Below are 113,028 nucleotides of genomic sequence, written 5' to 3' on the forward strand. Positions count from 1 at the left end.
CGCGCAAAATGTCCAGGGCGAGGATGTTGGACGTGCCCTCCCAGACCGTCAAAACCTGGGCGTCACGCAGCAGGCGCGGCGTAACGTACTCTTCGATAAAACCGTTGCCGCCGTGAATCTCGATCGCCGCATGGGCGGCCTCGACAGCTTCCTCTCCGGTCCGGTATTTCAGCAGCGGAATCAGCAGCCGGGCGAGCGCCATGTCTTCGCGGCTTCCCGAGCCATCCTGCAGGCGGTCGTACACGGCAATCATGTCAAACACCGCGCCAGTGCTCACTTCCGTATCGAGCAGCAGGCTGACCAGCATCTCTCTGACCATCGGATATTGGTCGATCGGGTTTTGGAATGCCCGGCGCTGGCTCGCGTAATATTTCGCTTCGTACAGCGCCCGGCGCATAATGCCGATGGATGCCACCGCGTTGCAAATGCGCGACAGGTTAAGCGCCTCCGCCATGTATTTGAAGCCGTTTTCCGGCTGGCCGATCAAGTAGCCTTCCGCTCCATGGAGCAGGATCTCGGCAGACGGCACCGCGTTCACGCCGAGCTTATCCTTCAGGCGCCGCACCTCGATCTGATTGCGCGTCCCATCCGGCTTGAGCCACGGGACGAGAAACAGTCCCAGCCCTTTTGTGCCCGGCTTGCTCTCGTCGATTCGCGCCAGCACGGTGGCGACCATCGCCCCTGCATTGCTCGCGAAAAACTTTTCGCCTGTCAGCCGATAGACGCCAGACTGCCCCTCCACGGGCTTCGCCACCGTGAGATTCGCTCCCACATCCGAGCCGCCCTGGCGCTCCGTCAGCCAGGTCGCGCCCTCGTACAACCGGGTGCGATCCCGCGAGGTCAGTCCGCTGAGATACTGCTTTTTCTGCGCGTCGCTTCCGTAGCGGTCGATCAAGTACGCCGCCGACATCGTGAGCGTGACAGGGCAATAAAAGCCCGGCTCGGTCTGGCTGACGAGATAGCCCATCAAGAACGAATAGCTGTAGGGCGCCTTGCGTCCAAGCTCCGGAATGTCGTGGTACAAATAGCTGACAATCCCCGCTCCGTACACGTCCGCCACCGTTTCCTTGTAGCCTTCGTTCGTGATGATCTCCGAGACGTCCTCGCCCAGCCGGTTGTATTTGCGCAGGCGCGGCTTGCCTTCCCGATCCGTATAGGCAGCCCGCTCTTCCAATGGCCCCGCCGCTTGTGCTCCCAGCCAATGCAGTTGCTGTGTCGCCCACTCGTGCATGGCGGCAGGCAAATAGCGTTGGAGCAAATAATGAAGATTTGGATCGGCGGCGAAAAAGTTTTGCTCGCTGCCCGGGCGCGGATGAGGGATGTTGTCACTGTACCGGCGCTGGTCGATTTTCGCTTGCAGCTCGCTCATGTCAGCTCCACTTCCTTTTCCGAGGTCGAATCGCGCAAGACGTGCTTGAGCACTTTTCCGCTCGTATTTCTCGGCAACTGAGGAATGACTGCCACCTGCCGCGGCAGCTTGTAATCGGCGAGATGGCCGCTCAAAAAGCCGCGCACCTCCGCCAGCCAATCGCGGTTCGCGTCCACGTCCGGGCGCAGCACCAGATAGGCGGTCACCGTCTCGCCCCACTCCGGATGCGGCAAGCCTACGACGGCCACTTCGGCAATCGCCGGATGGCGCTCCAGCAGTTGTTCAATTTCCTTCGGGTAAACATTGATCCCGCCCGTAATCATGACGTCTTTTTTCCGGTCGATGATCCACAGGAAGCCGTCCTCGTCGAAGCGCCCGATGTCCCCCGTGTAAATCCAGCCGTCGCGCAGCGTCTCTATGGTCGCTTCGGGGGTGTTATAGTAGCCCTTCATCGAGCCTTCGCCGCGCACGCGCACTTCGCCGGGGGTACCCGCCGGGACGGGAAGGCCGTTTTCATCCACGACTTCCACTTCGGCAAACAAAACGCCGCGGTTCCCGACACTGCCCACCTTGTCCGGGTGCTCGCGATGCAGCAAGCGCGTGCCAGTAGGCCCGGCTTCGGTCAGGCCGTAGACGCACGCCAGTTTGTCCCGCCCGTATGCCTGCTCCATCTGCGTAGCCATTTCCTTGGACAAAGGAGCGCCGCCGTACATCCAATATTCGATCGACGACAAATCGTACTTGGCAAACTCGGGATGCTTCATCGTCAGCAAGTACGCAACTGGCGCCCCGAAGAAATGCGTAATCCGGTGTTTTTGCACGAGCGACAAAAGCAGCTCCGGAGAAAAGGTGAGCGCCATCACCTGCGTCGCTCCCACCATCAGCCCCGAGATGAAGAACAGATGCAGCGGTGCGGAATGGCTGAGCGGCATGAGCTGGAGAATCCGCGAACGATGCTGGATCGACAGCTCGATCGCCATCATCTTGGCGACGGTCAGCAAGCTTCTGTGCGTATAGAGCACACCTTTTGGCCGCCCGGTCGTGCCTGACGTGTACAAAATGCTGACTTCGCTGTCTTCCGTCAGGTCGGGAGCGTCCGGGTTGATCGCAAATTCATCCAGCCGCGTCAGGACGTCTTCTTCCGTCTCCCAGGCCGCGGTCCCTACCCACGCTCCCTGGCTGTTCCCCGTCTTGATCGCGATCAGCCCTGGCTCCTCTTCGATCCACTCATTGACGGCATGGACGAGAGCTTCGTGAACGATCAGCGCTTTTGCCTGTGCGTGCTCGCAAATATAGCGCACCTCTTCCTTCGTCGACCGCGCATTGATCGGCACGACAAGCGAGTGGCAGCGAATGACGGCTATGTAAAAGAAAGCAAACTCCGGGCAGTTCGGCAGCATCAGCACGACGCGATCGCCCGGCTCGACCCCTTGCTGTCTCAAGCGGTAAGCCCACCTGCTTGCGATCTCGTTCCACTCGGAAAAAGTAACTTCCACCTCTCCCGCAACAAGCGCAGGCTTGTCGGGATATTTGCGTCCGTTGGCAGCAAGCAAAGCTGATACGTTCATCGTTTTCCCTCCCCATGTTCTTCCAGCAGTTTTTGTTCGAATCCTCGCTTGTAGGCGAGAATGTCTTCCCTCAGTTGGCCCAGCTCCCTGATTTTTTCATCAATCTCCGCGAGCTTCTGGTTGCCGTACTCAATCGCGCGCAAAAGCTGGGCGCGTCCGCTGCGGTCCTCGCCAAACAGCTCGATCATCTCGCGAATTTGCTCCAGGGAGAACCCGAAGCGCTTTCCCCGCAAAATCAAGCGCAGCCTGGCCCGGTCCTGGCGGCTGTAGTACCTGATTCCCCGCTCCGTTCGCGCCGGCAAAATCAAGCCGACTTCCTCGTAGTAGCGGATCGTTCTCGTGCTGACATCCAATTCTTGGGCAAGATCAGAGATCGACCATGATGTTCGCTTTTCGTCGGCTTCTCTGTTCATGTACGCCTGCTCCTTCACGACACTTTTTAAATATTCAGAAATAATTGACTAACCATATTTTACCTCCCGTTTACGTTAACGTCAACGGAAGCTTCCTTGCTGCGAAAAAATTCGTAGGAACATTCACCGATCTGTTATACGCCCATATATTGTCATTGTGAGTTTTAGGAGGAGGTGAAGCAATGGCCGTCATCAAAGCGAACAGTAATGACGTCGATATGCTTGCCCGATTGATCCGCGCTGAAGCCGAAGGAGAAGGCGAGCTGGGCATGCTCATGGTCGGCAACGTCGGCGTGAACCGCATTCTCGCCAACTGCCTCGATTTTAAAAACATTCGGACGATGCGGGATATGGTGTACCAATCTCCGGGCGGGTATGAAGCCGTCCAAAAGCCGTACTTTTACCAGCGCGCCCGCGATCGGGAAAGACGGTTGGCCAAGCGCACGATTAACGGCGAGCGGACCCGTCCCGCAACCAACGCGCTTTGGTTTTACCGCCCTTCCGGAAACTGCCCCCCTACCTGGTGGGACCAGACGAACTCCGGGCGCTACAAGGCGCACTGCTTCTTCGTGCCATCGCGGGAAAATTGTCCACGCGTTTATTAGATCAGCAGATAGATAAAGGAGCGAGTTCATCATGAGTCAGCAAATGCCATACCAACCGTATCCGTACGGGTATGAAATGTATCCTTCCGCCCAGTTTCCCTACGGGATGCAGCAACAGCAGCCGCAATTGGTTCCTATGCAGCCAAGCGGCGCGCTGATCCCCGGCACGCCTTACACGCCTGGGCAAGTCGTGGAAGAATCGTACATCGAAAACATTTTGCGCATGAATCGCGGCAAAGTGATTACGGTTTACCAAACGTTTGAAAACAACAGCCAATGGAACGCCAAAATTTTCCGCGGCGTGCTGGAGACAGCCGGACGCGACCACATCATTCTCAGCGACCCGCAAACAGGCAAACGCTACCTGCTGCTCATGGTCAATACTGACTACATCACGGCAGATGAAGAACTGAACTACATTCCTCCTTCTCTTCCTCAAGGGGTTCGCTAAGCTTTGGCCTCAAGCCCAAAAGGATAGCTTCCGTCTGCACGCCGGACGGAGGCTGTCTTTTTGTTATAATAAGGAGAACGACCAAGCTCGCAAGCGATGCGAGCCAGCTTGAAAAGGAAGAGGATGAGACTTCGTGGCATTTGGCATTTCGCGACTAGAGCTGAACCAGTGGAAACAGGCCGTACAGCGCGGGGAAATCGCTTTTTTGACCCATTACTGGCTGGACCCGCGTTTTCCCGGGATAAAGACGGTGACGAAGGTAGGCTGTGCCGACACGCAAAAGCTGGCGGACTGGTGCACAGCGAACGGGCTGAACCCCGCCTATATCCACCATCGCCAGCCGTTTCCCCACTTTGACCTGATCGGGCCCAGACAAAAAGAGATTTTGCAGCGGACAGGGCTTGGCGACCATCTGGAGCGCTTTCGCCTGCTGGACGACTAAACGGCAAACAGGCCGCCCGCAAAAAGGCAGCCTGCTGCTGATCGGCCCCACTACATCCGCTTTTCCTGATGGTAGCCGCGCTCGTTGTACGGAGCGAGCTTCTCCACCCATTTTTCTTCCAGTTTTTCCAAAGCATCCTTGACATCGACATTCGGGTCGTCCTGGTGCTTCAGCACTTCCAGCACCTCGAACTCGAACGCGTCCGCCCCCAGCTCGTTCCATTCCTTTTGCAGTTCGCGGTTCGGATGCGAGCCGTGCTGCAGCATGAATTTTTTCCCGTTGATCGTTTTTAAGTTCGCGCTGCTCGCGACCAAAATTTTGCCATTCACCTTGTTGCGAATCTGGTAGACCCCGGCTTCGCTTTTGACTTCTTTGTACATCTGCTTGAGCGCTTGCTTGCGATTCGCAGACTTCTCCTCCTGCGCCTCTTCGCCGCTGTCCTGATCCGTGCGCCAGTAGGCACTGCCATCTGCCTCTCTGGTCAAAAAGCCGTAATCGATCAAATACCGCCGCAGCGTGACGTAATCGGCGCAGACAGCTTGCAAAATGTCATTGACTTCCTGCTCGCTGTAAATTTTGTCCGGCGCAAAGTGCTTGGCGACTTCGCGGCAAACGACGAGCCTGTGCTTGTGCTTGCGCGGAATCCGGTCCAGAGCATGGCTTCGCCCCTGCGGAAAATATTTTTGCAAAATCGCTTCATACTCGGCAGAGCCGGACTCCACCTGGACTTCCTCCTGCTTTTGCGGCTTCCCCTTTTTCGCGGCAGCAGGCGGGCCGTCCTGATCCGCTTCGCGCAGCAGCTCCATCAGCGTCAAAAACACTTTTGCCTGCCGCTCCTTTTCCTTTAGCGCAAAGCGATGGTTGCGGATCGTAGAAGCGCTGCCAATACCCAGCTCCGCCTGCACCTCGGCGTCTGACTTGCCGGCAAAAAACAGACGCAGCAGGCTTGCCTGATGGTCGGAAAGCCCGCTCAGCCGTTTGTCCAGCCCGCTCAGATGGGCAAACACCGATTCATGCTCTTGCTCGATATGGTGGCGCATATAGCGAGACGCTTCGAACAGGGCGCCGTCGACCGGGTAAATGATGCCTTTTTCCACTTGCTCCCCACACAGCAGGCACAAGTAATCGTGCGTCCGCTCCACAAACCCTTGCTTGGCTTCCTGCAAAGATGCGTTCCAAAACTGTTCCATCACGTTCAAATCAAACACATCCTCAATTCGTCTGTTTTATTATAGGCAATTTAACACTATGTTTGTTTTATGTCAAAAGAAAAAAGCTCCATGCCGCGCAACTGCGCAAACAAGGGAGCTTTTTGTCTATCGCCTCCGCTATGCTTTTATCGTCTCCAAAGTCTGGCTGACGAGGGCAAGCTCTCGCAGGAAGGCTTGCCGATCGCCCTTCCAATAGTTTCCCTCTGTTATTCCCCGATTTTGCCGATAGCGAATCGCCAGCCGGTTCACCAATCGACTGACCTCCAGATGCCGGATTTCGTCCATCGTGAAAAAAACCCCATATTCATAAAACTCCTGCTCCCACAAGCGGGAGCGCACCACATGTCCGTATATTTTCAGCGGGACTGCGCACAGCTTCATCTCAAACTGCAGGACGAGCTGATCGCTGGCAGGCATTTTGAGGTGAGACAAAAAACACAATCCTCTTGCCCCGATATCCTGAACCAATACCTTCGAACTGCCAATTTCCATGGTTCTTCCTTTAACCAGGACAATAGTCATGTCCGCACAGAGGGGATACTCCAGCTTCAGTCTGAAATGTTCGCGTCGATTGCCCTCTGATCTACCTGCCATTGTCCCCATCTTCCTTTACATTGTACTTTCGGCCAAACAGTCAAGTGAAGCGCTTTTACGCGTCCGGCACCAGCTTGCCTCTGCCGCTTATTCGCAAGCGTCGCCATCGACTGGAAGCGCTTATGCCGCAAAAGAAAAACAAGCGTCGTTATAGCTGACGCCTCGCTTATTTTTTCTGCTTCTTGTGCCGTATTTCCTGCAACTTTGTGCCAAATTGTTCCCACAGCTCTCTTTGGTCATACTCGATCGAGTCGCGCTTTTCCAATCGAAAGAGGAGCTTTATCACAAACCAGACAACCAGCAAAAAAGCAAAAAAGATGACCATGGTAAAATAAATCATAAGTTCCGCCCCCTCCCCATTTGTTACCAAGATATGGGGAGGAGCAAAATAAGATTACCATTCGTGGCAAAATAATGACAATTCCAAAATTAAAAAGCGGTCATACTCTGCGGCTTCTGCGCGGAGGAAAAGAGCCGATCCAACTGCGGCAAGAAAGCTGTATCGTCCAGCTCGACCATTCCGTACTCGTACAACTTGCTGAAACGGACAACCCCCATCACGAGCGAGGAGAAATCGGAAATGTCCAGTTCGACCGACACGTCGGCTTGTCCATCGCGGGCGACATGAGCCTGTCCGTGCTGGAACTGCACCAGCCACGTCCCTTCGTTTTCCGGCAGGAACGAATCGCGCACGGTCAGGCGCAAGCTTATTGTCTCTGCGCCAAAGCGATGCTCGGCGAGCTGGCGGAAAAAGCCCGGCACGTCAATCACCCGGTACATCAGCCCGACTCCCGAGACATGGCTCTCATGGTAGACGCTGGGCAAAAGCCTGTCGGTGCCATTTCCCGGGTCAGACAAGAGCAGGTGAAAATCTTCGTCAGGCGTCGTCAAGACGATCCGCTGGATTTGGTCTGCCTGACTGTGCAGGAACGAAAGGAGCTGGGCCAGCGATTCGCGCGACTCGTACAAAAGCTCCTTGACCACGAGGTTGTTGTAAATCTTGTTTTCCGCGTGAGCGCTTTCAAATTGGAAGGCGATATAGCCTGTCAGCTTGCCTTCTTTCTGGACGCCGACCACGACTTTTTCCGGCACGTTCAAGAGGCTGTCGATATCCCGCTCCGTCCGCCGGATCATCCCGTGCGTCTGCCGGGCAACGCGCTGGTAGCAGGCCAGCACCTGCTCCTTGTCTTCTTTTTTTAAGTACACGATCTGTTCCTTGCCTGTATAGGGCAGGCTCGCCGGCTTGAATTTGTATTGATGGATTTTGCTGCCTGCGCCAAAGCCCATCTGCTTGTAAAAATCGACACGAAACGGATAGAGCGAGACGATCGGAATCCCCCGCTCCCGATAAGCCGAGAGGAATCCATGCAGCATCGCTTTTGCGACCTTTTCCTTTTTGTGCAGCAGGTCCACGGCCACCGTACCGATTCCCCCCGTCAGCAGCGGGATGCCGTACACATACATGGAAAGGTCGTACCACTTCATGATCCCTACGAGCCGACCATCCCGATAGCACCCGTGATAGCTGACATTCGGGTCATTTTCCAGCGTGCTTTTGACGCGTTCTGCGAACTGCTGTCTGCTTTCCGTCCCCAGGAGGTTGCTTCCCGGATAGGCCATGGCGGCTATTCTGACTACCTCGTCAATATCGTTTCGAGAAACAGGGCGAATCTCGTCCATCGTCACACACTCCTGTCTGTACACGCTCGAATGAACTTCCGTCTAAAAAAATTTTATAGAATCATAGTGGGGCATGGCAACATATTTTTGGATATTTTGGAAAACTCCCTATTCAGCCACCTTTGGCTGTCTACCGCAAAAAGCGCCGACCGGGCGGCCGACGCCTAGATTATGCAGCTAAAGAGAGTAACGCATTCATTAATTAGATGAATTCATCCATTAAATCAATTAAAGAAATAATGTTCAGAATATAAAAACTTTACAATTTTACATATTTAGACATTTTTTCATTAAATCTCCTTTAATATATAAAATATATTCTATATCATCCAAAAATATGCAGGAGGGGTTTGTTGCTGCACTTTCTCTTACGCTGTCTTTAGCTACTTCAATTTCTCCGACATTTGCCGCTGACGAAGGAAAGAAAATAGTTCAACCAAATCTAGACGAGAACTTTTGGAACGACTATAATTCTTGGTTAGCGAATCGAATACGCATAAAAGGCAATGATCCAGGTGGATCAGGTATGACATTAGGGGTCGATAGCACCCTATATTATACAACTTCAGGAAGTTTCACAAAAAGAACCCAATATAACGGTACTGCAGGTGGTAATTACTACACAACAACTTCAAGTGGCGGAAAGTTACTTGGCTGGGGAACTACCTCTGGTTTAGGGTATGCCGAAGTTCAGACGTGGGTTGGCCCAGAGTTTACACCGCAAGGATCCGGATCTAAAACAGCGTATATTTCATTTTATGGTAGAAGATATGGTGCAATGTTAGGATCAGGCACTTCTCAATATAAAATAGTCGGTGCTGTTAAGGACTTAACAACAGGGGCTATCATTGGAGAAGTTGAACTTGATAGTGCTACTCTAACAGGGTCACAGACTGTTAGAAATTATGAAGGATCATTTCCAACAAAATCTGTTTTAGCTGTATTAGAAGGCGGGCATCGCTATCACGCATTTATACGTTTGTCTGCATCTTCTGATTCAAACGCTAATATGGCTGCAAACTTTGGATTCGATAAAACTTACTATTATAACGGCAGTACCCCTGGCGTATTCCTTGATAAAGTTTTCGTCGACTTTAAATAAGCAATATTCAAAAACACCAAAGCTTTTTGGTGTTTTTGAATATTATTATCTAATTTTAAAACGAATTTGACATTGCGCTGTCAGTTAATCAATAAGATTTAATTATACGGCTTGAGCATGGTACCTCTGCGATATAACTTCCGGAATCAGGACCAGTTATGTACCGTCAGTCTAATTAGCTTCCTTTTCTAGCTACTCCCGTTAATTCGAATGAATATTCAGCGAATTATACACTTGAAAAAACACACATCGCGGTATATAAGTAAGTACCTGGAAACTTTTGAAAAGGTGTTGATGATAATGAACAAAACTCCCCAGAAATTATTACTGTATGTTGGATATGCAGGTTTGATTATTTTGAGCATGATCGTATTGATCGGTTTTTTTAATTATATTCGTACTTCTTAGCATAACGGAGTAAAGACCATATCTATTCGAAGAACATGGAGAAATGGGAAAACCTCCGCACAGGATTAATCCAGCGTGCGATTGTTTGCCCCTCTATTCAATCCCGTAGTGAGTATCACTTTGATCGGAAAAGTCTTGCCCCATTAAAATCACTCCTGCCGTTAAACATAAAGCCGGTTACACCATAAGGTTTGGTGAAAACCGGCTTTATTTGATGTCAGGAGCTCATTAGCTGCTGATATCCCTTATACGGCTATTGGCTCTGTGCTTGCTGCTTTTGGCTTCTGGCGATCAAAAGCGACAGCAGGAAGCAGCCTACGGCAATCACAAGGGCGCCTGTGAAGACGACGTGAACGCCGGAGGCAAGCACGTCGCGGATCGCTGCCAGCTCTCCGGCAGGGAGGGAGCCTGTTTCAAAGGAAGCTCCCAGGTTCGCATGCCCCCCTGCTACCGTCATCAGGTTGAACAGCATGCCGAAAACGGCCGCCCCGAACGTTTGGCTGAAGGTCCCTGTGAACGTGTTGAGCGCGACGGCTGTGCCGCGTTTGTCCACGGGGACCGACGCCTGGATTTTGACCATCACGATCGGGCTAATCAGGCCCATGCCGAGGCCGATCAAGCCTACGGCCACGTAAATCAAATAGCCGGCCGAGTGCGAGGACAGGATGGTCAGCAGCGTGGCGGCAACGGTCAAAATGGCGGTCCCGCCCGTAATCAACTGCTCGGCGCGCAGCTTGCCCAGCAAGTTGCCGGAAAGCACCGAGCCAATCGTCCAGCAGACCGGCATCGGCGTCAGGACGAAGCCCGCCATCGTCGCGCTTTCGCCCAGCACTCCCTGGCTCCAGATCGGCAAGTAGACGACCATGCTGATGACGATGCCGTTGGTGAGGAAGGTGAGCATGTTAATCATCGTGACATTGCGGTTCGTCAACAGCGAGAGCGGAATCAGCGGCTCCGGCGATTTCTTTTCCACCGAAACGAACACCAGATAGGTCACTGCCGCAAAGACGATCAAGGAAATCGTCACCGGACTGGTCCAGGACTGATGCTGGCTGCCCGTCAACAGCGCGTACAGAAGCGCGATCGTGCCCACGGTGAAGATCAGCGCCCCCGGGTAGTCGATATGGCGCTTCGCTTTGGCCAGCAGCTTCTCGCGGTAAAACCAGACCAGCATGAAAAAGGACACGAGTCCGAATGGCAAATTCAGAAAAAAGATATAACGCCAGGAAAGCGTATCAACCAAAAAGCCACCGACCAGCGGCCCTGCGACGCCCGACAGCCCCCAGACAGCGCTGATCCAGCCCTGAGCCTTCGCTCTCGCCGTCTGTTCCGTGTACAAGTCGCCGATGATCGTCATCGTAATCGGCATTACGGCGCCAGCACCCAAGCCCTGGATCGCCCGGAAGACGATCAGTTGGCCCATCGTCATCGCCACGCCGCATAGCGTGGAGCCGAGCAAAAAGATGCCGATCCCGATCAACAGCACATTTTTGCGTCCGAACAAGTCAGCGAGCTTTCCGTAAATAGGCGCAGACACGGCCGTCGCCAGCATGTAGATGGCGTACACCCAGCTCACTAGCTCGAATCCTGACAAATCGCTGGTAATGCGCGGCACGGCTGTACTCACAATCGTCCCTTCCATGGCGGCCAGGAAGGTCGAGAGCATCAGCGCGACCATAATCTTTACTCTCATCTCGATCTCCTCTCTCTATCTACACACGAGCTCGATTCGCCGAAAAGCGTTGTCATAGTATAACACAAAACATTGCTTACCTACGAAACAAAAAAGGCGTTCAAACACTTTGCAAAAAGCGGCCAGCAACCGTCTCCATCGCCAGACAGGAAGCCGGAAAAGGGCGCGGCGCTTTGCGGGCGGCGCCGTTCCTTTTGCTACTCGTTCCAGCTTTTGATGGCGCGAAACACCGCTTCGTAATAATGCGTTTCATGGGGAACAAAAGCGCTCTCGTCCACTTGTACATTTGCTTTGCAGCGGTGCCCTGCCTCGTCGGTCAAAAACCCTTGCGCCTCGACATGCGGCAGTTGGCCCGCAAACAGTTGCTCCAACTCGTGAAGCTTCACCCAGAAAAGCCCGGTGACCTCATCGGCCTGCAAGCGATACTCGTGCAGCGGCTGGTCGCAGGCGATGGCGAACACGTGGCACAGCTCCTTGTCGATAATCCCTGGCGAAGTCATCACATCGGAAATCACGCCGATCTCGCGCAACTGCTCAAATGGCACGGCCAGCCCAAGCTCCTCCTGCAATTCGCGCACCCCGTCACAAGACTGCTCTGCGGCGAGCAAATGACCTGCCGAAGTAATGTCGAGCAGATCGGGACACGTATCTTTTTGCGGATGTCTTTTCTGGAACAGAAGTTCTACCTGTCCAGCATGAATCCGGTAAATCCAGCAGTGAAACGTTTGATGCCAGTAGCCGAGACGGTGTACGTCGCTGCGCGCCTCCACCCCGATGTGGTTACCCGCACCGTCAAAAATATCCAGAAGCTCTTCCTTCACTCTCTCCACCTCATTCGTGCGTCGGTTTCGTTGTCTCTACCACCTTACCAGTTGGAAGGGACGCTGGCTACTGGGTTGTTGGCGAATCTCTCCATTCGACAGGGGACTTGCGCGAGGCGAACGGGGCTCCCGGACTGTGCAGCCCGTACTTTCCTCCCGGTGACGAAGAAAGGGACAGCGCTGTTGCGCCATCCCTTTTGCTCTGTCGTAATTTGCCATTCGTTATTGAATCGTCACTTCGTCCAGCATCGGGTACCCGACCGGGCTCAGCCAGAAGCTTTGACGTCCTTGGCCGTGACCGACACGTGGTCGATGGTGCGGATCGGAATGACCGGAACTTCCTTCAGCTCGATCTCGGTAACGGGCAGCGGCTCCGCGACATGGGCTTCGCCCGTCTCGACCATGGCGATCCGCGTCGTGTCTTCCGGGACTACCTTGAAGATGGCCTTTGCGTATTTTACCTTTTCGCCCCAGTAGTTGTCATTGCGCACGAGTACGATTTCCTGTCCGGGCGTCCACGATTCGAACACGAACGGCCCCGTGCCGACCGGATGCTTGCTCAACTCTTTTCCGTACTGCTCGATCGCTTTCGGGCTGATGATGCTGCCTTCGTGGTTGGCGAGGATGGACAGCAGTGGCGAGTACGGATAAGCGAGCTTGATTTGCACCGTATGCTCGTCGACTGCCTTCACTTTCTGAATCATTTGAAACTGGGCGGCGCGCGGCGAGCCTACCTGCGGGTCGAGGACGCGGGCAAACGTCGCTTTCACGGCTTCTGCGTCAAACGGTGTCCCATCGTGAAAAACGACTCCCTGGCGCAGCTTGAACTCCCACGTCACATCGTCGAGCTGCTTCCATTCGGTGGCGAGCATCGGTTTGAAGGGCTTGGCTATGCTGCGACTCGTCTCTTTTTTCGCTTGCGGTAAATCGGTGTGGTGTGTGTGGTTACGGCAGCGTGATGTCGTCAACTTCAATGTGGCCGGCCGGGCTGATCCAGACGCCCTCCACGCCTTTTTCGATTGCTGCCAGGTTTTCGGCGAAACGGTAAGGGATCACCGCGACCTCATCCATTTCGAGCTGCTGTGCTTTTTCGTAAATTTGTTTGCGTTTTTCTTCGTCTTTCTCTTTGCGGCCGTCTTCGATCAGCTTGTCGACTTCCGGATTGCTGTAGAAGGAGTGGTTGCCCGGAGCGCCGTGAGAGTTTGTGTGGAACAGGTTGTACTGGTTGTAGTCAGCGTCGCCTGTTGCGTTGCCCCAGCCGCTGATAAACAAGTCTGTCTCGCCTTTGCTCGCCGCGTCGATGTAGGCGCCGAACTCCAGCACTTTTACATCCAGGTCGACGTTGATTTGCTTGAGCTGTTGCTGCAGCACTTCGGCCACGTTGATTCGCGCCTTGTTGTCATTGAGATACACCGTTGCCTTGAAGCCGTTGGCATAGCCTGCGTCCGCGAGAAGCTGCTTCGCTTTTTCCAGATCGTAGCCGAGGTCTTTCACGTTCGGGCTGTAGCCGACCATGGCAGGCGAGATGGAGGAATGGGCGACGGTTCCGACGTCGTTGTACACACCTTGGATGATCGTTGGCTTGTCGACGGCGAGTGCGATTGCCTGGCGGACGCGCACATCATCAAACGGCTTTTTCTTCGTGTTGATGCCGATGTGCTCGCTGGAAAACGCGGCGTAGCGACCGAGCGTCATGTTTTGCGAGTTTTGCACGCGGTCTACTTCGGTGACAGGCAACTGTTCCGCGACCTGCGCTTCGCCTGTCTCGACCATCGCGAGGCGCGTGGTGTCTTCCGGGACGGTCTTGAAGACGACCTTGTCCAGCTTCGGCTTGTCGCCCCAGTAGTTCTCGTTTTTCACGAGGACGACTTCCTGGCCGGGCGTCCACGATTCGAATTTGTACGGCCCGGTTCCGGTTGGATGCTTGGTCAAATCTTTGCCGTACTGCTTGATTGCCTTTGGCGAAAGGATGCCGCCTTCTGCGCTGGCGAGCACGGACAAAAGCGGTGCGTACGGGTAGTGGAGGATGAACTGAACCGTGTTGTCATCGACGACTTTGACTTCCTTGATCGCTTCGAACAGATTGGCGCGGTTGGAGCCGACGGCCGGGTCCTGCACGCGGGCGATCGTCTTTTTCACAGCTTCCGCATTGAACGGCGTGCCGTCGTGGAAGGTGACGCCTGTGCGCAGCTTGAACTCCCATGTCACGTCATCGAGCTGCTTCCATTCGGATGCCAGGGAGCCGACGTACTTGCTTTCTTTGTTCATGCGGACCAGACCCTCGTAAACTTTGTGATGAATGATGGCGGCTGAGTTGATTTGGGTAAGAAAATGCGGGTCCAGATTGTTCGCGTCGGACAGGCGGGCGATGACCAGCGTGCCTCCTGCCTTGCCTCCTTCGCCGGTGCTGCGGTTTGCCCGGACGAATTGGCATTTGCCCCCGCTTCTGGCGCTGGAGCCTGCGAGCAGCCTGCCAGCGCTGCGGATACGGCAACGGTCATGGCAATCAGCGTCTGGAAAAAGCGCGTCTTTTTCATGTAGATGTCCCCCTCTTTTGTTTGCGCCGGATGCAGTTGAATTTTTCGATCATTCGCGCACGTTTCATTTTACCTACTGTTCAGGCTTTATTTTTTCACTCTGTTTACTTGTATTTTCACTATCTTTACTCTTTTTCAGTTTTTCCATATAGTGGAACTGGAAAATAGATACAGAAACGAGGGGTGAAGCTCGTGCAAGACCTCCCTACCTGGATGAAAGTCTTAGAGTGGGCGATTACTATCTTCCTTATCTTGTCGCTGATTAGCTCTACGGCATTTTTCCCTATTCTGGCGCTGACAAGCATGCTCGTTTACAGCGGGTCTGTAAGCTTTTTAGCCTGGAACCAAAATCGGAGAAAAGCCTATGCGCTTTTCGGATTAACTGCCATAATCGCGATCGTGTTTGTCCGCTCGATTTTGCTGCTCGTCTCTCCCTGACAAAAATTCGCCTGAGCCTGACATAGAAAGAGCTCTCTCCTGTCTCGCGGGAGAGAGCTTGCGCTACATCTATTGGATCGTCACATCGTTTACCTCGATATAGCCGGACGGGCTGATGTAGACGCCCTGCACGTTTTTCGCGATGGCGGCGAGGTTTTCGCTGCTGCGGTATGGCAGAAGCGGCACCTCGTCCATCTCGATCTGTTGCGCCTCGGCGTATATTTGCTTGCGTTTTTCCGGATCTTTTTCCTTGCGAGCCGCTTCGATCAGCGCATCGACTTTCGGATTGCTGTAAAAGGAATGGTTGCCCGGAACGCCTGCGGACGTGCTGTGGAACAGGTTGTACTGGTTGTAGTCGCCGTCGCCTGTCGCGTTGCCCCAGCCGCTGATGAACATTTGCGCTTCGCCTTTTGCCGCCAGCTCCAGGTACGCGCCGAACTCCATCACCTGAATTTGCAGGTCGATCCCGATGCCTTTCAACTGGGATTGCAGCACCTCCGCGACATTGATCCGCGCCTTGTTGTCATTGAGATAGATCGTCGCCTTGAAGCCGTTGCCGTACCCTGCTTCGGTGAGCAGTTGCTTGGCCTTGTTCAGGTCGTATTCCGGCGCCTTGATGTCCGGGCTGTATCCGATCACTTTCGGGCCGAGCGAAGAATTGGCGGCTTTGCCTACGTTATTGTACACGCCTTGAATGATCGCTTCCTTGTCGATCGCATGGGCAATCGCCTGACGCACGCGGACGTCGTCAAACGGCTTTTTCTTGACGTTCATTCCGATGTGATCCACGGCGAACGACTCGAAGCGGCCGAGCGACATGTTCGGAGAGTTTTGGACCCGCTCCAGCTCGGTGACCGGAAGCTGCTCGGCGACATGGGCTTCGCCTGTCTCGACCATGGCGACGCGGGTAGTATCCTCTGGTATGGTTTTGAACACGACTTTGTCGACTTTCGGCTTCGTTCCCCAGTAGTTTTCGTTTTTGACAATCACGATTTCCTGGCCGGGCGTCCACGATTCGAACACGAACGGCCCTGTGCCAACCGGGTGCTTGGACAAGTCTTTGCCGTACTGCTCGATCGCTTTCGGGCTGATGATGCCGCCCTCGGCGCTGGCGAGTACGGAGAGCAGACCCGCGAACGGATAATGCAAAATGATTTCCACTTTTTTCGGGTCGACGACTTTGACTTCCTTAATCATGCCGAACATGTTCGCCTTCGGGGTCGGCTCGTTTTTGTCCAAAATGCGCTCGATCGTCTTTTTCACCGCTTCCGCATCAAACGGCGTACCGTCGTGGAAGGTCACGCCATCCCGCAGGGTAAACTCCCATGTGACGTCGTCTTTCTGGTTCCATTCGGTGGCCAAAAGCGGCTTGTACTCGCTGTTGCGATCCATCATCACGAGTCCCTCGTACATTTTGTGCTGAACCACTGCCATGGAGTTGATCTGTGTGCTGAAATGCGGATCGAGGTTGTTCGCATCAGACAAGCGCGCGATGACCAGCGTGCCGCCACCTGCTGCCGATGTGGCTGGTGCGGTGCTGCTGGCAGCTTGGCCGGAATTGGCGTTACCCGTAGCTGTTTGCGACTGCGGACTGCCCGAACACCCTGCCAAAGCGGTTGCAAGCAAAACGGACAGAACAAAAATGGAACCTAGCATACGCTTTTTCTTCACAGAAAATGCCCCCTTTGTCTCGATGGTAAAAGGAAAGATGGTGACGCAACAAAATATTACTAATTTTCGAACTATTAATCTTTGCACGATCTTTACTATCTTTTTCACTATCTTTACCAGTTCTTTTTTGACTGTTCAAAATATCTCTACTAAAAAATATGGCGGAGGCCGCTGTGTCTAAAATTGCCATGAAGAATTTTTGGTCCGTGGAGCATCTTATCAGGAGGCGGGAAAAAGCAGGCGGCCCCGCCAGATGACCGCGATCATAGGATCATAAGGAGGACGCGCATGGGAATTTTTGGTGGGAATCCAAAGAATGAGCCGATGCACTATGGCGAAGTATTTGGCGTCTGGGTTTATTTAGCGACAACTAAAGCGCTGCTGGCTGGTTATCAAACCGCGATGAACCATGCTGGCGATACGGATTTGAAAGACTTCCTCGAAGACCTCATGCAAACGATGAAAAAAGAAATAGAGCGCCTGGAGGATTTGCTCAAATTGGCTGGCGTCGGCTTGCCGCCCACTCCTCCCGATCGGCCTGTCGCCGATGCGAACAGCATTCCCGTTGGCGCACGGCTGAACGATTCAGAGATTGCGCTTGGCATCTCCCGGGATATCGCAGGCGGCTTGCTGACGTGCAGCCAGATCATGAGCCAGTCCATCCGCGAAGATATCGGCATGATGTTCGGGGAGTTCCACATGACGAAAGCGCAGTCTGGCTATCGACTGTTGCGCATTCTCAAGGAAAAAGGGTGGCTAATCTCTCCGCCCCTTCATGCGCAAGCTCCTGAGCTTGCTCATGTTTAGATTTTAGCCAGTCTGCTAACGCGATGCTTTCGCCCCCAGTCCCGCCGCCATACACTGGGGGCGATATGTTTGAGGCGGCGCCATTTGACCGACCAGCATCGTTCGCTTTACAACAGTTATTCGTGCAAAAAAAAGAGGCAAGGCCACGTCGCCGCCGCGAGTGAGCCGTGCCTCTTTCTGTTTGATTGTGCAGCGCCCAACCATTGATAGCCCTGCCCTTCACTCCGTACTTGATCAGTCTGTCTTATAAATCGGTTAATATTAATTCAATAGTTCCCGTGTTGAGCTTTGCCTGAGAATTAAGATTTCTGTAATAATTAATATAGTGATTATGTTTAAAAACGATTGCTGCATCGTTATTGGTAACACGAACACCTGGTTCATATACAAAATTATTTTTTGCTGTCCTCGTTCCTAACGCAAAGTCGACAACCCACTTCGTGTAATTATCAGACAGGCTAGATTCATCAGTTATGCTTGATGATTTCGTGTTAAATGTCCAACTTACCGATGGAACTAAACCTGATAACCCAACAGAAGCAGTAGAATCAGTATCTGTTGTAAATGGACCGTATGAGCGAATTGTCTGTTCGTTAGCATCACTGCCAGTATGTCTATATCTCATTGCTAGTTCGCGGGTTTGGTAATTATTTCTGGGATCGGTTTGATTGAAAAACTTTACATCCCAAACAGAGACTTTCTTGCCTTTTAACGTTGAGATTCCACGCCTTGTATAATCAACGTTGCTAGTATACACACCCGCAAGTTCATTTCTATTTTATATGTGTAAGAATCAGAATAAGTATCATCCTCATAACTTGCTGAAGCTTTTAAAGATATAGCATTACTGAACCTCTTACGTTCGGCCAGTTCCACTTTTTCTTGGATTTCTTCTCGAATCTCATCTAGAGGAACTTCGTCTAGTTGGTCAAATATATAATCAACATGTCTGGCACCACCTTGTTCATAGACTCCTACCCCCATCAGTTTTGGCGCAGTTCCTTCATCTTCTGATGAGCGATTTATCTTGAGTTCAGCCTTAGTATAGTCCTTGATCTCTTTGGGATTTATTTCCTCACCTCGCTATTGCATTCTCACTCCCCACTTGAGTTAATATTAATGTAGTTGCTAGTCCGACACAAAGAGCGGATGCTAAAAACTTCATAACATTACCTCCATTTACATTTGTTGTTACAGTGTTATTGTATATAAAAGATAACAAAAAAAGGAAGAGAATTGAAATATGTCCAAATTATTAAAAACATTCATCGTAATCGGCTTGGGCTTTTTCACCGGATTATTTTTTGGCGGAGGCAGCAATATACTACTAGCCGGTATATTTTGGGCTTTAGTGTTTATCTTGCTAAAACTGCCTGACAAAGAAAAATAAATGAATGCTCGCTCGCCTTGCCAACCGTTTTCGCGGTAAAAAGAAGCACGCCCGATCGTCGCCGCGAGTGAGTCGTGCTTCTGTTCGGTTCTGTTTGTTCTGTGACCACAAGGCCGCGACTATTTTTTCGCATCGCGCTGTGCTATCGGTAGCAGTGTTTGTTGCTATCGTGAGGCTATTTGTCCTTACCCCAAAATCGTCATCACTTTATGCTGACTGTCCAGTACTTCCACCTTCACCGCGCCGCCCAGGTTGCGCGACACGGATTCAGCCAGTTCGTTCAGCGCCAGATGAAACGCGTCACTTCTTGTTTCATAAATGGAATTGTAAATGTCAACAAGCGGGTTGATCGTTCCGATGGAATGACCGTTTTTCACTCGTTTCAATAAAGCTTCAATGGAACAGCGCGCCCCTTTTTTCGTCTTGAATTTCTGAAAAGCTTCGCGCCAGACGAGGATGACCGGATTGCTGCTGAACTCTTCCCGGTCGAGAAATGCATGGGCTTCTTGCTCCGCCTCCCGCAACAGCTTCTCGTAAAATGCAACGTCCCTTACGGCATTGTCGATTCCCTGGCAAATCACCGTGCCAATTTTGGCCTGCGGGAATAACGACCAAAAATCATCTTCCACGATAAATTTCGGCATCATTGATCTCTCCGTTTCCTTGCACTGATTGTTTCAAACCGAATCGCTTTTTGTCGTGTCACAAACGATCCTACGTTTTCGCGGGGCTAGCAAAGGCGGAAAATACGCCGAGTACAATATAGACGTAGCCCGTCACCCGGTTCTGCAGCTTCGCACTCGCGTTCATCCGCTTGCGAATGCTCGCCGCAAGCAAGGCGTACAAGCCGTCGCTAACAAAGGCAAGCGTAATAAAGATCGCGCCCAAAAGCAAAAACTGTCCGCTGACCGATCCGGCAGAAGGCGAGATGAACTGCGGAAAAAATGCCAAAAAGAACAGGGCTGTCTTCGGATTCATAACTTCTACGAGCGCGGATTCGCATAATATCTTGAGCCATTTTTTCTGCGGGGCTTGCGCTATTTCCGAAGCCTTGTTGTCTGATGCGGAAAACAAAGTCTTGCACCCAAGATAGATCAAATAAGCCGCACCCAAATACTTCACGACCGTAAATGCTGTCGCGGATGTCATCAAAATCGCAGAAATGCCAACCGCGCCTGCCAAGACGTGAACAGCGCCGCCAAGCGATACGCCAAGCACGGATACCAGCCCCGCCTGCCTCCCTTGCTCGATGCTTCTGGCCATAATGTACAACACGGCAGGTCCAGGTATTATAAGCAAGGCAGCAGCAGCAACGACAAACAGCCAAATTGTTGAAAATTCCATAAACGGCAACTCCTTCTTAGTTACATCGGTTTTGCCCTGGCCGCAAGCGGTCATCATGCTGCAGATGCTTAAAACAGCTCTTTCCGCTGCTCACGCAACCACTTGGCGACCTGAATATCTCTTTGTTCCTCTGATTTTTCAAGCTCAGTCACAATGGATTGATAGTCGACGTTATCGCGATTTTGGCTCATTTTCGCCACCCCTTCGAGCGAGGTGATTTCCACCTCCAAACCGACGATTCCTTTCATTTCTCGCTCCAACAGCTCTGGAGCAAACGTCTCCCAAAGCCGGCCGTTTTCCCGGTGCGCTTCATAATGTCTGAGCATACCAGCCAAAGCCGTTTTCAGCTCATCCCCCGCGAGAATACGGGCGGTTCCGTACGCGTGTACAGCGAGATAGTCCCAGGTGGGAACCGATTCGCTTTTATACCAGCTCGACGAAATGTAAGCGTGCGGCCCTTGAAAAACAAGCAGCACATCGCGATTGTCCGCCAGCGTTTTCTTTTGCATGTTTCCGTAGGCGATATGCCCAGTCGCAAAAATTTTCCCGTCCTCTTCGCGAATTTCCACCGGAATGTGCGTTGCCAACGGGCGTTGTCCATCGACGGTAACCAACAAGGCAAACGGGTTCGACTTCATCATTTGCACCGCCTCCGCACGCTCCATGCGGTATAGCTTCGGAATGTACACACTTATCATCCTTTCTCCTGGAAAAATACTTGTCCGTTACAGAAAACAATAGGATACAAACTGACATGAAAAAAGATACAATAATGAACAAATATACATGTCAGAGGGAATGCAAATGAAAAACACGATTTTTACCTTCAAAGGCAACTCTCCGAAATACAAACAAATCTACGAGAAATTCAAATCGTTCATTGAGCAGGGCGACATAAAGGCCGATGAGCAGTTGCCTTCCATTCGCCAGCTTGCTGACTCCTTGCATGTAAGCCGCAATACGACATTGATGGCCTATGAACAGCTTGTGGCGGAAGGTTATATTCGCGGAGAGGGGCGAAAAGGCTATTTTGTCAATGAAGTAGAGCCTGTTTTGTTTCAAGCGGCTCCCCCTTCCGCTTATCGCGGGCAATCCGAGCAGGTACCGCCTGTTCGCATTGATTTTCGCTCAGACGTCGTCGATCAAACTCACTTCCCTTTAAAAACATGGAGGAGGATCGCCAATCAAGTATTGACGGCGAAGGAAAGCTTTCGGTACGGAGAGCCGTTTGGCGAACGTTGCCTACGCGAGCAAATCGCCGCCTACATCCTCCAGTCTCGCGGGGTGAGAACAGATCCGGACGCGATCATTGTCGGGAGCAGCACCCAGCAAATGCTGGTGTATCTCGGTCACGTCCTGAAACGCGACTTTTCCGGCATAATCGTGGAGGACCCTGGCTACGACGGCGCCAGGGAAGCATTCCAATTAAACGGCTTTACGCTTGAAACGTTGCCCGTTTACGAGACAGGCGCTGATTTTTCGCACCTGGAACAGTTGCAATCCCGCCTGATTTACGTCGCGCCGTCCCATCACAGTCCGTACGGGGTAAGCATGCCCATTCAACAGCGGCATGCCCTGATCCATTGGGCAAACACCGTTCAAGGCTATATTATCGAAGACGATTACGACAGTGAGTTTCGCTATACGCAGCAGCCATTTCCCGCGCTCGCCTCGATTGATTCCGCGCGGGTGATTTACCTTGGAAATTTCTCCAAGTGCTTTCTCCCCGGCATCCGGATCAGCTAACTTTGTTAAGGCTACCTCTAAAGGAGGAATAACTAAATGCAAAGGTTCCCGGATTTTATAAAATTCATCTTGCTGCTACTCTTTTTTATTATCTTCTCAACCCTCTTCCCCTATTTGAAAGGACCTGCTCCCACACCAGTTGAGAGCGGGGCCAGTGAATCTAGTTATTCATTCACAATTTTTTAATCGCTGAATTGAGAAGTACTTTCAACACAAAGCAAAAGAGGCATCGCCCCTCTTCGCCCAAGCGAGAGAGCCGTGCCTCTTCGTGTGTTGCCTGGTGTTATTCCGTTACTTCTACAGACCAGCCAAACTTGTCTTCTCGCTCTCCGTACTGGATGCCAGTCATCGTTTCGTACAGTCTGGTCGTCAACGGACCTGTTTTCTCCCCGTTGATAATCATGTGATGGCCGTTCCAGTTCAGATCGCCAACCGGAGAGATGACCGCCGCCGTCCCTGTGCCGAACGCTTCTTCCAGTTGTCCGTTCTTGTGCGCCTCATACAAGTCTTCGACGGAAATGCGCTTTTCTACAACCGGAATGCCCCAGTCTTGGAGCAACTGGATGGTCGAATCGCGGGTGATCCCCTCCAAAATGCTGCCGTTCAACGCCGGGGTCCACACTTCGTCCCCTACTTTGAAAAACACGTTCATGCTGCCGACTTCTTCGATGTATTTATTTTCAACGCCATCCAACCAAAGCACTTGCTCGTAGCCTTTTTCCTTGGCTTCTGCCTGTGCTTTCAAGGCGCCTGCGTAGTTCCCTGCTACTTTTGCGTTGCCCGTACCGCCTCTGACTGCGCGGACGTATTTGTTTTCCACGTAAATTTTGACCGGCTCCATGCCATTGGCATAGTAAGCGCCGACGGGAGACAGGACGATAATCAGCTTGTACGTGTGCGAGGCACGCACGCCGAAACATGGCTCTGTCGCAATCACGAACGGACGAATATAGAGCGACATGCCGCTTTCTGCCGGAATCCACTCTTTTTCCAGCGCCACCAACTGCTTCAGGGCGGCGACCATGAACTCCTCATCGACTTGTGGCATGCTCATCCGCTCCAGGGAGCGATTCATCCGTTTGAAGTTTTGATCCGGGCGGAACAGAAGCACTTTGCCTTCTTTGTTGCGGTATGCCTTCAGTCCTTCAAAAATCGCTTGTCCATAGTGGAAGACCATTGCCGCCGGATCGAGTGACAAGGGAGCATACGGAACGATTTGTGGATCGTGCCATCCTTTGCCTTCCGTGTAATCCATGGTGAACATGTGATCGGTAAAATGTACGCCGAACCCCAGCTTATCGAGCCCTGGCTTCTCTTTTTTGTGTGCTGTCCGGGTAATGGTTAACTGACACTCCATCCTCTACATCTCCCTTAGTTTATGAAATTCTACCTTTTTGAAACTGAGCTTATATATTTAAAATAGCAACTATTTCGAACGATTGCCAGCGTAACTTTCTGTTTGCCAGGAAGCGGCTACCCGATTGCTTGCCCTGTCAACTGGCAAAGCGCGCGATGGCGTCGACATTGTACACGTCCTTGCCTTTTTCCAAAGCCGCAATCAGCCGTTCATGGCCAAAGCCATACCCTACCCGAACGCCGCACAGCCCGTACGATTTGAAAAACGTGCGCAAAACGAGCAAATTCGGATAGCGGTCTATAAGCGAGATGACACTCTCATCCGAGTCGGCAAAATCCATGTAGGCTTCGTCGATGACAACCAACCCGTCCATGCCTTCCACCAAGTGGATCACCTCGGCTTGCGAAAGCAGCAGTCCCGTCGGCGCGTTCGGGTTGACTAGCACTACGGCTTGCGCCCCGCTTTTACGCAGCGCCTCCCCATCAATGGAAAAATCGTCCCTGGTCGCAACTTTGATGCATGTGGCCTGGTAGCCAGCCGCCACCGAATGATAGAGCGGAAAGGAAGGGGCGGGGATCGCGACTTTTCCTTCGGGACCGACGAACACCTTCATCAGCAGCGAAATCAGCTCGCTGGAACCGTTGGAGCAAAACGTTTGCTCTACCTTGACGCCATACTGGGCGGCCAGCTCGGCACGCAATTCCTCGCACCTGGAATCCGGGTAGCGGCGCAGTTGCTCTTCTGTGATCTCGCGCAAAGCTTTTAGCACCTGTGGCGAAGGGGGATGCGGGCTTTCGTTCAGATGCAGGCGAATCGCTCCCGCTTCGGGAAGCGGCTGCACCCCTTCTGCGTAGCCCGGCATCTGCTCGATATGCGGCAAAACGATGGTCATTTTCCTGTCTCCTCCTCGTACATACTTTCTCATCCCTGCTTCCGGTTCTCTCTGCAAAGATGGTATGATGTACCTACCATATCCTTAATTTTACAAAGAAGAAAGATCCAGTTTCCCGCTTTTTCAAGTGCCAGGTACGAAAGGAATGGAGATGGACCCGGCTTGCGCTCCCGGATCGCCAGCTATTTGCATCAAATCCGCGGCGTCCGCTGCTCCCCCGATCAGATCGTCGTCGGCGCAGGTACGTATCACTCGCTCGACCTGCTGTTTCAATTGCTAAAAGAAGACGTGAAGACCCTCGCCTTGGAGGAAGCCGTCAACGATGGGGTGAAAGCGCTACTGGGCCAATACCCGTTTTCCTGTCGGCCGCTGCGCCTGGAAGAAGACGGTATTTGTCTCGAAGATGTTGCGGCCAGTCGTGCCCAGGCGATCTATTTGACGCCTTCCCACCAGTTTCCGTACGGGACGACGGTCTCTGACCGCAAACGAGCATGGCTGTTGGATTGGGCCAAAAAGACGGGCGGCTACCTGATCGAAAACGACTACGACGGAGAATTTCGCTACGGGGCAAGGCCCATTCCCTCGCTGCAAAGCCAGGACGACAGCGAACGCGTCATCTATGTGGGCACGCTTTCCCGAGTGCTGTGTCCCTCTTTTCGGCTCAGCTATTTACTCTTGCCCCGCTCGCTGCTCGCCCGCTTCCGGACAAAGCGCAACAGCTACGACCAGTACGCCTCGCCCATTTTCCAGCACACATTGGGGTTGTTCATGCAATCCGGCGATTTTCATCGGCACGTGCGAAACATGCGCGCACTCTACAAGCGCAAGCACGATGTGCTGCTTCATTCGCTCGAGGAGCATTTTCCTGCGGGCAACATCATCGGGACAGGGGCCGGCCTGCACATGCTGCTGCAGCTTTCCGCGGAGAGAAGCGAAGCGGAAATCGTGGAGCAGGCGCTCGGCAACGGCGTGAAAGTATATCCTACCTTCGCCTACTCGCTTGTGCCCGCGCGCTCGTGGCCGCCCACGATCCTGTTCGGCTTCGGCGGATTGTCCGAGGCGGAAATCCAGGAGGGGGTCGGACGCTTTGCCCAAGCGGTTTACGGGTGAGCAGGCGGCAAAAGGCAAAAGGAGCGCCCCTCTTTTGCAAAAACAGCTACTATGCCCGGATCACTTCGATTAGTCCTGATCTGCGCGGGAAGCGTATATGATGAAACAGAGCGGAGTGAATTGTCATGAGTGAGTTTTTGGTCATCGCGATTCCACTGTTGTTAGGAATTGTCGGTTTTGTTTGTCTGCTCCTTGGCTTGTTTGGATACCACCCGAAACGGATTCGCATCAATCTCACCATTTCCGGCATCTGCTTTTTCCTGTTGTTCGCGTATCTTATCATCGGTTATTTTTACACGAATCAGGCTGCTTCCGCGTTTTTGCTTTGAAGTTGCCTGCCGATGCACGTTCCAGCATTGTCACAAGGAGGTTTTACGCCCATGAACATTCGCGCTGAAAAAGCGTTGCCAAAAAAAATCGCCATCGTAACGGGGGCAAGTCGATTGCGCGGCATCGGCGCTGCCATTTGCCGAAAATTGGCTTCCCAGGGGGTCGATCTGTTTTTCACCTACTGGACGGCGTACGACAAAACGATGGACTGGGGTGTGGAAGACCATGAGCCGCACCAGTTGCGCGAGGAGCTTTTACGCTCCGGCGTGAGATGTGCGAGCATGGAGATTGACCTGTCCCAGCCGGATTCCTGGCTGCGTGTCCTCGACGAAGCGAACGCACAGCTCGGTGCGCCCTGTATTCTCGTCAACAACGCCTGTCATTCGACTACAGATGGTTACCAGGCGCTCGATGCGGCCAGCCTGGACGCCCATTACGCCCTCAATGTCCGGGTGCCGATCATGCTCAGTGTGGAATTTGCCCGCCGATTTTCGCGAGGCGCCCACGGCCGGATTATTCATATGACTTCTGGACAGTCCAAAGGCCCGATGCCGGGCGAAATTGCCTACACCGCCACAAAAGGAGCCTTGGATGCGTTCACGGTGACGTTCGCTGCGGAAGTGGCCCCGCTTGGGATTACCGTCAATGCCGTCAACCCAGGGCCGACTGACACCGGCTGGATGTCGGCGGAGCTTGCGCAACACATTCTTGCGCGCAGTCCGCTGGGCAGAATCGGCCAACCGGAGGATGCCGCCCGTTTGGTTGCGTTTTTGGCGAGCGAGGAAGCGGGCTGGATCACGGGGCAAGTCATCCATTCGGAGGGAGGCTTTCTGCGTTGAACCGCCAAAGGTTGCCAGCCTGGCCGAGTACAGAAGCCTATAGAAAAAGCACAATCCGCTCAAGCCTGGCAGATTGTGCTTTTTCATTTGGCAGCGAGGCTATTGCGGCTTGCTCACGACGCGAAAAGAAGGCGCGAACAGCTCTTGCTCGCCAAGCTGCTGGTAGTCTCGCTCGACGTAGCCGAGGCGCATTTTGTCAAAGTAGCGCTGGCCGCGCTCCTTGATCTCGGCGAGGTCTACCCCAGGCAAAACGCGGTCCTTCATCACGGTGCGTCCCGCGATAATCGACAGCTTCACGTCACGGCCGGAGCCGCACATGATGAGCGTGCGGATCGGATCGTCTACTGCGCCCATGTGGAAGCCGTCGAGATCAATCGCGATGATGTCCGCCTGCGCTCCCGGAGCAAGCCGTCCAAGGTCATCCCGGCCGAGGAAGCGCGCTCCGCCGAGTGTAGCCGCACGGAAAATATCCGCGTAGGCAGAATCCGCCACATCGCGCTCCTGCAGGCGGGAGAGCATGCTGGCCGTGCGAATGTTTTGGATGAAGTCCGGCGGGAAAGTGTCCGTCCCGATGGCGATGTTGATGCCGCGGCGTTTGTAGCGGGCAAACGACTCCAGCGCGGAGCCGTGGCGGCCGATGACGAGCGGGCAGTGAATCACGGTCGTTCCCGTCTCTTGCAGAATCGCCAGGTCGTCTCCCTCCCCGATCGTCGCTTCGCTGTAGCCCGGAATGAAATGCGCGTGCGGGATCGCTGTTCTTTTGCCCAAAAAGCCGACCTCGGCGAGGAACTGTATCGGCGACTTGCCGTGACGGCGGTGGATTTCCATGTACTCGTAGCTGCCCTGTGCCGCGTGCAGGCGAACGGGACAACCCAGCTCGTCGCTGTAGCGCTTCGTGACGACCAAATTCTCGACCGTCTGCGTCTCGATCCGCTCAGGCGCGAGCATCCCGCGAATCAGCCCGTTGTGCGCGCCGTCAAAATCTTTGACAAACTGGACGGCCCGCTCAAGCCCTGCCCGCCCTTCCGCTTCGTTCCACACGACTTCGATCTCGCCGTTTGCCTTGACCACGCGCATGCCGGACTGGTAGCTCGGCCCCATGTACATGCGCAGTCCAAGACGTCTTGCATGCTCGGCCGCTGCTGCCAGCTCCTCGTACGTCTCCGCCCAGCGCTTGTAAAACACAGAGGTGATCGGCATCGCGGTCGTCACCCCGTTCAGGATCAGTTGGCTGTAGGCGTAGAGCGACTTGAACGACTCTTCTTCCGGCGTCGATCACTTCGTCGACTTCCCTGGCATAATCATGGCCCACAAACAAAATCGTGTCGTTTTCGTAGACAACCTCCCCGTCCCTGATGATGACGTGGTCTTCCCCGTCAAAGCCGATCACGTATTTGGCTGTTATTTTCGTTTTCATACTGCTTCTCCCTCGCCTTCGCATCCATACTCTTTCTCTCCACTGTCTATCTGCGTGTCCTTTGTCAGTATAAGAAATATTCTGTCAAGTTTGTTGCAATTGCTTTGCATCTATTTGCACAATCTTTACTCCTTTGCCGGCTGCCCCCGCTCGTCACGACGCTTTTCTCCAACCTGATCGGCTTCGGGGCGCTCCTGCCGTTCCTCGTTGCCAGCCTGCCGCAAGTCGCGTACAGCCCTCGTCTTGCTTCGTGGCTGCTGCTGTTCGTCACGGCTGTGGTCATGCACGGCATCGTCACGCTGATCTGGAACAGCCAACTGCAAAAGGTCGGAGCGGCCAAGGCGGCGATGTTTTCCAACCTGGAGCCGTTTATCGCCATGCTGTTCGGCTTCTTTTTGCTGGCGAAGCCCATCACCGCCGTCCAGTTGTTCGGAGCGGTCCTGATTATCGCGGGAGTCACCTTGACCACGACCTCCAAGGAGCCGCGCGATCAGCACGAGCTGTCTTCGTTTCCTACGGGGGGCAAATAGTCGGGGTTTATTTCATACAAAAACAGTCGGAATTATGGTTGAGATTTACAGCCGCAATGATTATACTAGACGGTAACGTGCCATCACGACTTTTTGCGTGAAACCACCCGAAAAAGACCAAGGAGGGCTGTTCATGTCTACGGTTAAGCTGTCCCAATGGGAAACGATGCTGCTTGAGGCGGCACGCGCCCACGGGCTCGTCGATGAAGAAATCATCCATAAGCTGAGAACGGGCGACCGCGGGCCTTTTGCCGATGTGGAAGGCGGGAAGTACGATTACACTCCCCTCTTTGAGCTGTACCAGAGCGATTCCGCCGCGCTTGAGCAGGCGATTCGCGACGGCTACCAAATCAAGTTCACGACGATGAACGGGATCAAATTTTTATTGAACAAACGCTACCGCCTTCTCGCCGAGCAGGACTACCAGGTAGAGGAGACGGCGCTGGACCAGGTTCGGCTGTCAGACGAGGCGCTGCAATGGATGCGCCAGACGATCTCGAAAAACTGGCGGATCGTGGAGCAGGCAAAGCTCGCCGACAGCAAGGAAACGGTCGTCCGCTTCGAACTGGCTGCCTCTTGAATGCAAAAAGAGCACTTTTCCGCACGGGAGAGTGCTCTTTCTTTATACGTGATTTCGCGATTTCGTGAAAAAAGCATGCCTGGCATGCGGGACCTGGGCAAAACGTGAGCAAAAGCGTGCGGCTCTGCCGCCACCGAGCCTATTCGCTCCGGCAAAGCATCCTCATCCCGAGCAAAACCGCCCAGGCGCGGCTGTCCGCCTTGAAGAAAAAGCGCAGCGGCATGTCGCTGTCCACGAAGATCAGCGTGTCGCTTGCGGCAGCGCGGAGCGAAAATTCGCTGCCGGCGACTTCCGCTACAGGCGCTCCGTCGCGGATGAACAGGCGCACGTTGCCTCCTTCTGCGGAAGTATATGTCCCGACGAGCTTTTCCAGCTCCTCGCGGTCGAGCTGATACGTCGGGGCTGCGCTCTCCTTGTGCGCAAGCGGCAGTCCCAGCGCGGCGTTGACCGCTGCCAGCCAGACGTTGCGGATCGGCACGTTTTCGAGATTGGACAGGACGACGCAGACGAGTCCTTTTTCCGGGACAAAGCCGAAGTTGGACGATACGCCCGGCTGCCCGCCCCCGTGCTCGACCAGCGTGACTCCCGCGTAGTCCCTCGTCGTCTTGAGCGCGTAGCCGTACCAGGCGTCCTTCGTCAGCCGATGGACGGGCTGCCACATCGTTTCCAGCCAGGCGGCAGGCACGATCTCCTGTCCCTGGTAGCGGCCTTTTGCCACATACAGGCCACCGTACACAAGCAAATCGTCCACGCTTGAACGAATCCCTCCGCCCACCTCGTAGTTGCCAAGCGTCGGCCAAGGGACCGCGGTGACTTGCTGCTGTTCCCCCCGCTTCGCATACGGGGTGGAGACGTTGTCCAGACGGGCAAGCTCCTCCAGGCTGAACGTAGAGCGATGCATCCGCAGCGGCGCAAGCAGCCGCTCCGTCATATAGCGGCGGTACGGCCGTCCGCTGACCTGCTCGATGATCGCGCCAAGCAACAGGAACATGTCGTTGGCATAGCTGAAATACTGCCCCGGCTCCCCGAGGGCCGCGAACTCGACTTCAGCCAGGTAGTCCAGATGCTCGGAAAACCGGACCAGCTCTTCCCTGCGCAAAAGCGGCGGCACACCCGACGTATGCGACAGGAGATGGCGAATTTGCACCTTGCTGGCATCGCAGCCTCTCAGCCGAAACGCCGGGATGTATTTGCCGACCGGATCGTCCAGCGACAGCTTTCCTTCATGCGCCAGTTGCATGATCGCCGCTGCCGTAAACGATTTGGTGACGGAAGCGATGCCAAACACCGTAGATGGCGTGGCTGGCTCTTTCGTCACCAGGTTGCGCACGCCGAACCCTTTTGCGTAAATCGTTTCCCCGCGGTGCGACAGGGCGACCGCAAGCCCTGGCACGCCCTGTTCCTCCATGAAGCGTTGAATGTACGTCTCCAGCTCTGTCATTTGCAGCCGATCCATAGTCGCCTCCGTCCTTTTTTTCGCCTAGCGAATGGATGAAAAACCAGACTTTCTGCCCGCTTATCGCAGCGGAAGCGGCATGGCGTGAACCGTCCGCCCTTTTCGGCCTGTCGTCGTCACCGCCTGGGAGAGAGAGTTGTAGATCGCTTCCTCGGTCGCCTCTGCGGCTGCGGCAAACAGCTCGTTCATCACCGGATGGTCCTCGCGAAGCTGCACGCGCGTCTCCGTAACCGACTCCGTCCGGTGAGGGATCTTGTGCGCGGTGGAAAAGGCGATCGCGATGTCGCCGCTGCCGTGCCCGAAGTGGCTCCCGGTGCGGCCGAGGCCGATTCCTGCGCGCTTGGCGACACGCAGAAGCTGGCGGTCGGAAAGCGGCGCGTCTGTCGCAAGCACGATCATAATCGAGCCGTCCTCTTCCTTCTCGACTGCCTCTGCGGCCGCCGGCTCGCGAGTGGCACAGGCAAACAACCTGTCGCCCAAAAAGTCGTCCTTGCTGCCAAAGTTGGACAAAACCAATGCGCCGAGCGTGTACGTATGCCCGGAGGCGGACACGACGCGCGAGGACGAGCCGATTCCGCCCTTGTAGCCGAATGCGACCATCCCTGTCCCCGCTCCGACCGCGCCTTCTTCTACGCCGTGCTCCGTTGCGTTTTCAATCGCCGCCACCGCGTCTTCCGGCCGCACGACGCAGCGGCGGATCGAATTGAGGTGGCCGTCGTTACACTCCCCGACCACGATGTTGACCGTCCCTGTCGTATCGCCAATCTCTTCATTCGTCGCCAGCATGTATTGCAGCGCGCCCTGTGTCACCGCCGGGACGGAAACCGTATTCGTCAGCATGATCGGCGACTCCAGCACGCCCAGCTCGTTTACCTGGACGAGTCCTGTCGTCTTGCCGAAGCCGTTGATGACGTAGCTGGCTGCCGTCACCTTTTCGCGAAACAGGCTGCCTCCGTGCGGCAAAATGGCGGTCACGCCCGTACACGCACACTCCCCGCCTTCCAGCTCATGCTGAATCGTCACATGGCCGACGCGCACCCCAGGCACATCGGTCAGATCGTTTTTCGCTCCTGTGGGCAGCTTGCCGACCACTACTCCCAGCTCGCGGATTTTCCCTTTTCCGGCACGCTTCATGACAGCTTCCTCCTTTCCCGTTCGGCTCGCCTACACCGGGCGATTTCGCAAAAAGTTTTCGTAGGCAAATCCGCGCACCTCGTCTTCCGTGTAGCGCTTGAGCAGCTCGTTTATCAGGTTTTGGCTCATCCCTGCATGCTCAAGCCCCACGACTTTTTTCGCGATCCCGTCAAAATCCGAGCCAAGCCCGATATGGCGCACGCCGCCGAGCGAGCAGAAGTGATCGATATGCCGGATCAGGTCGTCAATCGTCGTCGGCGCCGAGTCGTTAATAAACATCGTGCAGTACACGACGTGGACATTGGCCCCTTTGGCGAACATCGCCTTCGCCTGCTCGTCCGTCAGGTTGCGGGGATTGTCGCAAACAGCGCGTGCATTGGAATGGCTCGCGATCGGGTACTTCGCCAGCTCCAGCGTCTCCCAGAAGCTGCGCTCGCACAGGTGGGAGACATCTGTCAAAATTTTTCGTTCATTATGGAACTGAATAATCTCTTTGCCAAACGCGGTCAGCCCGCCGTTTCTTTCTTCCAGCGCCCCGTCTGCCGCCAGATTCGCCAAATTCCAGGTCAGGCCGACAGAGCGCACGCCGAGCTGATAGAGAATGTGCAGCTTTTTCAGGTCGTTGCCGATCGGCTCTACCCCTTCGAGCGTCAAAAGCGCCCCGATCTCGCCGTCCTGCAGCCTGTCCAGGTCGCTCCAGTCGCGAATCTGCTTCATCTCCGGATGCTTGCCGAGCACCTCTGTATAAAAGTAGTGAATCTGATCCAGCGCGCATTGAAACCGGCTTTCCGAAGGCAGGTCGACCGGCGTGTAAATCGCGTAGCATTGCACCTTCACCCCCCCGTCGTGCAGCCGATTCCGGTTCACGTCCAGCTTTTCCGAATCGGCAAAGGAGAGATTCCCCTTTTGCTCCCATATTTTCAAAAGCGCATCGCAATGCAAATCAATAATCGGCATTCCCGCCATTTGCTTCATCAGTCCTCGCTCTTTTTTCTCTTGACGAACTCTACCTAATTCCCTCACTTTACGGTAATGTATTTTTAAAAGCGATTCCAATTAATTTTTGCAATAGGCATCTTCAAAAATTTGCATAATGGAGCCCACCCCTATGAATATGGAACAACTGGAAGCGTTTATTTTTGTAGCTTTGACAGGGAGCTTTAGCAAGACAGCCGATCTCTTGTACCTCTCCCAGCCAACCGTCAGCATGCGGATCAAGGCGCTGGAAACCTCGATGGGCTGCAAGCTGTTTCAGCGCACAGGCCATACGATTTCGCTGACCAAGGAGGGCGACCTGTTTTTGCCCTACGCGAAAAACATCATGAACATGCTGCAGGAGGGCCAGCAGGCGATCCAGCGCTCACAGGGCGACGTGGAAGGCGAGCTGACCATTTCGACCGTATTCGTTTCGGCCTTTTACATCTTGCCGGATCTCGTGGAGCAGTTTCAGCAGCTTTATCCGAAAATCAAGCTGACGATCCTCACCGGACATTCGCATCAGGTGCTCGATATGGTGCTCAACCACGAGGTGTCGTTCGGTATCGCGAGGGCGGTCAACCATCCGCAGATCAACCGGATTCAGCTCATGTCCGACGATATGGTGCTGGCGATTTATCCCGAGCATCCGTTTGCCTATCGCCATCAGGTGTCGATCGAGGAAGTCGCCCGCGAACGGCTCATCTTGTTCAACCGCGGCTCGCTGGACTGGAAGCTGATTAACAACGCGTTCAGTCATTTTCAACTGCAAAACAACGTCGTCATGGAGGCGGACAACATCGAGGTCGTCAAACGGATGGTCAAGCAGAAGCTCGGCATCGCCTTTTTGCCCCGCTTTGCGATCAGCAAAGATTTGAGCGACGGCGAGCTGAAAGAGGTAGACGTCCTCAACCTGCCGCAAATCAACCGCAACTTCGAGCTGATTTACTTGAAGGATACACCCGTGAACGGGATCATGCGCACGTTTATCGACTTTTTGATGCAAAACAAGGCGTTGCAGTGAGCGGCCGCAAGAAAAAGACCGCCTCTAGCGGACGGCCTCTTCTCTTCCGGCGGCGTGTGGCGCTGCCTGGTGCTTTTCCTTTTGGCGCGGACCCAGCTTGCTGATTGCAAGCAGCAGACAGCCGATGATAACGAGCATCGCGACCAGGGCAAACGTAAAGTCGCCGAACAGATCGACAGCCAGCCCGATCAGCACAGGCCCGAGCGAGCCGAGCATGTACCCGCCAAACTGCATGACGGCCGACCACGACGTAGCTTCCTGCGCGCTGTCCGCCTCTTCAATCGGGATCAACAGCGCCAAAGGGAACAAGCCGCCTGCCCCGATCCCGAGAAACACGGTCGCAAGCCACGGCGAAGCGTGAACGAGCAACAGGGCGATGCCGACCAGCTCAGCCAAGGCACAGGTGAACAGCCAGCGATTGCGGTTGCCAGTGCGGCTGACAATCACCGGGATGAGAAAGCTGACCGGGATTTGAATGATCGTAAACAGCGTCAGCACCAGTCCCGACTGCGCATGGCTCATCCCTGCCGCTTGCACGAGCGGAGCCAGCCAGGCGGTTATCATGTAAAACATCGAGGACATGCACCCGAAAAACAGCATGCTTGCGATCATCCGCCCGCTTTTGATGCGCAGCTTGGGCACTGAGGCAGCCGATTTGCCTGCTTTTTCTTTTGCCAACGGGAGCAGCGCTGCTGCGGCGAGCACGGCCAAGAGCGCCCAGACGCACAGCGAGTACTGCCACGATTGGCCCAGCGCCGTAAACAGCGGGATCGACAAGCTGGACGCAATCGCAGCCCCGATGACGAGCGACACGGAATAAATGCTGGCGGCACCCGGCTTGCCAGGAAAGTACTTTTTGATAAAGCCGGACAAAAGCGGCCCGGCGATGCCAATGCCAATCCCGGAAATCAGGGCGGTCACAAGCAGGCTCACGCTGTCCAAGACGAGCACCCGGTACGCTGTCGCCGCAAAAATCATCACCATCGCCACAAGCAGCGAGCGCTCCAGGCCAAAGCGCTGGCTGAGCGTGATGGAGAAAAGCGCAAACAGCCCCATGCAAAATACCGGGAGCGTCGTAATCAGGCTTGCCGTTACTCCGCTCATCCCCAAATCGGTTTGGATGATATCGAGCAGCGGCCCGACAGACGTAATGGACGGCCGCAAGTTCAATGAGAGCAAAAAAATAACGGCAATCAAATAAAATAACCGCACGCAAACACTTCCTTCCTCTATCCTTGAATGAAGTGTAAAGCCGTGCGTACAATAGATCAATTCTATTTTTTCTATACAAATAATAGTTACAGACTATGGTAAAGAAGGGAGGCGCCATGGAATTTCGTCAGTTGCAATATTTTCTCATGCTGTGCAACGAGCTGCATTTTTCCGAGGCCGCCTATAAGCTGGGCATTAGCCAACCGACGTTAAGCCAGCAAATCCGCGTGCTGGAGGATGAAGTCGGCGTGCCGCTGTTCGACCGGATCGGGAAAAAAACGGTGAAGACCGAGGCAGGCGCGATCCTGGAGCACCACGCCTTGCAAATCGTTCAGCATCTGGAAAGTGCCCGGACAGCGATTGCCGACCTGACCCATATGCACGCGGGGCATTTGCGCGTAGCGGTGCTGCCGTCCGACCTCGACTACCGCCTCACTTCGCTTTTGATCGACTTCCACAAGCAGTTTCCGCAAACAAAGGTGCAAGTGTTTCCTTCCATTGACATCGTGAACCAGGTGCTGAACATCGAGGTCGACCTCGGTGTCGGCCTGGCGATGCCTGCCATGCCCGCCGATGAGCGTTTGACGCGGATTTCGTTTTACACGGAAACGTACAGTTTGTACGTCCATCGAGATCATCCTCTGGCCGGGCGGGAAAGCGTCTCTTGCGACGATTTGCGCGGGCTTGCGTTCGTCATGTATCCGCAAGGCTTCTACGGCCGCGATTTGATCGACAGGTGGAGCAAAGAGCGCGGGCTCGTCATCGAAACGATCATGGAAACAGGCTCAGCCACGTCCCTGCTCCAGCTCGTTGGCGCAGGCATCCGCGCCACGATTCAGCCGAGCCGCCTGATCGAAAGCTTTCAGTCGCTGGGGATTCGCGCCGTTGCCATCGACGACTCGCCGATCCGGGAAATGGTCATCATGTACCGCAATGACAAATACATCAGCGTCGCTGCCAAAGCGTTCATCAACAAGCTGGAGACGTCGTTTCAAACCTCGCGCTAGCGTGCCGCGCAGCTTGCTGCTTGCCGTTTTTCCCGCGGGAAAAAACCTCGCTCTTGCAACTAAAAGTATCCACTGGAGGGAAATCCTAATCCGTATGGCTGTCATCCTGTCATGGCAAGGAGGCATTTATGACGCAGCGCAAACTGGTACATTTCACCGATCAGGACCTGGACGGCGAATCGTGTGCGATCTTGAGCCGGATCGCCTATGGCGACCGGGAAGTCTTCACCCGCGGCGTATCGCCCTATACCGTCAACCAGGAAGTCCAGACGTTTCTTGCCGAAGAGTTTTCGCCGGAGATGTCCGTCGTCATTACAGATGTGGGCGTCAACGAAGAAGTGGCGTCCTTGATTCAGAAAAAAGTCGAGCAAGGGCATTCGTTTGTCCTAATCGACCATCACCCGACGTCGCTACCCCTGTCCGCGAAGTTCGACTGGGCGAACGTCATCGTCGAAGCAGCGGGACAGAAGACTGCGGCGACCAGCCTTTATTACGATTACTTGCGAAGCAAAGGGCTTTTGGCGCCCACAGACGTGCTTACCGACTACGTGGAGCTGGTGCGGGCGTTTGATACGTGGGACTGGGAAGCGACCGGAAATGTGCAGGCGAACCAGTTGAACCTCTTGTTTTATTTGGCGGAGCGCGGCACTTTTGCCGACCAGGTGATCGGGCGGCTGCGCAGCGAGGACGTGGAGCAGTTCACGTTCGAGGACTGGGAAGCTCTCCTGATCTACACAGAGGAGAGAAGAATCGCGGAGTTTGAGCAGAAAAAGGCAAAGCAGATGAAGCGCCTGAGCGTCGAAATTGATCTGGACGAGACGAGAACGTACAACGTCGGCGTCGTCTTTTTGGAGCAGTACCAATCGACGACGGGAAACTTTTTGTGCAAAAGCGATGAGACGCTCGATTTTGTCGCGATGCTCGATCCCGGAAAAGGCAGAATCAGCTTTCGCACGATTCGCGACGACGTGGACCTGTCGGTGATCGCGGCCCACTACGGAGGTGGCGGGCATCCCAAGGCGGCGGGCTGCTCGTTTACAGGCGTGACCCTAAAAACTTTTGTGTACCCTGCCCTGCGTGTGCATTGAAAAATCCCCTCCGGCCGCAAGCAGGCGTCCCCATCGGCTCATCCGATGATGAGATGAGCCGATGGGCGCTGCTTTTTTCGCGAGGGGATTCTCATGTGTATCCGTTACGCGTGGTTACGCGTGACCGAGCAAACCTTCCAACACTTTCTGGACTTTTACCCCTGTCTCAAACGTCACCAGTCTGGCTTCCTGCCCGTCGATGGCAAGCGCCAGCTCGTCGAGCAACAGCGAGAGGCGGTCCAGTTCTGGCACGTCTGCGGCCACAGGCGCTTCTCCCTCTCCCCCGACAAACAGCTTGCTCCAGTTGACTACGCTCAAGGTGCCTTTGGTGCCGTAAATACGGTAGTCCAGATGCTCCTGGTGCGCGATGCCCGCCAGTCCGTTGATCGTGACCGGAGTGCCGCAAGCAAGGCGCAGGAAGGCCGAGACGCCCGTTTCACACGCTTCCGGGTCTTGCGGATAGTCTACGTCCGAGCGGATGACCTGCAAATCTCCGAACAAGGCGTAGGTCAAATGGGTAAAATGCGGCAAAACCTCGCGGATGAAGCCGCCCTGCTCCCGGCCGGACAGCCACGGCGTCTGCTGCCACGGGCGCGGCCACGTATGGAAATGGGTCAAAATATCAATCCGGCGAATCTCGCCGATCTCCTCCAGCCTGCTGCGCAGCGCGGGGAAAATGCCCTGATAGTAGAGCGGAAAGTTCATCGCGTGCACGACGCCTGCGTCTTTGGCTGCCGCCAGCATGTCCTCGGCTTCTGCGAGCGAATTAGCGAGCGGCTTTTCGCACAGCAAATGCTTTTTGTGCGCCAATACGTCCAGAGCGATCGCATGGTGGAACTTCGGCGGGACGGCCAGGTAGACGGCGTCCAGCTCTTCTTTTGCCAACAGCTCCTTGTAATCGGTGTACCACGGCACATTGCCGGATTTTTGCGCGGCCTCCTGCGCCCGTTCGGCAGACACGTCGCTCACTGCCGCGACGCTGAATTTTTCGTGGGTGCGAAGGGCGTTCATCATCCGCTCGCCCATGACGCCTGCGCCGATGACGCCCACCTTCCGTTTGCTCTCGTTCATCTGTCTTTCCTCGCTTCCTGATGAATGCTCGTCTTTTTTGCACCTCCCCCTTTTCTCTATTAATCTGAAAATTCCTTGTAAAAAAACTAGATTGCGAAAAAATGTTTGCGAAAATCGCTACACGGAAGCGATACCCGAGTGGAACCGTCTCGTTTTCTTTGAATCGCGTTCATGGCTTGTTGTGCCCAGGAAATGCCGCAATGCTGGAACTTTTGCGCCTGTACGCTGATTTCTGCTGTAATTTGAAACGACTGGATGAAAGTGCGACTCTTGTCATCGTTGAAAATCGGCTGCTCCGCCTCTTCCGGTAGGTCGGCTGCAGGCTGTCAAATCTTTCTTTTCCTAATTATCCATTGACATGCAACCATTCGGTTTCCTATACTACAAAAAGCGAAACGTTTTGGTTTCATTTCCATGCGCAAACTAGGAAACTACTTTACTGATACGGAGGCGTATTCATGTCCAACACTATTCCTGATATCGTTCAGACACAAGTTTTCAACGCTCCCTTGCAACAAGTTTGGGACGCGGTCGCTACAGCAGACGGGATTGCCGCTTGGTTCATGCCCAACGATTTTCAGCCTGTAGCCGGACATGCCTTTACCATCCATTCCCCTTATGGCGATTCGCCTTGCGTCGTGCAGGAGATTGATCCGCCAAACCGTCTGGTGTTCAAGTGGGGAAAAGACTGGGTCATCACTTTCGCCTTGAAAGATTTGGGCGAAACGACTGAATTTACGCTGATCCATTCCGGTTGGTCGCCAGATACTGTGACCGAGTTCGGCGAAAGCCATGCAGTCGTGCGCGACCGAATGAACCAGGGCTGGGATTCTTCCGTGCTGCCTAAACTGAAAGAGTATGTGGAAGCGTAAATGAGCAGCTCTACTGCCAAGCACGACGTTTTTCAAGCCATCGCCGATCCGACGCGCCGCAAGCTGCTGCAATTGCTGACCGATCAGGAGATGCCCGTGACGGCCATCAGCCGGCACTTTCCGATCAGCCGCACAGCCGTTTCCAAGCATTTGCGCATATTGTCCGAGGCCGGACTGGTCAAGGAACAGCGCGTAGGTCGCGAGACGAGGTATCGGATGCAGCCCGAGCCGCTGGAAGAGCTGAAAAGCTGGCTGTCCTACTACGAGCGCTTCTGGGACAACAAGCTGAACGCCTTGAAGCGGTTGGTAGAAGCGGAGCATTCCGAGGAGCTTCAGCCTTCCGGGCCGCGGCTGGTTGAACGAAAGCAGGACGAGCAGTAGAAAACCTGCCCTTCTGGAAGCGAAAAAAAGGATAGGGAGCGTAGCATTCGTGCCGCGCCTCCCTATCCTTTTTGCTGATTCGAGCTTGCAAGCCGAACGCTTTTTCTCCAAACGAAACGATCGCAAGCGTCGGCCCTGACGTGTACAGCACAACCGACAGCAGCACGCTCTCTCGCAACAAATGCGCCAAACGGCTTGGCGCCGCCCGCAGTTCGCCGCCAAGATCGAGCGTGACGACAACCCGTTTGTCAATCGGCAGCTCCAGCCGCTTGCGGCAGTCGTGGATGCCCCGCCCCAGCACGCGGCCGCTTAGAAATAGTCATTGTATAATTGTCGCTGCTGTTCCTCTGCGATGCTCTGCAAGTCGTAGGCGTTAATGCGAAAAAACTGATAGTCGCCTTGATCCGCTTTTTTCGCGGCGAGCTTGCTTAAAAACTTCGGGGAGCCTTCGTTTTCTTCATCGTAAACTAACAAAAGACCGTCTGAATGGGAGAGCAAAAATTTGTCTTTCTCCTGAAGTTGCCAAACACCCTGGTAAGGCGTTTGATAGACGCTGTTGATATAGTCGGCTTGCCTTACAATATTTCGGTAGTAATCCTGTGTTTCTTCTTTCCACTTTTCCTCTTGGTTCAAAAACGGAGTAATGACCGCCAGCTTTAGCTGGGGATACTCCTTTTTTAATTCGAGAACCGTTTCGGCTGCCCACATTTCTACCCCGAGTTGGCCGGATATGATGACCCATTCCAGCTCTTCCTCCAGGAGTCTTGCGAGTTCCCGCCTCAGTGCTGTCTTGATAATCGCCAGCCCCGGATTTTTTTCATTGAATATGCCAAGCTCGTGAGCCTTGTATCCGGAAACCAATAAACGTTTTAACATCATGCCACCTCTGGTTTCAAAGAAGCTCTAGCAGAAAATAGTTTTTTTCACTCGACGATAGTTAGATTATAGCTGATGCATTTGCGTTTCTGCTCGTCTTTTATCGGGAGATCCCCCGTCTGAAAAACGCAAAAATCCCGCCCCCGCAGGGACGAGATTTCATCTCGCGTTGCCATCCTTGTGCGGAAAACCATCGCCACGAGAAGACGGAACAACCTTTTTTACGCCGCCACCCGCTTCATGCTGCGTCGGCTCTCCATGCGCGACAGGAACAGGCTGAGCACGAGAACGATTGCCCCGAACAAATACGGCGCGTTCACATGCATGCCGTACAGCGTACCCGCCACTGCCGGGCCGAAAATGTTGCCCAGGCTCATGTAGGCGTTGTTCATCCCTGCCACAAACCCTTGTTCATCCCCGGCCCGCTTGGAGATCAGCGTATTGATCGCCGGGCGCATGATCGACGTCAGCGTGAAGAACAGCACCGTCAGGACGAGCATATACCAGAAATTTCCTGATAACAACATCAGCACCATCGTCACGGCCGAGCTGAAAAACGTCCAGTTGATAAGCTTCTTTTCCCCGAAGCGGGTAATCAGCTTCCCGATCAGCATCGCCTGCACAATCGTTCCAGCCAGGGCGCCCACGGTGATGATGATGGAGATGTCGCGCGGCGTGTAGCCGAACTTCGCGTCTACGAAGAGCGGGAAGATCACTTCAAAGTTCGCCAGTCCAAAGGTCATCGTAAAAATCAGCACCAGCATGATGAAATACGACGACTGAAACGACTTGCCGAGCTGCAGGAAAATGTTTTCTTTCTTCGCCTCCGACTGGCGAGCTGCCAGTTGCTTTTCTTTTGGCAACGACTCAGACAGAAACAGCAAGGAGCCGATCGTCGCCACGGCACCGACCGCCGCCGAAATATAAAACGGCATCCGCAGTCCAAGCTCGGCGAGAAAACCGCCGATGCCCGGCCCGATCACGAATCCGAGCGACATCGCGGCGCCGAGCAGGCCCAGCCCTTTTCCCCGCTTGTCTTCCGTCGTGATGTCCGCCACGTAGGCGAGCATGGAAGGAATCATCGAAGCTGCCCCGATTCCCCCGATCAGGCGGGAGAGGTAGAGCACCCACGTATGCTCGGCGAGGGCAAACACAAGGTTGGAGATCGTAAACAGCACCAGGCCGGATACGATCATGATTTTGCGGCCGTATTTATCCGACCATTCTCCCGCGATCGGCGAGAACAGAAACTGCGTCAAACCAAATGCCGCCACCAGGTAACCGGCGGTCTTCCCGCCTGCCCCAAATTCCTTCAAAAACTCGGGCAAGATCGGAATAATCAAGCCAATTCCCAGCATGGCAATAAACATGTTTATCATGAGAAAGAGAATCGGTCGCCCGTTACTCTCCGCGTTACTCGTATTCATTTATCCAGTCCTATCCATTTGTATTTTTGTTTTTTCAGGCTGTAAGCTTCGCCTTCACGCTTTCGATCACAGTGCGCCACACGGCCGGGTCAGTCGTAATCTGCTCCTTGAACGTGCGGTACAACTGCTTTTGCTTTTCTTCAAAATCAGGCGCATCGGCCGCAGGGAGCGTTGCGCGAGCCGTCGTAATCATCTCCTGCACCTCCGGCGAGCGAGGTCCCCATACACAGGCTTCGTTTCCGTCCTGGTCGAGAAAAATGAACATCGGGATCGCCCGCGCCGTGCCGTTGGTGAGATATTGGTCCATCAGCTCCAGGTTTTCGTCGCGGATGAGGAAGCGCAGCTCGATATTGCTTTCCTCGGCGATGCGCTGGATGACCGGAACGCACAGGGCAGCATCCCCGCACCAGTCGGCAGTCAGCACGACGCCTTTCCAGTTGCGAGCGGACAGCTCCTTCCAAAACGCCAGGTCTTCCTCGGTAAACGCAAGCTGCTCGTAGACGCGTCCCAGCTCCTGCTGGTTGACGTTCATGCTCGCGCGATACTCGGCAAAGCTCATTCCTTTTTCAAACCAGATGCTCTGATTCACGGTAGACATCGTCGGTACTCCTCCCCTGTATGAAAAAAAGTTATTGCTCCCAGATTGCAGAAGTTCCCAGGCGGTTTCGCGCGGAAAAGCTTCTCGTCTTGCGGCTTTGTCTTTCTGACGCCGTTTGTTGTTTTTCCTGCAGCTTCGCGGTCAGCTCCATGAACCACGCTTTGTCTTTTGTCACGAGCGCCAGCTCGATCAGGTCATGCAGTTGTTCCAGGTCGTCAAAGGTGCCTGTCGACATGCGCTCCAGCCGTTGCAGCGGAATGGCCGCGAGCCTGCCGATCGCCTCTTCGTTGTCACTCTTGACTACAAAAACGTGCGCAATGCCCCGCGATGAATCGACGGTTTCCACGAAGCCTTGCACCAACTCGCCATGCTTGGACTTGCCCATTACCCACTCGCTACTTGCCAGCATCTTTTCCCGATTCATTCGAACGCACCACCTTAAATTGTAGTTAAAAAAGTTACAGTTTCCAGTTGAAAATGTTGCCTGCCTACTGGCGATCCTGCCCTTGACACTGGCCCTGTCCCTGACGAACTTTATCCAGAACCGTCTGGATCGTAAACTGCTCCAAATATTTGGTGTAGTACAACTCCGCTTCCGTAAAAATCTGATCCATGACGCCATGCATGTTGGCAGACACGAGGCACGCTTCCTTCGGGTCGCCCGAGCACCAGTGCGGCTTCAGCGTCCCTGTCCACATCGAACGGTAAATCGCGGCCAAGGTCACGTCGCCGGGGTCGCACGCCAGCATATAGCCGCCCCCTACGCCCTCTTTTGTCTTCACGAATCCGTTTTTACGCAGAATCCCCATGATTTTGCGAATCCTCGCGGGATTGGTGCATACATTTTGTGCAATAAGCTCACTGCTTGCCATATGTCCCGGTAGATGAGCCAACAAAGCCAAGCTGTGAACAGCAATCGTAAACTCACTATTCACGTCTGAGACGGCCCCTTTCGCAAGAGTACTGTAATCTTAATTCTTACAGTTCTGAATGTCAATAACTGTTGGAGGCGTAATTGTTTTCGCAAATGTATGGATAACTGCTCCCGCGGCTGTAGGCGCAACTGCACTCTCGGCTGTCTTTTGCTGCTGTTATCCCTGGCCATGCCTTTGCCTGGGGTGCGCAGCGCCAAAAAGAAAAGGAGGCGGAAAAATCGCCTCCTGTCTATCGCGTCTCCCCGCGCATGCGAGCGCTGCTTGCTTTTCGTGCCAGCTTCGCGGTATCTTCCTTTGTTCTATAGCGGCTTCACCAGCAAAATCTCGTCGCGAATCGGAATCCCGTTGTCTGCGACGAGCGGGATTTCCGGCTTGATCGCCCGCGCTTTTTCCACGGCATTCGCGTACAGCGCGGACAACTGAAAGCCCCGGCGCTGGTAAAAGCCCATCGCGTGCAGGTTGTCGTTGGTCGTCACCAGCTTCATGCGCAGGCAGCCGTGTTCCCGCGCTGTCTGCTCCGCTTTTGCCAGCAGCTTGGAGCCGATCCCTTTGTTCTCCGCCAGGCTGTCCAAAGAAATAATCTCGCACTCCTTGGCCTCCAGCACGTAGCTGACGTACCCCTGGATCGCGCCGTCTTCGCCGAGGACGGCATACCCGTCCAGCTCGTCACAGCGAAAGACGCCGCTCGATATAACCATTTGCGGGCTGCCCCAGTTCACGGTAAAAAAATCCGCAATAACGCTTTTCGGCAGCTCGCTTGCTGCTACGATTTTCATCGCTGTCACCTCGTGGGCTGAACTGTAGTTTGGAAAAAAGCCCCCCCGCTGGCTGAACCGCAGGGAGAGCTTCCATCCGCTTTGCCGCTTACGGGCGCACCTTCAGCAGCACTTTTCCCGTGCTCTGCCTGCTCTCCACCCAGGCGTGGGCGCTCGCTGCCTCTTCTAGTGAAAACAGTTTGCCGATCTTGATGTCGAGCTTGCCTTCCGCCAAATAGCCAATGACCTGTCGGGCCGTATCTTGCAAAAGCTGCGGGCGCAGCTTGCGCGTCGTGCCGAAGCTGAAGCCGAGCACCGAGCGGCAACTCGCGTGCAAATCGAGCGTGCGAATCTGTCCGATTTCCCCGCTCACATTGCCGAAATGCACGAGCCGGCCGTACCAGGCGAGGCACTCCATGCTGCGTTCGCTCACCTGTCCGGAGATCGAGTCCAAAATGACGTCGGCGCCCGCTCCATCCGTCAGCTCCCGCACTTTTTCCACGAAATCTTCCTTGTCGTGGCAGATGACGTAATCCGCCCCCGCCTGCAAAGCGACCTCTGCCTTGGCCGAACTGCCGACCGTCCCGATGACGCGCCCCGCTCCCAAAAGCTTCGCCAGTTGAATCGCAGTTGTCCCGATCCCTCCTGCCGCAGCGTGAATCAGGACCGTTTCGCCTTTGGCGAGACGGCCGACTTTTGCCAGCAGTTGATAGGACGTAAACGACACAACCGGGCAGGCAGCCGCTGTTTCCGTGCTGATCTGCTCGGGAATCGCGAATGTCAGCGCCTCTTCCGCAGCCACGTATTCGGCGTACGAGCCGTTCGCCGGAAAAGCGATGACGCGCTGTCCTACTTGCAAGCCTTTTACTTCGGAACCGATCGCTTCAATCACCCCTGTCGCATCCAGTCCGGGAATAAACGGCAGCTTGGCTGCCCCTTTTTTGCCGTAGCGCGATTTGATGTCGGCAAAATTGACGCTCGCCATGTCTACGCGAATGAGCACCTGCGTAGACGAAATGGCTGGCAGCTCGACATCCGTATATATCATCTTTTCTGGACCACCCAACTCTGTTACCAAAACCGCTTTCATGAAAAATCCCTCCCAGCATGGTTTGTGACCGGAGGCAGTCGGCTTCTGTTGCCCGGGCGTCCTTGCTGCTCGCAGGCCGTTTTCGAGCCATTCCTCCCACTTGAGAAGCGTGGGGCCACCCCAATTATTTCCCTATCTTTTGCGGATTCCCTTCCCATCGGCTATTTCATCGCCGCTGTGACAGCGGACCAGGCACTAGCAAACTTGGCGGCGCCAGGCCAGTGGTGAAAACTTCATTAGAAAACTTGACGCAGCCTTAGTTGCACGGATACTGATATCCTCTCCGTACAAAAAAACCGCTCATCCAATGAACGGTTTTTTCTTGAACGCTTATGCTTGCAAAATCGCCATGACGGCCGCTTTTTTCTGCGCGTATTCCTCGTCGGTCAGCACAGGCGCACACTCGCTTCTCGGCAGCTCCACGAGCAGGTCGTGCCACGATTTGCAGCCTTGGTACGCGGCTTCAATCGGAATGACCGCCGGCTGCGCCAGCCGATACGTGCGCACGAACAAAATGTGCAGCGGTTGCTTTTTCTTCCAGTGCAAGCGCACGTCGGCAAAATTGTCCGTCCAGATGTGATGCGGCGACAGCGCGCGCAGCTTGGCTTCGTCCATCAGCTCCACATCGTCTGTCACTTCCGCAAAATACTCGATGGCGACCGTCGTTTGCTCGCTCGACCAGCCTGCAAGCGTCGCGTCCAGCAGGTGATGATACGCTGGCTTTACCATGTCGCGTTTTTGGTGCTCGTAAGTCGGATACAGGTAAAACAAATTATTTTCCAATCGGAATTCTCTTGTTTCTTCGTATAGCCCGCCCTTGCGGATCGTAATGATCTGCTCGCCTTCCCCGAGCGCTTTGACGGCGACCGCCCATTCCTTCAGGCTCAAGGGGGACAGCGGCTGTGCGATCGTCTGCATGCAGTACGGCTCCCTTCTTTTGTCAGAATCGTTTAGTGACTTTAGTCTAGCTTAATTCCGACCCGTTGGGAAGACATTTACAACAGTTGATTCACATGCTGCATGGCAGCCGTCAGCCGCTGCGCGTAATCTCCCGTGATCGTCACGTAGGAGATGCCCCGTTCGTCCAGCATCCGGCACAGCTTTTCGTGATTGTCCCAGCGCACCTGCTCTGCTCCGTGCACCCGCAGACCGTCATCGACCCAGGCAACATCCGGTTCCAGGAGCAGCCACAGATCGTACTGTTGCTCGCGGGCGATCTCGTCGAGCACCGGGAAGCTGTGCCCGGTGTACAGCTCGGAGTAAAACTGGGTGACAACCGCCTCCGTGTCGATGAACAGCAGCTTGTTGGCTTGCTTGCCCGCCTCGTACTCCTTCATTTTGTGGGCGTAGGCGATGTGCGGGAAATACTCCTTCGTCAAGATCGTGTCGCAGCCGCCTACTTCCTCGCAGATCGTGCGGCCGTACTCCTCGACAAACACCGTGTTGTACATTTTCGCCAGGTAGCGGGTCAAGGTCGACTTGCCGCAGCTTTCCGTCCCGACTACGACGACTTTTTTCACAAAAGACGGCCGGACTACCGCCGGGATGTGCTGCCAATGGGCAAAAACGCCTTCGCTTCTGATCTGCGTCGCCGAGATCGGCACCTGGCTGCGCGCCCCGTCGATCACGACATGTTTGGCTCCGGGATACAGGCGGCGAAAAATCGGGTCGTACGACGGCTCCGAGCTGAAGACGAGATCAATCGGCCTGCCGATCTTGCGCTTGATGTCGGCGGCCCCCGCCTCCCAATCGTACGTCTCGTCGCTGTCGGCCCGATCCTCGACCGCTACCACCCGCACGTTTTCCTGCCGCGCCGAATGGTCGTAGATGGCAAACACGATGTCGTCAAACAGCTTCGCGTACTCTTCGTCGAGCAGCACTTGCGCAAAGTAGTCGGCCACGTCTTTTGCCTGGTTGCGGAAAACGCCACAGCCGTACGCGCCCAGTATGACCGTCCGGTTCCCGTGGATCGCGGAGGCGCGCAGCACCTTGCGAATGCGCTCCTTCATGACAGGTCCGATCTGCCCTGCGTTTTCCGGCTCGCGCTCGCGGACGACTCCCGCATTCACGGCCGGAGCGGTGACGAACGACAGCAGGTACGGCTGATCCAACAGCCCGGAAGCGCGCGCCAGGCTCTCTTTCTGTGCCTGGCTTCCGCCCAGAAACCCGCCGCCGGGATTTTTGGCCGAAGCGAAGTTCAAGCATACAGTGTTCTCGCGCTGTTCGCGCACGATGAGCCGTTCGGCTGCGCCCAGGCTCGATTCGGCTGTCACCTGGATCGTGGCACGCCCTGTACGCGCCGGCATCGGCAGCGACTCGGCGCCGAGATCGTCCGGCCGATACAGACGCGAATGGCGGATGGCGGCAGATTGCTCCGCGGCGAAGCTGACTTTTTCCCCTCTGCGATTCACGTAGAAGCCTTGATCCAATAGGCCAAGCGTCTCATGCGCCGTTTTGGAGCGACGGTCGCGATTGTTTCCTGGATTCATGATTTTTTCCCCCTTGCAGGAACTATGTCTGATCCATCCACGCCGGGTTGAAGCGGTAGTATTTGGATGGCCGATGCCCTGCATGCTTTCTGTATTGATTCGTTTCCAGCACCTTGTCTGCCACCTTCCGGCGAAACGCCGCGGCGAGCAGCTCCTTGCCCAAAATGACTTCGTACACCTGCTGCAGCTCGCCGAGCGTAAACAGCTCCGGCATGAGAGCAAAGGCGATATCCGTGTATTCGATCTTGCCGCGCAGCCGCTCCAGCGCGTACTGAATCATCTTGGCGTGATCGAACGCGATCTTGTTCGTCTCCACGATCTCCCGCGTCTCTCGCACGATCCGGCCCGAGACGGTTTTCGTCACCTTGATCGTGGCCGACAGCTCCTCCCGCTCGTTTGCGAGGCGCAGCTCGACCCATTTTTCGGTCACGGTACCGTCCGGTGTCGCTGTTTTCGTCTCCTTGAGCCATTTGTCTTCGAGACGAAACCACTCGGCCTCGTCCGCATCGTCCCCCGCCTGCAAACGCAGCGCCGAGCTGTCCACCAGCGCCATGTACGAGGTGCTGATGACGCGCGTCCGCGGGTCCCGGCCGACATCTCCCCATGTGTACAACTGTTCCAGGTAAATATTGTCGAGATTCGTTTCCGTAAACAGCTCGCGCGTGGCCGCTTCCTCCAGGCTCACGTGCGGCGAGACAAACCCGCCCGGCAGCGCCCACTGACCCAAATACGGATGCTCGCCGCGCTTCACGAGCAATATTTTCAAAGACTTGGGCGAGAGCTTGCGGTAATTTTCCTCCTGTTCGTCCATCACGGTAAAAACGAGCATGTCGACAGTCACGGAAGGCCGCTCAAACTGGCTCGCGTCATACGTCCGCAAAAACTCCTCTTCGGTTTGCCCCTGTTTATTGACAAGCGATTTTTGTGTCATGGAACCACCTCTTTTGCGTCTGCGCAATGTTACAGATGTTTTGTTATTAACAAATTGTTATTATCATTTTGTTTACATCATAGTACTGCTTCTTTGTTTTTGGTGTCAAGCAACAAAATGCCGGAGCTTGTTTTTTTACGCGCGGACAAAAGCCACCTATCGCTTTTGGGCACGCCAACGCAAAAAAAGCCTCTTGCCGGATGAACACCTGGCAAGAGGCTCTTCTGTTTATTGATCGTGACAGGAAAAGTTAAGCTGCGCTCGCTTGCGCTTTCACTTCACGAACGTACTGATCGGCTTTCTTTTGGTCAAACTGTCCTTCCCAGCGGGAGATGACAATTGCTGCCAACGCGTTGCCAACTACGTTGACTACCGTGCGGGCCATATCGAGCAGACGGTCTACACCAGCGATAAAGGCGAGTCCTTCCAACGGGATATTTACGGAGCCGAGTGTCGCGAGCAATACGACAAACGATACGCCCGGCACGCCAGCGATCCCTTTGGACGTTACCATGAGCACGAGCATCAAGGTAATCTGGGCGCTGATCGGCATGTCGATCCCGTACATTTGCGCGATGAACATGGCCGCCAGAGCCTGGTACAGCGTTGAACCATCCAGGTTGAACGAATACCCTGTCGGGATGACAAAGGAAGTAATCGCCTTTGGACAGCCCATTTTCTCCATTTTTTCCATGATCTTCGGCAGTACCGTCTCAGAGCTGGAAGTGGAGTAGGCCAGGAGCAGCTCGTCCTTCAAAATGCGCAGAATGGCCGTAATTTTGACGCCGCTGATGCGCGCGATCGTTCCCAGCACGACGAGAATGAAGAACAGCATCGCCACGTGCACCAAAATGACCAGCTTGCCCAGCGGAACGAGTGAGGACAGGCCAAACTTGGAGACGGTCACCCCGATCAGGGCGAAAACGCCGAACGGCGCAAAGCGCATGATCGTGTTCACGACCCAGAACATCGCGTCTGCCACACCCTGGAAGAAGGCAAGGACGGGCTTTCCTTTTTCTCCGGCGGCTGCGACACCGAGGCCGAACAGGACGGAGAAGAAAATAATCGCCAGCATGTCCCCGCGGACGATGGCATCAAACACGTTTTTCGGAACAATATTCACGAATGTGTCAATCATACTGTGACTTTGCGTCGTTTCCGCAGTCTCTACATACGTATGAATATCCGTTTTCGTCAGATGGGACATGTCGACGCCCACACCTGGCTTGAACAGGTTCGCGGCCAAAAGACCGACGACGATGGCAATCGTGGTAACGATTTCAAAATAGAGGATGGTTTTTCCGCCGATTTTTCCGAGCTTTTTCATGTCGCCTACGCCCGCTACCCCGACAATCAGGGTGGCAACTACGATCGGAACGACAATCATCTTAATCAAGCGGAGAAATACATCGCCAATAGGCTGTAGATAGGTAGCCACTGCTGGATTGCCATAAAAAATAGCACCCACCAGGATACCCAGAATGAGTCCGATGACAATTTGAATCGCTAACCCAAACCGCTTCATTCTGACACCTCGCTAGTAAAGTATGGAATCTGGTTTTGACACACTATATACACACTCACCAAAATGAAGTGCTATATAGATGAAAATCATATCATGATTTTTTGGCTACTCCCCTTTTTTCTATTCTTTTTAGTTCTCTTTATTTTTTGACAATCACCGCTTTTTACCCGAAATTAGCGGGCGCATTGTGTTGCATTCTGGAAAAATGATAAAATAGGCCTAACGTTATTTGCGGACTCATTAATCAGAATGGAGTACTTTCATGACAATTCGGAAAATTCTGCTCCTGGGCTTGCTGGCCGCCATTGCCCTGTTTCTCTTGCCTTACTCCGTCCCGTTTTTGCTCGCGCTTTTGACCGCGATTTTACTGGAGCCGCTCGTCCTGTTCCTGATCGGCAAGGTCAAAATGAACCGGATGAGCGCCGTCATCGCTTCGTTTTTGCTCTTTCTCGTCACGTTCGGCATCCTGCTGTACTGGATCGCTACGCAGATCGTCATCCAGGGCATCGACCTGGCCCAGCGGCTGCCCGCCTTTTCCCAGCATCTGTTTGAACTGGTGGAGTCGTACTTGCTGAGCTGGGAAAGCTACTACGCCACTTTGCCCGCCGAGACTGTCGTTCAGATCCAGAGCGTTTTTGCCGGATTGAAAAACTGGGCGATCACGAGCGCCTCCAGTGTCGCACGAGCCATCCTGGGCGTAGCGGCCATCATCCCGGGCTTTCTCATCAGCACGATCATTTACCTCGTTGCCCTGTTTCTCATCAGCCTCGACTTGCCGCGGCTGCGCGCAGGCTTCATGCGGATGTTCACAGTATCTGCCAGGGAAAAGGTCAACGTGGTGCTCTCCCAGTTGAACCGTGCGACCGTCGGCTTTTTGCGGGCCCAGATCATCCTCAGCCTGATGACGTTTTTGCTCTCCTTTATGGGGCTGCTGATTTTGCAGGTCAAGTATGCGGCAGTCGTCGCCCTGCTGATCGTGCTCGTAGATATTTTGCCGATTTTGGGCACAGGCTCGTTTCTCGTGCCGTGGGCGGTTTACAACTTTTTGACTGGCAATACACGCCTCGCGATCGGGCTGATTATTTTGTTCCTCGTGATTACGGTCGTGCGGCGGATCGTGGAGCCGAAAGTGCTCGCCTCCAATCTGGGGATCAGCGCCCTTGCTGCGCTGGTCAGCCTGTTTCTCGGCTTTCAGGTGATGGGCTTTTTCGGACTGATTCTCGGCCCTGCCCTCGTCATCATCTACGAAGCGCTGCGCAAGGCAGGCTTCTTGAACTTCAAGATCGACTTTTGACAAAGACGCTTGGACAGCCAAGAACGCAAGCAACCGTTTCTTCCGGAACGTTTCGGGGGGAACGGTTTTTCTCTATAGAAAAGAAAACCGGGAGAGAGGGATTTGGGCATGAACAAACCATTGGCGGTTTCCCAGCGGACGATTATGACACCTGACCCCGTCGAAGCCGAGCCGAGCGTTTTGCGGGCGATGAGCTTGCAGCTTTACAGCGAGTCGGTCCGGGCGATGCTGCTGCAAGAATTTCAGATCGAGATCGCCAGCTCCTTTGGCCCGCTGAAAGGGAAAATCTGGCGCATCGAAACGATAGGCTACAGTTGCCGCAAGCAAAACATCCTGCACCTGCTCGGAGCGCTGGAGGCGGTGCTCATTCGCCACGGAGCGAGAGTGCACGCGGGACGCGTCGTTCAGGCGGCACTGAACGTCTACCTGTCGTAGCGACAAAGCAGAAAAACAGCAAAAAGCCGCCGGGATCGTCCGGGCGGCTTTGCTGTTTCAAAAGCTCCTGCTTCGTGTTTAGCTTGCGTTCTTGTTCGTGTCCAGCTCGGCTTCAATGCGAGACTCTTTGGACGTCTCGCCCATGCGCCAGTACGTAATCAGGCTGATCGCAATACAGCCGGCGACGTAGTAGTAGAACAGCGATTCGGAGCCGATGTTTTTCAGTCCGAGCGCGATGAACTCTGCGGTTCCCCCGAACACGGCAACGGTGATCGCATACGGGAAGCCTACGCCGAGCGCGCGAATTTCCGTCGGGAACAGCTCCGCTTTGACAATCGCGTTGATCGAGGTGTAGCCGGTGACGATGATAAGACCTGTCAGCATCAGCAGGAAGGCTACCATCGGGCTTTTCGTCTGCTCCATCATCAGGAACATCGGTACGGTAAACAGCGTCCCTACAATCCCGAAGGTCATCAAGAGCGGACGGCGGCCGATCCGGTCAGACAGCATGCCCGCAATCGGTTGCAGCACTACGAAGACCAACAGGGCCGTAAAGTTGATCCAGCTCACGGTCTCTTTCGGGAGTCCCACTGTGTTGACCATGAATTTTTGCAAATACGTCGTGTACGTGTTAAAAGCAATCGTTCCACCGAGCGTAAGACCGACAACCGTCAGCACCGCTTTTGGATGCTTCATCAAGGCGCGCAAGGTTCCTGCGCTCTCGCGGCTCTTTTTCTCCATTTTCGAAAATTGCTCGGATTCGTCCATCGAACGGCGCAGCCACAGTACAGCCAAAGCGCCCAATGCTCCGATGACGAACGGAATGCGCCAGCCCCATGCGTGCATGTCGGCTTCGCTGAGAATTTGCTGGAGCACGATCTGTACCCCAAGAGCCAAAAGCTGTCCGGCAATCAAAGTGACGTACTGGAAGCTGGAGTAGAAGCCGCGGCGGCCGCTGCTTGCCATCTCGGACAAATACGTCGCGGAGGTGCCGTATTCTCCCCCCAGGGACAAACCTTGCAGCAGGCGAGCGAGAACGAGAATAATAGGCGCATAAATGCCAATAGTGCTATAGCCTGGCGTCAAGGCGATAATCAGGGAACCGCTGGCCATGACCGTAATCGAAAGCGTCAGCGCTGCCCGTCTGCCGTGACGGTCGGCGTAGCGACCCATCAGCAAGCTTCCGATCGGGCGCATCAAAAAGCCGATGGCGAAGATGGCCGCTGTGTTGAGCAACTGGCTGGTCGGGTCTCCTTTTGGAAAAAACTCGGATGAAAAGTACACGGCAAACGCAGAGTAGACATACCAGTCATACCATTCGATCAGATTGCCGATCGAACCTTTGAAGATGTTTCCCGTGATGCGTCGCGAATTGGCGCGATCGTTTGCTTGATTCACTGTTCTTCCTCCTTGTTGTTGATTCTAGCCAGAAACCGTCCTGCTTCCCCGAAAGCGGAATGTAATCGGTTTCAAAACGCAATCGCAATCATAGTAAAGCAAGTTGCGTGCCAAGCTTCTTCCGCGCGGCCCACTCGTAACGACGCAGATGCGGATGACGCCCAGGTTTCTGTAGAATTTTTCGACGTGCCAGAATGTTTTGCGAAGAAAGTCTCTCAAGCAAGCGCACGCTCGCCCAGCCTTCCCCACGCAAAAACCCGGCAAAAAACTCCGTTCGATGCGGAATTTATTGCCGGGTCGATCGTTTGTCGCGTACTTTTTTTCCTCTATGGCGTTTGTCCCTGAGGCCGCGCCAGCTCGGCGTAGTATTTGGCAGCGCCCGGATGGAGCGGCACGACCAGCTCCTTGCCCGCCGTTTGCCTGTCAATTTGCTTGGCGGCTTCGTGCGCGGCTTGCAGGGCGTCGAGGTTTTCAAAAAACGTTTTCGTCAGCCGGTACACCTGCTCGTCGCCCATGCCCGAGCGGACGAGCAAGATGTTGCGAATCGCGACCGTCGGGATGGCTTCGTCGTTTTGGTAGATGCCCGGGGGAAGCTGTGCTTTTTCAAAAAAGGCAAAGCGCTTCGTCAGCTTCTCGATGTCTTCGGGCAAAATCGGCACGATCGCCACGTCATGGGTGGCTTGCAGGTCCAAAACCGCCGAATTGGGCAGGCCGGAGGTGACAAAGGCTGCGTCAATCGCGTTGTTTTTCAATTGCTCAATCGCCTCTGCGTACGAAAGGTACTCGGGCCGGATATCTTTGTACGCGATGCCGTGCTCGTTTAAGATCATCCGCGCGTTGACCTCTACCCCGCTGTTCGGCGCGCCGACGCCTACCCGCTTCCCTTTTAGGTCGTAGACCGAACGAATGTCCCGGTCCTTGAGCGTGACGATTTGCACATAGTTCAAGTACAGCCCGGCAATCGACTTCACATGCACAGCAGGCCCGCTCGCCTGAAAGCTTTCCAGGCCGCCCAGCGCAAACGAAGCGACGTCCGACATCGCAAAAGCCACATCCGCCTTGTCGCTCTCCAGCAGGTGGACGTTTTCCACGGAGCCGTCCGAGGAGCGCACCGCCGTCTTGTAGCCGAGCTGGTTATGATACACCTTCGCCAATGCTCCCCCGATGAGGTCGTAGGGGCCGGAAGCTCCCCCTGTCGCAATCGTCAAAAACGGCTGCTCGTCGCCCGAATCGGGTTGGGCTGACTCCGGCTTTGGCGTGCAGCCTGCTGCCAAAAGGGCCAGGCCGATTGCAGCGACAGCGACAGTGAGCCATGCGTTGACTGCTCTCATTCTGCACCCCGCAAATATTGCTTCAGTTTGTCGCGCAATCCCCGCTCGCTGATCGCGAGCTGTCTGGCCGTATTCAGCCGATGCCCGCCGTTTTTCTCCAGCGTATAGAGGATGTACATGCGCTCCGCTTCGGCGAGCGTCAAGCCTTCCGGAAGCAACAGGCCGCGCTCTGCCGCCTCTCTGACTGTGCCCCCGCTGCGGTTTTCGCGCACCGCTTCCGGCAGGTCGCGCGGTTCAATGACCTCATTTTCCGAGAGGGCTACTGCGTATTCGAGCATGTTGGACAGCTCCCGCACATTGCCAGGGTAGGCGTAGTGATACAGCATCCGCTTGGCATCCGGGCTGAACGTTTTCTTGCGCACGCCCATGTTGGCCGAATACAGCGCCAGAAAATGCTCCACGAGCAACGGCACATCCTCCCTGCGCTCACGCAAAGGCGGCAGATGGATCGGGATGACGTTCAGGCGGTAGTACAAATCCTCGCGAAAATTCCCTTTGGCGACTTCCTCCTGCAAATTGCGGTTCGTGGCGGAAATGATTCGCACATCCACTTCCTTCGGCTGCTGCGAGCCGATCGGGGTCACCACCTTCTCCTGGATGACCCGCAATATTTTCGCTTGCAAGGCGAGCGGCATTTCACCGATTTCATCGAGAAAAATCGTGCCCCCGTCCGACCGCTCAAACAGCCCTTGCTGCTTGGCGTAGGCCCCAGTAAACGCCCCTTTTTCATGCCCGAACAATTCGCTCTCCAAGAGCGGCTCCGGGATCGCCGCACAATTGATGACGGAAAACGCGCCCTTTTGCCGCTCGCCCTGGTAGTGGATCGCGCGGGCGACCAGCTCTTTTCCGGTGCCGCTCTCGCCTGTTATCAGCACATTCGAGTTGATGTCCTTGACCTTCTGGATCAATTGGAAAACTTTTTGCATGGCACTGCTCTTGCCGATGATGCCCGCATATGTTTCCTGCTGGCGCACCGCCTGGCTCAGCACCTGAACCTGCTGATGAAGCTGCTGGAAGGCGAGCGCCTTGCCGAGCAAAAGCTTCACTTCCTCCAGATTGAGCGGCTTCGTCAAGTAATGGTAAGCTCCTGCCTTCATGGCCTCGACGGACGATTCGATGGAGCCGTAGGCCGTCATCATGATGATGACCACATCCGGCTTTTTTTCCTTGATCTGACGCAACAGCTCCATGCCGCTCGCTCCGCGCAAATTCAGATCGAGCAAAATGCCGTCGATCGGCTCCTGATCCAGCACTTGCAAGCTTTCCTCCGGCCCGGAAGCGGTAAACACGCGGTATTCGTCTTCCAGGGCAAAGGAAAGCGACGAACAGATCGCCCGTTCATCGTCAATGATTAAAATGTTCATCGCATATCCCTCCTTTGGCAAATGTCAGGAAAAACGTGGTGCCCGTCCCAGGCGCGCTGCGCATGTCAATCTCTCCCCCGTGCTCGCGCATGATTTTTTGGCTGAGGTACAGGCCAAGCCCGATCCCTTGGCTTTTCGTTGTGTAAAAAGGCTGGAACAGATGAAGCTGCTCCTGCTCGCCGATGCCCGGCCCGGAATCGGCAATCGCCAGGCATACCGTGTGCGCTTCTGTCGGCAGCACGGAAAAAGTCAGGCGCTTGTCCTCCGAATAGGCCATCGCCTCAATGGCGTTGAGCAGCAAGTTTATCAGCACCTGCTTGATGCGGTCGCGGTCGACGAACACGTCCACAGCGAGGCCAGGCTCGACTGTGACCCGTATCCGTTCGCTTTCGATTCGTTTGGCAAAAAGCCCGAGCACGGACTGCACCAGCTCCTGCAAGTTTTCCCGTTTTCGCTGCATCGGCTTTTCCCGCGAGTAGTCGAGCAAATCTTCAATGATCCGGTTCATCCTCGCCACTTCTTCCGGCACGTGCTCCACAAGCTCTCTGCGAAAGCGCTCGTCGTTCAGCTTCTTCGGCAAAAGCTCGGCAAACGTCTTGATCGCCGTGAGCGGATTGCGGATTTCGTGGGCGATGCCTGCGACCAGCTCGCCCAGCGCCCGCATTTTTTCCTGCGCGATCAGCCGCGCCTGCAAATGCTTTTGCTCGGTCCTGTCCTGCAAGCAAAGAATCCCGCCCACCTGCTGGCCCGCTCCGTTGGTCAAGGCGGCGAGGTAGTAATGCACAATCCGGCCCGAGCCATCGCCCAGGTGCAACTCGCCTTCGAGCATGTGCCCGTCCCCCATGTGCAGCGCCTGGCGGATCGGCAGTTGAGGCAGACAATCCCATACGGATGGCTGGGCAGCCTTTTCCATTTGTCCAAGCAATTTTTGTGCCGCGTGATTGATGAGCGTAATCCTGCCTTCCCGATCAAACGACAAGATCCCGTTGTCGACGCTGTTTAACACGGTCGTCTGAAAAGCGAAGCTGTCCGCCAACGCGGCTGTTTGCCTCCGGACCGCTTTTTGCAGACGGTTGTTCCAGAAAAAGCTTCCGGCCAAGACGATGACGACAATCCCCATCACGATCAAGAGCCCGTACACGAGCTTGCGCCACCAGTCGATCGCAAGCGCGCTGTACGGCTCCAGATGCCGCGAGTAAAGCTGCTCGTACATCCCGTTGTGGTGCAGTTGGGCCAAGCCCTCGTTGAGCTTGTTGACCAGTTCGTAGTTGCCTTCGCGGACGGCAAACGCATAGTCGGACGGCGGAATCAGCCCGGTGCGAATCCGGTAGTCTTGCTGCCTGCCCGTTCCCGCAAGCACGTATTCGGCCGTCCAGCGGTTGCCCAAAAACACGTCCGCCCGGCCCAAAAAGAGCATCTCCAAAGCGTCCGGCTGGCTGAAGGCGACCAGCCGTTTGCCGCCCCGAATGTTCTCCAACTGCGCTATGCCCGCGTCGTCCCGCTGAATCGCCACGACTTTTCCGCGCAAATCGTTAATCGCGGAAATGTCCCGGATGGCTGCTGGCACGACCAGCGCGTCCGCCGCCGTCAAATACGAATCGCTGAAGTCAAACAACGTGTCGCGCGTGCTCGTATATTTCATCCCGACCACCAGGTCCAGCTTGCCTTCTGTAAGCCAGGTGACCGTCTCCTCCCACTCCAGCGGAACATACTCGATCTGATAGCCGCGTAGAGAGTCCATGCTGCGGATCAGCTCGATGTCAAAGCCTGCCGCTTCCCCGTTTTTGTCCACGTAAGACAAGGGCGGCAGCCTTTTGTCGAAGCCGACGCGCAGGATGCGCTCCTCCTGGGCCTGCGCTTCTGCGGGCGCAGCCTGTGGCCAACAAAGAATCAGTGCGAATAAAGCCAAAAGTACAGCCATCTTTTGCAAAAAACGCCCGCCTCCTTCCTCGCGCTATCGCTGTTGCCTGTCCTGTTTTGCCGATCGGTTAACAAGCTTATTATGGACGAAGCAACCAGGCTTGAAAAGAATCATGCCCGCGAAAACGAAAACAAGCCGATCCTCTTGTCCGAAAGAGAGTCGGCTTGCATTCGTTTTTTTGCCACCGTGCCTTTAGGCAAACAGGCTAATCAAGTTGCCATCCGGGTCTTTGACAATCGCATAGCGCTGGCCCCAGACGGCATCCCACGGCTCGCGGTGGCTTTCGTAGCCATGCTCGACGATTTTGGCATACAACGCATCCAGGGCTGCGGCATCGTCGCATAAAAAGGCCAGCTCGATTCTGTGTCCGCTCGCCGGCTCCCATCCGCCGTACACGCTTTTGGCGATCTCCACCGTGTCAAAAGCCAGGCGCACGCCATCCTGTGCGACTTCCACGTGCTGCTCTTCGTTCGCCTGCTCCGGGATCGCAAACCCGAGCACGCGGTAAAAGTCCAGCGCCTTTTTCATGTCCTGCACGACCAGTCCTACCATATCCAGCTTGATTCCCATTTGCTTTCCTCCTGCGTTTTCGAAGTAGTTCCCGCCATGTCGCTGCATGCGCGAGCGAGGTTCTTTCCCAACAATAGCAGACAAGCCTATTCACTTGCTTGTAAAAAACGGACAACTTCACCCGGCTGCGCCCGCGCTCCGCGCACGGCGAAAATTCCGCCCGGCGTCTCGCCGTAGTAGGCGCGAAAGCTTTTGATGACGTGCGACTGGTCGTAGTAGCCGCATTGTACGGCCGCGTCTGCAAAGGAAGCAGCCTGCCCTTTGGCGAGCAGTTGCAGCAAGCTCTGAAACTGGATGATGCGGGACAGCTCCTTCGGCCCGATGCCGAGCGCCTGCTGGAACATCCGGCGCACATTTCGTTCGCTGTAGCACACTTTTTCCGCCAGCGCCGCAACCGACAGATTCCCCTGATGCTCGTACAGATGCTGCATACAGGTCAACAAAAGCGCATTTGGCCGCATCCCGTCGCGGTTCAGGCTCTGCATCAGCAGCCGCTCCGCCCAGGCAATCCGCTGGGCCGTGTCCGCCGCGTCCAGCATTCCTTCCATCGCCCACAGCGCCTCGCTCCCCCAGAGGTCCTCCAGCAAAACGTGCGCAGCGCTGACCTCCGCCACCGGAAAGCGGAAAAAACGGTCGGCCTCCTCCACGAAAAAACGGATGCCGAACATCGCCTGCGGCTCTACCAGCGGCATGAGTTCATAGGCGGTCATCAGTCCGGTGACAAACGCGCCGCGCCCGAACGATCTCGCTCCCAGATCGAAAATGATGTCGACGCAGCCGTCCGGGATGACTCTGTGCAAAAGCGGCGTGCTCTGCCCGTGGCCGTGGAACTGCGAAGTCCAATAGCAGGCCACGTAATTCGCCAGGCTTTTGCTGGGCAAGTATTCGCGATAGCTGTACTGGTCGTCGGAGCCCGTCCCTTGCAAGATCGGCGGCTGGACTGGTTGGTATCGTCTCATCTCGTTCTCCGTTTCCGTTCGCATTTGCTTTTCCTAGAACATATTTTCCCCGCAATTGCCCAACTCCTGCTCACTTTTTTCCATTTTGCTGTATATGTTAGCAAGAATGGAACTTTGATCTTTGCAAAAAGGCGAGGTGTCTAACTTGATCTCCTCCTCCAAATGGAGCCTTCATCAGTTTTTTTCCAAAAGCCCGCACATTCGTCCGTATTTGCCCCCTACAGACTTGTACCAGCCCGCTCTGTTGGAACCTTATCTTGCGAAGTACACGACCGTCTACATCAAGCCGACGCGAACCCACATGGGCAAAGGCATCATGCGCGTCTTGCAAACGGCGGACGGCTACCAGTTTGTAAAAGAGCGCGGCGAGCCTGTCCGGGTTGCCTCGCTGGCGGAGCTGAAGCAGCAGCTTGCCCGCCAGTGTACCGAAAAAAACTACATCATCCAAAAAGGGCTGGATTTGGCTGAGCTGAACGGCCGCCCGTACGACATTCGCGTCATGATGATGCGCAACGGCCTCGGGAAATGGCAATATGCCGGGATGCTGGCAAAAGTAGCCGGAGCTGACAGCGTCATCACGAACGTCGCCCGCGGAGGCGGCTACGCCGTCACAGTCCCTCACGCCTTGTCCAAGTCGCAAGCGGTCGCGCCGGAAAAAATCAAGGAGGTCGTCTCCCGGTTGATCCGCGTCAGCCACCGCGTCTGCGCCCATTTCAACAAATACCGCCACAGCGCGCAAATCGGGGTTGATTTCGCCATCGACAAAGCGGGCCAGCTCTCGATCATCGAGGTCAACTACGACTTCCCTTCTCACGCCCTGTTTGCGAAGCTCAAGGACAAAACATACTTCCGCACCATCAAGCGGCTGCATTTTCAGTACAAAAACCGGGGGAAGCGCAAAAAGAAAAACGTTTGACGAATACGGCAGAAAACGCTGCGGATAGGGCTTTCAGATCGCCTCTGATTCTCTATCTTTTCTTTTTGCGGGTTGCGGGCAAAAAATGAGCAGAATGCTACGATTCTCTCAACAGAAGTTAATCGATTAACTGATACGTTTAACCAAGCGTTGGCAAAATCATCTTCATCGGCCTGTTTTCGGACATGTCCTTCCAGCAAAGTATCCAGAGCGTCCTCGACTGGAATATTCCCGTCGTCTACGCCAATCGCTGCATTCCGTTCGCCGGATTTCCGCTGCTGTACCCGGACTTGGTCAAGGCCAGCCGTCTAGGCACCGAGTATTTGCGCTCCAGCGGAAAGCGGCGGCTCGCCTTCGTCCACAAGCAATTGCCCGATCATCTGCTCCCTTATTTTCTCGACGGGTACCGCCAGGCGACCGGAAGCGCGGAAAAACCGCTGCTGCTGGAAATGGCCGATAGCATGGACCTGGCAAAAGACTGCATCCCGGCCCTGTTGCAACACAACATTGACGGCGTCTTCGTCCTGAACGAGCTGAGTGCCGTCTGTCTGACAAAAGCATTGGTGCAGGCAAACATCCGGATTCCCGAAGACATGGCGGTGCTGAGTCTGGGCAACTCCTTGATGTCGGAAATCTCTACGCCCGAGCTGACTTGCGTGGACTTGCACAACCGCGAGCTCGGGGTCAAAAGCGCCGAGATCATTTTAAGCCAGATTCGCAAAGAAGAGTTCGAACCCGTCACCGTACTGGAGCCGTTCATCGTCGTGCGCAACTCCGCCTGACTTTTTCAAAAGAATAGCCGGCCGTTCGAAAACCTGGCTGCGCCACTGGCTTGGCTCAGCCTTGGTTGCCCTTTCTTGTACACTCTTCATCTGCGCAAAAAAGACTTCGCGTCTTTTGAGCTTTCGTTTCCCCTTTTAGTTAAACGTTTAACTACAACCGTTTTCCTCTGCCGACAAGCTTTCCCACATGTTTTTTTGCTGGTTGAGTTAAACATTTAACTGAATGTTTTGCTCCATGCTACATACGTTTCGCAAACGCGTTTAGTTAAACGATTAACCAACCCTCTCCATTCGATAAGTGCAGAGCTTACTCGCTCTCCTTATATAAATTTTTCCCAAGGAAAGGAAGAACTGAAGCCATGAAGCAAACAGAAACGAACCACCTTGAACAAGTCCGTGCGATTTTCGCTATTTTGCACGGCAAGAAGGAAGCCGACCTGCTATTAAAAAACCTGAATATTCTGGATGTGCATGAAGAAACCGTCTACCACGGCTCCCTGCTCGTTTACGACAAGCGAATCGTCGCGCTCAATCCGGACGAGTCGGTCATCCAGGTCAAAGAAGTGTTTGACGGGCAAGGGCTGTATGCAATCCCCGGCTTGATCGATGCCCACCTGCACTTCGAATCCCAGCTCGCCCACCCGACAGCGCTTGCGGAAGCGATGGTGCCGTGCGGGACTACGACGATTTTTGCCGAATGTCTCGACCTGCTCAGCGCGGCTGGCGAAGACGGGGTACGCGCCGCGCAAAACTTGTTCCGCGACTATGACAAGCTGCCTTACCGCCTGTACGCTTTTGCTCCCCGCAAAAAGACGGCGGCTTGGGTGACCAAGGAAGTGCTGGAGATGGAGCCGGTCATCGGGTTAGGCGAATTTGAGTACTTCACCTACAGCAAAGGCGATGAGGACGATTTCCAGAAAGCGGCCTGGGTGCGGGCAAAAGGCGGCTTCATGAACGGACACTGGGGCCTGACCGCTCTGCCGGACATGGTGCTGAACTACTTGCCTGCGATCGGGGTATCCAACAACCACGACGTCTGGAACGGCGACGACATCGAAAAAAGCATTCGCTACGGTTTCCCGACGCAGATCAAGTTCGGCGTCGGCAGCAGCGAAGTCATCCAGACGCTGTTGCGCTCCATCGTCGACCGCAAGTTCCCGACGGAAAACTTCATGCTCTGCACGGACAATATTTCGATTGAACGCTTGCGGAAGCTGGGCCACATGGATTGGATCATTTCGCTTTGCGCCCAGATGGGCATCAGTCCGATCAAGGCGATAAAATGGCTTCCTACAATACCGCCAAGGCGTATCATATGGACGATCAGATCGGCTCTTTGACACCAGGCCGTTTTGCCGATATCGTTTCGACAGACAGCTTGTCGCAGATCAACCCGCTGTACGTCTTCAAAGACGGCGAACTGATTGCCAAGGACCTGTCCGTCATTCGCCGCTATGCCGATGGCAAGCGCCACGTCGTCAACGGCTTGTTTAAAGGCGTGTACGTCGAGCACGGCGCCGTGGCAACCTCCTGGCCCGCTCCGCTCCCCTACTTTGTCGTCGTCGGACAGGACAGTGCGGAGATGTGCTACTGCGCCAAAGAAGTGGACAAGTATTCTGGAGCGTGCATCGTGACCGACAACCAGACTAACAAAAGCGTACTGCCGCTGGAAATCTACGGCGTGATGGCAAACATGACCGCAAGCGAGCTGACCAAAAGCGCCGACGCGATTGACGCCGCGCTGGAGGAACTGGGCAACCGCAATGAAGGTGAGCCTGTCGTGAACAAGTGAACAAGCTGCTCAGCCTGTTTATTTCCTTGCATCGCTTCCGCTTCATGGAATAGCGGCAGAGTCGACAGATGCTCCGGTTTTTGCCCGGCGTCCTCTCCCGCTTTTTACGTGAATCCTTTCGTTTAAAAAAGAAAGCGCTTTAAAAGCGCGGGCCGGGCCCCCCATGGAACATCCTCTCCCGCTGCCTGCGCAACTGCTGGGGGAACATCAAAACAGCTTTCGACTGCTCCCTCCTGGTCGCCTCGGCGTGCATCGGCCTGCTGTTCCTGGGCGAAATCATGTTCAAGTCGCCTTTTCGCGCACGGTACAAACCTGGTTAAAAAAACAAAAGCAAGCCGCACCAGTTGGTCGGCTTGCTTTTTCGTTTTGCGTCTTCTGTACGCTCAAGTCTGTGGTTATTCGTGCGCCAACGCCGCTCCGTTTGTATCGAGCATGGAGGTGCAATGCGGGCAGCGGGTCGCCTTGATCGGAATGGTCGTGATGCAATGCGGGCATTCCTTCGTCGTTTCCGGCGCTTTGACCACTTCCTGCTTGCGCTTGAAGCGGTTCAACTGCTTGATGACGATGAAGATAGAAAACGCGATAATCAGAAAATCAATGACAGAATTCAGGAAAAGTCCGTAGTTCAGGGTTGCAGCCCCGCCGTTTTTTGCTTCCGCAAGCGTATTGTAATGAACGCCGTTCAGCGCGATGAACAGATTCGTAAAATCAACTTTGCCCAAAAGCAGACCGATTAACGGCGTAATAATGTCGTTGACCAAAGAAGTCACGATTTTGCCGAAGGCTCCCCCGATGACAACCCCGACGGCCAGATCGAGCACATTTCCTTTTAACGCAAACTCTTTGAACTCTTTCAACATAACGATTCCTCCTTAATTTCCCATGACATGCCGCAAAAAATGCTGCACAAAACGCTCGTGGTCGACCTTCAGGCAAACTTGTACATTCGCAGCCTGGGCAGGACGAGCCCGCCTGTCGCCAATCGTGCGCGCGTCGCTTGCGCCCCCGGAAGTGTCGACTTCGACGTGCATCGGGACGGCCTTCACAAACGTCGGGTCAATCACGACGCCGACCGCCAGCGGATCGTGCAGGCCGCAGCCGCGCACATTGCCTACCGTCGCGTAAGCGTCCATGTACAGCTCGCACATATCGGCAAACACCCGGCTTACAGGCGTGTCACGCGCTCTCCATTCCCGCAGGTGCTCGCGCGTAAGCAGCGTCTGCATCGTCACGTCAAGCCCCACCAGTGTCATCGGGATACCTGACTGCATGACGAAAGCGGCCGCTTCCGGATCGGCGCAGATGTTGGCCTCCGCCACTGGCGTGCGATTGCCCGGCACGGTGACCGCTCCGCCCATCGCGACGACCTGCTCGATGAGCGTGACGATTTCCGGCGCCGCCATGATCGCCCGGGCGAGATTGGTCATGCTTCCGACCATGATGAGCGTAATTTGGCCAGGGTTCGCTTTGATTGTGGAGATGAGAAACTGCGTGGCGCTCTCTGGCTGTGCGGCTGTCACGGGCGGCGGCAGGACGACATTGCCCAGACCGTTTTCGCCGTGGAACAGCCGTGCCTTGCCCGTCAGCTCGCGGACGATCGGACGGGCCGCTCCCTGGTAAACAGGGATGTCGGCTGCGCCCAGCAGCTCTAGCATTTGCAGCGTATTTCTCGTCGCTTCCTCGACGGTAATATTGCCAAACGTCGTCGTGATCCCGCATACCTCCAGGGCCGGGGAGTGAATAGCGTAGGAGATCGCCAACGCGTCGTCAATGCCCGTATCCACGTCCAAAATGACTTTTTTCACGATCGTCCATCCCCTTTCTCCGGCAGTTGCTGCAGTCCTGCGAGCACAGCCCCGGCTTTGATGCCTACGCACACGGCCGCGTCTGTGCCCACGCTTGGTTTCGCCCTCAGATCGGCGAGCAGGGCGCCGCGCGACAATTCGCTCTGGCACTCGACCGCAAGCTTCATTTGCTCGACAAAAATGCGCTCAGGGGACTCGGCTGCCATAATCGCTGCCAGCGCGTGAACGGCAGAAGCTGTTTTTTCCGCGGAAAAGAAAGCCTCTGCCTCTGCTGCTGTCACAAGCCCAGCCGCCTTCGCACGCTTTGCCAACTCGTCTATGTACGCCTCCGCCGCCGACAGCGATTCCGTCGCGTCCAACGGAACGAACAGAAGCGGCAGCCGTGCTGCCAGGACGAACGCCGCCGCTTCCGGGTCCGCGTGCAGATTGGCTTCCGCGACCGACGTCACGTCTCCCGGCACGCGAATCGCGCCGCCCCGCACGACCAGCCGTTCAAGCGCTGATGTCCATTCGTGGTTCCTCGCCATTGCCATCGCCACTGTCGTCAAACGCCCCAGCGTCACCAGCGTGTACGGATTGGCCGAATCGTGCCTCAGCTCGGACAAAAATGACACGCCGTCACTGGTCGCAGCAGCCCCTGCCTGCGCGTCTGTTTCTCTGTGAAAAAGCGGCCGGCTCGCACCTGCCACTACCGGAATTGTTGCATTTGGCTGCACCAGCTCGATCAGCTTTTGCGCCAGCCTGATGCCGCGCTGCGGCTCTGCGTCGGTAACGACGATGCCGCTCACCTGAACGTTTGCCGATTGCAGCGCATACCAGAGCGCCAATGCTTGATCGAGCCCGCCGCTATAATCAATCAGCAGCCGCTGTTTTTGTGCCATGGCTTCCACTCCCCGCTCTGTCTCTCATTTCTCGTAAAATGTGCTGTCCCTATGCTATCTAAATCGGCTGAAACCGTCAAATGTCAACAAGCATCCGCCATCTCTCCTATTGCAACGAGCTGGAGACTATTTTACACTTAATCTTGGTTTCGACAAAATTCGTCAACATCCACACTTCAGGCTGGCCGAATCGATCGCGTTTCGCCCGTCTTTGAAAAAGGAGCAAGAGACATGCCCTCTGTGGAAAACAACGCAACCGACTTTCTTTCCCTCGCCAAGCAGCAGCTTGTCCACGCTATCATCCAAGCCAAAACAAAACCATATTTGCCCGTGTGGGGAGAGCTTTTTACTTCCTTGCGCGACATTGCCAGAATCGGGCGGCAGAGAGAGGAAAACATTATGCTCTACTTGCTGCAGCCGACTGGCTCCATGTGGTATTTGTACAAGGAAAACCGCTTTCACGCTGATCTGCCCGATCCTGGCATCTCGATCTCGCTGTCGCAGAAGCAGTTGATTGACGCCTTGCTGAAAGGCAGCTTTTCCCCGAAAATCCCGTCTGCGTAAACGGCCGGCCCGCTCTGTTCGCCGAGTGGTTTTTGCTCTGTCTTGCGGCAAACAAAAAAATCCCAGGATCGTTTCCTGGGAAGAGGTAGTACGGAAGTATTCTACATCTACAAACCTACAAGATCTAGCTGTATATTCAGGTAATTGTACCTATTCTATCCATTCAAAAAGCTGTGTGTTTCGTTGCGAGTCTGCTTCTTCTCCTGCTGCCAAATTCCCGCAGATTTACCCTCTTGAAAAAAAGAGGCGGCCCTCCTGCACAGTTTGGGTACCGCCATCCCGAACTTCCCCAAGTTCGTTCATATTGGAATTGTACTATGAAACTCTCTTATCGAAAAGTGTCAGGTTTTGTTTTATAGCGAAATAATGGGAAAAACGGTCGGAAAAGCAGAAAAAAAGCAAATCCCTGCCCCGTTTTCACGAGCAGGGATTCATTCCTACTTGGTATCCTTGCCGATTACGTCAGCAGCTCTCGGCCCAAATACGATGTACAAATAGACGTACTGGCTGACGCTCACTCTGGGAAAGACGAAGGCAACCCCTGTCTTCCCTGCGTACTGCCTGACCACAAACCGCAATTTGCCCGCTTTCAACCTTTTCAGGATGCGTGTCGCTTCTCGCCACGGTACGGAAAACTGGACGTTTTTTTCCATCAGCACCAACACCTCACCGCAGCTAGTATGCCCCGATTGGAAAAATTACACACTCATTCGTAGCGAAGCGCGTCGATCGGCTTCAGTTGGGCTGCCTTGCGCGCCGGGTAGACGCCAAAGATCACGCCAACCAAAGACGAGGTCAAAAACGCGTACAAAATCGGCGTCAGGCTGATCGAGGTCGCAAGCGAGCCGAGCTTGCTGATGAGGAGCGCGGCCCCTACCCCGATGGCAATTCCCAAAATGCCGCCAATCAGGCTGAGCGTAACCGCCTCGATCAAAAACTGGCGCAAAATATCCCGGCGCTTGGCCCCGATCGCCTTGCGAATCCCGATTTCGCGCGTGCGCTCTGTCACGGACACGAGCATGATGTTCATCACCCCGATCCCCCCGACGATCAGCGAGATCGCCGCAATGCCGGACAAGAGTGCCGTCATCGAGCTGGACACTTCCTGCGCCGTGCTGAGAATATCCGATTGGGACGTAATGCGAAAATCGTCTGCCGCTTGCGGCCGCAGGTTGTGCTGGGCACGCAGCGTCTGGCGAATGTCCTGCTGCGCCGCGTCCATCGTGTCGGAGGACGCAGCCGAGACGTAGATCGTGCCGACGTTTTTGCCGCCTGTCAGACGGCTCATCGCGGTCGTAATCGGAATGAGAATCCTGTCGTCGTTGTTCGTCATGCCGGAGCTGCCCTGGCTTTTCAGCACGCCGATGATCGTAAACGGCACGCGATTGATCTGCACCGTCTGCCCCACCGGGTTCGTCGTCGTGTCCTTGAACAAGTTGCTGACGACCTCCGTCCCTACGACGGCGACGTTAAACTGCCGCGTCACCTCGAAGTTCGTGAAAAACCGGCCTTGTGCCACCTCTGCATTGCGCACGCGCAAAAAATCGGCGGTTGTCCCCTCCAGCATGCTGGAATAGTTGTTGCTGCCCCAGACGATCTGGGCACGGCCGTTGACGCTCGGGGCGACGCCCGCGACCGATTCCTTTTCTGCGATCGCTTCTGCGTCGGCCAGCGTCAACGTATTCAGCGACCCGGCTCCCAGGCTGACCCGGCCTTGCGTCGCTTGTCCTGGCGAGACGATCAGCAGGTTGCTGCCCAGGCCGTTGATCTGCGAGGCGACAGAGGAAGACGTGCCTTCCCCGATGGCGACCATCGCAATGACGGCCGCGACCCCGATGATAATCCCCAGCATCGTGAGCACGGAGCGCAAGCCGTTTGCCCGGATGCTGCGAAACGAAATGCGTACACACTCGATCAAGCTCATGTTCTCACTTCCTCTGCCCACGCTCTTCTGCGCTCTTTTACCACTTCATTGGCGATGATCTGGCCGTCGCGAAAACGGACAATCCGCTTGGCATACTCGGCAATATCCGGCTCATGCGTGACGAGGATGACGGTTTTGCCTTCGTCGTTCAGCCGCTGAAAAATGCCCATGATCTCTTCGCTCGTCTTCGTATCGAGGGCGCCAGTCGGCTCGTCCGCCAGCAAAATGACCGGATCGTTGACCAGCGCCCGGGCAATTGATACCCGCTGCTGCTGGCCGCCCGACAGCTCGTTCGGCTTGTTGTTCAACCGCTCGGCCAGCCCCACGCTGGTCAGCGCCCTGATCGCTCTCTCCCTGCGCTCTTTGGCGGGCGTGCCGCCGTACAACAGCGGCAGCTCCACGTTTTCCACCGCTGTCGTGCGCGGGAGCAGATTGAAGTTTTGAAAAACAAAGCCGATTTTCTGGTTGCGAATCTCCGCCAGCTCGTCATCGTGCGCCTCGGAAACAGGGTGGCCGTCCAAGTAAAACTCTCCCGCCGTCGGCTTGTCGAGGCAGCCGATCACGTTCATCATCGACGATTTGCCCGAGCCGGACGGCCCCATGATCGCCACGAAGTCGCCCTCTTCAATCGTCAGGCTGACGCCGCGCAAGGCCAAAATTTCCTGGTCGCCGATCTGATACTGCTTTTTCAGCCCTTCAATTTGTATGACTGGTCTCATCTTCTCATCGTCCCCTCATCTGGACGACGCCTCCGCCACCTGGGAAGCCGCCAAGGCCGGGCATTCCGCCTCCCATTCGGGCACCGTTCTGATTGGACGTCGACGAGCTTGTGCTTGTGCTGATCGGAACGACGACTCTGTCCCCTTCCTTCAAACCTTCCAGCACTTCTACGCGATCCGCCGCAAAAAATCCGATCTTGATCGGCACGAACTGGTACGGCATGGAAGCCATTCTGCCTTCTCTTGCGCTTGTGCGCTCGCCCGTCTGCCCCGCTTGCCGCTCTGCTCCCGCCTCCGGCTTGGCCTCGGACTTCCCGGCTGCAGATTGTTCGGTCGCACCGCTCTCGGCTCCGGCGCTGTTTCCGCTTCCGGACATCAGGTAGACGCCGTCCTTGCCGTTTTGCGTCTGCAAAGCATAGGCCGGTACGTACAGCACATCCTTGTGCGTTCCCAACTCGATCGTGACGTTCATCGTCATCCCGATTTTCAGCTTGCTGTCCTTGTTGGTGACGGAGAGCAGCACATCATAGCTCGTGACACCGGAGTCTGTCTTCGCCTCCGGGTAAATCAGCTTGACTTTTCCCGTAAAAGTTTCATCCGGATACGAGCTGGTCGTAAACGACACGGGCAAGCCTTCTTTTACTTTTCCGATGTCGCTCTGGCTGATCTGGGCCAGCACCTCTAGCTCGCCGGAGTTGGAATTATCCATAATAATAAAATCATTGCCTGGAATTTCGCCGACATTGCCGTTCAACTGGACGATCACGCCGTCCATCGGCGCCCGCAGCGTCACGGCGTTCAATGCCTTTTGCGCTTTTTGCAGTTCGGCCTTCGCTTGCTCGACCGCAGCCTTCGCCGCGAGAATCGTCGCCGAATCCGGCCCTTCCTGCGCTTCTTTCAACGCCTCCTGTGCCGTCTGATAGGAAGCGAGTGCCTGCTCGACCTTTACGCCAGACTGCGAGCTTGTCTGCCCCGCCGTCAGCACAGCCGAATTGTAATCCCGCTTCGCCTGCTCCAAAGCGTCTTGCGCATTGTCGTACTCGGTCTGCGAGATCGCGCCCGCCTCAAACAGTTTCTTTTGCGAATCAAACGTCTTCTGGGCGTTGTCGAGATTCGCCTTCGCCTTGGCTACGTCGTTCGTCGCCTTTTGCCCGTCGATATTTTGCTTCGCCAGCTCCAGCTCGTTTTTCGCCTGGGTGACAGCCGCCTGCAGGGAGCTGATTTCCGCCGCGCTCTTGCGCTTTTGAGCATCCTCCAGCTTCGCTTGTGCCGATAAAAGGTTCGCCTGGGCGTTGGTCACCTGGATTTTGGCGACGGAATCATCCATCGTAGCCAGTACCTGGCCAGCCTTTACATGGTCGCCGATTTTGACCTGGATCGTCGAGATGGCATCTTTGGCGTCCTCTGCGTCTGAAAACGAGAGCGAGGACCGCTTGGAAGCCTGCACAGTCCCGGACGCCAGCACGGTTTCCGAAACATCGCCCCTTTTCACCGTGACGACCTGATACGCCGCCTGTGCCCGTTCCGGGGTCAAAAGCGTCCGGTAGCCGAACACGCCCCCTCCTGCGATCACCGCGACAGCCAGTCCGACGATGATCCATTTTTTCTTGCTATTTCGCGCCCCCGAAAACAACGTCCGCTTTTTCTCCGATTGCGTCACACCAAATCCTCCTGCCATTTGCGTAATGACTGGGAAGCTGCTTGTCTTCCCTGTTGCGATCAATATACGGAACGAATGCGTCAGGGAAAAGTCAGATGGAAGGGAGTGGTGTGAAATGTCGTCACGGCTGGTTCCGCAGCTTTTTCACTTCATGTTCGGTCATGTTCGGTAGAGGGCAACTGTACGAAAAATCGACCAGCCAATTGGTCTGGTCGATTGCGTATAATTCGTGGCTAGGCGCGCAAAAGCAACGTAAACGTACTCCCTGCCCTGCTGCTTTCGGACAGCAGCAGCTTGCCCCCCAGCGCCTGCGCGATCATTTTGCTGAACGACAGGCCAAGGCCGAGCCCGCGGACGAGATGCTTCTTTTCCTCGCCCCGGTAAAAGCGCTCGAAAATAAGCGGCTGCTCCGCTTCCGGGATGCCCGAGCCTGTATCTTTGACATCAATGCGAATTTCATCGCCCGTGCGAGACAGGGACACGACGATCTTTCCGGCCGAGTCCATCGCCTGCGCGGCGTTGTTTAACAGGTTGTACAAAATTTGCTGCACGCGCAGCGGATCGGTGCTCGCGATGATCGGCTCCTCCGGCTTGACGATGGACAGCTCAATCTGCTCTACCTCCTGCACGATCTGCCACTGATGGGTAATTTCCTGCACCAGCTCGTACATGTTTTGCTGTTCGCGGCGAATGCGGATGTCGCCGACGGCAAAAGAGTTGAAGTCGAGCAAGTCCTCGACCATTTTTTGCAGGCGGACTGTCTCCTTCGAGCAAATCTCCAAAAACTCTTTGGCCTCCTCGCCGCCGACGATGTCGTCCTTGACCGCCTGTACCAGCCCGCTGATCGACGTGACGGGCGTTTTCAGCTCATGCGTCACTCCGGCCAACAGCTCGGTGCGCATCAGCTCCAGTTGCCGCAGGCGATCCGCCATTTCCTTGAACGAGTGGATCAGCTCGTAAATCTCATCCTCGCGCCTGTCTTTTTCCAGATGAATGTCGTAATTGCCCATGACGATCTGCTTGGCCGCGTCTGCCACTTCCTTGATCGGCGTCGACAGCTTTTTCGTCAGCAAGTAGATGACCAGCCAGCCGAGCAGGCCAAGGCTTATCAGCATCGTGAACAAAAGCTGAAACTCCGTCGTGCTGCGGGTCAAATCCTGCATGGGCGTAAACAGCATGACCCAGCCCACTGTTTGCTGGTTGACCTGGATGCTTTTTTTCACAAACAGCAGCTTTTCTCCCCGGTCCAGCTCTACCTGCGACATGCTCTCATCCGCTGCCACCAGATCGCGGGCCATCCGCCTCAACTCGGAGCTGAACGGCCCCGGCCCACCAAACACTGCGCGATGATCGGCATCCAAAATGACCATGAACGGCTTGTAATTGACGCGCAGCGACTCCTGGCGGCTGTCGAGCAGGCGGAACAGGAAAGGCGCCGTGATGACCCGCCCGTTGGCGTCAACCACCCGATCCGACACCTCGGCTGCCATCAGCCGCATGAAGTCCAGCCGTTTTTGCTTTTCGCTGTAGTTGATCCAGTAGCTGGACGCGATGCCGATGACCAACAGGCCGATGCAGAGCGTGATTAAATACCGCGTCGTCCAATAGCGAAACAGGGAGATGCGCTTTTTCTCACTCATAGACGCAAAGCTTGTAACCCAAGCCACGGTACGTGCGGATTTCCCCTTCGGACGCTGGCCAGTTTTCCAGCGATCGGCGGATGCGCTTGATCGCCAGGTCTACGGCGCGGTCGCTGCCCTCGTAGTCCATGCCCCACACTTGCTCGATCAGTTGCTCCCGCGTAAACGTCTGATTTTTGTACTGGGCGAGAAACAAAAACAGCGACAAGTCTTTTGGCGTAAACGCCAGCTCTACGCCGTGCAGCGTAACCGTGTACGCCTTGAAGTCGATTTTCAGGCTGCCGAACTGCTTGACCTGATCTCCCTCGATAATTTGCTTGGAGCGGCGCAGCACCGCCTTGACACGGGCCACGACTTCGTCGGCAATAAACGGCTTGGTGATGTAGTCATCCGCTCCCTGATTCAGCCCTGTAAGCTTGTTGTCGATATGCCCGAGCGCCGTCAGCATGATGACGGGGCAAGAGCTTTTCGACCGTATGTATTCTAAAATGCTCCACCCGCTCCGGCCCGGCAGCATGACGTCGAGCAGCACCAGGGCAGGATTGAACGAATCGAACTTGCGCTGGGCCTCGTCCCCGTTAAACGCCTGTTCGACGCAGAACTGATGTTTTTCCAGGTACGCCTTCAGCACCCGAGAGATGGGCAGCTCGTCTTCCACGATCAGGATGTTTGTCATTCCAGTTTCTCTCCCCTCGAAAACGGACAGGTCTTCCCCCTTTAGCGTAGGACATGAATATGTCAGGCAAATGTCTGGAACATGAGCTTGCGCATCAGTAAAATGAAGGAAGCCGTAGCAAACAAGGAGGTTTTACTCATGAAGCGTTTGACACCGGAAGAAAAAAACGGTCTGTACAAGGCTATCAGCAATCGTCGCGATATTCGCACGTTTCGCCCTGATCCAATCCCGCCGGAAAAAATTGCCATGATTTTGGCCGCTGCCCATCACGCCCCTTCCGTCGGATTCATGCAGCCGTGGAATTTTATTCTCGTAGAGGACGAGCCGACCAAGCAGGAGTTGGCAGACTGTGCGGACAAAGAACGGCGCGCGCTCGCCATCCACTACGAGGGAACAGGGCGCGAATCGGCTTTTCTGGCGCTGAAAATCCAGGGCATCAAGGAAGCGCCGCTCACCATCTGCGTCACCTGCGACCCGACGCGGGGCGGCGATCACGTGCTTGGGCGCAATTCGATTCCCGAGACAGATATCATGTCGGTAAGCTGTGCCATTCAAAACATGTGGCTCGCGGCATATGCGGAAGATTTGGCGATGGGCTGGGTCAGCTTTTACAAAAAGGCGGACGTCCGCCGCATCTTGAACATCCCGCCGCACATCGACCCTGTCGCGTTGTTGTCCATCGGCTATACCGATCATTACCCGGATCGGCCGCTTTTGGAGCTGCACCAATGGGCAAAGCGGGAAGACTTGCAGCAGTTGATCTATCGCGGCCGCTGGGGAAACAGCCCGTCCGGCAAACAAAATGGACTGCCCGATGAACAGGCAGTCCCAAGGAAATAGAGAGGGTAGTACGTGAATCGCGGTATGTTCCTGACGGCCGCAACCCGCGTGAAAGTTTCAGTTTCAAGCCGACTTGCGCACATGGAACTAGGAAGTTGGGAAATATCGCCCTGAGCCTGGTTGCGCCCGTCGGCTTTTTCTGGTTCGATCTCTACAAAAACGGCAAGCCCGCAAGCCCCAATGTACTATTTCTGCGGGCGCACCCGGTTCGTCGGGATCGCGGCGAGCGGATCGTCCGGCCAGTAATGCTTCGGGTAGCGGCCTTTCAAGTCTTTTTTCACTTCGAAGTACGCCTGCTGCCAAAAGCTGGCCAAGTCTCGCGTCACCTGCACCGGACGCTGCGCCGGGGAAAGCAAATGCAGCGTCAGCGGCACCTTGCCCCGGCCGATGCGCGGCGTATCCTGCCAGCCGAACAGCTCCTGCAACCTGACGAACAGGCAAGGCGCGGCAGGGTCGCTGTAGTCGACGGCGATTTTCGAGCCGCTCGGAACGGTGATATGCGTAGGCGCGTACTCATCCAACTGCTGCCGTTCCTCCCAACTCAGCATCCCTTCCAGCACCATAGACATGGACAGTTGCTGCAACTCGTCTTTTTTGCGCATGCCGTACACATGCGGCGCGAGCCATTCCTCCAGCGTGTCGAGCAAGGCTTCGTCATCTGCCCGCGGCCAGCCCGGCACAATCCCGCACATGAACTGCAGCCGCTCCCTGAGCTGGCGGGCGTGACGGCTCCACGGCAACAGCTCCAGCCCTTCCGTCCGGATGCCCGCAAGCAGAGCTTGCAACACCGCATCGGCTTCCGCTTCTGCCGCCACCTCCTGCAAGACGAATGCCCCGAGCTTTTTCCGCGTACGCGCGCGCACGGCCTGAGCGGAACGGTCCCACCAGACAGACGTCTCCTCTGTGATCTGCCCGGACCAGTCGCGGTACAGGTCTCTTTCCTCCACCGCTGCCGCGAGCATGATCCGGCTGTCCGCCCCCTGGTCGTCGAGAAGCGGAGCTACCACGTACGGCGCAAAAGCCAGAGGCTGCTCAACGGCAAACGTCGCGCCGCGGCCATTTCGCAGCAAGTAGCGTCCATCTCCCCTGCGCTGGGCGATCCTGTCCGGGTAGGCAAAGGCGAGCAGCCTGCCCGTCTGGCTGACGTCGGCCACGTTTTCAGCCGTGCTGGCGCTTCCCCACTGCCGCTTGAGCTGCGCAGCTTCGCTCCACAGCCGCCGACACAGCGCTTCATCAGCCTGCCCTTCCGCAAAAGCGCGTGCCCCGCCTTGTTTTCCCGCGACGAGCCGCAACAGCTCCACCCGCGAGCTGATATCCGCATCGGCAAAAGCCGCTCGGCCCCGGGCGATATCCCGCTCCTCGAGCAGCACAGCCAGCTCGCACGCAAGCGCTCCGAGTCCGAGCTCGCCCGCTTTTTGAATCATGTGTCCAAGCCTTGGGTGCAGGCCCATCCCGGCCAGCACCCGGCCGTGCGCGGTAATCTGGCCGTGCCCGTCCAACGCCCCTAACTGCTGGAGCAGCTCCCTGGCCTGGGCCAGCGAAGCTTTTGGCGGAACATCGAGCCATTGCAGCTCCTGCACGTCATTCACGCCCCAAGCTGCCAGTTCCAAAGCGAGCGGGGCGAGGTCTGCCTCCGTCATTTCCGGTGGCTCGTGCGCTACGAGCATCCGGTCCTCCTGCTCCGTCCACAGCCGATAGCAGACACCCGCGTCCAGCCTGCCCGCTCTCCCCCTGCGCTGGTCGGCTGCCGCCCGCGACACTCGGACCGTCTCCAGCCTCGTCATCCCGGTGCGCGAAGAAAAGCGCGGCAGCCTTTTCCAACCGCTGTCGATCACGATTCGCACGCCCTCGACAGTCAGGCTCGTCTCCGCAATCGAAGTGGCGAGCACCACTTTTCGCTCGCCTGCTTGGCCCGGCTGAATCGCCGCATCTTGCTCGTGCTGCGCAAGCGCCCCGTACAACGGGTAGACGCGCACGTTTGCAGCAAGCTCGCTTTTAGCCAGCAAAGCTTGCGTCGTGCGAATTTCTTTGGCTCCCGGCAAAAACACGAGCACATCCCCTGCCTCCTCCGCCAATGCCGACAAAACGGTGCGGGTGACTGCCTCCTCGACCGCGCCAGTCCACGGCTTTGGCAAAAAGCGCGTCTCGACCGGAAAAGCTCTGCCTGCGCTCACGATGACGGGAGCATCCCCCAGCAGGCGGGCAACTGGCTCTGCCGCAAGCGTGGCCGACATGACCAAAATCCGCAAGTCTTCGCGAAACAGGCTTTGCGCCTGCAAGCTGAGCGCCAGTCCCAAATCCGCATGCAGGCTCCGCTCGTGAAACTCGTCGAAAATGAGTAGGCCGACATCTGCAAGCTCGGGATCGTCTTGTAGCATCCGCGTCAAAATTCCTTCGGTTATCACTTCGATTCGCGTACGCGGGCCGACTCGCGTATCGTGCTTGACCCGATACCCTACCGTCTCTCCCACTTGCTCGCCAAGCTGCCGCGCCATGTAGCCCGCCGCCGCTCGCGCTGCCAGCCGCCGCGGCTCCAGCATGAGAATGCGCTTTTTTACGAGCCAGTCCTGCTCGAGAAAAACGAGCGGCACCCTGGTCGTTTTCCCTGCCCCGGGAGCGGCGACCAGCACGGCGTTGTTGCTTGCCGCAAGCGCTCCGGTCAACTCCGGCAGCACCGCATCAATAGGCATTGCCTTCATCTTTTCACCTCTTGTCCGTATCCATCTGTAACCATCATACACGATCAGTGGGCGAGGAAAAGAAATTGAGAAATGACTGAATAATCATTCAATAGTATAATGAGCGTATGTTCATTTGGCAGATAGAAAAGTCCGATTAGAAAATGGAGGTGTCACCGTGGTAGAAGTCCATCAGCACGAAGATGTCCTGTGCCTGGAGGGGATTGTACAAAGAGCGGGCCGCGAGTGGGGAATCCAGGTGTATGTCGTAGACGGCATGATGGTCGATACCGGGCCGCAAACACTCGCAGCCGGCCTGACCGACCGCTTTTCAGCCGCTTCCTTCGACGCTGTCGTCCTGACGCACAGCCATGAAGATCACAGCGGAAACGCAGCCTGGCTTGCCAACAGCAAAAACGCCCCCATCTACGTCCACGAAAAAGGGGTGGAGCTATGCTCCAGACCCGCCGACTATCCGCTGTACCGCCAGCTTGTCTGGGGAATGCGCGAGCCTTTTGCCGCCCGGCCGCTCGCTGAAACGTTTCACTCCCGCACCATCGACTGGGAGGTCATCTACACTCCCGGACATGCGCACGACCACGTCGCCCTGTTCGACAAGCAAACAGGCCGCCTGTTTTCCGGCGACCTTTTTCTCGGAACGAAGACAAAAGTAATTTTGCGCGACGAGTCCATTCCGCTGTTGATCGATTCGATTCGCCACGTCCTGACCCGCGATTTTCGCGCTATGTACTGCGCTCATGCGGGCTACATCGCCAAAGGGAAAGATTTGCTTGCGCGCAAGCTGGACGATTTGCTCCAGCTACAAGGGGAAATCTTGCATTTGCACGGGCAAGGGCTGACTGTGGCGGAAATCAACGCACTGCTTTTCGCCAAGCCGTCGCCGATCATCGCCGTGTCCGAGGGCGAATTTGACTCGGTGTACATCGTCACTTCTGTGCTCGCAGGGCATCCCCAAACGGAATCGAAGTCAATCGTCTAGCCCTGGCCAAGCTGCCTGGACAACTGGCCGAGATGGTGCTCCATATGCGCGACGTAATCCTCCATCAGCCAGCGCAGACTGACCGTCGTGCCGTCGGCCAATATACAGGCATGCTCGCAAGCGGCGGGCGGCATCGCGGCCATGACCGCGACCACCGAGCGGTTCAGGCTGCTCCATAGCTGCACGATCTCGTCGGCAGGCCGCGCCTGGTACGCTTGCGCTTTTACCCATTCGTCCTGCTGGTACGGGATCAGCGCATACGGCTGCTCGGTCTGCGCGCGGACGAAGCGGGCGAGGTTGTTGATCGCCGAGTCGCACAAATGGCCGAGTATTTCTTTGGCGGACCATTTGCCCGGAGCCGGACGCCTTGCCGTTTCATCCTCTCCCCTGTCCCGAAACATGTCCGGAACTTCTGCCAGATGCTTTTGCATGCGGGCGATTTGATGCTTCATACAGCCACCTCCTGTTCTTTCTCTTCACCGTATCAGGTTCAGCCAATTCATTCCAATAGAATGATTCGATGCCCCCCATCAGCGCGAGGAATGGGAGGGAGGCAGCACCGCAAGCAACAGCAGCAGGTGGGCAGACTTTTCGCAGCAAATCTTTTACAATAAAAAGAAAACGAGCTTGTCAGGGAAAGGACGAAACCGCGCATGGCAATCAAAAAAATCGAGCACGTCGGGCTGATGGTCAAAGATTTGGAGGCGTCCATCGCCTTTTACACGAAAGTGATCGGCATGGAGCTGAAAGGGACGCTCGTGCATTCCAATCAGATTATTACGCTCGCTTTTCTCGGGTTTCCGGGCAGCACAGAGACGGAGCTGGAGCTGATTCACGGCTACAACGACGCGCTGCCGGAGGAAGGCAAGGTGCACCATCTGGCGTTTGCGGTGGATAACCTCGAAGCCGAGATCGAGCGGCTGCAGCAGCTTGATGTCTCCTTCATCGACGAAGCGATCACGACGCTGCCCAACGGCTCCCGCTACATGTTTTTCCGCGGGCCGGACGGCGAATGGCTGGAGCTGTTTGAAAGCACGCGCTAAACCAAAAACGAAGACCATCCGGCTCATTCGCGGCCCGGATGGTCTTCGCTTTTGTCGTTACTGGTTCCCTACGTTGATAAACGGAGTCGCGCCGCCTGTGACGTTCGGCAACTTGCCGTCCCATTTGCGGATCGCTTCCAGTTGCGCTTCGATCTGTCTGAGCTGAATCAGCTCCGGCGTGACTTCCTGCTTTTGCAGGCGCAACGCTTCGGCCTGTGCCTGCGCGCGCGTAATCTCCTGCTCCTTTTCGATCTTGATCCGCTCCAGGTCGAGCTTCGACTTGAGCGCCTGCTGCTCCGCTACTTGCTTCGACTCGATCGCGCGGTTAAATTCGTCGCTGAACGTAAACTCGCGAATGTTGATCTCATCGAGAATGATGTTGTAGGCAGACAGCTTTTGTCGCAGCGCTTCCTTGACTTTGTTGCTCACCTCGGAGCGCTTGGAGATCAATTCTTCTGCCGTGTACTGCGCAGTGACGGCTTTCAGCGCTTCGGCGATAGCCGGGTCGACAATGCGGCTGTTGTACTCCAGCCCCACCTGCTGGTACAGCTTGTTGACGTTTTCGCTGTCCAGATGGTGGTTGACCGCGATGGTCGTCGAGACGGTTTGCAGGTCACGCGAAGCGGACGTTTGGCTCGACTCCGATTTTTGTACCCGTACCTCCATCGGAATGACGGTTTGGATAAAAGGAATTTTAAAGTGCATGCCTTCCTGCAAAACTTTTGGCTGTACCGCGCCCAATTGCAGCACGACACCGCTATGCCCCGCTGATATGATCGTAAACGATTGGGTCCCGAGCAAGACCAAAACAGCTAGTACGAGAATGGTTGCGAGCAGCTTTCCTCCAGCTTGGAACGGATTCATCTTCACTACGTTGTTGTCGTTCATGTTCCGCCTCCCCTTTTTTTATCTGTTCGTTTATACATACGGGTCAGCAGCCCACAAGTTTCAACAACTTTCTGTCTTTACAGCCGCAAGCAACACGTTGCCCATCCGCTCGGCCTCGATTTTGCACAGTTCGAACTCTACCTCACCGGATACGTGGGAAATCAGTTGAATGACTTCCTCGCAGCCGTGACTGCAGATGAGGAACTGCTCCCACTTCACTTCGGCGCGCGGCACTTTTCTGGCCGAAAAGCCGCTTTGAAAACCACCAATGGTCATGTCGATCCTCTCCTAGCTAAAAAAACAGATCAAAAATGTTGCGGGCAGCAGAAGTGTCCCGCAATCATCCCCACTCCTTTCGTCTCTTGACGAGCCAAAAACTGAACAGAAGGACATGGCCGTACAACAGAGCCGCGCCTCCGCCTAACAGCAGCAACCCGCCAGACGCAAAAGCATTGCTCAAAGAGCGCCCGTTCGATACGACTACGACGAACAGCCCCATCACGAAGCAGCCCGCCAACGCATAGGCAAAAAAGCGAAATAGATACACAGCCAGCGGATGCTTCCAACCCGTTTTGCGTTCGGCGAACTCGATCAGATAGGCAAACGGAATCCCGCCAAGCAAATAGACGGGGAGGGCATAAATGAGATAAATCGCGACAAGCGAGCCGTACGACCAATGGTAGACACCCTCTTCCCGCTCGCCTGCTGGCGTGTAGTTCGCCCAGGCGAGCACCAGGCAAAAAATGAGCGCAGACGCGAGCGCGACCAGCACTTTTCGAAGCATGGGCGATCACTCTCCTTCCCGGTTCTATCATACCATTTTGGATTTGAGAAAACCTGGAAACGGTTAAAAAAGCGGGGGACCTCTCATGTTCCGCTTCTTCGGTTAAGCTTCGTCGGCTGCCGTTTTATAAAATGCAAAATAAACTCCGTAACTGGTAAAATGCGTATAGATCCACAGCAAGCCTAAAAGAGAAGCCAATCCCAAAGAGATTCACAAAAGCACTTTGCTCATCTTGCCAAAGGAGGATTCGATCCATGCTGTTTCTCATGATGGCAGGTCTGGTTGTTGCACTCGTTCTTTTTTTCCTGAAGCGAATCGGTGCGAGAAACTACTACTCGGCCGTAACGCTTGTGCTCCTGTTCGCATCCGTGCTCTCGACGGTCTGCCTTGCCCAAAACTACACCGAGAGTCTCATCCCTGCAGCAAATGACGGAATCGCCATCTCCAATTCGCTCGCTTACTGGATTATCGGCGAGGATCGCTGGTCGCGCGAGCTGTTTAAAAGCTACTTCGATGGCTCCGTGTACGTTTCCTTGCTGCTTTTGCTGCTCTACCTCGGCTGCGTCATCCAGGAAAAGAGACACGCCCAGAAGTAGCCAGCCTCTGTGCGTATTGCCGTGACGTGAAAAATCCCCCCCGGTCTACAGGGTGGAGTCCAAGCTGTTTTGGACTCTTTTTTCCTGTCTGCCGTGAGGGGATCGCGCCGGAACATGCTGCGAACCTGGCTGGTTTTGCACTCCACAGCCCCGTTTCCGTTCCATCTCAGAAAAGAAAGGCGCCCCCGCTGCCTCTGTAGCCGCTGTTAAGGGGCAACCACGCTACGCTCCCCCGCTTCATTTCAGCTTCGCCACCGTCCACTTTTTCTCGGCGGACGGCGCAGACGAATTGGCGAGGACTTTGGACAGGCGCAGGGCGAAGACGAAGGCGACGGCCATGAATCCGGCGATCATCGCGACGACACCGCCCCAACCGAGCGACGACCAGAACATGCCGCCCATCGTCCCGCCGATGCTGGAACCGGCGTAATAAAAGAACAGGTAGAGCGATGATGCTTGCGCCTTGTCATGAGTCGCCCGCCGCCCGACCCAGCCGCTCGCAATCGAATGGCTTCCGAAAAAGCCGAAGGTCAGGACGGGCAAGCCCGCGATGATGACCGCCAAATGACTGTCGAGCGTCAGGCACGCGCCGAGCAGCGTCAGCAGCAAGGAGACGAGCAGCATTTTCAGCCTGCCGAACTTGTCTGCGAGCTTCGCCATCCAGACGGAGGCGAACATCCCGACGAGAAACACGATGAAAATCCAGCCGACGAGCGTTTGACTGAGCGAATAAGGCGCTGCGGTCAAGACGTACCCGATGTAATTGTAGAGCGCCACATTGCTGCCGAGACTCAAAAACCCGATGCCGAACAGGCAGAAAAGAGCCGGGTCCCGCAAGTGGCTGAGCATGGAAGCCGCCAGCTTGCGCACCTCGGGAGCGCGCGCGTGAAAGTTTTGCGAAGCAGGCAGGCTGAACCAGAAAATCAGAGTGGCGACGAGGCTCATCAGGCTGATCGCGCCCATCGCCATGTGCCAGTTGAACAGGTCGGTCAGTATGCCGGAGAGAATCCGCCCGCACACCGCCCCCAGCGAGTTGCCGCTGATGTACAGCCCCATGGCGACTCCCAGACTTTTCGGCTCCATTTCTTCGCCCAAATAAGCCATGGCAATAGACGGAAGGCCGCCTAGCGAGATTCCCTGGATGATGCGAAAAAGAAGAAGAGATTCGTATGAAGGGCTGCATGCCGTCAGGATCGACAGGAGGGAGGCGGCCAGCATCGAGCTAATCATTACCGGCTTGCGTCCCCACACCTCTGAGATCGTCCCGAACACGAGCATGCTGACGGACAGCGAGATCGTCGTCAACGAGAGCGACAAGCTCGCCATCGTCGGCGAAACGTGAAACTCTTTTGTAAATTCAGGCATCAACGGCTGCGTGCTGTACAAAATCGCAAACGTGTTGAAGCCCGCCGCAAAAAAAGCCAGATTGGTCTTGCGAAAAGCGGTTGTGCCTTGCTTGATGTATCCCATGGTGGTGAAACCTCCCCGCGTTTCTACCCGTTTCACTGTTATACTATCATTGACAATTCATAATGTATAATTTATTGTAATCATAATTTTCATGCACGATAGTAATGAATCGGACACACGCGCTTTGTCGCGCAGGGAGGTCACCCGAATGGAATGGCAACAACTCGAATATTTTCAGACGCTCGCCCGGATGCAGCACGTCACCCGTGCGGCGGAAGCGATGTCGCTCTCCCAGCCCGCGCTCAGCCGCTCAATCGCGCGGCTGGAGGAAGAGCTGGGCGTCCCACTCTTTGAACGGCAAGGGCGGACGATCATGCTGAACCGTTACGGCCAGCTTTTTTTGAAGCGCGTCAACCGCATCCTCAAAGAATTTGAGGACGGAAAACAGGAGCTGCGCGATCTCGTCCACCCCGACCGCGGCGAGGTTGCCCTCGGCTTTTTGCACACGCTCGGCACCAGCCTGATTCCCGACCTCATCGGCGCGTTTCGCGCCAAGTCGCCCTCCATCGGCTTCACGATGATCCAAAATCACAGCTACTCGCTCCTCGAGCATCTCGACGCAGGCGAGCTGGACCTGTGCCTTCTCGCCGAGCCGACGGAAACCAAGCTGCCGATCCAGTGGACACCGCTCTGGAGCGAGGAGCTGTTTGCCATCGTGCCGATCGGGCATCCGCTGGCCGGACGGGAGAGCATCCTGCTTTCGGAAATTGCCGAGGAATCGTTTATTTTTTTGAAAAAGGGCTACGCGCTGCGGCGCACGACCGACCAGCTTTTTGAGCAACTCGGCGTCACCCCCCGCGTGACTTTTGAGGGCGAGGAGGCGGCCACCGTCGCGGGGCTGGTCGCAGCCGGACTGGGCGTGTCCCTGCTCCCCGATTTGCGCGGCATCGACCAAAGCAAAATCGCGCAAATCCGCATCCGCACCCCCAAGTGCCAGCGCGTAATCGGCATGGCGCTGGTCAAAGGCGGGTATTTGTCTCCGGCTGCGGTTCGCTTTAAGGAGTTTATTTTGGATTACTTCGGCAAGTGACAGCAAAAAGACCCTTGGGCGATTGTCCCGGGTCTTTTTGTCGTTCTGTTTATTTCGCCTGATGCCCCAGCAGCTTCTCCACGACCAGATCAAGCTGCCCCTCAATCGCCAGCGGGTCGTAGTAGTACATCTGCTCAAACGTCATCCTGTACACATGGTTGTTTTTGACGGCCGACAAGTTTTTGTAGACCGCGTTTTCAAAAAACTTGTCCTGGTCCTCCTGCTTCGTCTCATACGTGGTCACAAACATGTGGTCCGCACCTGCTCCGAGCCTTGAAAGGAAGGACGTCCGCGCAAAGGGGCAACCAAGCTGAGAGCACAACAGCCCCCTCGCCAAAAACGCTTGACGCTTGGCTTGCGCATTGAGCGCTGCTGCATCGTTACAGAAGCTTTATCCCAGCAAAACAGCCCGTCTGCACACGTAAAATTCAGCGTGCCAGACGGGCTGTTTCGATCAGGACGAAGCGGCGTGCAAGTTTTTGAACTGATTGTAAAACAACTGGTAGTACACCCCTTTTTGCGCGATCAGGTCGTCGTGGCTGCCTTTTTCCACGATCTCGCCGCTGTCCACGACCATGATCGCGTCGGCGTCGCGGATCGTGCCGAGCCTGTGCGCGATCACAAAGCTCGTGCGCCCTTCCATGATCGTCGCGAGCGTATCCTGAATAATCAGCTCTGTCCGCGTGTCTATGCTGCTCGTCGCCTCGTCGAGAATCAGAAGCGACGGCCGGGCGAGGATGACGCGGGCAATCGCCAAAAGCTGGCGCTGCCCCTGGCTCAAATTGCCGCCGTTTTCGGTCAGTTGCGTATCGTAGCGCTTGGGCAGCCGATTGATGAACACATCGGCATGCGCCATTTTCGCGGCCGCCTCGACCTCGGCGTCTGTCGCGTCAGGCTTGCCGTACATGATGTTTTCCTTGATCGTCCCGGAAAACAGGTACGTGTCCTGCAAAACGAAACCAAAGCTTCTGCGCAGGCTGTCCCGCGAGTATTCGCGGATGTCTTTGCCGTCGAGGTAGATCGTCCCTTCCGTCACATCGTAAAAGCGCGTCAGCAAATTGACGACGGTCGTCTTGCCCGCACCCGTCGGACCGACCAGAGCAGTCGTGCTTCCCGCCTGTGCCTCGAAGCTGACGTTTTTCAAAATCGGCTGGTCGGGGCGATACCCGAAGCTCACCCGGTCGAATACGACGTGCCCTTTTGGCTCTCTGAGCACAGCGGCGTCCGGGGAATCGAGCGGCTCCTCCCGTTCGTCCAGCACCTCGAACACCCGCTCCGCGCCCGCTACGCCGGACTGCAGCACGTTGAAAATGTTGGCGAGATCGTTCAGCGGGCGGACAAACTGCCGCGAATAGCTGAGGAAGCTGGCGATCACCCCGACGGTAATCATCCCTTTCACCGCCAGTATCCCCCCGACAATCGCCACCATCGCAAAGCCAAGGTTGTTAATCACGTTCATGATCGGCATCAAAAAGCCCGACCAGATTTGCGCCTTCATCCCGACCTTGCACAGTCTGTCGTTGATCGCGGCAAAGTCGGCAATCGCCTTTTCCTCGTGGTTGAACGCCTTGACGACCTGAATCCCGGAAATCGTCTCTTCAATGTGGCCGTTCAGCTTGCCCAGCTCGATCTGCTGATTTTTGAACAGCACACTGGTTCGCTTCGCAATCGTGCGGGTGAGCAAAAAGACGAGCGGCACCGTAATCAGGCAGGCGAGCGTGAGAATCGGCGAAAGCACGAGCATCATCACCAGCGACCCGGCGAGCACGATCACCCCGGACATGAGCTGTGTCGTCGACTGCGAGATGGAGTTGCTGACGTTGTCGATATCGTTGGTCAGGCGGCTCATCAGTTCGCCGTGCGTGCGCGAGTCGAAAAAGGCAATCGGTAGCTTTTGCAGCTTTTCGAACAAAGCTTGCCGCATGTTGGTCACGATTCGCTGCGTGATGCCGGCGATCATCCAGCCCTGCAAAAACGTCAAGGCTCCGTCCACGATGTACGAGCCGAGCAAAGCGAGAATGATGATCGACAAAAAGCTGAACGCCTCTGCCCCGCCTGTCATCGCGTCGATGGCCTTCCCGATCAGGTACGGAGCCGAGAGCATCAGCAAACCATCGACGAGCACGATGGCGAACACGAGCGGCAGCCATCGTTTTTCCCGCCCGAACGCTTGCCACAGTCTTTTTATGGTCGCCGAAAAGTTTTTCGGCTTGCTCACCGGCACGCGCGCGCCCCCATGGCCGAAGCCGCGGCCCGGACGGGGAGGGAAAAACGGCTGTTCCTTTTGCTCCTGGCTCATCCTAGCTCACCTCCTTGCCGATTTGCGACGTAAAGATTTCCTGGTAAACCCGGCACGTAGCCAGCAGCGTTTCATGCGTGCCGATTCCGGCGACCTCTCCGTTGTCGAGCACGACAATCTTGTCGGCATCCATGACAGAGGTGATCCGCTGCGCGATCAGGATGCAGGTCAGCCCTTTTGCGTACGTTTGCAGCGCTTCCTTGATCTTGCTCTCCGTCGCCACGTCGACCGCGCTCGTGCTGTCGTCGAGAATGAGAATCTCCGGCTTTTTCACCAACGCCCTGGCGATGGAGATGCGCTGTTTCTGCCCGCCGGAAAAGTTGACTCCGCCTTGGCCGACGCGCGTCTGGTAGCCTTCCGGCGTCGCCGCAATGAACTCGTGGGCCTGCGCCATCCGGGCCGCTGCTTCCACTTCCTCCTCCGTGGCATCCTCCTTGCCCCAGCGGATGTTTTCCAGCACCGTTCCCGTAAACAGCGTCGTCTTTTGCGGGACGATCGCCATTTTTTCACGCAGCTTGGCCGGGTCCACCTCGCGGACATCTTGCCCGTTTACGCGAATCGTCCCTGCCGTCACATCGTAAAAGCGCGGAATCAGGCTGACGAGGCTGCTTTTCCCCGCCCCGGTCGAACCGATGATTCCCACTGTCTCTCCTGGCAGGCACGAAAACGAAATCTGCTTCAACACAGGCTGTCCACCTTCGCCATCGTACGAAAAGCTGACCTGTTCAAAGTCAATCCGGCCTTTTTCTTCCCCCGGCTCCCGTCCATACGCCGCGTCCTCTTTCCAGCTCATCCGGTTTTCCTCGGCGAAAACTTCTCCGATCCGGCCAGCCGAAGCCTTGGCCCGCACGAACATGTTGAAAACCAGGGAAATCATCATCAGCGAAAACAAAATTTGCGTCATGTAGTTGGTGAACGCAATAATGTGGCCGACCTGGATATTGCCTTGCTCCACGCCAAGCCCGCCCATCCAGAGCACGGCCACAATCCCGAGGTTGACCGTCAGCATGATCGCCGGGCTGAACACGGACATGACGCGCGTGGCAGACAGCGACTTCTCTTGCAACTCTTCGTTTGCCCGCGTGAATTTGCCGACCTCGAAGTCAAAGCGGTTGAACGCCTTGACGACTCGCACCCCTGACAAATATTCGCGCATCGCTCCGTTGACGCGGTCCAATGCTTGTTGCACCTTGAGGAAAAACGGAAAGCCGATTTTCAGATTCAAAAAGATCAACAAGCCGACAATCGGCACGACGACAGCGAGCACGACAGCCAACTCCGCATTCAACTGCGTCGCCATGAACAGTCCCCCGATACACACCAGCGGCGCTTTGACGAAAATGCGCATCATCCCGTTGACGAACACCTGCACCTGGTTGACGTCATTGGTCAGGCGGGTGACGAGCGACGCCCGGTCGAACTTGTTGAGACTGTCAAACGACAAGGACTGCACCTTGGAAAACAAATCGGACCGCAACTGCGCTCCGAAGTTTTGCGACACATAAGTGGCAAGCACGTTGCGCATGGAGGCGGCGACAGCGCCCAGCGCCGTAATCAAGAGCATCAGTCCCCCGGTTTTCAGCACGTAATCCATGTCACGCTGCGCCACTCCGATGTCGATAATCCGCGACATGATCGTCGGCTGCAACAAATCGCACAACGCCTCCACCATCAAAAAGATCATGGAGATGCTCGCGAGCACGCCGTACTTCTTTATGTATTTTTGATAAAACCGCATTTGTTCACCTCATCCCTCGCCTCTTTTGCTATACGTGAAACTTCTATGTTCCACGATACCTGTTGGCATAAAAAATGTCACGGGGGGAGTTGCGGCAAAAAAGCAGTTCGGTGCAGAAGCAAAGCGTGGCTCGCGATGTTTTCACGCTAATCGTGCGGCCCCATTTGCTGGCTGACTTCAACCTGCGTGATGCGCCAAGCCGCAAATGCGCTTTTGTGCAGCGCAAACACCAGCGTCCCGCCGTAGATTTGCCGCACGGTACGATTCGGGTTGTACTCGATCGCCAGAAACCGCGCGACGACTTGGCGCTCGTCCGCCGAGACGAAATGCTCGCTGAGCGTTACTTCCGGCTCGCCCAACTGCTTCGTTTGCGCAAACTGAAAAAAGCCAGCGATTTTGCCCGCATCCGCCTGGTCAAGCGCCAGCTCGCCCGCTCTGCCTGCGCGCACAGCTTCCAGCGCGTCTTCGACTGTTTGGATCGGCGTTGCCAGCCCCAGCGTCAGCCAAAACGTAAAGGCCAAAACGGCCAGCAGCAAACCGCTTATGCGTATGATTCGCTTTCTCACGCTCTTCCCCTCGCTTCCCGATACATCTCTTTCCATCATAACGACAAACAGGCAGCAACGAACACCTTTTCCTGTTCGTTGCTGCCTGAATTGTGTTTCTTCTATTATATAAGCATCTGCTTATTTTTGCCGTTGCTCCGTTACTCCCACGACCGCGAACGTTTTCGCATCGACAATCACGCCGAATTTTTCCTTGGCTTGCGCAAGCGAGATGTAGCCGTTTTTCACATCGCGGGCGACTTTTTCGGCGGGGCGGTCAAACGGGTTGCCGTAACCGCCGCCCGTTGCCGTGTACAGCTTGACCACATCGCCTTTGTTCAGCGGATAGCGCGCCTTCACGCCGAACGGCCCGTCGACCTGCCCGTCTGCTTTTTCCACCATTACGTAGTTCGGCGAGCCTTCCTCCCCGCCATTCAGGCTCCACGGGGCAAAATGATGGCGGCCGAAAATGACGGACAGCTTCTGGTTGTCGCTCATCGCCCGGTAGGAACGGATCGCGCCCGAGCCGCCGATGTATTCGCCTGCACCCGCGCCGTCGCAGTGCAGTCCGTATTCCTCGACCATCACGCCGTAACGCGTCTCCGCCACCTCGACTGGCACGTTGTACGTCTCGCCGTCGCCCATGCAAAACTGGCCACGCTGGCCGTCCTGGCCTTGCCCTGCCCCCCAGCCGCCGACAGATGGCTCCACGATCAGAAACGGTTCGTTCAAGTCGGGGTGAATGCCGTTTACGACTACGGACGCGATAGAGAGCAAGTGACCTGCTGTCAGCCGATCCGGCAGCACGGGAGCGAGCGCTTTCCAGATCAGGTCGGCACCGCCGAGCCGCGCCTCCCAGTTGATCGAGACAGGAGCCGGGCGCTTGGCCGAGACGATCGAGCCTTCATCCGTAATGATCGAAAGCGGCTGGAACACGCCTTCGTTGACGTTTTGCGTCGGCCGGATGACCGCCAGATAAATCGCGCGCACGCCCGCAAGCAGCGCGTAGTACGAGCAGTTGACCGGAGTCTGCACCTGCGGATGGCTGCCGCGGAAGTCGCAAAGAAACTGGTCGTCCGTAATCGTGACTTTGACCTTGATGAGATACGGGCCTTCGCCGTTTCCGTTGTCCTCCATGTAGCCTTCCGCCTCGTAGACGCCTTTTGGCAGTTGCTGCAGCTCCTTTTTCGCGAGCTGCGCGCCTTGCTCCATCAGTTGCCCGACAGAGACCAGGACCATTTCCTTGCCGTATTTTTCGCACAGCTCCTGAAAGCGCCGCTCGCCTGTTCGCAGCGCGGCTGCCTGCGCCCACATGTCGCCGAGCGACAAGTCCGGGAAGCGCACGTTTGTTTTGATGATTTCCACGACGGCCTCGTTGACGACGCCTTTGTCAAACAGCTTCACGCCCGGCAGTTGCAAGCCTTCCTGATAAATCTCGTTGGCATCGCTCGTAAACGAACCGGGGTCTTTGCCCCCTACTTCTGTCCAGTGGCCTTTGTTGGCGGAAAACGCGACCAGCTCGCCGCCGTAGTAGATCGGCATGACCAGGCCCACGTCAGACAAGTGCGAGCCGCCGCCCACGTACGGGTCGTTGATGATGATGATGTCGCCGGGAGACAGCTTTTGCCCGTTGTCGAACTTCTCCAGCACGTGCTGGACCATCGGGCTGAGCATGCCGATGAAGCTCGTGACCCCGTTGCCTTGGCTGACCAGACGGCCCTTGGCATCGGTCAAGCCGCAGGCGTAGTCGAGCACTTCGTAGATGATCGGGCTCATCGAGGTGCGGGCGAGCGCGTAAAACATCTCGTCGCCGATCGCTTTCAGCGAATCTTTAATGATCTCCAGGCTGAATGGGTCCATCTTCGTCGCAGTTTGCTGTTCCATTACGCGCTCACTCCTGTATCCATAATCAGATTGCCGTATTCGTCCACTGTCAATGTCTGTCCTGGATAGAGCAAGGTCGAAGCCGAACGCTCCTCCACGATAGCCGGACCGTCGATTTTTGCTCCGGCTCCCAGGTCTGCACGCAAGTAGATCGCCGTGTCCAGCCAGCCGCGCTCTTCAAAATAGACCGGGCGGACTTCCTTGACCGCAGGCGCGTTCGCATCTATTGCTGGCGGGAGTTTTTTCAACACCGGCTTGTCTACCGTCCCGAGCGCAGTCAGGTGCAGGTTGACGATTTCTGCCGTCGCGCCTTCGAGCTTGAACGTGTAGTTCTGCTCGTGCAGCTCGTGAAAACGCGCCATGATGTCGGCAAGCGTTTCTGTTGTCCAGATACCGGACGGGACAGGCACCTTCACCGTATGCTCCTGCCCGATGTAGCGCATGTCGGCGATCCGGCCAAAGACGATCCGTTCCTGTGCCACTCCCTCTTCACTGAACTGCTGCGCCGCCTGCGCCTCCAGCCGTTGCCACTCCTCGTTTAACCCCGGCAAGTTTTGCTCCTGTAGCCGCTTGATGTAGGTCTGGATGTAATCGTGGCGCAAGTCGGTCATCAGCATCCCCCACGCCGAAAAGACGGAAGAAGCGACAGGAATAATCACTTTTTTCACGCCCAGCTCTTTGGCCAGAGCGGCTGCGTGCATCGAACCGCCGCCGCCGAAGGCCACCAGGGCAAAATCGCGCGGATCGTACCCTTTGCGAATCGAGATCAGCTTCAGCGCGTTCAGCATGTTCGAGTTGGCAATGCGGATGATCCCGAGCGCCGCTTCTTCCACCGTGGTGCCGTAATGCTTCGCGACTTTTTCCGCGACAGCGGCCTTGACTTGCTCCAGATCGACCTGGTAGTCAAAGTTTTCCTTGGACAGACGGCCGACGAGCAGGTTCGCATCTGTCGTGGTCGGCTCTGTTCCCCCTCGGCCATAGGCGACGGGTCCCGGGACCGATCCGGCAGACTGCGGGCCTACGCGCAGCGAGCCTGTCTCGTCGATCCAGGCAATCGAGCCGCCGCCGTTTCCGATCTCCACGATGTCGACGACGGGCACTTTGATCGGATAGCCCGCTTCCTTGTCCGAGCGCTCGATGTAGTAGTCCGTCGTGACTTTCACTTCGCCTTTGCTGATCAGCGAGCACTTCGCTGTCGTCCCGCCGATGTCAAAGGCAATCACGTTTTGCTCGCCGATCAGCTCGCCGATGACCGCCGCTCCGTAAATGCCTGCTACCGGGCCGGATTCCACGAGGTGAATTGGCGTCTTTTTCGCCTGCGCGAACGTCGTCGTCCCGCCGTTGGACTGCATGATATAGTTGTTGCCGTGCGATTGGCTCTCCGCCAGCTTGTTGTACAGCCGATCAATATAGGAGGAGGCGATCGGCTGCACGTACGAGTTGAAAACAGTCGTGCTCGTGCGCTCGTATTCGCGCCATTCTTTTGTCACTTCGTGCGAGGCCGTGACAGCTACTTCCGGCCACAACTGCTGGATAAGCCGGACCGTTTTCTGCTCGTGCGCCGGATTGACGTAGGAATGCAGGAAGGCAACGGCGATTGCCTCGACCTGCTCTTCGCGAAAATAGGCGACGATGTCTGCCACCTGCGCCTCGTTGAGTGGCGTCACGACCTCGCCTTTGTAATTCAGGCGCTCTTCCACTTCCCGGCGCAAGTACCGCTCGACGAACGGCTCCGGCTTTTGATAGCGGAAATTGTACAGGTCCGGGCGATTGCCCCTGGCGATTTCCAGCACATCGCGAAAGCCCTTGGTCGTAATCAGTCCTGTTTTGACGCCTTTGCGCTCGGTCAAGGCATTGATGATGACCGTCGTGCCGTGAATGAACATTTTGATCGACTCCTGCGGAATGCCGCTCTGGGCAATGACGTTCAGCACCCCCTGCTCAAAATGCGGCGGGGTCGTATGCGCTTTGGCCATGCCAAATTCGCCTTCGTCTGTCACATACACCAGGTCGGTAAAAGTGCCGCCAATATCGGTTGCTATTCTCATCGTTTTTCACCCTTCTTGTTTTCGATAGTGAACCATTGTTTCGTTTTTTCTCGGAAAGAAGAGCCGATGCTGCCACAATCTCATGCTTCTGCCAGCATCAGCCTGATGAGCGCAATCGCCCGTTCGATTTCCTGCTCGGTGTTGAAATAATGGGGCGAAATGCGCGCCATCCTCTCGATCCCGTACTGCTGGAGCAACGTATTCGCCATGAACGTTCCCGCCTCGATGATGACCGCGTGCCGCTCCAAAAAAGCCGTAATCGCATCGGGGCTTACCCCTTTTATATTGAACGGAATAATCGCCAGCCGGTCAGTCTCGTCCTGCGGTCCGTAAATCTCCACCCCCGGGATGGTCCGTAGTTTTTCCAACGTAAAGGAAGTGAGGTGCTTGACTCTTCTGTAGATTGCCGCGACGCCTACTTCCTGTGCGACCTCCAGGGCCGTACCCAGCCCCAGAATGGAAGGAATGATCGGGCAGCCAGCTTCCAGCCGTTTGGCCGTCGACAAAAAGGAAATTTCGTTCGTCTGAAAATCCCACGTCGTTCCGCCCCATCCGGTAAAGGCCGGGGTAATGCTTTCGATCTGTGCCTTTCGGATAAAAACGATACCTGAGCCCTCGGGGCCGCGCAGCCATTTGCGGCCGCAAGCGACGAGAAAGTCGCAGGGCAGCGCGCGCATGTCCAAAGGGACGAGGCCCAATGTCTGCGAAGCGTTCACCAAGGTCAGAATGCCTTTGCGGCTCGCCATGTCGCAAATTTCCTGGATCGGCTGGAGAGCGCCGGAAGCGTTCGGCAGGTGTGACACGGTAATCAGCCGGGTGCGGGGCGTAATCAGTTGCTCAAGCTGCCTGATCGAGATGACGCCGCTCGCGTCGGTGCGCAGCACGACCAGCTTGATCTTGCCTTGTTCCGCAAGCCGCTTCCACGGCACGTAATTGCTGTGAAATTCCAGGTCCGCCAAAATGACTTCGTCGCCTTCGTGCCATCGGATGCCGCTGGCGATCATGTTAATACCTTCTGTTCCGTTTTTGGCAAAAGCGATCTCTTCGCGCGCCGCTCCGATAAAGGCAGCGGCTGTTTCCCGGATCGCATCGACTTTCGCATAAATGTCCCGGCGAAAAGCCGGCAGGTAGGGCCCGACGGTCGCCGTCTTTTGCAAATAGGCGACCATCGTGTCCACGACCTGCTGCGGGGGGACGGAAGCCGCTGCCGTGTTCAAATACGTGTAGGTCATGTCCCCGTCTCCCCTCACAGTTGAAGCAGTTGTTTGGAGAGCGTCATCAGATTGAGGCAGCCGTCCTCTGTCACGACGACGTTATCCTCAATTCTGACCCCGCCCTTGTCCGGCAAGTAAATGCCAGGCTCAATCGTAAACGCCATCCCCGGTTCGAGCCGCAGCGGATTTTGCTTGTGCATGTACGGCTCCTCGTGACCGCTCAGCCCGATGCCGTGCCCGAGACGGTGCGTGAAAAACTCGCCGTAGCCGCTGTCCCGAATGATCGCGCGGGCTGTCTCGTCGATCTCATGCGCCGTGACCCCCGGACGCACGGCGTCAACCGCCGCCTGCTGCGCCTGCCGCACGATCTCGTAAATGCGCGCAAGCTCAGGCGCAGGCTCGCCTACCGCCACCGTCCGCGTAATGTCTGCCACATAGCCTTGGCAGTACGCCCCGAAATCGAGCACGACCAGCTCGCCGGACCGGATGAGCTTGTCCGCAGCCCTGCCATGCGGGAGCGCCCCGCGGTAGCCGGAAGCGACGATCGTGCCAAACGGCGTGCCCTCCGAGCCTCTTTTGCGCATCTCGTATTCCAGCTCGGCGGCAATTTCCAGCTCCGCCACTCCTTCGCGAATCGCCGGAAGGACAGCCGTAAAGCTTTCTTCCACGATCCGCACCGCCTGCCGAATCGCGGCGATTTCCCGCTCATCTTTGACGACGCGCAGCTTGTCCACCGTTTTGTCGATGGCGACCAGCTCTTTTGCCCCCAGCATTTCTGCCGCTTTCAGCTCCTTGACGCGCATCTGTCCTTCCTCGATGCCGAGGCGTCCGAGCGTGCCCAGCTTTTGCCGCAGTGCCGCCAGCGCCTGATCCGGGCCTTGCTCGTCCGTGTACCAGAACAGCTCATCATGAGCCAGCTTCTCGACCTTGCTCAGTTCCACCTGGGGAACGACAAACAGCAACCGGTTTTCTTTGGTGAGGACCGCGAAGCTGAGCCGTTCGCTCGGCTTTAGCGCCAGTCCCGTGAAGTAGTACAGATTCGGTCCGGGCACTACGATGCAAGCATCTGTGTTTTCCTGCTGCAAATAGCGTGAGAGTCGTTGTCTTCTCGCTTCTGGCATCTCACTCTCTCCTTTGTCGTTCCGATTTTACGATTTGCCCATTTTCAGCATCGAACTGAAGAAGTTGTACAACGCATCCCCGGCGATAAAGCCTGCGGCCAAAATGCTCATCGGCACTTCTGCTTCCTTGCCTTTCCATTTCAGGACGAGGGAGCGAATCGCAATTCCCGCCAGTACCGCCCAGCCCGCAGCCGGACTGAGGATCAAAAGCCCTGTCGCAAGCAGCACGCCAAGCTGCCGGTTTGGCCCGCCCAGCCATTGCAGGATCGCCCCCGGGATGGCCCAGAGCAAAAGCTGTTTGGCAATATCGCCGGATACGCCCGCTTCGATCGTCGCGACGTACACCTTGTCCACGGGCGGCACGAGATTGGCCTTGAAGTAGCCTTCATAGGCAAATAAAACGGCAAGCGTAGCGACACCGAAAGCGATCATCGCCGTAATGAACTGCTGGCGTCTGCCGTCCAGCTCGTACTCCATGTCCGCGCCGTTGCCGCGCAGGATGTAGCCTGTCTTCAAGTCGTAGCCCATATCGGCAAACGCAGGTCCCGTCGCGGCGCTGAAGCCGACGAGCAGTGCGAGAGCGACTGGCGGGAAGCCGACCAGCATCCCGATAATCAAGGTAATCAAGGCGACCGCAAAAGCGGGGAACCAGCCAGAGTGCATCGCGGAAATCCCTACGATCAGCTCGTGGACAAAAGCGGCAAACGCGGCAAACAGCAAGTAGCCGATAAACATGCCGAGCGACATGTCTGTCATAATGCCTCCCGTGATCGCGATAATCAGCGCGACCGCCAAGTAGGCGAAAAACCCGATGCCAAACACGCGGCCGATTTCTTTGTCCGCCTTCGTCTCCACCTCGGCAGCGGCTTGCGAAGTGGCAGAAATTTCGCTCTTTTGCACGTGCGCCTGAGCGGCTGGCTGCTGCTTCTTTTTCGAAATCAGGATGGCGACCTGCACCAGCGCCATCAAGCCTGCGCCGATCATGAAGCCGTGCGGCACGTACAGCGCGTTCAAGTCAATTCCGGCAAGCGGAATCGAGTAGGCGCGAATGAGCAGCCCCAGGCCAAACATCGTCAGCGCGGCCAAATTCCCGATGAACGCGACCCCGAATGCCGACATCGGCACCCCGAGAAAAGACCCGACCAGACCGCCCGCGATCCCAAGCCCGAGAAACTTGGCGCGTTTGCCACCCTGGTCCCCGGCAATGATCGACTCTGCCGTCGCAACACCTGGCGGCCACGTCCCTTGCGCCGGAAAAATTTTGTTGTCGAACATCTTGTACATGAGAAAAGCGTCTACAAACATCGCCAACGCCGCCCCGATCAGCATCGGCAGGATCAGCTCGGTTTTGCCCATCAAAAACGGTATGCCGATCGGGATCAATAGGCTGTTCGCGGCCCCGAACGTAGCTGAGGAAATCGCCGTTTGAATGATGTTTTGCCGATGCACCGAACGGTATTTTTTCATGATCGCAATCGGAATCCGGGAGATGACCATCGCCAGTAACGCACCAATAATTGCTGTATTCGCCGAAATTCCCAATGTGACAATCAACTGCATCCCGATCACGGCCCCCATCACCGAAGTAATGAGAATCAAAAAGAGCGTAAACGGTTCTACCGCTCTTGGATGCCGCTGTTTTTCTGTTTGTTTTCTGTCGCTCATGCCTACACCCCCATCCGGTATCAGCAGCGTTCTCTCTTCCTTCCTGTCCACTCGCTTCTTTTTTCTCTCTCTTTTACTGCACCGAAAACCAAAACAGATCCGACCCCGAAGCTGCTATGCAAATGCGCTGCCTCCCTCACCTCCTTTAAAAGCGTTGTGCGATTTTGTGCATTTGTGCGATTTTGCTAGATTCCATGCGAGATAGCGTGGTGCGGGTTTGGCGGGTTTGGCGATTTTCGCGGATTTTGCGATTTTCGCGGATTTTGCGATTTTCGCGGATTTTGCGATTTTCGCGGGTTTCGCGGATTTTGCGATTTTCGCGGGTTTCGCGGTTTCGCCGTTTTAGGAGTTTCCGCTAGTTTCTACTCGCTTTTGTCCGTTTTCACCCGTTTTCCCCGTCTACACGTAGCTGAGGTTGTATTTGTCCAGGTAATGCTGGACTTCACGCTGCCCCTCCTGCAGCGCAGACAGCATCGTCAGCAACCGCTCGCCCTCCGGAGTGCGGCTGACAGGTCCGGCAATGGTCATCGAGCCGACGATTTCCCGCCGCTTGTTGAACAGCGGAACGGACAGCCCGAACACCTCGTCGGCGAACTCGCCCGCGCTGAAGCACCAGCCGCGCTTTTTGATCTCGTCCAGCTTCTTGTACAGGCTCTCTTTTTCCACGACGGTGTGTGCCGTGAGCGCCGTCAAGCCTCTGGCGATCACCTGCTCCTGAACGTCGCGCGGCAAGTACGCCATAATAACCGTATTGGACGCCCCCGCATGCAACGGCGTCCGGCTGCCGACCGACACGGAAAACTTGATGCTCTGCGAGCTTTCCGCCATCTCCACGTGCACGCACTCCAACTGATCGAGCCAGGTCAAAAAGATCGTTTCGCCCGTCTGCTCGGAAACGTTTCTCATGATCGGGTAAATGTACTCCGAGATGCCCATCTTGTCTTCCACAAGCTGTCCGAACTCCCACAGCTTCATGCCCAGCTCGTACTTTTTCGTCTCGTGGTCCTGAATCAAATACCCCTTTTGCTCGAACGTAGCCAAAATGCGGTAGACGGTCGTATGGTTGATCCCCAATTCCTTGGCTAGCTCGCGCACTCCCCAGGAAGTTCGTTCTTTTGTAAACAGTTCCAACAGCTCCAACGATTTTTCCAACGTTTTTAATGTCATGGCCCAACCTCCTTGGTTCTATAATAGAACCACCGTTTCTTTTATATACACATTATAAGGGAGGGTGTTTTTTATTTTCAATCAATTTTTAAAACTCCAAATTCAATAAAATAATCCTGCTCGGACAAAACATCGACGGCGCACGTCCAGGAGACGCGCTTGCTTTTTTCTCCCAATCCGCTATATTAGGTAATAACTAAAAACATTAGGCAATACCTAACACATTCGTTTTTTGGCAAGTCGAGAGGGGGAACGGGAAGGCATGCTTGTCTGGATGTTGCGAAAAGTAATGGCGGACAGAGGCATCTGGTCCGGGGCGGCGCTCGCCCGGTTGCTGAAAGAAAAGGCAGGCTATGAACTCTCGGCTCCGTCGATCAGCGCGCTGCTCAACGGCCAGCCGAAGCAAATGAAAGCCGACACGCTGGATGCTTTGTGCACGGCGCTGGAATGCACGCCGAACGATCTGTGGGTGCACACCCCGCCCTCGCAAAACGAAGGGGCGTAATTCATTTTTTGGAGGTAGAAGGCAGATGGCAGTAAAAACAATCCTCCCTTTCGGAGATCCGATTTTACGCAAAACCGCAAAGCCCGTCACCGAGTTCAATGACAGGCTGGGAAAGCTTCTGGACGATATGACGGAGACTCTTTACGCCAAGGAAGGCCGGGCTGGGCTGGCCGCGCCGCAAGTCGGCTTTTTAAGGCGCGTGATCGTCATGGATTGCGGAGACGGGCTGATCGAGCTGATTAACCCGGAAATTTTGGAGCTGGACGGCGAGCAGATCGGGCCGGAAGCGTGCCTGTCTTTTCCCGGCTACTCGGGCATCGTGAAGCGCGCCCAGTACGTGAAAATCCAGAGCGCAAACCGGGCGGGCGAGACGTTCACGCTGGAGGGCGAAGGTTTTTTGGCGCGCTGTATCCAGCATGAGATCGACCATTTGAACGGCGTGCTGTTCGTGGACCGGATCGACGGGGACAAGCTGTACCACGACCAGACGAAGCGCAAAGTGAACCTCATGGACGTTTGGCAGTTGACGAAAAAGCAAGGGTAAACGGCACGGATGAACAAAACGCCAAAAAATCCACCTGACGATGCGAGGTGGATTTTTTGCATATGGGAAAGTTTGTCCTGATGGCCGAGGATTTCTGCGATGACGAGCACTACATACACGCTGCAGCTAATTCCAGCCGATTTCTGCGCAGTCATACACCCCATCGGAAATGGATAGTGCTACACCCGCTCTGAAGCCAACCGCTGTTCCTTCGACACGACGCCGCTGATAATGTAAACAGGTACGAATCCCTCACCTATCTCAATTCGTCTGGCAATGTTTGCAAGCTCCCACTTTTTTAGTAGCTTTGCCGCCTCTTTCATGCTGACCATTGCGTTATAAGCCAATTCATGGACGGTCAATTGGCCATTCCGATGTGCAGCCACCTGAAGTCCGATTCGCTCAATCTGCTCCGCTTCCTCCCTCGCCTGTATAGAGTAGAAAGTTCTGTAGGCTGCGCAGACCGCCCCAATCCCTCCATAAAAGATAAAATGGCTCCAATTCATGAATGCGTAACCGGCCAGAAAAGAATAAAGAAAGGCATAACAGCATGTCTGCATCAATTGCTCCTTTACCCGTTTGAGCTGCGCGTGCGGATTATAGTTGGGTTCCCGCAAGTACACCATTGATTCAGCGGTGACATTCGGAAACAAGTACATCACGGTCCCATCATTCCCGTAGGACATCGATACGAGATTGGCCTTGTGCCATCGATCGGCCATCCGCTGAATGGACGACAGGCTCTCGTCGGTAAATTCTGCGATTTCTTGTGGATAGAGAACACCTTGATTGTCCATGACATACCCCAAGACATCGTGCTCGGTTTTCCGTACATAATTTCGGTAAGTCAAATAAACAACATGAAATATTCGGATAACCGCAAACACGTTGACGAAGAGTGCCCCTGTCATAAACTCCTCTGAAAGGATGGTCTGTTTATCAAGCAGCCAGAGGGGAGCAATGATTGTCACGAGAATGAAACCGGTGACCTTCAGCCACTTTTTCCATATTTTCTGCTCCTTCTCATCCCCTTCTGTTTCGTCAGCCTTTCCACAATACTCTCCATCACTTGGCAACCAATTCTCGTAGATGAGCGGTGCCAAGTGATATACCACAGCCTCACCAACAGGAGTTGAACTGCTAACGACTTGCTTTTTCTCAAATTCCTTCAAGATTCGCTCACATTCTGATAGCTTCAGGGAAGTATCCAATGCCAGCATTGGCGCGGTAATCTGGTTACCGTGTTCGAGGGCAATCTGTATCACACGGCTATGATAAAAACGGTCCTGACTTTTTTCGCAAGCACTTTTTCAATCAGCAGGCTCGCCATGTAAATCAGGGAGAGAGCTGCCAAAAGTACACCTATAATGCTCCTATTGTCCATAATGAGATATAAAGTAGAAAAAAATGGCCGTTGCATTAGCAAACCAGTAATTAGCAAACACGATAGAAGAAAACTGCCACATATTACAATTATCATCGCACCGCCTAAGTACCTCATTTGCTCACCCCCTATCCTCTATTTGGTCCTGCTATAGAAATCCAGGAAAGTAATAAAGGATATCACCCGATTTCGTTACACTCAGGTCAGCATGTCCCTTTTTTTGAAGATCGTCCAAAATTTTTTGCGCTTCCTCCAGGGAGAGAGTAGATTTTGTAGCTATATCTACGACTGTAACATATCCATCATTCTCCCGGGCAATGTCCAAAACTTTTAAAATAGCAGAATCTTCTTTTGGGAAACGGATTATCTTCAGGATTTTTGCTATTTTTCCCTCCACCATCAGCCCGATCGGAAAAGCGAACGCGTAAGAGAGAATCAGGATCGAAAGCGTGTCTGAATCGAAATGCCGATAATCGTCCATTTTTTCTGGATTCCAAAGAAATTCCTGTGTAACAATTGGCAGCAAATATTGAAACCCAAAAAACAGAAGAATGGTTAGTGCAATAATACTCATATCATTCCCTCAACTTTCATATTTTCCCATGCTTTTCAATTTTACACTCCAGCCTCTCTTTTCGAAATCACCTTCCCACGTATTTTTATCTAAAATGCTAACAAATAAGATGTCATCTCGTCTGACCTAAACAAATTCCAAATAGAGTGTGAACACGAATGAATGGTCATCCCGACTGTAACGAAATACGCTGGACAGGAATTGAAAAGTAAAAAAGCGAAATCACGCCCATGCGAGGCCCCTCTGGATCTCTCCCAGAGCTGGACTTGCCTTCGGACGCCTTTCGCTTTTTTCATGAGCCTGGGGGCAAATACCCCACAGCACTTCTTCCGTTTCCCTTTTCTTCGGCAGGCTGCCGCTACGCAAACACAATCGTCTTGTTCCCGTACACGATCACTTTGTCCTCGACATGCCAGGAGATCGCCTGGGCCAAGACGTTGCGCTCGACGTGGCGGCCGGCCACCTTCAAGTCTTCCTCCGTGTAGCGGTGGTTGACGCGAATGACGTCCTGCTCGATGATCGGCCCTTCGTCGAGGTCGTTAGTGACGTAGTGGGCGGTCGCCCCGATCAGCTTCACGCCGCGCATGAAGGCGCGCTTGTACGGGTTGGCCCCGATGAACGCGGGCAGGAACGAATGGTGGATGTTGATGATCTGGTTCGGGTAATGCGCGATGAAGCGCGGGGACAAAATTTGCATGTACCTGGCCAGGACGATGAAGTCGACGTTGCCCTGCAACAGCTCCAGCGCCTTGCGCTCCGCCTCTTCCTTGCTCTGGGTCGCAAGCGGAATATGGTAAAACGGAATCCCGTACGCTTCCACCGTTTCTTTCGCATCCGGGTGGTTGCTGATGACCATCGGGATATCTACGCGAATCTCCTTCGACTTGACGCGCCAGAGCAGCTCGACGAGGCAATGGTCCATTTTCGAGACGAAAATCGCCATGCGCTTTCGCTGGCTTTCTTTGCTGAGCCGCCAGTCCATCGGGTAATCTTCGGCCATTTTCGCCAGGTCCTGCTCAAGCTGTCCAAACGATTCGGGCAGCGTCTCCAGGTCGAACAAAATGCGCATGAAAAACATGCCGTCGCGCGGGTCTGTCGTGTGCTGGTCGAACTGCACGATGTTCGCTTTGTAGCTGAGCAGCAGGTTGGAGACGGCCGAGATGATGCCCAGCCGCTCCGGGCACGAGATGAGCAGGATGGCTCGGTTGTCGTTTTTTGCAGGCTCGTGGTTCATATATGTTCCTCCCATTCTGGATGCTTTTCCCTTTTCCATAGACTGCCCAATCCGCACGGAAGACCTCGATCAAACGAATCGGCGTGATGGGCTTTGCAAGTACTTCTCGAAACAGTTTGCCGCAGAAAAGCCGGACGCGGCTGCCAACACAAGGAAGCTCCCGACCCCTGAATGAACAGGAGCGGGAGTCTTTGTCTTGCTTTTTTTACGTAGCAGTGGCAATCGTCGCCTGTTCCACCTGCTCGTGCGCGTGGTACGAGCTGCGCACGAGCGGCCCCGATTCGACGTGGGCGAAGCCGAGCTGCATGCCCAGCTCCTTGAACTGGCGAAATTCATCTGGCGTGTAATATTTGAGAACGGGCAAATGCTTTTTCGTCGGCTGCAAATATTGTCCCAGCGTCATGATGTCGCAGTTGACCGCGCGCAAATCGCGCATCATCTGCTCGATTTCCTCCGTCGTTTCCCCCACGCCGAGCATGATGCTCGACTTCGTTTTCTGGCCGGGGCGCAGCTTTTTCGCGTTTTGCAGCAGAGCGAGGGAACGCGGGTATTTGGCCCGCGCCCGCACGCGATCCGACAGACGCTCTACTGTCTCGATGTTGTGGTTGAGAATGTCTGGCTTCTCGGCCAACACCGTCGCCAGCGCTTCCTCGGAGCCGCCGAAGTCGGGAATCAGCACTTCGATGCTCGTCAGCGGATTGCGCTCGCGAATCGCCCGAATCGTCTCTGCAAAAATCGACGCGCCCCCGTCCCGCAGGTCATCCCGGGCCACAGAGGTGACGACGACGTGCTTCAAGCCCATTTTCGCCGTGGCGATCGCGACTTTTTGCGGCTCTTCTCTGTCCAGCTCGGTCGGCAAGCCTGTTTTCACCGCGCAAAAGCGGCAAGCCCGCGTGCAAATGCTGCCCAAAATCATGAACGTCGCCGTGCGGTTGCTCCAGCATTCATAGATGTTCGGGCATTTCGCCTCTTCGCAGACGGTGTGCAAATTGCCTCCGCGCATGATCGCCTTGAGCTCCTTCATCTGCTCGTTCGTATGCAGCTTGATTTTCAGCCAATCCGGTTTTCGCTCAGACGAGGGCCGCTGCATTTGCCCCTCTCCCCTCTGCCGCCTGGTCCGCTTGCGCTCCCTCCGGCTTGCGGTAGCGCAGCACGGGCTTGCGCGCCGCTGTCACCTCATCCAGCCGCGAAACAATCGTGGTATGCGGCGCTTCCTGCACAATCGTCGGATTTTCCTCGACTTCCTTGGCAATTGCGATCATGGCGTCGATGAACGTGTCGAGCGTTTCTTTCGACTCCGTCTCGGTCAGCTCGATCATCATGCACTCGTCCACGATCAGCGGGAAGTAAATCGTCGGCGGATGGTAGCCGAAGTCGAGCAGTCGCTTGGCGATGTCGAGGGTGCGCACCCCGAGCTTCTTCTGCTTGCGCCCGGACAGGACGAATTCGTGCTTGCACACGCGGTCGTACGGCAGGTCGTAGTACGGCGCGAGCTTGCGCATCATGTAGTTGGCGGTCAGGACCGCCTCCTGGGAGACGGGCAGCAAGCCTTCCGGGCCATTCGAGCGGATGTAGACGAACGAGCGCAGCAGAATGCCGAAGTTGCCGTAAAACGCTTTGACCCGGCCGATGGACTCGGGGATGTCGTAATCGGGGCGGTACGTCTCGCCTTCCTTGACTACTTGCGGACGAGGCAGGAAAGGCACCAGCTCTTGTTTGCAGCCGATCGGCCCTGCTCCCGGACCGCCGCCGCGCGGCCCCCGCAGTAGCGTTTGCCCGGGTAGCCCTCCGCGTATTTGTTGGTCAGCACAGAGCCCATCGCCTGCATCACTTCTTCGCTGACGAAGTTTTCGGACGCAATCAGCTCCAGCGTCTGATGCTGCCGCCCCCGCTCCTGTTCAATGGCTGCAAAAATTTCCTGGTCGCGCTCCTGCAAGCTCATGACATCTCCCCCTTGGAAACGTTTTGAAAACATCGGTCGCTACCTTTCCCATGCTTTTTCACAGAAAAAAGGACAATGGAAAGATAGATTGAAAAAAAACCGTCATGACCGTTGGCGGCCACGTCAGCAATCTACCTTTCCCCTGTCCTTTTTACCTGAGAGTTTGGCTTCGGCTGGCGAAGCTTTCCCCTTGGGTGGCATGCGCTCTCTCCAGAGGTGCGTCCGATCGTGGTACTCTTTACCTGAGAGATTGATCCCAAGGATTTTTGGGACTTGCTCCTTCGGTGCCAGCCGCTTGCGGCCAGTCTCTCCCACCATCATCATCCGCTTGACTATGCAGTTTTTCGTTGTCGCTACTTGTTCAGTTGGTGAATGCCGTGCCCGAGCGCCCCTTCTGCCGCTTCCATGATGATTTCGCCAAGGCTCGGATGGGCGTGGATCGTCTCCGCGATGTCTGTCAGCGTATGCCCTTTTTCCATCGCCAGCCCGACCTCGCCGATCAGGTTGGAAGCTTCCGGCCCGATGATTTGCGCTCCGAGCACCAGTCCTGTCGCCTTGTCTGCGACGAGCTTCACGAAGCCTTCTCCCACGTTCAGCGACAGCGCCCGGCCGTTTGCCGCATACGGGAACTTGCCGATCGCCACGTCATGGCCGCGCTCCCTCGCTTCGCTCTCGGTCAGCCCGACGCTTGCGATTTCCGGATCGGAGAAGACTACAGCCGGGATTTTTTTGTCGCCAAGCCTGCTGTCTTTTCCGGCGATGACCTCTGCCGCGATTTTTCCTTCGTACGACGCCTTGTGCGCCAAAGCCGGGCCTTCCACCAGGTCGCCGATCGCGTACAGGTGCGGAATGCTCGTTCTGCACTGCTCATCAATCTGGATGAAGCCGCGCTCTGTCAGCTTGACAGGCAAGCTTTCCAGTCCGAGTCCTTCGGTGTTCGGTCGTCTGCCAACCGTGACGAGCACGTATTCAGCAGTCGCCTGACGCTCCTCGCCTTTTGCCGCGTAGGTGACGATGACCTGATCGTCCGTTTGCTCTGCCCTTTTTGCCACTGCTTCGGTCTGCACTTCCACGCCGAGCTTTTTCAGCTTCCTCGCCACGAGGCGCGAAAGCTCTTTTTCAAAGCCGGGGAGAATCGCGTCCGAGCCTTCCAAAATCGTCACCTTTGTGCCAAACTTCGCAAACGTCTGCCCCAACTCGATCCCGATATAGCCTCCACCGATCACCAGCAAGCTTTCTGGCAGCTTGGCGAGCGCGAGCATTTCCGTCGAGGACAAGATGCGGCCCTGGAATGGAAAGGCTTTCAATTCGACCGGACGCGAGCCTGTCGCGAGAATCCCGTGCCGGAAGCGGTACTGCGTCGTCTCTGCCCCGTTTTTGACCTCGACCAGATTGGCGTCCACGAGCTTGGCTTCCCCCTGGAGCCGCTTGATCTTGTTGCCTTTGAAAAGCGAGCTGACCCCGCCCGTCAATTTGTCGATCACGCTCTGCTTCCACGCCTGGACTTTGGCAAAATCAACGCTTACTTCCGCTGCTGTGAGGCCGATTCCCGCCGATTGCGTCATCGCCTCGTACTGATGCGCCGCCGAGATCAGCGCCTTGGAAGGAATGCACCCGCGGTTCAGGCACACGCCGCCAACCGTATCTTTTTCCACAATCGCGACCTGCTTGCCGAGCTGTGCCGCCCGGATCGCCGCCACGTAGCCTCCTGGTCCTGCGCCGATCACGAGGACGTCCAGTTGTTCTGCATTGCCGTTCTCTGTCATGGCTTCTCTCCACCTGTTTCTCTATTTTTGTAAAAAAGCGTGCGTCTCCCGTTTTTTGCCTGGCGCCTATACGCCCAAAAAACAGCGGACTACTTGCTTGCGTTCTGTAGAGCAGCCAGGAGCGCTTTTTTTGTCCGCTTTAGCTGCGCCCCACGGCGAGCCGATCCGCAAAGGCTTCGTCCGGGCTGGACAAGGCAAAGCCGCGTGCAGGGTCGTAGTCGAGCGTCAGCACGTCGCCCAGATGCCGTTTGGTCAACCGATCCATGCATACCGGAATGCCGTGTTGATACACAAGCGTGTCGTTTTTCCGCAGTTCATCGACTGCCAACTGCACAAAAAATCCGCAGCCGCAGTCGCCCGAGATCACGACGTCGATCCTGAGCGCCGTATCGTTTGGAAAGTGGAGCTTTTTCAGCTCCGCTTGCGCCGCTTCCTTGATCGTAAGCTCCATGTTCGTTTTCGCCTGCTCCTTTCCCATCGCGCCATCTTTCGCTCGTGTCCGTCTCTGGCAGTACGGTCATGACCGTTTTTCTCTCTGATCGGGGGTGAAAACTGTTGAGCGTAAGCGGTCGCATCCCCTTTTTTTGGAAAAAAGCCGAGCTTTTTTCCATAGAAAAAGGACAGAGGAAAGATAGAGTGACGATACTCTACCTTTCCTCTGTCCTTTTTACCTGAGAGTTTAACTCCTGAGTCGGTCCAGGAGTATTCCCCTTGGGTGGCTTTGTCAGCGCTCTCCAGAGGTGCGTCCGATTGTAGTATCTGGTACCTGAGAGATTAATCCCAAGGGTTTTATGGGACTTGCTCCTTCGGTGCTAAACCGTCCGTTTAGTCTCTCCTACAATCATCATCCGCCGCTATTCACTTGTTGGATAACATTGACTTTAGTAAAGCATACTCGTTCTGCCGATGTCAATTCTGAAAAAAATTATTATTCAGTTAAAGTTATTCTTTGTCGCTGATGCGCCCATGTCGCCGCTGGCTGCGCAAAAGCAAGCCCGTTTGCGAAACGAGATCCAAGCATTTATTCCCCGGGAAAAGCGGCGGCGGAAGCTTCCCCTCTTTTGCTCTCGCGCCAAAAAGGCAAAAAGCGAAACCGCTGCTTTTTGCCCTTGTTCTGTCGCCTGTTATTGCTGTGCCGCCGCAGCCTCATCCATGTACACAAACTCCCACAGATGCCCGTCCAGATCGAAAAAGCTCCAACTGTACATGAAGCCGTGGTCCACCGGGTCATTCGCCGGCTTCGCCCCTGCCTCGTACGCCTTGTTCACGATCTCGTCAACCTGCTCCCGGCTCTCTGCCGACAGCGCCACGATGACCTCCATGCTTTTCGCCGTATCGGTGACGTCCTTTTTCGTAAACGTCTGGAAAAATTGCTCTACCAGCAGCATCGTGTAAATGTTTTCCCCGATCACCAGACAAGCCGCGTTCTGATCCGTGAATTGCGGATTAAATTCATAGCCGAGTGCAGAAAAAAAGTCGATCGATTGGTTCAAATCTTTTACCGGCAAATTGACAAAAATTTGTTTCGATTGCAGTGCCATCTGTATCCCCTCTTTTCGGAAGTGTGCGTGAGACTTAGCTGTATCGTAGCATTTTTCGGATGGGCGATGCTTCTTCCAAATTGCTATGAATGGCAGTGAGCGCAAGTCCGCGGGAAAAAACGGCTCTGTCTCCCGCCTGTTTGCGGATAAGCAAAGGCGTTCTTGCCAACAGTAACATGTCGAAGGGAGGTGACGATAGATGGGAGCAAAAGGCAACGAACATCACGAGAGCAAGCGCGAACTGCCAGGCTTGCACCTTTCTTCGCTGGATGAGGAGCAAATCGAGAAACAGCACCAGTTTCAGATGTTTCCGACGCCCGATGAACAGCAAGCTTCTGAAGTCATTCGGGAGCTGAAAGATTAATGTTCGCGGCACTTGTTCTGCTACGTTTTCCTTGACGATAGCCGTATATGCCCCGTTTTGAAACGATTGCAGCGAGCAAAAAGCCAGGGTGTTTGCTTCCCTGGCTTTTGCCGTTCACCGTTTTTGCTTGTTCAGGACAGAACAGCGGAAAAGACGCTCAGCTCACGCACGACACGCTCATCCACCTCGACGCCCAGCCCCGGCCGCTCGCTCAGCAGCAGCCGATTCTGCTCGTAATGAAGCTGCCCAGATGGCGCGTAGCAGACCGCTTCTGCCATGAGCCGGTGAATGTTTTCAATGTGAAACGGATTTTTCCCGATCACCAGCGGCGCGATGTCTTTTGCCAGCATCTCGTACGTGCTGTGAAAAGTCTCGCCCGTGACGTGCGGGTCCGGCATGCCTTCACCGTAGCCCACAAGCCCTGTGTCCGTCGTCAGTTTGACGATGATGCTCGGAAGCTCGCGAAACTCGTCATAGGCGACGATAAACGGCCGGATCAACGGAAGCTGGGTCGCAAACAGTTCCACCGAAACAATTTTCAAAGAGAATCCCTCCATCTTTTCTTTTGTCAAAACGGGCCGTAGTGCATGAAGTTCGCCACGATAACCGCTACAAGCCCGATCGCGAACTGGGTCAAAATCAACGGCAAAATCCACTTCGCCCAGCGAATCCACAGAATGCCCGCGAGCGCCAGCCCCGCCATGAAATAGCCGGAGGTCGGGAAAATAATGTTGCCGATCCCGCCCGCAAGCGAGAAGGACAACACGGCTGTCTGCCTCGTCACTCCGACCAGATCGGCCAATGGCGCCATGATCGGCATGGTGAGCGCGGCTTGTCCGCTGCCGGACGGCACGACGAAGTGAATCAACGCTTGCAAAATATACATTCCGGCAGCACTGAGCACGGGCGGAATCTCGTGCAGCATCCCGGCTGCGTGGAACAACAGCGTGTCGATGACGTGCCCATCCCCCAGCACGACCAGCGTCGCTCTCGACAGCCCGATAATGAGCGCGCCGGTGAGCATGCCGGCTGCCCCTTTCATGAACGACTCGATCAGTTGGTCGGCCGACATGCGCGAAATCAGCGTAATGACGATGGCTAAAATGACAAACAAGGCAGAAATTTCGGTAATGTACCATTGGAATTGCAGCACGCCGTAGATCAAGGCGACAAAGTTGAGCAAAAAGCAGATCAGCACCTATTTGTGCGTTTGGGACAACGGCTGGTCGTCCGCAGGCGCGAGGGCGGAAGCGGAAGTCGCATTCGCCGCAATGCCTTCGCCGTAAAAGCCGAGGGAAGGATCTTTTTTGACCTTCATCGCGTAGCGGTAAATGAAGCCGACAGACACCGCGTACATGATGACGAACAGGACGATGCGGTAGCCGATCCCGGAGAAGATCGGGAGCTGGGCAATCCCTTGGGCGATTCCGACCGTAAACGGATTCATGATCGCCGTCGTAAAGCCGATGGAAGCGCCTACCAGCACAATCGCCGTTCCCGTGATGACATCGAAGCCGAGCGAAACTGCGAGCGGCACCAAAATCGGGATGTAGGCCAGCGTTTCCTCCGCCATCCCCGTAAAAGCACCCGCAAAGGCGAAGAAAAGCATCATGATCGGGATGAGCCACTTATCCTTGTTCCCGAGCTTTTTGGACAGCGAGCGGATAAAGGCGTCTACCGCCCCCGTCGCCGTCAACACGCCAAACGCCCCTCCGATAATCAGCACGAAGAAAATGATTTCTCCCGCGTCCACCATCCCGGTATGAATCGCGCTGAACAGCGCAAAGACGGAAACAGGCGTCTGTTCCAGCGGTTGAAACGATTGCGGATCGACGACGCCTCGTCCGTTCACCTCCACGCGGGCGTATTCTCCTGCGGGCACGACGTGGGTGAGAAACGTCGCAACCAGCAGTACGCCGAACAACAGCACGAAGACGTTGATTCCCCGCTTGCGCCGCGCTGCCTGATCTGTGTTGTTTGCCAGCACTTTCAGCTCCCCCTTTTTCACTATTCTGTCTTTTTATCGTAGTCGATTTGTCCAGGCATGAAAAATGAGGTTATTCAATGATAACGATAAAAAAATCCACACTTAATCGCTGTTCTCTTCTCCGAGGCAAAAGTCCCTAAGACCCGTTGAGAATCCTTCCACGAGATTCTTTCAATAGCTTTTTCAGTCGAACAAACCACTGCAAGCCACTGACGAGGAAAGAGGAGAAATCCGCGAAGCTCTTTGGGATCCCAAGAAGCTCCCGCGATTTCTCCTCTTTCCTCGCCTCCGCAAAAGCCGCGATGAAGACCCAAACAACAGCGCCGAACAACCGCCAAAAGTAACGGATTTTCGAATATCATGCGAAGATTAACTAGCGAAGTAAAACGTAACAGCATACTTAATCGCTGGTTCTCTTCTCCGAGGCAAAAGCCCCTACGATCTGTTGAGAATCCTTCCATGAGATTCTTTCAAAGGTTTTTCAGCCAACAAACCACCGCAAGCCACTGATGATTGAGGCATTCCGCAACGACGTGGAATGTCTTCAAGTGGCGCAGCTCCATCTCCCATCCCCCCCCAAAAGCTCAGTTAGACTCTCGTTTTGGTCTGTATTTGTCCATCGTAGAGCATCTGCTGCGAACAGACAACAGGCAAACACCCCGTCACCGATGCATGGGATACGGGAGAATGTCTGAAAAAGTTCAGGAATGAAGCAGTCCGTCCTCATTCGGGTACCCTATAATTTACTGTGACGGCTTCTCTTGCAAAAAACAGACCAAGGTACGATCGGAGTGACGTAAAGATGTATAAAAAGCTACTGGCCATCCCTGTAACGGCTGTGTTTCTGTTGCTGGCAGCATGCGGTGCGAACGGGCCAGGAGGGCAAGCCGCAGGCGATCCTGCCGCAAAACCGACGCGTTCTATCCAGTATTTGGGCAACACATATAAAATCCCGGCGCGAACGAAGCAAATCGCCTTCGTCGAATCTCGCAGCAGCTTTGAAGATGCGCTTTTGACCGGCATCCCGCCGTTTGCCGCTACCGTAGAAAAAAGCGGTGCGTTCCCACAGGAATACGCCGCGATTACGCAAAATACGCAAAAGCTCCCCGCGGACATCGCGGACCACGTCGGCGACCTTGCCGCTTTGGGGCCGGATACGATCCTGACCTCCGACAAGACGTCCGAGGAAAAGCGCAGCAAGCTGGAAAGCGCAGCGTCGGTCATTCCCATCTCCTCGAATGGAGCGCATTGGGAAGACAACCTGCGGCTGCTTGCCGAGGTGCGCGGCAAAGACGCCAACGTCGATGCCATCGTGAGCAAGGTCCGGACGAATACGGAAAAAACGCGCGACAAGCTGGCTCCGCTCAAGGACAAAATCGTGCTGACCGCATGGTTTCACGAAGGCGCTTTTCTCGTCTATCCGAAAAACGAGCGGTACAACTATTTGCTCTATACCGATCTCGGGCTGGCGACCCCAAGCGTTGTAGAGCAAGCAAAAGAACCCGTGCCGCTTTCCCTCGCAGAGCTGGCACAGGCAGACCCGGATTATTTGTTCGTGATGGTCGACAAAAGCAGCGATCCCGACGCCGCCAAATCGTTCGAGCAGTTGAAGCAGCAGCCTGAATGGAGCAATCTGCGCGTGGTCCAAAGCGGCCAGGTGTACGAAAATGCCGTCAACCCCGGATTGGCCGGAGGCACGGCCTACAGCAACCAGTCGTTTTTGAACGCGCTGTCCGCGCGGCTGTTGAAATAAGTGTTTTACGGTTGGAGCATTTCGCGCGTATAAAAGCTGCAAATCGGATCATACTATATTCATCGAGCTCGGTGGTGTGTTTTCAAACAGGCTGTAGTCTTCTACGGAGGCGATGTGCCATGGATGATTTACACGATCACCTAGTGAGTAAAGGAAAACCGCAACACTGCTAACAGCTTCTAACTTCATACTGGAGGTAGATGCGTCGCACGTGATGATCGGTAACACCTCAAAACTAGCGAGCTCGATATATGCCGTCTCCTTTTAGGAGGCGGTTTTATTGTATAACGAACCCCCCCAGTTCGACTGGGGGTTTTCGTTATACAATAAGACCTTCGCCACCAATGCGGCAAAGGTCTTTCTCTCGTTGATTATTCGCCGAGATCGACGTTGTGGTACACTTGCTGCACATCGTCCAAATCTTCGAGGGCGTCGATCATTTTTTCAAACTGGGCTTGCGCCTCTTCGGAAAGCGTCACTTCGTTTTGCGCGAGCATGGTCAGCTCGGCGACAGTGAACTCGGTGATGCCTGCTTTTTTGAACGCTTCCTGCACGGCATGGTACTGCTCCGGCTCAGCGTAGACGATGACGGCTCCGTCTTCTTCCAAAATGTCGCGGACGTCTACTTCTGCTTCCATCAAAATTTCGAGCACTTCCTCGGCTGTTTTGCCTTCGAGGCCAAATACGGCCGTCGGGTCGAACATGTAGGCAACCGAGCCTGTCACACCCATGTTTCCGCCGTTTTTGTTGAAGGCGGCGCGCACTTCAGACGCGGTGCGGTTTACGTTGTTGGTCAGGGCGTCCACGATGACCATGGAGCCGTTTGGCCCGAAGCCTTCGTAGCGCAGTTCGCTGTAGTTTTCTTCGGCTCCGCCCTTCGCTTTTTCAATCGCGCGGTCGATAATGGCTTTCGGTACGCTGTATGTTTTGGCACGCTCCAGGACGACCTTCAGAGCGCGGTTCGACTCTGGGTCCGGCTCGCCTTGCTTGGCCGCTACATAAATTTCTTTGCCGAACTTGGCATATATACGACTGGTGCTGGCATCCTTCGAAGCTTTTTTCTCTTTGATATTGTTCCACTTACGACCCATAAATTCCCACTCTCTTTCAACGTCACAGATTGATTGCTTGCAAGACTCCGTAGTCCAATTTCACACTCAACTATTATACCTCAATCTTGTGTTTTTTTACGAGACAATCCTTGTGAAAAAACGTACACGTCGTTTCGGGTGGCTTTTCCTTTCCCTGGCTCTACTTGTTGCTACTGGCTCCTCACTCTGGTCATGATTTTGGTCATAGCCCCGTCAAGTAGATGGCATAAAAAATCCCTTCCGGTCAACAGTGTTCCTCTCATGATACCATGAGGGCTTTTCTCACTGTCTGCCGTAAGGGGATAATACCACTGGTCGAAGACGCGACTTCTCACTCAAAATTCCCCGTTCGAATAATAGCATCTTCCAGAATGAATCTTTTCACTTCTGATTCAAAATAGGCGTAGATCAGAGGGGCAGTCCCCTTCTCTTTTTTTACATAACGAACACTCATTTCTCCATCAAATTGTTGAGAAATGGCAAATTTCGTTTCTGCTCCTCCTGCTGTCTGTCCGATGTATGTGACAACTTCTTCATCACTCCAGCTTTTGGGTACAAGCTCCAAATATCGATTATCGGTAAAAATGGTAAGTGTCACCGGATATTCCGGAATTTCTCCTGCCATTTGAATTCCTATTTCAATCTCATCCCCCTTTTCTATTTTTGTGATACTTATTTGTATTTGATCTAACAAAGCTGTCGCGCGTTTTAGCTGTAAGATATCTAAAGCAAGCAATCCCCCTAAAGCAAGTGCTAGGATAACGAATGCGCTCCAAATGAGTTTTTTCAACCAATCTCCTCCTCATTCTTGTTCTGGAACCACTATTTCTACTTGTTTGAAAATGGCGGTTAGACATAGATTCTGCCTAGCCGCCACATTTCCTTGCTTAGTCAACAATCTCGATATCATAAGATGATTTTTTTGTAATTTGTGTGTACTCATGCAACAACAAAGAATAATAGTTGTACAGAGAACGGTACTTGAAGTAACCACTAAAATTGATTTTCGCTGTGCCTGTATCAATCGATGGTGCTGTATCCATAAAATATCGAACTGCAAAACCTGGAGTCCTGCCTGGGTTTTTATCAAAATCGCGTTCGTCTAAGTAACCAGATGGGAAATAGTTTTCGTTCCATTTAAACTCATACAACAAGTTGTCTGTACCATTACCAGAAATGTGTACCGAACTGGCTTCTACCGGGATGTTCACTACTCCAATTTGTGTTCCAAACCACATAGGGACACTAAATTCTTCTTTTGAATCGTTAATTGGATCCACTGTATTAAAGACCACTGGTTCATCCGATTCAATTCGAAGACGGAAGTTCACTATATCGTGGCTTCCCGTATAATCAACCCCCTCTTCCTCTAGCATGTCCTCAATATCTTCAATCTCTGTTCCCCATCGAAAACTAAAGTTATTACCAGCATCAGTTTCGGTCGTAAGAGGTCCTTGAATTCGGTATCGCCAACCTTTTCCTGTTCCGCCCTGAATTTTTTGGTAGTAATC

General features: G+C 55.2%; 107 protein-coding genes, 8 pseudogenes and 2 riboswitches (2 of these 117 only partly in view). Of the genes and pseudogenes, 34 read left to right on the plus strand and 81 right to left on the minus strand.

Going from position 1 to position 113,028, the window contains the following annotated elements:
• The 3 genes in view from AC27IT_RS04490 to AC27IT_RS04500 are tightly spaced (each overlapping or abutting the next) and all read right to left on the minus strand, a layout consistent with a single transcriptional unit that may run on beyond the window.
• Positions 1-1,369: the 5' portion of an acyl-CoA dehydrogenase family protein gene (locus AC27IT_RS04490; protein ID WP_431809281.1), read on the minus strand. The gene continues 443 nt to the left of window position 1, outside the view; only the first 1,369 of its 1,812 coding nucleotides appear in the window; the start codon lies at positions 1,367-1,369; its stop codon lies off the left edge, out of view.
• Entirely contained in the window at positions 1,366-2,937 is a 1,572-nt protein-coding gene (locus AC27IT_RS04495; RefSeq protein ID WP_327944774.1) for a class I adenylate-forming enzyme family protein, read from the minus strand. The genes AC27IT_RS04490 and AC27IT_RS04495 overlap by 4 nt, the downstream gene beginning before the upstream one ends.
• Positions 2,934-3,350 carry a MerR family transcriptional regulator gene (locus tag AC27IT_RS04500; protein WP_007776524.1) on the minus strand — a complete coding sequence of 139 codons (417 nt, stop codon included), beginning with the start codon at positions 3,348-3,350 and terminating at the stop codon, positions 2,934-2,936. The genes AC27IT_RS04495 and AC27IT_RS04500 overlap by 4 nt, the downstream gene beginning before the upstream one ends.
• A gap of 182 nt (positions 3,351-3,532) precedes the next feature.
• Between AC27IT_RS04500 and AC27IT_RS04505 the strand changes: the two genes are divergently transcribed.
• The 3 genes from AC27IT_RS04505 (at position 3,533) to AC27IT_RS04515 (ending at position 4,848) form a co-directional block, all read left to right on the plus strand.
• Complete coding sequence (locus AC27IT_RS04505) at positions 3,533-3,955, plus strand: cell wall hydrolase (RefSeq protein ID WP_327944773.1); 423 nt, start codon at positions 3,533-3,535, stop codon at positions 3,953-3,955.
• A gap of 31 nt (positions 3,956-3,986) precedes the next feature.
• On the plus strand, positions 3,987-4,406 hold the full coding sequence (gerQ, locus tag AC27IT_RS04510) for a spore coat protein GerQ (RefSeq protein ID WP_327920776.1): 420 nt from the start codon (positions 3,987-3,989) through the stop codon (positions 4,404-4,406).
• Positions 4,407-4,539: 133 nt separating this feature from the next.
• Complete coding sequence (locus tag AC27IT_RS04515; RefSeq protein WP_122953454.1) at positions 4,540-4,848, plus strand: hypothetical protein; 309 nt, start codon at positions 4,540-4,542, stop codon at positions 4,846-4,848.
• Between the two features lie 50 nt (positions 4,849-4,898).
• On the opposite strand, the gene AC27IT_RS04520 is transcribed toward AC27IT_RS04515, so the two are convergent.
• From AC27IT_RS04520 to AC27IT_RS04530, 3 genes are all read right to left on the minus strand, one after another.
• The gene (locus AC27IT_RS04520) at positions 4,899-6,047 is read right to left on the minus strand and encodes a DUF2087 domain-containing protein (RefSeq protein ID WP_005836149.1); all 1,149 of its coding nucleotides are present in this window, start codon (positions 6,045-6,047) and stop codon (positions 4,899-4,901) included.
• A 129-nt stretch (positions 6,048-6,176) separates the two neighbouring features.
• Complete coding sequence (locus AC27IT_RS04525; RefSeq protein WP_429791033.1) at positions 6,177-6,662, minus strand: PilZ domain-containing protein; 486 nt, start codon at positions 6,660-6,662, stop codon at positions 6,177-6,179.
• Positions 6,663-7,082: 420 nt separating this feature from the next.
• Positions 7,083-8,333, minus strand: coding sequence for a GNAT family N-acetyltransferase (locus AC27IT_RS04530; RefSeq protein ID WP_283858918.1), 1,251 nt, complete (start codon positions 8,331-8,333; stop codon positions 7,083-7,085).
• A 526-nt stretch (positions 8,334-8,859) separates the two neighbouring features.
• Between AC27IT_RS04530 and AC27IT_RS04535 the strand changes: the two genes are divergently transcribed.
• On the plus strand, positions 8,860-9,435 hold the full coding sequence (locus AC27IT_RS04535) for a hypothetical protein (protein WP_152344113.1): 576 nt from the start codon (positions 8,860-8,862) through the stop codon (positions 9,433-9,435).
• Positions 9,436-10,096: 661 nt separating this feature from the next.
• Here AC27IT_RS04535 and AC27IT_RS04540 read toward each other — a convergent pair.
• From AC27IT_RS04540 to AC27IT_RS04560, 5 genes and pseudogenes are all read right to left on the minus strand, one after another.
• Positions 10,097-11,536 carry an MDR family MFS transporter gene (locus tag AC27IT_RS04540; protein ID WP_007783806.1) on the minus strand — a complete coding sequence of 480 codons (1,440 nt, stop codon included), beginning with the start codon at positions 11,534-11,536 and terminating at the stop codon, positions 10,097-10,099.
• A gap of 197 nt (positions 11,537-11,733) precedes the next feature.
• On the minus strand, positions 11,734-12,357 hold the full coding sequence (locus AC27IT_RS04545) for an NUDIX hydrolase (protein WP_487091621.1): 624 nt from the start codon (positions 12,355-12,357) through the stop codon (positions 11,734-11,736).
• Between the two features lie 347 nt (positions 12,358-12,704).
• A pseudogene (locus tag AC27IT_RS04550) lies at positions 12,705-13,238 on the minus strand (ABC transporter substrate-binding protein); the annotation flags it as partial.
• A gap of 64 nt (positions 13,239-13,302) precedes the next feature.
• A pseudogene (locus AC27IT_RS04555) lies at positions 13,303-14,894 on the minus strand (glutathione ABC transporter substrate-binding protein).
• 507 nt (positions 14,895-15,401) lie between these two features.
• On the minus strand, positions 15,402-17,003 hold the full coding sequence (locus AC27IT_RS04560; protein WP_007783785.1) for a glutathione ABC transporter substrate-binding protein: 1,602 nt from the start codon (positions 17,001-17,003) through the stop codon (positions 15,402-15,404).
• A gap of 288 nt (positions 17,004-17,291) precedes the next feature.
• Between AC27IT_RS04560 and AC27IT_RS04565 the strand changes: the two genes are divergently transcribed.
• Complete coding sequence (locus tag AC27IT_RS04565; protein WP_007783780.1) at positions 17,292-17,810, plus strand: DUF3231 family protein; 519 nt, start codon at positions 17,292-17,294, stop codon at positions 17,808-17,810.
• Positions 17,811-18,054: 244 nt separating this feature from the next.
• Here the strand turns inward: AC27IT_RS04565 and AC27IT_RS04570 are convergent, their stop codons facing one another.
• Both AC27IT_RS04570 and AC27IT_RS04575 read right to left on the minus strand, forming a co-directional pair.
• Positions 18,055-18,567, minus strand: coding sequence for a hypothetical protein (locus tag AC27IT_RS04570; protein ID WP_487091622.1), 513 nt, complete (start codon positions 18,565-18,567; stop codon positions 18,055-18,057).
• Complete coding sequence (locus tag AC27IT_RS04575; protein WP_487091623.1) at positions 18,519-18,794, minus strand: hypothetical protein; 276 nt, start codon at positions 18,792-18,794, stop codon at positions 18,519-18,521. The genes AC27IT_RS04570 and AC27IT_RS04575 overlap by 49 nt, the downstream gene beginning before the upstream one ends.
• 259 nt (positions 18,795-19,053) lie before the next feature.
• On the opposite strand from AC27IT_RS04575, the gene AC27IT_RS04580 reads away from it, so the two are divergent.
• On the plus strand, positions 19,054-19,200 hold the full coding sequence (locus tag AC27IT_RS04580; RefSeq protein ID WP_487091624.1) for a hypothetical protein: 147 nt from the start codon (positions 19,054-19,056) through the stop codon (positions 19,198-19,200).
• A 185-nt stretch (positions 19,201-19,385) separates the two neighbouring features.
• Here AC27IT_RS04580 and AC27IT_RS04585 read toward each other — a convergent pair whose 3' ends face one another.
• The 3 genes from AC27IT_RS04585 to AC27IT_RS04595 form a co-directional block, all read right to left on the minus strand.
• Positions 19,386-19,844, minus strand: a complete 459-nt coding sequence (locus AC27IT_RS04585) for a B3/B4 domain-containing protein (RefSeq protein WP_283858914.1) — start codon at positions 19,842-19,844, stop codon at positions 19,386-19,388.
• 70 nt (positions 19,845-19,914) lie between these two features.
• Complete coding sequence (locus AC27IT_RS04590; RefSeq protein ID WP_025844174.1) at positions 19,915-20,544, minus strand: LysE family translocator; 630 nt, start codon at positions 20,542-20,544, stop codon at positions 19,915-19,917.
• Between the two features lie 68 nt (positions 20,545-20,612).
• Positions 20,613-21,242 carry an FMN-binding negative transcriptional regulator gene (locus tag AC27IT_RS04595; RefSeq protein ID WP_487091625.1) on the minus strand — a complete coding sequence of 210 codons (630 nt, stop codon included), beginning with the start codon at positions 21,240-21,242 and terminating at the stop codon, positions 20,613-20,615.
• 106 nt (positions 21,243-21,348) lie between these two features.
• Here AC27IT_RS04595 and pdxR point away from each other — a divergent pair.
• Positions 21,349-22,287 (plus strand): annotated as a pseudogene (pdxR, locus tag AC27IT_RS04600) (MocR-like pyridoxine biosynthesis transcription factor PdxR); the annotation flags it as partial.
• A 286-nt stretch (positions 22,288-22,573) separates the two neighbouring features.
• Here pdxR and AC27IT_RS04605 read toward each other — a convergent pair.
• Together AC27IT_RS04605 and AC27IT_RS04610 are read right to left on the minus strand one after the other, a co-directional pair.
• The gene (locus tag AC27IT_RS04605) at positions 22,574-23,647 is read right to left on the minus strand and encodes a branched-chain amino acid aminotransferase (protein ID WP_487091626.1); all 1,074 of its coding nucleotides are present in this window, start codon (positions 23,645-23,647) and stop codon (positions 22,574-22,576) included.
• Positions 23,648-23,783: 136 nt separating this feature from the next.
• On the minus strand, positions 23,784-24,539 hold the full coding sequence (locus AC27IT_RS04610) for a pyridoxal phosphate-dependent aminotransferase (protein ID WP_487091627.1): 756 nt from the start codon (positions 24,537-24,539) through the stop codon (positions 23,784-23,786).
• Positions 24,540-24,701: 162 nt separating this feature from the next.
• On the opposite strand from AC27IT_RS04610, the gene AC27IT_RS04615 reads away from it, so the two are divergent.
• From AC27IT_RS04615 to AC27IT_RS04625, 3 genes are all read left to right on the plus strand, one after another.
• The gene (locus AC27IT_RS04615) at positions 24,702-25,649 is read left to right on the plus strand and encodes an aminotransferase-like domain-containing protein (RefSeq protein ID WP_283858909.1); all 948 of its coding nucleotides are present in this window, start codon (positions 24,702-24,704) and stop codon (positions 25,647-25,649) included.
• Between the two features lie 125 nt (positions 25,650-25,774).
• Complete coding sequence (locus tag AC27IT_RS04620) at positions 25,775-25,978, plus strand: hypothetical protein (RefSeq protein WP_005828271.1); 204 nt, start codon at positions 25,775-25,777, stop codon at positions 25,976-25,978.
• A gap of 51 nt (positions 25,979-26,029) precedes the next feature.
• On the plus strand, positions 26,030-26,818 hold the full coding sequence (locus tag AC27IT_RS04625) for an SDR family oxidoreductase (RefSeq protein ID WP_487091628.1): 789 nt from the start codon (positions 26,030-26,032) through the stop codon (positions 26,816-26,818).
• A 99-nt stretch (positions 26,819-26,917) separates the two neighbouring features.
• On the opposite strand, the gene AC27IT_RS04630 is transcribed toward AC27IT_RS04625, so the two are convergent.
• Entirely contained in the window at positions 26,918-28,030 is a 1,113-nt protein-coding gene (locus AC27IT_RS04630) for a chlorohydrolase family protein (protein WP_431809287.1), read from the minus strand.
• A gap of 309 nt (positions 28,031-28,339) precedes the next feature.
• On the opposite strand from AC27IT_RS04630, the gene AC27IT_RS04635 reads away from it, so the two are divergent.
• Together AC27IT_RS04635 and AC27IT_RS04640 are read left to right on the plus strand one after the other, a co-directional pair.
• Positions 28,340-28,765: a DMT family transporter gene (locus tag AC27IT_RS04635; RefSeq protein ID WP_026557735.1), complete on the plus strand. Its 426-nt coding sequence runs from the start codon at positions 28,340-28,342 to the stop codon at positions 28,763-28,765.
• A 133-nt stretch (positions 28,766-28,898) separates the two neighbouring features.
• Positions 28,899-29,345: a hypothetical protein gene (locus AC27IT_RS04640; protein WP_026557734.1), complete on the plus strand. Its 447-nt coding sequence runs from the start codon at positions 28,899-28,901 to the stop codon at positions 29,343-29,345.
• 139 nt (positions 29,346-29,484) lie between these two features.
• On the opposite strand, the gene AC27IT_RS04645 is transcribed toward AC27IT_RS04640, so the two are convergent.
• The 3 genes from AC27IT_RS04645 to AC27IT_RS04655 are packed head-to-tail and all read right to left on the minus strand — an operon-like array spanning position 29,485 to position 32,901.
• Entirely contained in the window at positions 29,485-30,801 is a 1,317-nt protein-coding gene (locus AC27IT_RS04645) for a serine hydrolase domain-containing protein (RefSeq protein WP_487091629.1), read from the minus strand.
• Positions 30,802-30,861: 60 nt separating this feature from the next.
• Positions 30,862-31,935 (minus strand): DmpA family aminopeptidase, encoded by a 1,074-nt coding sequence (locus AC27IT_RS04650; protein ID WP_487091630.1) that lies wholly within the window; start codon positions 31,933-31,935, stop codon positions 30,862-30,864.
• A gap of 30 nt (positions 31,936-31,965) precedes the next feature.
• On the minus strand, positions 31,966-32,901 hold the full coding sequence (locus AC27IT_RS04655) for a dipeptidase (protein ID WP_487091655.1): 936 nt from the start codon (positions 32,899-32,901) through the stop codon (positions 31,966-31,968).
• A 142-nt stretch (positions 32,902-33,043) separates the two neighbouring features.
• Between AC27IT_RS04655 and AC27IT_RS04660 the strand changes: the two genes are divergently transcribed.
• A complete protein-coding gene (locus tag AC27IT_RS04660) occupies positions 33,044-33,934 on the plus strand; it encodes a LysR family transcriptional regulator (RefSeq protein WP_005832321.1) in 891 nt (296 codons plus the stop codon).
• Between the two features lie 24 nt (positions 33,935-33,958).
• Here AC27IT_RS04660 and AC27IT_RS04665 read toward each other — a convergent pair whose 3' ends face one another.
• Positions 33,959-35,146, minus strand: coding sequence for an MFS transporter (locus tag AC27IT_RS04665; protein WP_005832319.1), 1,188 nt, complete (start codon positions 35,144-35,146; stop codon positions 33,959-33,961).
• A gap of 116 nt (positions 35,147-35,262) precedes the next feature.
• Between AC27IT_RS04665 and AC27IT_RS04670 the strand changes: the two genes are divergently transcribed.
• Both AC27IT_RS04670 and AC27IT_RS04675 read left to right on the plus strand, forming a co-directional pair.
• Positions 35,263-36,153 (plus strand): LysR substrate-binding domain-containing protein, encoded by an 891-nt coding sequence (locus tag AC27IT_RS04670; RefSeq protein WP_487091631.1) that lies wholly within the window; start codon positions 35,263-35,265, stop codon positions 36,151-36,153.
• 128 nt (positions 36,154-36,281) lie between these two features.
• The gene (locus tag AC27IT_RS04675; protein ID WP_487091632.1) at positions 36,282-37,241 is read left to right on the plus strand and encodes a DHH family phosphoesterase; all 960 of its coding nucleotides are present in this window, start codon (positions 36,282-36,284) and stop codon (positions 37,239-37,241) included.
• Between the two features lie 114 nt (positions 37,242-37,355).
• On the opposite strand, the gene AC27IT_RS04680 is transcribed toward AC27IT_RS04675, so the two are convergent.
• Positions 37,356-38,312 carry a Gfo/Idh/MocA family protein gene (locus AC27IT_RS04680; protein ID WP_007783718.1) on the minus strand — a complete coding sequence of 319 codons (957 nt, stop codon included), beginning with the start codon at positions 38,310-38,312 and terminating at the stop codon, positions 37,356-37,358.
• A gap of 458 nt (positions 38,313-38,770) precedes the next feature.
• Between AC27IT_RS04680 and AC27IT_RS04685 the strand changes: the two genes are divergently transcribed.
• The 3 genes from AC27IT_RS04685 (at position 38,771) to AC27IT_RS04695 (ending at position 39,878) form a co-directional block, all read left to right on the plus strand.
• Positions 38,771-39,184: an SRPBCC family protein gene (locus AC27IT_RS04685; RefSeq protein WP_283858904.1), complete on the plus strand. Its 414-nt coding sequence runs from the start codon at positions 38,771-38,773 to the stop codon at positions 39,182-39,184.
• Positions 39,185-39,565, plus strand: coding sequence for an ArsR/SmtB family transcription factor (locus AC27IT_RS04690; protein ID WP_005832308.1), 381 nt, complete (start codon positions 39,185-39,187; stop codon positions 39,563-39,565).
• Positions 39,566-39,746: 181 nt separating this feature from the next.
• Positions 39,747-39,878, plus strand: coding sequence for a hypothetical protein (locus AC27IT_RS04695; protein ID WP_255320481.1), 132 nt, complete (start codon positions 39,747-39,749; stop codon positions 39,876-39,878).
• On the opposite strand, the gene AC27IT_RS04700 is transcribed toward AC27IT_RS04695, so the two are convergent.
• The 12 genes and pseudogenes from AC27IT_RS04700 to AC27IT_RS04755 all read right to left on the minus strand — a co-directional run bounded on the left by AC27IT_RS04700 (position 39,875) and on the right by AC27IT_RS04755 (position 50,191).
• Positions 39,875-40,441, minus strand: coding sequence for an SLOG family protein (locus AC27IT_RS04700; protein ID WP_025844007.1), 567 nt, complete (start codon positions 40,439-40,441; stop codon positions 39,875-39,877). The two genes, AC27IT_RS04695 and AC27IT_RS04700, sit on opposite strands and share 4 nt — an antisense overlap.
• Before the next feature lie 221 nt (positions 40,442-40,662).
• A complete protein-coding gene (locus tag AC27IT_RS04705; protein ID WP_007783707.1) occupies positions 40,663-41,868 on the minus strand; it encodes an MFS transporter in 1,206 nt (401 codons plus the stop codon).
• A 34-nt stretch (positions 41,869-41,902) separates the two neighbouring features.
• Positions 41,903-42,466: a thioredoxin family protein gene (locus AC27IT_RS04710; protein WP_005832303.1), complete on the minus strand. Its 564-nt coding sequence runs from the start codon at positions 42,464-42,466 to the stop codon at positions 41,903-41,905.
• Between the two features lie 31 nt (positions 42,467-42,497).
• Positions 42,498-42,890 (minus strand): IDEAL domain-containing protein, encoded by a 393-nt coding sequence (locus AC27IT_RS04715; RefSeq protein ID WP_007783704.1) that lies wholly within the window; start codon positions 42,888-42,890, stop codon positions 42,498-42,500.
• 64 nt (positions 42,891-42,954) lie between these two features.
• Positions 42,955-43,401 (minus strand): Rrf2 family transcriptional regulator, encoded by a 447-nt coding sequence (locus AC27IT_RS04720; protein ID WP_487091633.1) that lies wholly within the window; start codon positions 43,399-43,401, stop codon positions 42,955-42,957.
• A gap of 299 nt (positions 43,402-43,700) precedes the next feature.
• Positions 43,701-44,177, minus strand: a complete 477-nt coding sequence (locus tag AC27IT_RS04725; RefSeq protein ID WP_283858902.1) for a GNAT family N-acetyltransferase — start codon at positions 44,175-44,177, stop codon at positions 43,701-43,703.
• A gap of 88 nt (positions 44,178-44,265) precedes the next feature.
• A complete protein-coding gene (locus tag AC27IT_RS04730) occupies positions 44,266-45,246 on the minus strand; it encodes a quinone oxidoreductase family protein (RefSeq protein ID WP_487091634.1) in 981 nt (326 codons plus the stop codon).
• 330 nt (positions 45,247-45,576) lie between these two features.
• The gene (locus AC27IT_RS04735) at positions 45,577-46,164 is read right to left on the minus strand and encodes a DUF1802 family protein (protein ID WP_487091635.1); all 588 of its coding nucleotides are present in this window, start codon (positions 46,162-46,164) and stop codon (positions 45,577-45,579) included.
• A gap of 77 nt (positions 46,165-46,241) precedes the next feature.
• The gene (locus AC27IT_RS04740) at positions 46,242-47,045 is read right to left on the minus strand and encodes an AAA family ATPase (RefSeq protein WP_487091656.1); all 804 of its coding nucleotides are present in this window, start codon (positions 47,043-47,045) and stop codon (positions 46,242-46,244) included.
• Positions 47,040-47,735: pseudogene (locus tag AC27IT_RS04745) on the minus strand (TIGR02452 family protein); the annotation flags it as partial. The pseudogene AC27IT_RS04745 and the gene AC27IT_RS04740, both read right to left, overlap by 6 nt.
• 22 nt (positions 47,736-47,757) lie before the next feature.
• A complete protein-coding gene (locus tag AC27IT_RS04750; protein WP_007783691.1) occupies positions 47,758-48,666 on the minus strand; it encodes an NUDIX hydrolase in 909 nt (302 codons plus the stop codon).
• 250 nt (positions 48,667-48,916) lie between these two features.
• Positions 48,917-50,191 (minus strand): cation:dicarboxylate symporter family transporter, encoded by a 1,275-nt coding sequence (locus AC27IT_RS04755; RefSeq protein WP_007783688.1) that lies wholly within the window; start codon positions 50,189-50,191, stop codon positions 48,917-48,919.
• Between the two features lie 262 nt (positions 50,192-50,453).
• Here AC27IT_RS04755 and ytvI point away from each other — a divergent pair, with 262 nt between their 5' ends.
• Both ytvI and AC27IT_RS04765 read left to right on the plus strand, forming a co-directional pair.
• Complete coding sequence (ytvI, locus tag AC27IT_RS04760; RefSeq protein ID WP_340673555.1) at positions 50,454-51,485, plus strand: sporulation integral membrane protein YtvI; 1,032 nt, start codon at positions 50,454-50,456, stop codon at positions 51,483-51,485.
• Positions 51,486-51,695: 210 nt separating this feature from the next.
• A pseudogene (locus AC27IT_RS04765) lies at positions 51,696-51,920 on the plus strand (purine catabolism protein); the annotation flags it as partial.
• 78 nt (positions 51,921-51,998) lie between these two features.
• On the opposite strand, the gene AC27IT_RS04770 reads toward AC27IT_RS04765, so the two are convergent.
• The 6 genes from AC27IT_RS04770 to AC27IT_RS04795 all read right to left on the minus strand — a co-directional run bounded on the left by AC27IT_RS04770 (position 51,999) and on the right by AC27IT_RS04795 (position 59,463).
• Positions 51,999-53,318, minus strand: a complete 1,320-nt coding sequence (locus AC27IT_RS04770) for an MFS transporter (protein ID WP_005835204.1) — start codon at positions 53,316-53,318, stop codon at positions 51,999-52,001.
• Between the two features lie 326 nt (positions 53,319-53,644).
• The gene (locus tag AC27IT_RS04775) at positions 53,645-54,649 is read right to left on the minus strand and encodes a TAXI family TRAP transporter solute-binding subunit (protein WP_025843997.1); all 1,005 of its coding nucleotides are present in this window, start codon (positions 54,647-54,649) and stop codon (positions 53,645-53,647) included.
• On the minus strand, positions 54,646-56,013 hold the full coding sequence (locus tag AC27IT_RS04780) for a sigma-54-dependent transcriptional regulator (protein WP_007783674.1): 1,368 nt from the start codon (positions 56,011-56,013) through the stop codon (positions 54,646-54,648). The genes AC27IT_RS04775 and AC27IT_RS04780 overlap by 4 nt, the downstream gene beginning before the upstream one ends.
• A complete protein-coding gene (locus AC27IT_RS04785) occupies positions 55,994-57,934 on the minus strand; it encodes a transporter substrate-binding domain-containing protein (RefSeq protein WP_431809997.1) in 1,941 nt (646 codons plus the stop codon). The genes AC27IT_RS04780 and AC27IT_RS04785 overlap by 20 nt, the downstream gene beginning before the upstream one ends.
• A gap of 192 nt (positions 57,935-58,126) precedes the next feature.
• Positions 58,127-58,504 (minus strand): VOC family protein, encoded by a 378-nt coding sequence (locus AC27IT_RS04790; protein WP_007783671.1) that lies wholly within the window; start codon positions 58,502-58,504, stop codon positions 58,127-58,129.
• An 86-nt stretch (positions 58,505-58,590) separates the two neighbouring features.
• Entirely contained in the window at positions 58,591-59,463 is an 873-nt protein-coding gene (locus tag AC27IT_RS04795) for a DUF6597 domain-containing transcriptional factor (RefSeq protein ID WP_431809292.1), read from the minus strand.
• A gap of 145 nt (positions 59,464-59,608) precedes the next feature.
• On the opposite strand from AC27IT_RS04795, the gene AC27IT_RS04800 reads away from it, so the two are divergent.
• The 4 genes from AC27IT_RS04800 (at position 59,609) to AC27IT_RS04815 (ending at position 62,953) form a co-directional block, all read left to right on the plus strand.
• Entirely contained in the window at positions 59,609-60,379 is a 771-nt protein-coding gene (locus AC27IT_RS04800) for a YheC/YheD family protein (protein ID WP_007786219.1), read from the plus strand.
• 185 nt (positions 60,380-60,564) lie between these two features.
• The gene (locus tag AC27IT_RS04805) at positions 60,565-61,161 is read left to right on the plus strand and encodes a substrate-binding domain-containing protein (RefSeq protein ID WP_005834461.1); all 597 of its coding nucleotides are present in this window, start codon (positions 60,565-60,567) and stop codon (positions 61,159-61,161) included.
• A 359-nt stretch (positions 61,162-61,520) separates the two neighbouring features.
• Complete coding sequence (locus AC27IT_RS04810; RefSeq protein WP_327944762.1) at positions 61,521-62,501, plus strand: hypothetical protein; 981 nt, start codon at positions 61,521-61,523, stop codon at positions 62,499-62,501.
• Positions 62,477-62,953 (plus strand): adenine deaminase C-terminal domain-containing protein, encoded by a 477-nt coding sequence (locus AC27IT_RS04815; RefSeq protein ID WP_290426723.1) that lies wholly within the window; start codon positions 62,477-62,479, stop codon positions 62,951-62,953. The genes AC27IT_RS04810 and AC27IT_RS04815 overlap by 25 nt, the downstream gene beginning before the upstream one ends.
• Before the next feature lie 395 nt (positions 62,954-63,348).
• Here the strand turns inward: AC27IT_RS04815 and mscL are convergent, their stop codons facing one another.
• Genes mscL through AC27IT_RS04830 form a run of 3 tightly spaced genes read right to left on the minus strand, consistent with a single transcriptional unit; the run spans position 63,349 to position 65,639 of the window.
• Positions 63,349-63,813 carry a large conductance mechanosensitive channel protein MscL gene (mscL, locus tag AC27IT_RS04820; RefSeq protein WP_005834464.1) on the minus strand — a complete coding sequence of 155 codons (465 nt, stop codon included), beginning with the start codon at positions 63,811-63,813 and terminating at the stop codon, positions 63,349-63,351.
• 12 nt (positions 63,814-63,825) lie between these two features.
• Positions 63,826-64,758, minus strand: coding sequence for a nucleoside hydrolase (locus AC27IT_RS04825; RefSeq protein WP_007786210.1), 933 nt, complete (start codon positions 64,756-64,758; stop codon positions 63,826-63,828).
• A complete protein-coding gene (locus tag AC27IT_RS04830; protein WP_005834468.1) occupies positions 64,755-65,639 on the minus strand; it encodes a nucleoside hydrolase in 885 nt (294 codons plus the stop codon). The genes AC27IT_RS04825 and AC27IT_RS04830 overlap by 4 nt, the downstream gene beginning before the upstream one ends.
• 231 nt (positions 65,640-65,870) lie before the next feature.
• On the opposite strand from AC27IT_RS04830, the gene AC27IT_RS04835 reads away from it, so the two are divergent.
• Positions 65,871-66,203 (plus strand): hypothetical protein, encoded by a 333-nt coding sequence (locus AC27IT_RS04835; RefSeq protein ID WP_005834470.1) that lies wholly within the window; start codon positions 65,871-65,873, stop codon positions 66,201-66,203.
• 437 nt (positions 66,204-66,640) lie between these two features.
• On the opposite strand, the gene AC27IT_RS04840 is transcribed toward AC27IT_RS04835, so the two are convergent.
• The 6 genes from AC27IT_RS04840 to AC27IT_RS04865 form a co-directional block, all read right to left on the minus strand.
• Complete coding sequence (locus AC27IT_RS04840) at positions 66,641-66,856, minus strand: hypothetical protein (RefSeq protein WP_005834472.1); 216 nt, start codon at positions 66,854-66,856, stop codon at positions 66,641-66,643.
• Between the two features lie 53 nt (positions 66,857-66,909).
• Positions 66,910-68,127, minus strand: coding sequence for an ABC transporter permease (locus tag AC27IT_RS04845; protein WP_005834474.1), 1,218 nt, complete (start codon positions 68,125-68,127; stop codon positions 66,910-66,912).
• Entirely contained in the window at positions 68,124-68,846 is a 723-nt protein-coding gene (locus AC27IT_RS04850) for an ABC transporter ATP-binding protein (RefSeq protein ID WP_025843988.1), read from the minus strand. Before AC27IT_RS04850 ends, AC27IT_RS04845 begins: the two co-directional genes overlap by 4 nt.
• A gap of 4 nt (positions 68,847-68,850) precedes the next feature.
• A complete protein-coding gene (locus AC27IT_RS04855; RefSeq protein ID WP_005834477.1) occupies positions 68,851-70,506 on the minus strand; it encodes an efflux RND transporter periplasmic adaptor subunit in 1,656 nt (551 codons plus the stop codon).
• 233 nt (positions 70,507-70,739) lie between these two features.
• Positions 70,740-72,146 carry a HAMP domain-containing sensor histidine kinase gene (locus AC27IT_RS04860; protein ID WP_174435202.1) on the minus strand — a complete coding sequence of 469 codons (1,407 nt, stop codon included), beginning with the start codon at positions 72,144-72,146 and terminating at the stop codon, positions 70,740-70,742.
• Positions 72,139-72,822 carry a response regulator transcription factor gene (locus AC27IT_RS04865; RefSeq protein ID WP_005834480.1) on the minus strand — a complete coding sequence of 228 codons (684 nt, stop codon included), beginning with the start codon at positions 72,820-72,822 and terminating at the stop codon, positions 72,139-72,141. Before AC27IT_RS04865 ends, AC27IT_RS04860 begins: the two co-directional genes overlap by 8 nt.
• 138 nt (positions 72,823-72,960) lie before the next feature.
• Here AC27IT_RS04865 and bluB point away from each other — a divergent pair, with 138 nt between their 5' ends.
• Positions 72,961-73,662, plus strand: a complete 702-nt coding sequence (bluB, locus tag AC27IT_RS04870; RefSeq protein WP_005834482.1) for a 5,6-dimethylbenzimidazole synthase — start codon at positions 72,961-72,963, stop codon at positions 73,660-73,662.
• 185 nt (positions 73,663-73,847) lie between these two features.
• Here bluB and hrpB read toward each other — a convergent pair whose 3' ends face one another.
• A complete protein-coding gene (hrpB, locus tag AC27IT_RS04875) occupies positions 73,848-76,361 on the minus strand; it encodes an ATP-dependent helicase HrpB (protein WP_487091636.1) in 2,514 nt (837 codons plus the stop codon).
• Between the two features lie 157 nt (positions 76,362-76,518).
• Here hrpB and AC27IT_RS04880 point away from each other — a divergent pair, with 157 nt between their 5' ends.
• Positions 76,519-77,340 (plus strand): MBL fold metallo-hydrolase, encoded by an 822-nt coding sequence (locus AC27IT_RS04880; protein ID WP_487091637.1) that lies wholly within the window; start codon positions 76,519-76,521, stop codon positions 77,338-77,340.
• On the opposite strand, the gene AC27IT_RS04885 is transcribed toward AC27IT_RS04880, so the two are convergent.
• Entirely contained in the window at positions 77,337-77,792 is a 456-nt protein-coding gene (locus AC27IT_RS04885; protein WP_007786195.1) for a DinB family protein, read from the minus strand. The two genes, AC27IT_RS04880 and AC27IT_RS04885, sit on opposite strands and share 4 nt — an antisense overlap.
• Before the next feature lie 201 nt (positions 77,793-77,993).
• Here AC27IT_RS04885 and AC27IT_RS04890 point away from each other — a divergent pair, with 201 nt between their 5' ends.
• Positions 77,994-78,383, plus strand: coding sequence for a VOC family protein (locus tag AC27IT_RS04890; protein WP_026557718.1), 390 nt, complete (start codon positions 77,994-77,996; stop codon positions 78,381-78,383).
• A 57-nt stretch (positions 78,384-78,440) separates the two neighbouring features.
• Here AC27IT_RS04890 and AC27IT_RS04895 read toward each other — a convergent pair whose 3' ends face one another.
• From AC27IT_RS04895 to AC27IT_RS04905, 3 genes are all read right to left on the minus strand, one after another.
• The gene (locus AC27IT_RS04895; RefSeq protein WP_007786192.1) at positions 78,441-79,271 is read right to left on the minus strand and encodes a prohibitin family protein; all 831 of its coding nucleotides are present in this window, start codon (positions 79,269-79,271) and stop codon (positions 78,441-78,443) included.
• Between the two features lie 60 nt (positions 79,272-79,331).
• Positions 79,332-79,547 carry a hypothetical protein gene (locus AC27IT_RS04900; RefSeq protein WP_005834494.1) on the minus strand — a complete coding sequence of 72 codons (216 nt, stop codon included), beginning with the start codon at positions 79,545-79,547 and terminating at the stop codon, positions 79,332-79,334.
• A gap of 64 nt (positions 79,548-79,611) precedes the next feature.
• Positions 79,612-80,055, minus strand: a complete 444-nt coding sequence (locus AC27IT_RS04905) for a hypothetical protein (RefSeq protein WP_025843983.1) — start codon at positions 80,053-80,055, stop codon at positions 79,612-79,614.
• A gap of 254 nt (positions 80,056-80,309) precedes the next feature.
• Between AC27IT_RS04905 and AC27IT_RS04910 the strand changes: the two genes are divergently transcribed.
• Complete coding sequence (locus AC27IT_RS04910; RefSeq protein ID WP_005834497.1) at positions 80,310-80,651, plus strand: hypothetical protein; 342 nt, start codon at positions 80,310-80,312, stop codon at positions 80,649-80,651.
• 237 nt (positions 80,652-80,888) lie between these two features.
• On the opposite strand, the gene AC27IT_RS04915 is transcribed toward AC27IT_RS04910, so the two are convergent.
• Entirely contained in the window at positions 80,889-82,121 is a 1,233-nt protein-coding gene (locus AC27IT_RS04915) for an MFS transporter (protein WP_122953177.1), read from the minus strand.
• A 148-nt stretch (positions 82,122-82,269) separates the two neighbouring features.
• On the opposite strand from AC27IT_RS04915, the gene AC27IT_RS04920 reads away from it, so the two are divergent.
• Positions 82,270-83,151 (plus strand): LysR family transcriptional regulator, encoded by an 882-nt coding sequence (locus tag AC27IT_RS04920; protein WP_026557716.1) that lies wholly within the window; start codon positions 82,270-82,272, stop codon positions 83,149-83,151.
• Positions 83,152-83,200: 49 nt separating this feature from the next.
• Here AC27IT_RS04920 and AC27IT_RS04925 read toward each other — a convergent pair whose 3' ends face one another.
• From AC27IT_RS04925 to AC27IT_RS04970, 10 genes are all read right to left on the minus strand, one after another.
• The gene (locus AC27IT_RS04925) at positions 83,201-83,401 is read right to left on the minus strand and encodes a hypothetical protein (RefSeq protein WP_005834503.1); all 201 of its coding nucleotides are present in this window, start codon (positions 83,399-83,401) and stop codon (positions 83,201-83,203) included.
• Between the two features lie 204 nt (positions 83,402-83,605).
• Positions 83,606-85,450, minus strand: a complete 1,845-nt coding sequence (locus tag AC27IT_RS04930; protein WP_007786184.1) for an ABC transporter ATP-binding protein — start codon at positions 85,448-85,450, stop codon at positions 83,606-83,608.
• Position 85,451: 1 nt separating this feature from the next.
• Positions 85,452-87,188, minus strand: coding sequence for an ABC transporter ATP-binding protein (locus AC27IT_RS04935; RefSeq protein WP_487091638.1), 1,737 nt, complete (start codon positions 87,186-87,188; stop codon positions 85,452-85,454).
• A 146-nt stretch (positions 87,189-87,334) separates the two neighbouring features.
• Complete coding sequence (locus AC27IT_RS04940) at positions 87,335-87,754, minus strand: hypothetical protein (protein WP_122953186.1); 420 nt, start codon at positions 87,752-87,754, stop codon at positions 87,335-87,337.
• A gap of 120 nt (positions 87,755-87,874) precedes the next feature.
• Positions 87,875-89,617, minus strand: a complete 1,743-nt coding sequence (locus tag AC27IT_RS04945; RefSeq protein WP_007786181.1) for a hydantoinase B/oxoprolinase family protein — start codon at positions 89,615-89,617, stop codon at positions 87,875-87,877.
• The gene (locus tag AC27IT_RS04950) at positions 89,617-91,665 is read right to left on the minus strand and encodes a hydantoinase/oxoprolinase family protein (protein ID WP_007786179.1); all 2,049 of its coding nucleotides are present in this window, start codon (positions 91,663-91,665) and stop codon (positions 89,617-89,619) included. The genes AC27IT_RS04945 and AC27IT_RS04950 overlap by 1 nt, the downstream gene beginning before the upstream one ends.
• An 80-nt stretch (positions 91,666-91,745) precedes the next feature.
• Positions 91,746-92,897, minus strand: a complete 1,152-nt coding sequence (locus tag AC27IT_RS04955) for an aminotransferase class V-fold PLP-dependent enzyme (protein WP_487091639.1) — start codon at positions 92,895-92,897, stop codon at positions 91,746-91,748.
• A gap of 14 nt (positions 92,898-92,911) precedes the next feature.
• Positions 92,912-94,000 (minus strand): M24 family metallopeptidase, encoded by a 1,089-nt coding sequence (locus tag AC27IT_RS04960; protein ID WP_025843980.1) that lies wholly within the window; start codon positions 93,998-94,000, stop codon positions 92,912-92,914.
• Between the two features lie 27 nt (positions 94,001-94,027).
• The gene (locus AC27IT_RS04965) at positions 94,028-95,665 is read right to left on the minus strand and encodes an OPT/YSL family transporter (RefSeq protein ID WP_283858883.1); all 1,638 of its coding nucleotides are present in this window, start codon (positions 95,663-95,665) and stop codon (positions 94,028-94,030) included.
• 399 nt (positions 95,666-96,064) lie between these two features.
• Positions 96,065-96,832, minus strand: coding sequence for an IclR family transcriptional regulator (locus AC27IT_RS04970; RefSeq protein ID WP_221843520.1), 768 nt, complete (start codon positions 96,830-96,832; stop codon positions 96,065-96,067).
• A 262-nt stretch (positions 96,833-97,094) separates the two neighbouring features.
• On the opposite strand from AC27IT_RS04970, the gene AC27IT_RS04975 reads away from it, so the two are divergent.
• Together AC27IT_RS04975 and def are read left to right on the plus strand one after the other, a co-directional pair.
• A complete protein-coding gene (locus AC27IT_RS04975) occupies positions 97,095-97,337 on the plus strand; it encodes a helix-turn-helix domain-containing protein (protein ID WP_005834513.1) in 243 nt (80 codons plus the stop codon).
• Positions 97,338-97,362: 25 nt separating this feature from the next.
• Positions 97,363-97,881, plus strand: coding sequence for a peptide deformylase (def, locus tag AC27IT_RS04980; RefSeq protein ID WP_005834515.1), 519 nt, complete (start codon positions 97,363-97,365; stop codon positions 97,879-97,881).
• A 179-nt stretch (positions 97,882-98,060) separates the two neighbouring features.
• Here def and AC27IT_RS04985 read toward each other — a convergent pair whose 3' ends face one another.
• From AC27IT_RS04985 to AC27IT_RS05025, 9 genes and pseudogenes are all read right to left on the minus strand, one after another.
• Positions 98,061-99,053, minus strand: a complete 993-nt coding sequence (locus tag AC27IT_RS04985; RefSeq protein WP_487091640.1) for a hypothetical protein — start codon at positions 99,051-99,053, stop codon at positions 98,061-98,063.
• 360 nt (positions 99,054-99,413) lie between these two features.
• Entirely contained in the window at positions 99,414-99,839 is a 426-nt protein-coding gene (locus tag AC27IT_RS04990; protein ID WP_487091641.1) for a hypothetical protein, read from the minus strand.
• Positions 99,840-100,197: 358 nt separating this feature from the next.
• Positions 100,198-101,073: a formyltetrahydrofolate deformylase gene (gene purU, locus AC27IT_RS04995; protein WP_005835503.1), complete on the minus strand. Its 876-nt coding sequence runs from the start codon at positions 101,071-101,073 to the stop codon at positions 100,198-100,200.
• 205 nt (positions 101,074-101,278) lie between these two features.
• A complete protein-coding gene (gene lipA, locus AC27IT_RS05000; RefSeq protein WP_487091642.1) occupies positions 101,279-102,163 on the minus strand; it encodes a lipoyl synthase in 885 nt (294 codons plus the stop codon).
• Positions 102,144-102,833: pseudogene (locus AC27IT_RS05005) on the minus strand (PLP-dependent aminotransferase family protein); the annotation flags it as partial. The gene lipA and the pseudogene AC27IT_RS05005, both read right to left, overlap by 20 nt.
• Positions 102,830-103,015, minus strand: a pseudogene (gene glyA, locus AC27IT_RS05010) (serine hydroxymethyltransferase); the annotation flags it as partial. The pseudogenes glyA and AC27IT_RS05005, both read right to left, overlap by 4 nt.
• A 219-nt stretch (positions 103,016-103,234) precedes the next feature.
• Positions 103,235-103,339: riboswitch (glycine riboswitch) on the minus strand.
• A gap of 29 nt (positions 103,340-103,368) precedes the next feature.
• Complete coding sequence (gene lpdA, locus AC27IT_RS05015) at positions 103,369-104,781, minus strand: dihydrolipoyl dehydrogenase (RefSeq protein ID WP_025843972.1); 1,413 nt, start codon at positions 104,779-104,781, stop codon at positions 103,369-103,371.
• A gap of 139 nt (positions 104,782-104,920) precedes the next feature.
• Complete coding sequence (locus tag AC27IT_RS05020; RefSeq protein ID WP_025843971.1) at positions 104,921-105,259, minus strand: iron-sulfur cluster biosynthesis family protein; 339 nt, start codon at positions 105,257-105,259, stop codon at positions 104,921-104,923.
• A gap of 265 nt (positions 105,260-105,524) precedes the next feature.
• Positions 105,525-105,629: riboswitch (glycine riboswitch) on the minus strand.
• Between the two features lie 276 nt (positions 105,630-105,905).
• Positions 105,906-106,322 carry a VOC family protein gene (locus tag AC27IT_RS05025; protein ID WP_431809298.1) on the minus strand — a complete coding sequence of 139 codons (417 nt, stop codon included), beginning with the start codon at positions 106,320-106,322 and terminating at the stop codon, positions 105,906-105,908.
• Between the two features lie 199 nt (positions 106,323-106,521).
• Here AC27IT_RS05025 and AC27IT_RS05030 point away from each other — a divergent pair, with 199 nt between their 5' ends.
• A complete protein-coding gene (locus tag AC27IT_RS05030) occupies positions 106,522-106,686 on the plus strand; it encodes a hypothetical protein (RefSeq protein ID WP_487091643.1) in 165 nt (54 codons plus the stop codon).
• Between the two features lie 131 nt (positions 106,687-106,817).
• Here the strand turns inward: AC27IT_RS05030 and AC27IT_RS05035 are convergent, their stop codons facing one another.
• Together AC27IT_RS05035 and AC27IT_RS05040 are read right to left on the minus strand one after the other, a co-directional pair.
• The gene (locus AC27IT_RS05035) at positions 106,818-107,228 is read right to left on the minus strand and encodes an enolase-like domain-containing protein (protein ID WP_025843968.1); all 411 of its coding nucleotides are present in this window, start codon (positions 107,226-107,228) and stop codon (positions 106,818-106,820) included.
• A 26-nt stretch (positions 107,229-107,254) separates the two neighbouring features.
• Positions 107,255-108,679: pseudogene (locus AC27IT_RS05040) on the minus strand (YfcC family protein).
• Between the two features lie 796 nt (positions 108,680-109,475).
• Here AC27IT_RS05040 and AC27IT_RS05045 point away from each other — a divergent pair.
• A complete protein-coding gene (locus tag AC27IT_RS05045) occupies positions 109,476-110,426 on the plus strand; it encodes an ABC transporter substrate-binding protein (protein ID WP_025843967.1) in 951 nt (316 codons plus the stop codon).
• Between the two features lie 371 nt (positions 110,427-110,797).
• Here AC27IT_RS05045 and AC27IT_RS05050 read toward each other — a convergent pair whose 3' ends face one another.
• The 3 genes from AC27IT_RS05050 to AC27IT_RS05060 all read right to left on the minus strand — a co-directional run.
• The gene (locus tag AC27IT_RS05050) at positions 110,798-111,517 is read right to left on the minus strand and encodes a YebC/PmpR family DNA-binding transcriptional regulator (RefSeq protein WP_007786164.1); all 720 of its coding nucleotides are present in this window, start codon (positions 111,515-111,517) and stop codon (positions 110,798-110,800) included.
• Between the two features lie 331 nt (positions 111,518-111,848).
• On the minus strand, positions 111,849-112,307 hold the full coding sequence (locus tag AC27IT_RS05055) for a hypothetical protein (RefSeq protein WP_005836894.1): 459 nt from the start codon (positions 112,305-112,307) through the stop codon (positions 111,849-111,851).
• A 97-nt stretch (positions 112,308-112,404) separates the two neighbouring features.
• Positions 112,405-113,028: the 3' portion of a hypothetical protein gene (locus AC27IT_RS05060; RefSeq protein ID WP_431809300.1), read on the minus strand. Its footprint extends 603 nt past the window's final position; only the last 624 of its 1,227 coding nucleotides appear in the window; its start codon lies beyond the right edge, outside the window — the gene reads right to left on this strand; its stop codon occupies positions 112,405-112,407.

Source organism: Brevibacillus sp. YAE8 (genome assembly GCF_057543335.1).

Excerpts from the sequence above, each read along its gene's own strand:
- gerQ (WP_327920776.1), top strand. The coding sequence starts at position 3,987 with ATGAGTCAGCAAATGCCATACCAACCGTATCCGTACGGGTATGAAATG.
- AC27IT_RS04645 (WP_487091629.1), bottom strand. The coding sequence starts at position 30,801 with ATGGATCGGCTGCAAATGACAGAGCTGGAGACGTACATTCAACGCTTC.
- AC27IT_RS04575 (WP_487091623.1), bottom strand. The coding sequence starts at position 18,794 with ATGGGGGTAGGAGTCTATGAACAAGGTGGTGCCAGACATGTTGATTAT.
- hrpB (WP_487091636.1), bottom strand. The coding sequence starts at position 76,361 with ATGAAGGCAATGCCTATTGATGCGGTGCTGCCGGAGTTGACCGGAGCG.
- AC27IT_RS04795 (WP_431809292.1), bottom strand. The coding sequence starts at position 59,463 with ATGAGACGATACCAACCAGTCCAGCCGCCGATCTTGCAAGGGACGGGC.
- lipA (WP_487091642.1), bottom strand. The coding sequence starts at position 102,163 with ATGCAGCGGCCCTCGTCTGAGCGAAAACCGGATTGGCTGAAAATCAAG.
- AC27IT_RS04625 (WP_487091628.1), top strand. The coding sequence starts at position 26,030 with ATGAACATTCGCGCTGAAAAAGCGTTGCCAAAAAAAATCGCCATCGTA.
- AC27IT_RS04885 (WP_007786195.1), bottom strand. The coding sequence starts at position 77,792 with ATGAAGCATCAAATCGCCCGCATGCAAAAGCATCTGGCAGAAGTTCCG.
- AC27IT_RS04935 (WP_487091638.1), bottom strand. The coding sequence starts at position 87,188 with ATGCGGTTTTATCAAAAATACATAAAGAAGTACGGCGTGCTCGCGAGC.
- AC27IT_RS05030 (WP_487091643.1), top strand. The coding sequence starts at position 106,522 with ATGGGAGCAAAAGGCAACGAACATCACGAGAGCAAGCGCGAACTGCCA.
- AC27IT_RS04535 (WP_152344113.1), top strand. The coding sequence starts at position 8,860 with ATGACATTAGGGGTCGATAGCACCCTATATTATACAACTTCAGGAAGT.
- AC27IT_RS04710 (WP_005832303.1), bottom strand. The coding sequence starts at position 42,466 with ATGTCTACCGTGAATCAGAGCATCTGGTTTGAAAAAGGAATGAGCTTT.
- AC27IT_RS04910 (WP_005834497.1), top strand. The coding sequence starts at position 80,310 with ATGCTGTTTCTCATGATGGCAGGTCTGGTTGTTGCACTCGTTCTTTTT.
- AC27IT_RS04900 (WP_005834494.1), bottom strand. The coding sequence starts at position 79,547 with ATGACCATTGGTGGTTTTCAAAGCGGCTTTTCGGCCAGAAAAGTGCCG.
- AC27IT_RS04525 (WP_429791033.1), bottom strand. The coding sequence starts at position 6,662 with ATGGGGACAATGGCAGGTAGATCAGAGGGCAATCGACGCGAACATTTC.
- AC27IT_RS04915 (WP_122953177.1), bottom strand. The coding sequence starts at position 82,121 with ATGGGATACATCAAGCAAGGCACAACCGCTTTTCGCAAGACCAATCTG.
- AC27IT_RS04540 (WP_007783806.1), bottom strand. The coding sequence starts at position 11,536 with ATGAGAGTAAAGATTATGGTCGCGCTGATGCTCTCGACCTTCCTGGCC.
- AC27IT_RS04655 (WP_487091655.1), bottom strand. The coding sequence starts at position 32,901 with ATGGCGGGAATGCCGATTATTGATTTGCATTGCGATGCGCTTTTGAAA.
- AC27IT_RS04580 (WP_487091624.1), top strand. The coding sequence starts at position 19,054 with ATGTCCAAATTATTAAAAACATTCATCGTAATCGGCTTGGGCTTTTTC.
- AC27IT_RS04620 (WP_005828271.1), top strand. The coding sequence starts at position 25,775 with ATGAGTGAGTTTTTGGTCATCGCGATTCCACTGTTGTTAGGAATTGTC.
- AC27IT_RS04905 (WP_025843983.1), bottom strand. The coding sequence starts at position 80,055 with ATGCTTCGAAAAGTGCTGGTCGCGCTCGCGTCTGCGCTCATTTTTTGC.
- AC27IT_RS04730 (WP_487091634.1), bottom strand. The coding sequence starts at position 45,246 with ATGAAAGCGGTTTTGGTAACAGAGTTGGGTGGTCCAGAAAAGATGATA.
- AC27IT_RS04920 (WP_026557716.1), top strand. The coding sequence starts at position 82,270 with ATGGAATGGCAACAACTCGAATATTTTCAGACGCTCGCCCGGATGCAG.
- AC27IT_RS04965 (WP_283858883.1), bottom strand. The coding sequence starts at position 95,665 with ATGAGCGACAGAAAACAAACAGAAAAACAGCGGCATCCAAGAGCGGTA.
- ytvI (WP_340673555.1), top strand. The coding sequence starts at position 50,454 with ATGACAATTCGGAAAATTCTGCTCCTGGGCTTGCTGGCCGCCATTGCC.
- AC27IT_RS04790 (WP_007783671.1), bottom strand. The coding sequence starts at position 58,504 with ATGGGAATCAAGCTGGATATGGTAGGACTGGTCGTGCAGGACATGAAA.
- AC27IT_RS04990 (WP_487091641.1), bottom strand. The coding sequence starts at position 99,839 with ATGAGTATTATTGCACTAACCATTCTTCTGTTTTTTGGGTTTCAATAT.
- AC27IT_RS04845 (WP_005834474.1), bottom strand. The coding sequence starts at position 68,127 with ATGAGCTTGATCGAGTGTGTACGCATTTCGTTTCGCAGCATCCGGGCA.
- AC27IT_RS04930 (WP_007786184.1), bottom strand. The coding sequence starts at position 85,450 with ATGAGCCAGGAGCAAAAGGAACAGCCGTTTTTCCCTCCCCGTCCGGGC.
- AC27IT_RS04810 (WP_327944762.1), top strand. The coding sequence starts at position 61,521 with ATGAAGCAAACAGAAACGAACCACCTTGAACAAGTCCGTGCGATTTTC.
- AC27IT_RS04565 (WP_007783780.1), top strand. The coding sequence starts at position 17,292 with ATGGGAATTTTTGGTGGGAATCCAAAGAATGAGCCGATGCACTATGGC.
- AC27IT_RS04955 (WP_487091639.1), bottom strand. The coding sequence starts at position 92,897 with ATGACCTACACGTATTTGAACACGGCAGCGGCTTCCGTCCCCCCGCAG.
- AC27IT_RS04805 (WP_005834461.1), top strand. The coding sequence starts at position 60,565 with ATGTCCTTCCAGCAAAGTATCCAGAGCGTCCTCGACTGGAATATTCCC.
- AC27IT_RS04705 (WP_007783707.1), bottom strand. The coding sequence starts at position 41,868 with ATGAATACGAGTAACGCGGAGAGTAACGGGCGACCGATTCTCTTTCTC.
- AC27IT_RS04780 (WP_007783674.1), bottom strand. The coding sequence starts at position 56,013 with ATGAACATTTTAATCATTGACGATGAACGGGCGATCTGTTCGTCGCTT.
- AC27IT_RS04890 (WP_026557718.1), top strand. The coding sequence starts at position 77,994 with ATGGCAATCAAAAAAATCGAGCACGTCGGGCTGATGGTCAAAGATTTG.
- AC27IT_RS04865 (WP_005834480.1), bottom strand. The coding sequence starts at position 72,822 with ATGACAAACATCCTGATCGTGGAAGACGAGCTGCCCATCTCTCGGGTG.
- AC27IT_RS04585 (WP_283858914.1), bottom strand. The coding sequence starts at position 19,844 with ATGCCGAAATTTATCGTGGAAGATGATTTTTGGTCGTTATTCCCGCAG.
- AC27IT_RS04925 (WP_005834503.1), bottom strand. The coding sequence starts at position 83,401 with ATGTTTGTGACCACGTATGAGACGAAGCAGGAGGACCAGGACAAGTTT.
- AC27IT_RS04850 (WP_025843988.1), bottom strand. The coding sequence starts at position 68,846 with ATGAGACCAGTCATACAAATTGAAGGGCTGAAAAAGCAGTATCAGATC.
- mscL (WP_005834464.1), bottom strand. The coding sequence starts at position 63,813 with ATGTTGAAAGAGTTCAAAGAGTTTGCGTTAAAAGGAAATGTGCTCGAT.
- AC27IT_RS04685 (WP_283858904.1), top strand. The coding sequence starts at position 38,771 with ATGTCCAACACTATTCCTGATATCGTTCAGACACAAGTTTTCAACGCT.
- lpdA (WP_025843972.1), bottom strand. The coding sequence starts at position 104,781 with ATGACAGAGAACGGCAATGCAGAACAACTGGACGTCCTCGTGATCGGC.
- AC27IT_RS04660 (WP_005832321.1), top strand. The coding sequence starts at position 33,044 with ATGAATATGGAACAACTGGAAGCGTTTATTTTTGTAGCTTTGACAGGG.
- AC27IT_RS04775 (WP_025843997.1), bottom strand. The coding sequence starts at position 54,649 with ATGAGAGCAGTCAACGCATGGCTCACTGTCGCTGTCGCTGCAATCGGC.
- AC27IT_RS04590 (WP_025844174.1), bottom strand. The coding sequence starts at position 20,544 with ATGGAATTTTCAACAATTTGGCTGTTTGTCGTTGCTGCTGCTGCCTTG.
- AC27IT_RS05045 (WP_025843967.1), top strand. The coding sequence starts at position 109,476 with ATGTATAAAAAGCTACTGGCCATCCCTGTAACGGCTGTGTTTCTGTTG.
- AC27IT_RS04750 (WP_007783691.1), bottom strand. The coding sequence starts at position 48,666 with ATGACACAAAAATCGCTTGTCAATAAACAGGGGCAAACCGAAGAGGAG.
- AC27IT_RS05020 (WP_025843971.1), bottom strand. The coding sequence starts at position 105,259 with ATGGGAAAGGAGCAGGCGAAAACGAACATGGAGCTTACGATCAAGGAA.
- AC27IT_RS04595 (WP_487091625.1), bottom strand. The coding sequence starts at position 21,242 with ATGATAAGTGTGTACATTCCGAAGCTATACCGCATGGAGCGTGCGGAG.
- purU (WP_005835503.1), bottom strand. The coding sequence starts at position 101,073 with ATGAACCACGAGCCTGCAAAAAACGACAACCGAGCCATCCTGCTCATC.
- AC27IT_RS04815 (WP_290426723.1), top strand. The coding sequence starts at position 62,477 with ATGGACGATCAGATCGGCTCTTTGACACCAGGCCGTTTTGCCGATATC.
- AC27IT_RS04960 (WP_025843980.1), bottom strand. The coding sequence starts at position 94,000 with ATGCCAGAAGCGAGAAGACAACGACTCTCACGCTATTTGCAGCAGGAA.
- AC27IT_RS04675 (WP_487091632.1), top strand. The coding sequence starts at position 36,282 with ATGACGCAGCGCAAACTGGTACATTTCACCGATCAGGACCTGGACGGC.
- AC27IT_RS04505 (WP_327944773.1), top strand. The coding sequence starts at position 3,533 with ATGGCCGTCATCAAAGCGAACAGTAATGACGTCGATATGCTTGCCCGA.
- AC27IT_RS04840 (WP_005834472.1), bottom strand. The coding sequence starts at position 66,856 with ATGGAAAAAAACGTCCAGTTTTCCGTACCGTGGCGAGAAGCGACACGC.
- AC27IT_RS04830 (WP_005834468.1), bottom strand. The coding sequence starts at position 65,639 with ATGGCACAAAAACAGCGGCTGCTGATTGATTATAGCGGCGGGCTCGAT.
- AC27IT_RS04860 (WP_174435202.1), bottom strand. The coding sequence starts at position 72,146 with ATGAGTGAGAAAAAGCGCATCTCCCTGTTTCGCTATTGGACGACGCGG.
- AC27IT_RS04755 (WP_007783688.1), bottom strand. The coding sequence starts at position 50,191 with ATGAAGCGGTTTGGGTTAGCGATTCAAATTGTCATCGGACTCATTCTG.
- AC27IT_RS04725 (WP_283858902.1), bottom strand. The coding sequence starts at position 44,177 with ATGAAAATCGTAGCAGCAAGCGAGCTGCCGAAAAGCGTTATTGCGGAT.
- AC27IT_RS04690 (WP_005832308.1), top strand. The coding sequence starts at position 39,185 with ATGAGCAGCTCTACTGCCAAGCACGACGTTTTTCAAGCCATCGCCGAT.
- AC27IT_RS04530 (WP_283858918.1), bottom strand. The coding sequence starts at position 8,333 with ATGGACGAGATTCGCCCTGTTTCTCGAAACGATATTGACGAGGTAGTC.
- AC27IT_RS04895 (WP_007786192.1), bottom strand. The coding sequence starts at position 79,271 with ATGAACGACAACAACGTAGTGAAGATGAATCCGTTCCAAGCTGGAGGA.
- AC27IT_RS04495 (WP_327944774.1), bottom strand. The coding sequence starts at position 2,937 with ATGAACGTATCAGCTTTGCTTGCTGCCAACGGACGCAAATATCCCGAC.
- AC27IT_RS05050 (WP_007786164.1), bottom strand. The coding sequence starts at position 111,517 with ATGGGTCGTAAGTGGAACAATATCAAAGAGAAAAAAGCTTCGAAGGAT.
- AC27IT_RS04975 (WP_005834513.1), top strand. The coding sequence starts at position 97,095 with ATGCTTGTCTGGATGTTGCGAAAAGTAATGGCGGACAGAGGCATCTGG.
- AC27IT_RS04700 (WP_025844007.1), bottom strand. The coding sequence starts at position 40,441 with ATGTTAAAACGTTTATTGGTTTCCGGATACAAGGCTCACGAGCTTGGC.
- AC27IT_RS04680 (WP_007783718.1), bottom strand. The coding sequence starts at position 38,312 with ATGAACGAGAGCAAACGGAAGGTGGGCGTCATCGGCGCAGGCGTCATG.
- AC27IT_RS04735 (WP_487091635.1), bottom strand. The coding sequence starts at position 46,164 with ATGCAGACGATCGCACAGCCGCTGTCCCCCTTGAGCCTGAAGGAATGG.
- AC27IT_RS04785 (WP_431809997.1), bottom strand. The coding sequence starts at position 57,934 with ATGGCTGTACTTTTGGCTTTATTCGCACTGATTCTTTGTTGGCCACAG.
- bluB (WP_005834482.1), top strand. The coding sequence starts at position 72,961 with ATGAAGCGTTTGACACCGGAAGAAAAAAACGGTCTGTACAAGGCTATC.
- AC27IT_RS04835 (WP_005834470.1), top strand. The coding sequence starts at position 65,871 with ATGCCCTCTGTGGAAAACAACGCAACCGACTTTCTTTCCCTCGCCAAG.
- AC27IT_RS04950 (WP_007786179.1), bottom strand. The coding sequence starts at position 91,665 with ATGAGAATAGCAACCGATATTGGCGGCACTTTTACCGACCTGGTGTAT.
- AC27IT_RS04670 (WP_487091631.1), top strand. The coding sequence starts at position 35,263 with ATGGAATTTCGTCAGTTGCAATATTTTCTCATGCTGTGCAACGAGCTG.
- AC27IT_RS05025 (WP_431809298.1), bottom strand. The coding sequence starts at position 106,322 with ATGGCACTGCAATCGAAACAAATTTTTGTCAATTTGCCGGTAAAAGAT.
- AC27IT_RS04970 (WP_221843520.1), bottom strand. The coding sequence starts at position 96,832 with ATGACATTAAAAACGTTGGAAAAATCGTTGGAGCTGTTGGAACTGTTT.
- AC27IT_RS04640 (WP_026557734.1), top strand. The coding sequence starts at position 28,899 with ATGTCTACGGTTAAGCTGTCCCAATGGGAAACGATGCTGCTTGAGGCG.
- AC27IT_RS04695 (WP_255320481.1), top strand. The coding sequence starts at position 39,747 with ATGCGCCAAACGGCTTGGCGCCGCCCGCAGTTCGCCGCCAAGATCGAG.
- AC27IT_RS04500 (WP_007776524.1), bottom strand. The coding sequence starts at position 3,350 with ATGAACAGAGAAGCCGACGAAAAGCGAACATCATGGTCGATCTCTGAT.
- AC27IT_RS04945 (WP_007786181.1), bottom strand. The coding sequence starts at position 89,617 with ATGGAACAGCAAACTGCGACGAAGATGGACCCATTCAGCCTGGAGATC.
- AC27IT_RS04610 (WP_487091627.1), bottom strand. The coding sequence starts at position 24,539 with ATGACCATCGTTTTGCCGCATATCGAGCAGATGCCGGGCTACGCAGAA.
- def (WP_005834515.1), top strand. The coding sequence starts at position 97,363 with ATGGCAGTAAAAACAATCCTCCCTTTCGGAGATCCGATTTTACGCAAA.
- AC27IT_RS04650 (WP_487091630.1), bottom strand. The coding sequence starts at position 31,935 with ATGAAGCGTGCCGGAAAAGGGAAAATCCGCGAGCTGGGAGTAGTGGTC.
- AC27IT_RS04715 (WP_007783704.1), bottom strand. The coding sequence starts at position 42,890 with ATGAATCGGGAAAAGATGCTGGCAAGTAGCGAGTGGGTAATGGGCAAG.
- AC27IT_RS04605 (WP_487091626.1), bottom strand. The coding sequence starts at position 23,647 with ATGGAGTGTCAGTTAACCATTACCCGGACAGCACACAAAAAAGAGAAG.